General features: G+C 66.5%; 100 protein-coding genes and 3 tRNA genes (1 of these 103 only partly in view). 50 read left to right on the top strand and 53 right to left on the bottom strand.

From position 1 onward, the window contains the following. The 4 genes from ssb to A7G45_RS22055 all read right to left on the bottom strand — a co-directional run. On the bottom strand, positions 1–113 hold the start of the coding sequence (gene ssb, locus A7G45_RS22070; RefSeq protein ID WP_260940294.1) for a single-stranded DNA-binding protein. It extends 331 nt beyond the left edge of the window; only the first 113 of its 444 coding nucleotides appear in the window; the start codon lies at positions 111–113; the stop codon falls past the left edge of the window. 172 nt (positions 114–285) lie between these two features. After that, positions 286–2643, bottom strand: a complete 2358-nt coding sequence (locus A7G45_RS22065; protein ID WP_260940293.1) for a glycerol-3-phosphate 1-O-acyltransferase — start codon at positions 2641–2643, stop codon at positions 286–288. After that, on the bottom strand, positions 2640–4220 hold the full coding sequence (locus tag A7G45_RS22060; protein WP_043394367.1) for an HAD-IB family hydrolase: 1581 nt from the start codon (positions 4218–4220) through the stop codon (positions 2640–2642). Before A7G45_RS22060 ends, A7G45_RS22065 begins: the two co-directional genes overlap by 4 nt. Beyond that, a complete protein-coding gene (locus A7G45_RS22055; protein WP_260940292.1) occupies positions 4217–5698 on the bottom strand; it encodes a wax ester/triacylglycerol synthase family O-acyltransferase in 1482 nt (493 codons plus the stop codon). The genes A7G45_RS22060 and A7G45_RS22055 overlap by 4 nt, the downstream gene beginning before the upstream one ends. Before the next feature lie 131 nt (positions 5699–5829). On the opposite strand from A7G45_RS22055, the gene A7G45_RS22050 reads away from it, so the two are divergent. From A7G45_RS22050 to A7G45_RS22040, 3 genes are all read left to right on the top strand, one after another. Further along, a tRNA-Arg gene (locus A7G45_RS22050) sits at positions 5830–5903 on the top strand. Between the two features lie 4 nt (positions 5904–5907). After that, entirely contained in the window at positions 5908–6612 is a 705-nt protein-coding gene (locus A7G45_RS22045) for a hypothetical protein (RefSeq protein ID WP_260940291.1), read from the top strand. 9 nt (positions 6613–6621) lie between these two features. Next, on the top strand, positions 6622–6876 hold the full coding sequence (locus tag A7G45_RS22040) for a hypothetical protein (RefSeq protein ID WP_260940290.1): 255 nt from the start codon (positions 6622–6624) through the stop codon (positions 6874–6876). A gap of 8 nt (positions 6877–6884) precedes the next feature. On the opposite strand, the gene A7G45_RS22035 is transcribed toward A7G45_RS22040, so the two are convergent. Continuing rightward, entirely contained in the window at positions 6885–7550 is a 666-nt protein-coding gene (locus A7G45_RS22035; RefSeq protein ID WP_043394375.1) for an MspA family porin, read from the bottom strand. Positions 7551–7668: 118 nt separating this feature from the next. Here A7G45_RS22035 and A7G45_RS22030 point away from each other — a divergent pair, with 118 nt between their 5' ends. Beyond that, on the top strand, positions 7669–8421 hold the full coding sequence (locus A7G45_RS22030; protein WP_260940289.1) for an enoyl-CoA hydratase: 753 nt from the start codon (positions 7669–7671) through the stop codon (positions 8419–8421). On the opposite strand, the gene A7G45_RS22025 is transcribed toward A7G45_RS22030, so the two are convergent. The 3 genes from A7G45_RS22025 to pdhA are packed head-to-tail and all read right to left on the bottom strand — an operon-like array spanning position 8422 to position 11769. Next, positions 8422–9621 carry a dihydrolipoamide acetyltransferase family protein gene (locus tag A7G45_RS22025; RefSeq protein ID WP_260940288.1) on the bottom strand — a complete coding sequence of 400 codons (1200 nt, stop codon included), beginning with the start codon at positions 9619–9621 and terminating at the stop codon, positions 8422–8424. Continuing rightward, complete coding sequence (locus tag A7G45_RS22020) at positions 9618–10670, bottom strand: alpha-ketoacid dehydrogenase subunit beta (protein ID WP_276555491.1); 1053 nt, start codon at positions 10668–10670, stop codon at positions 9618–9620. The genes A7G45_RS22025 and A7G45_RS22020 overlap by 4 nt, the downstream gene beginning before the upstream one ends. 1 nt (position 10671) lies before the next feature. Beyond that, the gene (gene pdhA / locus A7G45_RS22015) at positions 10672–11769 is read right to left on the bottom strand and encodes a pyruvate dehydrogenase (acetyl-transferring) E1 component subunit alpha (protein WP_260940287.1); all 1098 of its coding nucleotides are present in this window, start codon (positions 11767–11769) and stop codon (positions 10672–10674) included. Positions 11770–12399: 630 nt separating this feature from the next. Between pdhA and A7G45_RS22010 the strand changes: the two genes are divergently transcribed. Both A7G45_RS22010 and A7G45_RS22005 read left to right on the top strand, forming a co-directional pair. Then, positions 12400–14631 carry a sensor histidine kinase gene (locus A7G45_RS22010; protein ID WP_260940286.1) on the top strand — a complete coding sequence of 744 codons (2232 nt, stop codon included), beginning with the start codon at positions 12400–12402 and terminating at the stop codon, positions 14629–14631. Next, the gene (locus A7G45_RS22005; protein ID WP_260940285.1) at positions 14606–15283 is read left to right on the top strand and encodes a response regulator transcription factor; all 678 of its coding nucleotides are present in this window, start codon (positions 14606–14608) and stop codon (positions 15281–15283) included. The genes A7G45_RS22010 and A7G45_RS22005 overlap by 26 nt, the downstream gene beginning before the upstream one ends. Here A7G45_RS22005 and A7G45_RS22000 read toward each other — a convergent pair whose 3' ends face one another. The 5 genes from A7G45_RS22000 to A7G45_RS21980 are packed head-to-tail and all read right to left on the bottom strand — an operon-like array spanning position 15284 to position 21278. After that, positions 15284–16090: an HpcH/HpaI aldolase/citrate lyase family protein gene (locus A7G45_RS22000; protein ID WP_260940284.1), complete on the bottom strand. Its 807-nt coding sequence runs from the start codon at positions 16088–16090 to the stop codon at positions 15284–15286. Continuing rightward, complete coding sequence (locus A7G45_RS21995) at positions 16090–16578, bottom strand: MaoC family dehydratase (RefSeq protein ID WP_071288023.1); 489 nt, start codon at positions 16576–16578, stop codon at positions 16090–16092. The genes A7G45_RS22000 and A7G45_RS21995 overlap by 1 nt, the downstream gene beginning before the upstream one ends. After that, a complete protein-coding gene (locus A7G45_RS21990) occupies positions 16575–17738 on the bottom strand; it encodes an acyl-CoA dehydrogenase family protein (protein ID WP_043394387.1) in 1164 nt (387 codons plus the stop codon). The genes A7G45_RS21995 and A7G45_RS21990 overlap by 4 nt, the downstream gene beginning before the upstream one ends. After that, the gene (locus tag A7G45_RS21985; RefSeq protein WP_260940283.1) at positions 17735–19714 is read right to left on the bottom strand and encodes an acetyl/propionyl/methylcrotonyl-CoA carboxylase subunit alpha; all 1980 of its coding nucleotides are present in this window, start codon (positions 19712–19714) and stop codon (positions 17735–17737) included. Before A7G45_RS21985 ends, A7G45_RS21990 begins: the two co-directional genes overlap by 4 nt. A gap of 1 nt (position 19715) precedes the next feature. Next, positions 19716–21278 carry a carboxyl transferase domain-containing protein gene (locus tag A7G45_RS21980; RefSeq protein WP_260940282.1) on the bottom strand — a complete coding sequence of 521 codons (1563 nt, stop codon included), beginning with the start codon at positions 21276–21278 and terminating at the stop codon, positions 19716–19718. 91 nt (positions 21279–21369) lie between these two features. On the opposite strand from A7G45_RS21980, the gene A7G45_RS21975 reads away from it, so the two are divergent. Continuing rightward, entirely contained in the window at positions 21370–21984 is a 615-nt protein-coding gene (locus A7G45_RS21975; protein WP_043394648.1) for an SACE_7040 family transcriptional regulator, read from the top strand. Positions 21985–22051: 67 nt separating this feature from the next. Further along, entirely contained in the window at positions 22052–22714 is a 663-nt protein-coding gene (locus A7G45_RS21970; RefSeq protein WP_260940281.1) for an MmpS family transport accessory protein, read from the top strand. Here A7G45_RS21970 and A7G45_RS21965 read toward each other — a convergent pair. Then, positions 22711–24012 carry an MFS transporter gene (locus tag A7G45_RS21965; protein WP_260940280.1) on the bottom strand — a complete coding sequence of 434 codons (1302 nt, stop codon included), beginning with the start codon at positions 24010–24012 and terminating at the stop codon, positions 22711–22713. The genes A7G45_RS21970 and A7G45_RS21965 overlap by 4 nt on opposite strands. 33 nt (positions 24013–24045) lie before the next feature. Between A7G45_RS21965 and cmrA the strand changes: the two genes are divergently transcribed. Then, positions 24046–24852: a mycolate reductase gene (gene cmrA, locus A7G45_RS21960; protein WP_043394393.1), complete on the top strand. Its 807-nt coding sequence runs from the start codon at positions 24046–24048 to the stop codon at positions 24850–24852. Between the two features lie 4 nt (positions 24853–24856). On the opposite strand, the gene A7G45_RS21955 is transcribed toward cmrA, so the two are convergent. After that, entirely contained in the window at positions 24857–26443 is a 1587-nt protein-coding gene (locus A7G45_RS21955; protein ID WP_260940279.1) for a helicase HerA-like domain-containing protein, read from the bottom strand. Positions 26444–26523: 80 nt separating this feature from the next. Between A7G45_RS21955 and orn the strand changes: the two genes are divergently transcribed. From orn to A7G45_RS21940, 3 genes are all read left to right on the top strand, one after another. Further along, positions 26524–27153: an oligoribonuclease gene (gene orn, locus A7G45_RS21950; protein ID WP_260940278.1), complete on the top strand. Its 630-nt coding sequence runs from the start codon at positions 26524–26526 to the stop codon at positions 27151–27153. 57 nt (positions 27154–27210) lie between these two features. Continuing rightward, positions 27211–27283: transfer RNA gene (locus A7G45_RS21945), tRNA-His, on the top strand. Positions 27284–27372: 89 nt separating this feature from the next. Continuing rightward, on the top strand, positions 27373–27942 hold the full coding sequence (locus tag A7G45_RS21940; protein WP_260940277.1) for a GNAT family N-acetyltransferase: 570 nt from the start codon (positions 27373–27375) through the stop codon (positions 27940–27942). Positions 27943–27944: 2 nt separating this feature from the next. On the opposite strand, the gene A7G45_RS21935 is transcribed toward A7G45_RS21940, so the two are convergent. Together A7G45_RS21935 and A7G45_RS21930 are read right to left on the bottom strand one after the other, a co-directional pair. Further along, positions 27945–28298 (bottom strand): nuclear transport factor 2 family protein, encoded by a 354-nt coding sequence (locus A7G45_RS21935; RefSeq protein ID WP_260940276.1) that lies wholly within the window; start codon positions 28296–28298, stop codon positions 27945–27947. Positions 28299–28523: 225 nt separating this feature from the next. Beyond that, positions 28524–28596: transfer RNA gene (locus tag A7G45_RS21930), tRNA-Lys, on the bottom strand. A gap of 418 nt (positions 28597–29014) precedes the next feature. Here A7G45_RS21930 and A7G45_RS21925 point away from each other — a divergent pair. Continuing rightward, a complete protein-coding gene (locus tag A7G45_RS21925) occupies positions 29015–29179 on the top strand; it encodes a hypothetical protein (protein ID WP_157850342.1) in 165 nt (54 codons plus the stop codon). A gap of 9 nt (positions 29180–29188) precedes the next feature. Here A7G45_RS21925 and A7G45_RS21920 read toward each other — a convergent pair whose 3' ends face one another. Continuing rightward, positions 29189–29413 (bottom strand): DUF3618 domain-containing protein, encoded by a 225-nt coding sequence (locus A7G45_RS21920; protein WP_043394403.1) that lies wholly within the window; start codon positions 29411–29413, stop codon positions 29189–29191. A 91-nt stretch (positions 29414–29504) separates the two neighbouring features. Between A7G45_RS21920 and bcp the strand changes: the two genes are divergently transcribed. From bcp to A7G45_RS21890, 6 genes are all read left to right on the top strand, one after another. Next, positions 29505–29978: a thioredoxin-dependent thiol peroxidase gene (gene bcp, locus A7G45_RS21915; protein WP_260940275.1), complete on the top strand. Its 474-nt coding sequence runs from the start codon at positions 29505–29507 to the stop codon at positions 29976–29978. A gap of 164 nt (positions 29979–30142) precedes the next feature. After that, positions 30143–30385: a hypothetical protein gene (locus A7G45_RS21910; RefSeq protein ID WP_071289697.1), complete on the top strand. Its 243-nt coding sequence runs from the start codon at positions 30143–30145 to the stop codon at positions 30383–30385. 104 nt (positions 30386–30489) lie between these two features. After that, positions 30490–31260 (top strand): FadR/GntR family transcriptional regulator, encoded by a 771-nt coding sequence (locus A7G45_RS21905; protein ID WP_260940274.1) that lies wholly within the window; start codon positions 30490–30492, stop codon positions 31258–31260. 41 nt (positions 31261–31301) lie between these two features. Further along, complete coding sequence (locus tag A7G45_RS21900; RefSeq protein WP_260940273.1) at positions 31302–32924, top strand: class I adenylate-forming enzyme family protein; 1623 nt, start codon at positions 31302–31304, stop codon at positions 32922–32924. Continuing rightward, positions 32911–33687 carry a class II aldolase/adducin family protein gene (locus tag A7G45_RS21895; protein ID WP_260940272.1) on the top strand — a complete coding sequence of 259 codons (777 nt, stop codon included), beginning with the start codon at positions 32911–32913 and terminating at the stop codon, positions 33685–33687. The genes A7G45_RS21900 and A7G45_RS21895 overlap by 14 nt, the downstream gene beginning before the upstream one ends. A 15-nt stretch (positions 33688–33702) precedes the next feature. Further along, positions 33703–34971 carry an amidohydrolase family protein gene (locus tag A7G45_RS21890; RefSeq protein ID WP_260940271.1) on the top strand — a complete coding sequence of 423 codons (1269 nt, stop codon included), beginning with the start codon at positions 33703–33705 and terminating at the stop codon, positions 34969–34971. Here the strand turns inward: A7G45_RS21890 and A7G45_RS21885 are convergent. The 5 genes from A7G45_RS21885 to A7G45_RS21865 all read right to left on the bottom strand — a co-directional run bounded on the left by A7G45_RS21885 (position 34947) and on the right by A7G45_RS21865 (position 48629). Beyond that, a complete protein-coding gene (locus tag A7G45_RS21885) occupies positions 34947–36293 on the bottom strand; it encodes a dipeptidase (protein WP_260940269.1) in 1347 nt (448 codons plus the stop codon). The genes A7G45_RS21890 and A7G45_RS21885 overlap by 25 nt on opposite strands. A gap of 101 nt (positions 36294–36394) precedes the next feature. Next, on the bottom strand, positions 36395–36787 hold the full coding sequence (acpS, locus tag A7G45_RS21880) for a holo-ACP synthase AcpS (RefSeq protein ID WP_020102278.1): 393 nt from the start codon (positions 36785–36787) through the stop codon (positions 36395–36397). A 43-nt stretch (positions 36788–36830) separates the two neighbouring features. Further along, entirely contained in the window at positions 36831–46058 is a 9228-nt protein-coding gene (locus tag A7G45_RS21875; RefSeq protein WP_260940266.1) for a type I polyketide synthase, read from the bottom strand. A 538-nt stretch (positions 46059–46596) separates the two neighbouring features. Then, complete coding sequence (locus tag A7G45_RS21870) at positions 46597–47322, bottom strand: DUF1906 domain-containing protein (RefSeq protein ID WP_071289652.1); 726 nt, start codon at positions 47320–47322, stop codon at positions 46597–46599. A gap of 98 nt (positions 47323–47420) precedes the next feature. Beyond that, positions 47421–48629 (bottom strand): low temperature requirement protein A, encoded by a 1209-nt coding sequence (locus A7G45_RS21865; protein ID WP_260940484.1) that lies wholly within the window; start codon positions 48627–48629, stop codon positions 47421–47423. Positions 48630–48787: 158 nt separating this feature from the next. Between A7G45_RS21865 and A7G45_RS21860 the strand changes: the two genes are divergently transcribed. After that, positions 48788–49489 (top strand): IspD/TarI family cytidylyltransferase, encoded by a 702-nt coding sequence (locus A7G45_RS21860; protein WP_260940265.1) that lies wholly within the window; start codon positions 48788–48790, stop codon positions 49487–49489. Here the strand turns inward: A7G45_RS21860 and A7G45_RS21855 are convergent. Genes A7G45_RS21855 through A7G45_RS21830 form a run of 6 tightly spaced genes read right to left on the bottom strand, consistent with a single transcriptional unit; the run spans position 49476 to position 54310 of the window. Next, positions 49476–50114 (bottom strand): IspD/TarI family cytidylyltransferase, encoded by a 639-nt coding sequence (locus A7G45_RS21855; protein ID WP_260940264.1) that lies wholly within the window; start codon positions 50112–50114, stop codon positions 49476–49478. The two genes, A7G45_RS21860 and A7G45_RS21855, sit on opposite strands and share 14 nt — an antisense overlap. 9 nt (positions 50115–50123) lie before the next feature. After that, complete coding sequence (locus A7G45_RS21850; RefSeq protein ID WP_260940263.1) at positions 50124–50930, bottom strand: ABC transporter permease; 807 nt, start codon at positions 50928–50930, stop codon at positions 50124–50126. Further along, on the bottom strand, positions 50927–52075 hold the full coding sequence (locus A7G45_RS21845) for an ABC transporter substrate-binding protein (protein WP_260940262.1): 1149 nt from the start codon (positions 52073–52075) through the stop codon (positions 50927–50929). The genes A7G45_RS21850 and A7G45_RS21845 overlap by 4 nt, the downstream gene beginning before the upstream one ends. Continuing rightward, on the bottom strand, positions 52072–52791 hold the full coding sequence (locus tag A7G45_RS21840) for an ABC transporter ATP-binding protein (protein ID WP_260940260.1): 720 nt from the start codon (positions 52789–52791) through the stop codon (positions 52072–52074). Before A7G45_RS21840 ends, A7G45_RS21845 begins: the two co-directional genes overlap by 4 nt. Continuing rightward, positions 52767–53789, bottom strand: a complete 1023-nt coding sequence (locus A7G45_RS21835) for an acyl-CoA dehydrogenase (RefSeq protein ID WP_377042180.1) — start codon at positions 53787–53789, stop codon at positions 52767–52769. Before A7G45_RS21835 ends, A7G45_RS21840 begins: the two co-directional genes overlap by 25 nt. Then, entirely contained in the window at positions 53786–54310 is a 525-nt protein-coding gene (locus tag A7G45_RS21830; protein ID WP_260940259.1) for a DUF4242 domain-containing protein, read from the bottom strand. Before A7G45_RS21830 ends, A7G45_RS21835 begins: the two co-directional genes overlap by 4 nt. Positions 54311–54402: 92 nt before the next feature. Between A7G45_RS21830 and A7G45_RS21825 the strand changes: the two genes are divergently transcribed. After that, positions 54403–55008, top strand: coding sequence for a TetR/AcrR family transcriptional regulator (locus A7G45_RS21825; protein ID WP_260940257.1), 606 nt, complete (start codon positions 54403–54405; stop codon positions 55006–55008). A gap of 55 nt (positions 55009–55063) precedes the next feature. On the opposite strand, the gene A7G45_RS21820 is transcribed toward A7G45_RS21825, so the two are convergent. After that, a complete protein-coding gene (locus tag A7G45_RS21820) occupies positions 55064–57916 on the bottom strand; it encodes an MMPL/RND family transporter (protein WP_260940255.1) in 2853 nt (950 codons plus the stop codon). A gap of 195 nt (positions 57917–58111) precedes the next feature. On the opposite strand from A7G45_RS21820, the gene A7G45_RS21815 reads away from it, so the two are divergent. Next, positions 58112–58729 (top strand): hypothetical protein, encoded by a 618-nt coding sequence (locus tag A7G45_RS21815; protein ID WP_260940253.1) that lies wholly within the window; start codon positions 58112–58114, stop codon positions 58727–58729. A gap of 90 nt (positions 58730–58819) precedes the next feature. Beyond that, on the top strand, positions 58820–60121 hold the full coding sequence (locus A7G45_RS21810) for an acyl-CoA dehydrogenase family protein (RefSeq protein WP_043984307.1): 1302 nt from the start codon (positions 58820–58822) through the stop codon (positions 60119–60121). Between the two features lie 84 nt (positions 60122–60205). Here the strand turns inward: A7G45_RS21810 and A7G45_RS21805 are convergent, their stop codons facing one another. The 8 genes from A7G45_RS21805 to A7G45_RS21770 form a co-directional block, all read right to left on the bottom strand. Continuing rightward, positions 60206–61393: an acyl-CoA dehydrogenase family protein gene (locus tag A7G45_RS21805; RefSeq protein WP_260940252.1), complete on the bottom strand. Its 1188-nt coding sequence runs from the start codon at positions 61391–61393 to the stop codon at positions 60206–60208. A 110-nt stretch (positions 61394–61503) separates the two neighbouring features. Beyond that, positions 61504–62154 carry a TetR/AcrR family transcriptional regulator gene (locus tag A7G45_RS21800; RefSeq protein ID WP_260940251.1) on the bottom strand — a complete coding sequence of 217 codons (651 nt, stop codon included), beginning with the start codon at positions 62152–62154 and terminating at the stop codon, positions 61504–61506. A 61-nt stretch (positions 62155–62215) separates the two neighbouring features. Further along, positions 62216–63985 carry an AMP-dependent synthetase/ligase gene (locus tag A7G45_RS21795; RefSeq protein WP_260940249.1) on the bottom strand — a complete coding sequence of 590 codons (1770 nt, stop codon included), beginning with the start codon at positions 63983–63985 and terminating at the stop codon, positions 62216–62218. Positions 63986–63996: 11 nt separating this feature from the next. Then, on the bottom strand, positions 63997–65556 hold the full coding sequence (locus tag A7G45_RS21790) for a succinic semialdehyde dehydrogenase (protein ID WP_260940248.1): 1560 nt from the start codon (positions 65554–65556) through the stop codon (positions 63997–63999). A gap of 149 nt (positions 65557–65705) precedes the next feature. Beyond that, positions 65706–66734 (bottom strand): amidohydrolase family protein, encoded by a 1029-nt coding sequence (locus A7G45_RS21785; RefSeq protein ID WP_260940247.1) that lies wholly within the window; start codon positions 66732–66734, stop codon positions 65706–65708. 19 nt (positions 66735–66753) lie between these two features. Next, on the bottom strand, positions 66754–67737 hold the full coding sequence (locus tag A7G45_RS21780) for a VOC family protein (protein ID WP_260940246.1): 984 nt from the start codon (positions 67735–67737) through the stop codon (positions 66754–66756). Further along, positions 67734–68603 (bottom strand): alpha/beta fold hydrolase, encoded by an 870-nt coding sequence (locus A7G45_RS21775; RefSeq protein WP_260940245.1) that lies wholly within the window; start codon positions 68601–68603, stop codon positions 67734–67736. The genes A7G45_RS21780 and A7G45_RS21775 overlap by 4 nt, the downstream gene beginning before the upstream one ends. Then, positions 68600–70114: a bifunctional 3-(3-hydroxy-phenyl)propionate/3-hydroxycinnamic acid hydroxylase gene (locus A7G45_RS21770; protein WP_260940243.1), complete on the bottom strand. Its 1515-nt coding sequence runs from the start codon at positions 70112–70114 to the stop codon at positions 68600–68602. The genes A7G45_RS21775 and A7G45_RS21770 overlap by 4 nt, the downstream gene beginning before the upstream one ends. Before the next feature lie 76 nt (positions 70115–70190). Between A7G45_RS21770 and A7G45_RS21765 the strand changes: the two genes are divergently transcribed. Genes A7G45_RS21765 through dmpG form a run of 3 tightly spaced genes read left to right on the top strand, consistent with a single transcriptional unit; the run spans position 70191 to position 72273 of the window. Next, the gene (locus A7G45_RS21765; protein WP_260940242.1) at positions 70191–70817 is read left to right on the top strand and encodes a TetR/AcrR family transcriptional regulator; all 627 of its coding nucleotides are present in this window, start codon (positions 70191–70193) and stop codon (positions 70815–70817) included. Between the two features lie 20 nt (positions 70818–70837). After that, a complete protein-coding gene (locus A7G45_RS21760) occupies positions 70838–71257 on the top strand; it encodes a hypothetical protein (protein ID WP_260940241.1) in 420 nt (139 codons plus the stop codon). A gap of 8 nt (positions 71258–71265) precedes the next feature. Beyond that, a complete protein-coding gene (dmpG, locus tag A7G45_RS21755; RefSeq protein WP_260940240.1) occupies positions 71266–72273 on the top strand; it encodes a 4-hydroxy-2-oxovalerate aldolase in 1008 nt (335 codons plus the stop codon). Here dmpG and A7G45_RS21750 read toward each other — a convergent pair. From A7G45_RS21750 to A7G45_RS21740, 3 genes are read right to left on the bottom strand one after another with little or no spacing between them, the layout of a single operon-like run. Continuing rightward, a complete protein-coding gene (locus A7G45_RS21750) occupies positions 72270–73418 on the bottom strand; it encodes a thiolase family protein (protein WP_260940239.1) in 1149 nt (382 codons plus the stop codon). The genes dmpG and A7G45_RS21750 overlap by 4 nt on opposite strands. Continuing rightward, positions 73411–74646 (bottom strand): CaiB/BaiF CoA transferase family protein, encoded by a 1236-nt coding sequence (locus A7G45_RS21745; protein WP_260940238.1) that lies wholly within the window; start codon positions 74644–74646, stop codon positions 73411–73413. The genes A7G45_RS21750 and A7G45_RS21745 overlap by 8 nt, the downstream gene beginning before the upstream one ends. Positions 74647–74696: 50 nt before the next feature. After that, complete coding sequence (locus tag A7G45_RS21740) at positions 74697–74996, bottom strand: hypothetical protein (protein WP_260940236.1); 300 nt, start codon at positions 74994–74996, stop codon at positions 74697–74699. Between the two features lie 137 nt (positions 74997–75133). Here A7G45_RS21740 and A7G45_RS21735 point away from each other — a divergent pair, with 137 nt between their 5' ends. Together A7G45_RS21735 and A7G45_RS21730 are read left to right on the top strand one after the other, a co-directional pair. Further along, positions 75134–75868: a response regulator transcription factor gene (locus A7G45_RS21735; RefSeq protein ID WP_260940233.1), complete on the top strand. Its 735-nt coding sequence runs from the start codon at positions 75134–75136 to the stop codon at positions 75866–75868. After that, positions 75868–77007: a sensor histidine kinase gene (locus tag A7G45_RS21730; RefSeq protein WP_260940232.1), complete on the top strand. Its 1140-nt coding sequence runs from the start codon at positions 75868–75870 to the stop codon at positions 77005–77007. The genes A7G45_RS21735 and A7G45_RS21730 overlap by 1 nt, the downstream gene beginning before the upstream one ends. Positions 77008–77029: 22 nt before the next feature. On the opposite strand, the gene A7G45_RS21725 is transcribed toward A7G45_RS21730, so the two are convergent. Next, a complete protein-coding gene (locus tag A7G45_RS21725; RefSeq protein WP_260940231.1) occupies positions 77030–77713 on the bottom strand; it encodes a hypothetical protein in 684 nt (227 codons plus the stop codon). Positions 77714–77765: 52 nt separating this feature from the next. Then, the gene (locus A7G45_RS21720; protein ID WP_260940230.1) at positions 77766–78386 is read right to left on the bottom strand and encodes a TetR/AcrR family transcriptional regulator; all 621 of its coding nucleotides are present in this window, start codon (positions 78384–78386) and stop codon (positions 77766–77768) included. 95 nt (positions 78387–78481) lie between these two features. On the opposite strand from A7G45_RS21720, the gene A7G45_RS21715 reads away from it, so the two are divergent. Further along, positions 78482–79639: a serine hydrolase domain-containing protein gene (locus A7G45_RS21715; RefSeq protein WP_260940229.1), complete on the top strand. Its 1158-nt coding sequence runs from the start codon at positions 78482–78484 to the stop codon at positions 79637–79639. 44 nt (positions 79640–79683) lie between these two features. On the opposite strand, the gene A7G45_RS32750 is transcribed toward A7G45_RS21715, so the two are convergent. Further along, on the bottom strand, positions 79684–80370 hold the full coding sequence (locus A7G45_RS32750) for an SDR family oxidoreductase (protein WP_377042181.1): 687 nt from the start codon (positions 80368–80370) through the stop codon (positions 79684–79686). Positions 80371–80495: 125 nt separating this feature from the next. Between A7G45_RS32750 and A7G45_RS21705 the strand changes: the two genes are divergently transcribed. Both A7G45_RS21705 and A7G45_RS21700 read left to right on the top strand, forming a co-directional pair. Continuing rightward, positions 80496–82838 (top strand): Nal1-like putative serine protease, encoded by a 2343-nt coding sequence (locus A7G45_RS21705; RefSeq protein WP_260940228.1) that lies wholly within the window; start codon positions 80496–80498, stop codon positions 82836–82838. Between the two features lie 259 nt (positions 82839–83097). Next, on the top strand, positions 83098–84546 hold the full coding sequence (locus tag A7G45_RS21700; protein WP_260940227.1) for a hypothetical protein: 1449 nt from the start codon (positions 83098–83100) through the stop codon (positions 84544–84546). A gap of 97 nt (positions 84547–84643) precedes the next feature. On the opposite strand, the gene A7G45_RS21695 is transcribed toward A7G45_RS21700, so the two are convergent. Further along, positions 84644–85711, bottom strand: a complete 1068-nt coding sequence (locus tag A7G45_RS21695; protein ID WP_260940226.1) for an alcohol dehydrogenase catalytic domain-containing protein — start codon at positions 85709–85711, stop codon at positions 84644–84646. Between the two features lie 458 nt (positions 85712–86169). Between A7G45_RS21695 and A7G45_RS21690 the strand changes: the two genes are divergently transcribed. From A7G45_RS21690 to A7G45_RS21680, 3 genes are all read left to right on the top strand, one after another. Next, on the top strand, positions 86170–86826 hold the full coding sequence (locus A7G45_RS21690; protein WP_260940225.1) for a helix-turn-helix domain-containing protein: 657 nt from the start codon (positions 86170–86172) through the stop codon (positions 86824–86826). Between the two features lie 252 nt (positions 86827–87078). Further along, positions 87079–87351: a hypothetical protein gene (locus A7G45_RS21685; RefSeq protein ID WP_260940224.1), complete on the top strand. Its 273-nt coding sequence runs from the start codon at positions 87079–87081 to the stop codon at positions 87349–87351. Positions 87352–87423: 72 nt separating this feature from the next. Beyond that, a complete protein-coding gene (locus A7G45_RS21680; protein WP_260940223.1) occupies positions 87424–88578 on the top strand; it encodes a hypothetical protein in 1155 nt (384 codons plus the stop codon). Between the two features lie 34 nt (positions 88579–88612). Here A7G45_RS21680 and A7G45_RS21675 read toward each other — a convergent pair whose 3' ends face one another. Continuing rightward, positions 88613–89350 carry an SDR family NAD(P)-dependent oxidoreductase gene (locus A7G45_RS21675; RefSeq protein WP_260940222.1) on the bottom strand — a complete coding sequence of 246 codons (738 nt, stop codon included), beginning with the start codon at positions 89348–89350 and terminating at the stop codon, positions 88613–88615. 132 nt (positions 89351–89482) lie between these two features. Between A7G45_RS21675 and A7G45_RS21670 the strand changes: the two genes are divergently transcribed. Both A7G45_RS21670 and A7G45_RS21665 read left to right on the top strand, forming a co-directional pair. Beyond that, a complete protein-coding gene (locus A7G45_RS21670) occupies positions 89483–91264 on the top strand; it encodes a penicillin-binding transpeptidase domain-containing protein (protein ID WP_260940221.1) in 1782 nt (593 codons plus the stop codon). A 48-nt stretch (positions 91265–91312) separates the two neighbouring features. Continuing rightward, positions 91313–93676, top strand: coding sequence for a lysylphosphatidylglycerol synthase transmembrane domain-containing protein (locus tag A7G45_RS21665; RefSeq protein WP_260940220.1), 2364 nt, complete (start codon positions 91313–91315; stop codon positions 93674–93676). Between the two features lie 176 nt (positions 93677–93852). Here the strand turns inward: A7G45_RS21665 and A7G45_RS21660 are convergent, their stop codons facing one another. After that, the gene (locus tag A7G45_RS21660) at positions 93853–94500 is read right to left on the bottom strand and encodes a DUF305 domain-containing protein (protein WP_260940219.1); all 648 of its coding nucleotides are present in this window, start codon (positions 94498–94500) and stop codon (positions 93853–93855) included. Between the two features lie 47 nt (positions 94501–94547). Beyond that, the gene (locus A7G45_RS21655; RefSeq protein ID WP_260940218.1) at positions 94548–94931 is read right to left on the bottom strand and encodes a DUF6153 family protein; all 384 of its coding nucleotides are present in this window, start codon (positions 94929–94931) and stop codon (positions 94548–94550) included. Between the two features lie 205 nt (positions 94932–95136). Here A7G45_RS21655 and A7G45_RS21650 point away from each other — a divergent pair, with 205 nt between their 5' ends. The 4 genes from A7G45_RS21650 to A7G45_RS21635 all read left to right on the top strand — a co-directional run bounded on the left by A7G45_RS21650 (position 95137) and on the right by A7G45_RS21635 (position 102698). Then, positions 95137–96960 carry a fatty acyl-AMP ligase gene (locus A7G45_RS21650; protein ID WP_260940217.1) on the top strand — a complete coding sequence of 608 codons (1824 nt, stop codon included), beginning with the start codon at positions 95137–95139 and terminating at the stop codon, positions 96958–96960. Between the two features lie 186 nt (positions 96961–97146). Continuing rightward, positions 97147–98958 carry a sulfatase-like hydrolase/transferase gene (locus tag A7G45_RS21645; protein ID WP_260940215.1) on the top strand — a complete coding sequence of 604 codons (1812 nt, stop codon included), beginning with the start codon at positions 97147–97149 and terminating at the stop codon, positions 98956–98958. 68 nt (positions 98959–99026) lie between these two features. Continuing rightward, on the top strand, positions 99027–100643 hold the full coding sequence (locus A7G45_RS21640) for a peptide chain release factor 3 (RefSeq protein ID WP_260940214.1): 1617 nt from the start codon (positions 99027–99029) through the stop codon (positions 100641–100643). A 78-nt stretch (positions 100644–100721) separates the two neighbouring features. Next, positions 100722–102698 (top strand): OPT family oligopeptide transporter, encoded by a 1977-nt coding sequence (locus A7G45_RS21635; RefSeq protein WP_260940213.1) that lies wholly within the window; start codon positions 100722–100724, stop codon positions 102696–102698. A gap of 155 nt (positions 102699–102853) precedes the next feature. Here A7G45_RS21635 and A7G45_RS21630 read toward each other — a convergent pair whose 3' ends face one another. Beyond that, a complete protein-coding gene (locus A7G45_RS21630; protein WP_260940212.1) occupies positions 102854–104005 on the bottom strand; it encodes a hypothetical protein in 1152 nt (383 codons plus the stop codon). A 146-nt stretch (positions 104006–104151) separates the two neighbouring features. On the opposite strand from A7G45_RS21630, the gene A7G45_RS32565 reads away from it, so the two are divergent. After that, the gene (locus tag A7G45_RS32565; RefSeq protein ID WP_260940211.1) at positions 104152–104571 is read left to right on the top strand and encodes a GreA/GreB family elongation factor; all 420 of its coding nucleotides are present in this window, start codon (positions 104152–104154) and stop codon (positions 104569–104571) included. 38 nt (positions 104572–104609) lie between these two features. On the opposite strand, the gene A7G45_RS21620 is transcribed toward A7G45_RS32565, so the two are convergent. Next, complete coding sequence (locus A7G45_RS21620; protein WP_260940210.1) at positions 104610–105566, bottom strand: mechanosensitive ion channel family protein; 957 nt, start codon at positions 105564–105566, stop codon at positions 104610–104612. A gap of 171 nt (positions 105567–105737) precedes the next feature. Further along, positions 105738–106226, bottom strand: a complete 489-nt coding sequence (locus A7G45_RS21615; RefSeq protein WP_260940209.1) for a hypothetical protein — start codon at positions 106224–106226, stop codon at positions 105738–105740. A gap of 243 nt (positions 106227–106469) precedes the next feature. Here A7G45_RS21615 and A7G45_RS21610 point away from each other — a divergent pair, with 243 nt between their 5' ends. The 9 genes from A7G45_RS21610 to A7G45_RS21570 all read left to right on the top strand — a co-directional run bounded on the left by A7G45_RS21610 (position 106470) and on the right by A7G45_RS21570 (position 114089). Next, entirely contained in the window at positions 106470–106772 is a 303-nt protein-coding gene (locus A7G45_RS21610) for a WXG100 family type VII secretion target (protein ID WP_260940208.1), read from the top strand. Then, positions 106772–107059, top strand: a complete 288-nt coding sequence (locus A7G45_RS21605; protein ID WP_260940207.1) for a WXG100 family type VII secretion target — start codon at positions 106772–106774, stop codon at positions 107057–107059. The genes A7G45_RS21610 and A7G45_RS21605 overlap by 1 nt, the downstream gene beginning before the upstream one ends. Before the next feature lie 3 nt (positions 107060–107062). Next, entirely contained in the window at positions 107063–109651 is a 2589-nt protein-coding gene (locus A7G45_RS21600; protein WP_260940206.1) for a WXG100-like domain-containing protein, read from the top strand. Continuing rightward, on the top strand, positions 109651–110064 hold the full coding sequence (locus A7G45_RS21595; RefSeq protein WP_260940205.1) for a hypothetical protein: 414 nt from the start codon (positions 109651–109653) through the stop codon (positions 110062–110064). The genes A7G45_RS21600 and A7G45_RS21595 overlap by 1 nt, the downstream gene beginning before the upstream one ends. Further along, complete coding sequence (locus A7G45_RS21590; protein ID WP_260940204.1) at positions 110057–110890, top strand: hypothetical protein; 834 nt, start codon at positions 110057–110059, stop codon at positions 110888–110890. Before A7G45_RS21595 ends, A7G45_RS21590 begins: the two co-directional genes overlap by 8 nt. Before the next feature lie 10 nt (positions 110891–110900). Then, positions 110901–111401: a hypothetical protein gene (locus A7G45_RS21585; protein WP_260940203.1), complete on the top strand. Its 501-nt coding sequence runs from the start codon at positions 110901–110903 to the stop codon at positions 111399–111401. 28 nt (positions 111402–111429) lie between these two features. Further along, on the top strand, positions 111430–111678 hold the full coding sequence (locus A7G45_RS21580) for a hypothetical protein (RefSeq protein WP_377042189.1): 249 nt from the start codon (positions 111430–111432) through the stop codon (positions 111676–111678). A gap of 54 nt (positions 111679–111732) precedes the next feature. Then, entirely contained in the window at positions 111733–113262 is a 1530-nt protein-coding gene (locus A7G45_RS21575; RefSeq protein ID WP_260940201.1) for a hypothetical protein, read from the top strand. 188 nt (positions 113263–113450) lie between these two features. Continuing rightward, complete coding sequence (locus A7G45_RS21570; RefSeq protein ID WP_260940200.1) at positions 113451–114089, top strand: SDR family oxidoreductase; 639 nt, start codon at positions 113451–113453, stop codon at positions 114087–114089. On the opposite strand, the gene A7G45_RS21565 is transcribed toward A7G45_RS21570, so the two are convergent. Beyond that, a complete protein-coding gene (locus A7G45_RS21565; RefSeq protein ID WP_260940199.1) occupies positions 114070–114963 on the bottom strand; it encodes an IS3 family transposase in 894 nt (297 codons plus the stop codon). The two genes, A7G45_RS21570 and A7G45_RS21565, sit on opposite strands and share 20 nt — an antisense overlap. Further along, entirely contained in the window at positions 114960–115277 is a 318-nt protein-coding gene (locus A7G45_RS21560) for a transposase (protein WP_260932170.1), read from the bottom strand. Before A7G45_RS21560 ends, A7G45_RS21565 begins: the two co-directional genes overlap by 4 nt. Between the last annotated feature and the right edge of the window lie 66 nt (positions 115278–115343).

The following is a 115343-nucleotide window of genomic DNA, read 5'->3' as shown; positions in this document are numbered from 1 at the left end:
TTCTTCCGCGAATTGCTCGCCACGCGGAATGTCACGACATTGGTCTCCCCGGCCCGGCGTGGGACGACGTTGTTGACCACGTTGCCGACCACGGTGAAGGGTGTCTCGAACATGTGCTTCTCCATCCATTTCGGTGTTGCCGGCGTTCTCGTCGGCCTGTGCGTCCATTGACCCGCCAGGCACCGACAAAAGAACCGGCGCCGCTGCAATGGCGGCGCCGGTTGTGGATGAATCGCGAACTGTGGATAACCCGGGCTTGGGTGCACCGGCCCGAGTTACCCCGGGTTACTCGGCCTCGACGGCCTTCTTGGACTTGCGCCGCTGCAACTCACGGACGTCGAACTTGATCCAGCCGATCGAGTCGACGGTCGCCAGATCCGCCAAGATCGACCGCAGCTCGGCGAGGAAGGCCGTGCGCCGCTCCTCCAGATCGGGCGCCGCTTCGAGCAGCTTCTGGTCGGCGACCACCTGGCGCGCCGTCGTGAACAGCAGCGCCGACACCGACTCGTTGCTGCGAATCCGGCCCTGCGCAACGTACTGCCGGCCGACGCCGAGTGCCCGTTTCGTCAGATCCTTCTCGCTGATCTCGGGCGGCGTACCCCGCAACACGTCGGCGACCAGTTCGTAGGCCTCCAGGAACGGCCGCAACATCGCGCCGGCGATGATCGGACGCTTGGCCCGCAGCATCGCGTAGATGGCCTCGCCGCCCTCGGCCAACTGCTGCTCGCAGTTGGCCTGCCACGACATCTCTTCCACGATGTGCTCGCGGAACCTGGCCGAGTCCGCGAAATAGAACTCGAACTTGAGCAGGTCGCGCAGCCGCATCACCTGCGACCAAAACGCCTCCACCGGATCGGATTCCGCCTTGGCCGCGTGCGCCATGGCCAATTCGACGATGGCGGTTTCCAGGAACGCGTCGATGGTCGTGTTGCGGTAGAACGCGGCCTCGTGCTCGTCCTGCGACGCGATGTACCAGACCGGCTGGCGGCCGGTGTTCACCGCGGTGACCGGATGCCCGCCCGACATCGCGTCGAGCGCCGCCTGGACCCCTTCGGCCGTACGCAGCCGCAGCACCGAATTGGTCATCGGAATCTGTTTGCGCTCAAGGTAATCCAGCGCATCCTGCAGGGTGTGGTGCAGCTGGTCGAGTGTCAGCGCCAGGCCGCGAGTGGTCAGCAGCAGCGCCGACACCAGAGCTGTGGCGTTGACCGGCGTGGCCCGCAGGATGCGCCAGGCGACCTCGAAGGCCATCTTCTGCAGGGCGAGGCGCTTGACCGCGGGGTCGGTGGACACCGCACCGTCCGGCGGACCCAGCTGCTCGCGCATCGACACCGCTTCGGGGAAGCGCACGTAGATCTTGCCGAAGTTCCGGTCGCCCTGCGCCTTGATGTAGTGGTACAGCCAGCTCAGACCTTCGGGGGTCTTCTCGCCGCCACGGGCGTAGGCCGCGTACTCGGCGGTCTCGTGGAGCTGGTCGAAACTGATCGAGACGGGCTGCAGCAGGATGTCTTCACTGCGGCCGTCGAGGTAGGCGTCGGCGACGTACGCCAGCAGACCGAGCTTGGGCGGCAACATCTTTCCGGTCCGCGAGCGCGTGCCCTCGATGGACCAGTTGAGGTTGAAGCGCTTCTCCACGATGTACCCGACGTACTCCTTGAGCACGTACTTGTACAACGGGTCGCCGGCGATGTTGCGCCGGATGAAGATGACGCCGGAGTGCCGGAAGATCGGCCCCATCAGACCGAACGCCAGGTTGATCCCAGCGAAGGTGTGCACCGGCGGCAGGCGGTTCTCCTGCATCGCCACCGGCACGATCACGCCGTCGAGGTACGACCGGTGCGAGAACAGCAGGACGGCCGGGTGCAGTTCCAGCGAGTGCCGCATGGCCTCGACCTGCTCGCGGTCGTAGTCCACGTTGGGGTCGAAACCCCGGCTGAAAATGGCGCGACCGACCTTGGGGATGAAGTCGACCGAGAACCGGCTCCAGCCCGTCGACAGTTCGTCGAGCATCTCGCCGGCCTTCTCGACCGTCGCGCCGGGGATCTTCTCCAGCCCGTCCCGGAACCGGGCCGATGCCAGCACCTCGGGCTTGACCAGCCGGGGTGACTTGTACTCGGGACCGAGCAGCCGCAGCTCCACGCGCTCGATGGCGAGCTGCGCCCGGCGCAGCACGAACCGGGCGAATTCCCTTGGGTTTTCGGCCGTCGTGGTGTCTTTCCACTGCTGCCGCAGCTGCCCGACAGTGGCGGGCTCACCGGCCACCACCCGGGCCCGCAGCGGGTCCTTGCGCAGGATGCGGCGCTGCAGCAGCTCCGGCGGCCGGTACCGGTCGCGGCCCGAGATCAGCGAGACGATCTTGGAACGCGTCGGCAGACCGGCGGGCACCCAGAACACCCGGACGGGCACCACGGAACGGCTGTCGTCGGCGCTGAGTAGTTCGACCAGGCGGGCCAACGTGCCGGGCGAGGGCTCCCCCTCCGTCGGCAGCCGGAGCACCTCGAGTCGGGTGTCCGGGTGCTGCTTGCGCTGGTGGGCCAGCCAGTCGTTCAGCAGGTCCCACTCGGCTGCCGAACCGACCGCGGTCAGCACCAGAGCGTCGTCGGTCGGATCGAAGCTGGCGAGGTCGTCAGCGGTGTGCTTCACCGTCGGCCCTTAGCGCCGCGCGGAGCCTCGCCGCTGTCGTCGGGTGAATCGTCTGTGTCGGCAGGTTCCGGCGCGGCCCGGTGGTAGAGCGCGTTGTCGGGCACCTTGTCGTGCGGCCATTTTCGGAGGGTGTCGAGGTAGAGCTGACGCACCTCGTCGATGCGGTCGGACAGGTTGTCGAGGGTCCAGTCTTCGACCGAGATGGGCGGGAAGACGACGACGTCGACCTTGCCCGCATGGAAGGTCGACGAATCGCGGGCGGCGATCACCTCCGCGTTGCGGATCACGATCGGCACGACGGGGATGCCGGCGGCCATGGCCATCCGGAACGGCCCCTTCTTGAACTCACCGACCTCGGTGGTGTCCAGGCGGGTGCCCTCGGGGGCGATCAGGATCGAAAGGCCTTTACGCGCAAGGTCTTCCATCTTGTGCAGGCTCTCGATGGCCGAGGCGGGGTCGTCGCGGTCGATGAACGCGGCGTCCATCACCTTGCCGATGGTGCCCATGATCGGGTTGCTTTCGAGTTCCTTCTTGCCCACCGAGGTGAAGTTGTCGCTGACCAGTGCGCCGGCAATCATCGGGTCGGCCTGGTTGCGGTGGTTGAAGATGAACACCGCCGGCCGCTGGGCCCGCAGGTTCTCGGCGCCGATCACGTTCAGGTCGATGCCGAGGGTCGTCATCAGCGCCTTGCTCCACGCCGAGGTGAAGAAGTTGACGCCCGTGCGCCGATTGCCGGTCAGCAGACCGAGACCGAGCGCACCGGCCGCGACCGGCGCCAGCGACGCGATGCCGGCAAAGGTCCGCAGTTGCGCGATGGGGCTGCTGCCACTGCGGCTGGAGAACTTCAGCACCGGCCAACCACGTTTGGCGGCAACAGATTCCAGCTTCGCCGCCGGATTGGTGGGCCGCGGGTTGCCGACCAGGTACATCAGGGCGACGTCTTCGTCACCGTCGGCGTAGAAGTAGCTCTTCGCCAGGTCGACACCATTGTTGGCGGAGAAAGCCTGTGCGGCGTTGGCCTTTCCGGGTCCCCACAGCACCGGCCTGACCACCTCGCCGGTGATGAGCCCGTACTCGTCCGTCTCGAACTTGTTGCACAGCACGTTCTTGATGCCGAGGAAGTTCGCCACCGGTTCCACCTGGACCGTCAGCGCCGACGAGCTCAGCACGACGGTGTGCCCGCGCGCCATGTGGGCGCGGACGAGTTCACGCATCTCGGGATAAATCCGCTTCTTGATGTGCTGGATGAACAACCGCTCGCCCAGCTCGTCGAGGTCGCTGAGCGAATTGCCGTGCAGCATCCGCGCTCCCCGGCCGATCAGGTCCTCGAACTCGGCGCGCCCCAGCTGGTGGTTCACCGCGGCCTGCACCATGCCGATGAATTCACCGACGCCCATCTGGCCGCGGCGCAACCGGTCCTGCGTCATGATCACGCCGGTGAAACCGGCCACCAGGGTGCCGTCCATGTCGAAGAACGCACCGACCTCCGGCCCCTGCGGGCTGGCCAGGATCTCCGCCACCGAGCCCGGCAACCGGGCGTTGCGGAACTCTGCCGAGTACTCGTCGTCCGAACTCATTGTGCGGCACCCCCGTTCACTGCCGACTCGGCCTGATCGCCAGGCAACTCGAACGACGCCGGGATGGCCCGGCCGTCCCCACCCAGAGCCAGCACTTCGTTGAATCCGTCCAGCAGACAGCGGGCCCACAACTCGGGATCGTTGATCGACGCCCGGTCGTAGCGGGTGCTGATGGTGACCCAGCCGCTGCGCGAGATGAGCACCGCCATCATCGCGACGCCGGGCAGCGGCCCGATTCCGTAGTGCCGCACCACCTTTGCGCCGGCGATGAAGGTGTCGACCGGCGGCCCGGGCACATTGCTGGCCTGCACATCGGAGTTGACCACCGAGCCTGCCATGGACTCCAGCAGATTGTCCGGCACCAGGTTCAGCAGCGGCGCGACGACGCCCACCACCTCGATGGCGCGCTCCTCCCGCTTGCGGGTCATCTGGGCGCGCACCTTCTGGATGCGCTTGCGCGGGTCCACGACGCCGATGGGCGCGGCGATGTTGACGCCCGCAAATCTGTTGCCACCGGCCGGATCCGAGTCGGAACGCACATTCACCGGCACCGCCATCGGCAGCGACGCGACCGGGATGCCCTTGGCATCGTGATAGCGGCGCAGCGCGCCGCACAGGGCGGCGAGGTAGGCGTCGTTGATGGAACCCTCGGCCGCCTTGGACGCCTTGTGCAGGTCGCTGAACTTGATGTCGATCGCCTCACTGCGCGACGCCAGACCACGCCGGCGCAGCACCGGCGACTGCGGCGCCGCGGGCGTCATCACCCGGCGACTCGACCGGACGTAGTCGACCACCCCGCCGACCGCGTCGGCCGGGTCGCGCATCATGCGCCCGAGCAGACCGGCCGCACCACGCGTCGCATCGAGCACGTTGTTGGCGATGCCTTTGGGCAACGCGTTGATGCCTTGCCGCGTAAGGTCATTCGGCGACAGATCTTCGGGGATCGGCAGCGGCGCCGCAGGCCGCGGCGCGGGATCGCGCTCCAGGTCGTACAGGTTCGCGAACATCTCCATGCTGCCGATGCCGTCGGTGACGGCGTGGCTCATGTGCACGATGTTGGCGGCACCACCGCCCGGCAGCCCTTCGACCAACGTGGCCGTCCACAGCGGACGGGAGATGTCGAGCGGCGACTGCAGCGCCAGCTCGGCGAAATCGAAGACCTCGCGCAGCGTGCCCGCACCCGGCGCGCGTACCCGGCGTACGTGGTAGTCGAGGTTGAAATCAGGGTCGACCACCCAGCGTGCGGCGGCCGTCGGCAGGCTCGGCATCACGACTTTCTGCCGCAGCCGGATCGCCTTGCGGGAGGCCTGCTCGAACCCGGCCCGGTATCGCTCCCAATCCGGGGTGACATCCAGCAGTTCGACGCCCATGATGCCGGAACGGGTACGGGGATTGGCCTCCCCGCGATGCATCAACTGATCGACTGCACTCAACTCTTCGGGCAACCCGGCCGTGTCAAAGTCCGGCACGTCGCTCATGGCTGTCGCTCTCCTCCGTCGTTGCCCAGCGCTGGCCCCTAACGCTAGTCCGCTGCCGGGAACGGCGCGGCGCAATACCGCTGTTGCGGTGACCACCGCGAGGAGCCGCCGAGATAGACTTCCAGCGCATTGCCCCCGTAGCTCAGTTGGATAGAGCAAGAGCCTTCTAATCTCTAGGTCGCAGGTTCGATTCCTGCCGGGGGCGCTTTGTGTCTGATCTTGTATCAGGCTGCCCGGCATCGTCCGACTCCGCCTCGATGACCGTCTGCGACGGCGCCGTCCGCTCCCACAGCACCGCGCCGACGCACGCCGTGATCACCCAGCCGGCTCCACTGATCCCGCACCACGTGAGCAGCGCCATCGCCACGCCGATGGGCCCGAAGTCGTCCCACCCGCGCAGCAGCGGCGGGAAGATCATCCGGGCCGCGAGCGGCAGGACGGTGCCCTCGATGACGACGCCCGCCAACCCCGCGAGCAGCAGAGCGCGCCAGGCCCGCCCGCCGCCGCGCACCAGCAGCGCGGGGGTGATCGTCCAGAAGATCCAGACCGGGATCAGCGACACCGCGAAGAGCAGAATCTGTGTCCATCCGTGGTGCACGCCGCCGAAGGCGATGCGTTCCCGCACCCCGATCATGGTCAGGTACAGCACGAACCACGTCACTCCGCGCCACAGCTTGCCGCCCCAGCCGAAGGGCTCGCGACGCCACGCCTTGGCAAAGATTCCGGCGATGGTCATCGACATCGGGATGCCCCAGACCAGGAAGCTCGCGACGCCGAAGAACGTCCAGTTGGACCGTAGACCCGACGCGCGGCCGAAGGCGGCCCGTACGTGTTCGGTCAGCGGCGACACCAGGCCGAGCTGCCGGCTCACCACGACGCCGGGACTGGCGCTGTCGGCGAACCCGGTGAGATAGCTGAAGCCGATGATCGCCAGCGGGATCACCGTGGTGAACAGCTGCACCGACACCACCGTGCCCAGGGTGCCGCCGTCGATCTCGTTGAAGCGGTTGACGACGGCGACGATGGGCCGCAGCTGGCGCATCTCGGCCAGCTGTCGGTACCGGTCTTCGACGCGTTGCCGCATTGCCGGCGATTCGGCGTCGTCGCTCATGCTCCCCCTTCTACGGACCCGGGCATTGTGCCCGGTCGAGGGTGCTCTGCGCGCCGAAACGGCGTGAGGTTCGGGTCAGACGGACTTGGTGATGCCGTAGTAGGCGACGATGTCGTCGGTGTCGGTGGTCGAGCTGGTCAGCACCGCATAGGACCGCAGGAAGGACTGGCCGACGCAGCCGTCGACCTTGACGTGCGTGTCCTTGAGGGTGATGCGCACGGGCGCGGCCTTGAAGGACTTCTTGTCGACGGGTACCTGGGTGACCGTGCCGGGCTTCGGGTGGATTTCCACGGTGCCCGACATGGGGACACTCACGCCCGTGGGCAGCAACCCGGCCAGCGTCGACCCCGAGGTAGCGATACCGATGGAGCCGACCAGACGCACCTGGCCCAGCTCGATACCGCAGCCGATCTGGTAGCCCGCTTCCAGCGTGCCGCCGGCGAGGGTGGTCTTGCCCTTGCCGGTCACGGTTCCGGTGAACGTGCCGCCCACCAGATATTCGCGCGAGCTGACCGCCGTCGTGAGAGGTGCGACGGGAAGCTCGGTCTCGTTCTTGGCCACCACCGTGAGCGTCCAGCCGTCGGGCGTCGTGACCGTCGCCGGTTCGTCCGAGGCCACGATGCCGGTGTCCGGCGGCGGGCCCTCGTCACCGGCAGGCGCGGGGTCGGCGAACGCAGTGGTCGCTGCCCCCAACGGGAGCAACATGCTCACAGCAGCAACCACGGCAAAACGCTTCAACATGAACTCCGAACGCCTCTCAACACGAACAGCAAAGCAATCACACAGTTGTTTCGCAGAAATGATCTCGGGTAAAGGTTTTGACTCACGTGAGTCGAAACACAGGCCATAGGCTGGGGTGGTGTCCGATCTCGTACTGACGCAGGTCATCGACCGCGTCGCGCTCATCACCGTGAACGATCCCGACCGCCGCAACGCGGTGACCGCGGAAATGTCTGCCGGCCTGCGGGCCGCGATCAACGCCGCCGAGGCCGATCATGGCGTGCACGCCGTGGTCGTGACGGGCGCCGGCAAGGCCTTCTGCGCCGGCGCTGACCTGACCGCGCTCGGTGCCGCCACGGTGAACGGTCTGCGGGTGATCTACGACGGCTTCCTCGCGGTGGCCGACTGCACGCTGCCGACGATCGCCGCGGTGAACGGGCCGGCCGTCGGGGCGGGGCTGAACCTGGCGCTCGCCGCCGACGTCCGGATCGCCGGACCCGGCGCGGTCTTCGACCCACGGTTCCAGAAGCTCGGGATTCACCCGGGCGGCGGCGCGACCTGGATGCTGCAGCGCGCCATCGGTCCGCAGGCGGCACGGGCGGCGCTGCTGTTCGGCATGAGGTTCGACGCTGACGCCGCCGTGCGGCACGGCCTGGCGCTGGAGGTCGCCGACGACCCCGTCGCCGCGGCTCTGGCGCTGGCCGCCGGTCCGGCATCGGCACCCCGCGAGGTGGTGCTGGCCACCAAGGCGTCGATGCGCGCGACGGACCATCCCGGCGTCCTGGACAACGAGCAGCACGCCAAGGCGGTCGACATCGAGATCGCCCCGCAGGCGGCATCGATCGAATCACCGGAGTTCGCTGCGCGATTGGCCGCTGCCAAGCAGCTCTGACTATCCGTCGAGCAGCGCCAGTTCGGGCGTCTCGATGAGGGCCCGCAACTCACCGAGGAACGCGGCTGCCCCGGCTCCGTCGGCGATCCGGTGGTCGAAGGCACAGGTGAGCGTCATGGTCGGCCGCGCCACCACCTCGCCGTCGCGCACCACGGCACGGGGCTTGAGCGTCCCCATCCCGAGGATCGCCGCCTCCGGATAGTTGATGACGGGTACCCCGTCATCAAGACCGAGCGCCCCGAAGTTCGACACGGTGAACGTCGAGCCGTGCAACTGGGCGGGTTTCAGCGTGCCCTCGCGGGCGGCGCGGATCAGCCCGTCCACCGCCCAGGCCAGTTCCCGGGTGGACAGGCGCTCGGCGTCCCGTACCACCGGCACCAGCAATCCACGCGAGGTCGCGACGCCGATGCCCAGGTGCACCGATTCGTGAAGATGCACGCCCGCACCATGTTCGGCCGGCACCCAGGTGGCGTTGAACTCGCGGTGGTGCCGCAGTGCGATGGCGAGCAGTCGCAGCGTCAACACGAACGGTGTGACGGTGCCGTCGGCGACGGCCAAGGTGTCGCGCACCCGGAGCAATTCGAAACAGTCCACCTGCACCGAGGCATGCGCATCCGGTATCTCCTTGCGTGACACCGACATCCGGCGTGCCATCTCGGCGTGTACGCCGGTCACGGGAACCCGGTCGGCGTCGACGGTCTGGTGCGCCGAGGCCAGCACGTCCTGACGCGTGACGATGCCGTCCGGTCCGGACGGCGCCACCCCGGTCAGGTCCACGTCCAGTTCGGCCGCCAGCTTGCGCACCCGCGGTTTGGCCCGGGGACGGCGACGGGTGGTATCGAGTTCAGCGTCCGCGCCGTAGCCGACCAGCACGGGTTTGCGTTCGGGCGCTTTGGCTTTCGGCTCGGCTGTGGGCTCAGCCTGCGGCGCGGGTGCAGGTTCCGCCACCACCGGTGCATCGGTGGCGATGCGGACCAGCACGGCGCCCACGGCGAGCGTCTGCCCTTCTGCCCCACCGAGTTCGGTCACCACACCGGCGTACGGGCTGGGTATCTCCACGGCCGCCTTGTTGGTCTCCACGGTGCACAGGACCTGGTTGAGCTCGACGGTGTCCCCCACCGCCACAGCCCAAGAGGTGATGGTGGCGTCCTCCAAGCCTTCACCGAGGTCGGGTACCAGGAAGTCGCGTGTCGCCGTCATGGCTGGCTCATCGCCTGGTGCACGCAGTCCAGCAGCCGGTCCACGCCGGGCAGCCACAGTTTCTCCAGCCGGGCCGGCGGATAGGGAGTGTCAAAGCCGGTGGCGCGCAACACGGGTGCCTCCAGGTCGTAGAAGAGCTCCTCGGAGATCCGGGCAGCCAGTTCGGCACCGAAACCCAGGGTGCGCGGCCCTTCGTGCATGATCACCGCGCGCCCGGTTTTGCGGATCGAGGCCGCGATGGTGTCGAAGTCGAGCGGGTTCAGCGACCGCAGGTCGATGACTTCCAGGTCGTGGCCGTCAGCCAGATCGGCTGCGGCCAGCGCAGTGTCGACGAGTGAGCCGTAGGTGATGACGGTGACGTCCCGCCCGGTGCGCCGCACCGCGGCCCGCCCGATGGGTGGCGCCGGCACGCTGGTGTCCAACTCCCCCTTGGTCCAGTACCGGCGTTTGGGCTCCAGGAAGATCACCGGGTCACGAGACGAGATGGCCTCGCGCAACAGCCAATACGCGTCCGACGGCGTCGACGGAATCACGACCTTGAGCCCGGCGGTGTGCAGCCAGTACGATTCGGTGGATTCCGAATGATGTTCCACCGCACCGATACCGCCGAACGACGGGATGCGGATGGTCACCTGCATGTCGACATCGCCATGGGTGCGCATCCGGTACTTCGCGAGATGGCTGACGATCTGATCGAACGCCGGGGCGGCGAAACCGTCGAACTGGATTTCGGGTACCGGCACCATGCCGCGGATCGCCATGCCGATGGCGATCCCCACGATCGCCGACTCCGCCAGCGGGGTATCGAAACACCGTGCTTCCCCGAAGGTTTCGTGCAGGCCATCGGTGACCCGGAACACCCCGCCCAGCTGGGCGACGTCCTCGCCGAAGACGAGCACCCGGTCGTCTTCGGCCATCGCGTCGCGCAGGGCGCGGTTGATGGCCTGCACCATGGAAACCGTGGTCGCCGTGGGCGATTCGGTTGGCGGCCTCGGCTCGTCGGGCTCCGCGTCACCGGGCCACGACGGTCGCTCGATGATCTGCGTCATGTCAACCCTCCCAATCCAGTTCGGCCAACAGCGCGTCACGCTGCCGGGCCAGTTCGGGTGTGATGTCGGCGTAGACGTTGTCGAACATGTCCGCGACGTCGAAGTCCGGTGCGGACAGGACGGACTCACGCAGGGCAGCGCGCAGTCGGCGCGAGCGGTTCTCCACGTGCTCCTGCAGTCGTGGGGTCCACACCCCGACGGTTTTCAGGTAGGCCCGGTAGCGCGCGATGGGATCGCGTGCCTCCCAGTGCTTCAGCTCGTCAGGGTCGCGGTAGCGGGTCGGGTCATCGGAGGTGGTGTGCGGCCCCATCCGGTAGGTGACGGCCTCGATCAGCGTCGGACCGCCACCGGCGCGGGCGCGCTGCGCCGCCTCCGACACCACCGCGTAGCAGGCCAGCACGTCGTTGCCGTCGACCCGGATTCCGGGCATGCCGTAGCCGATGGCGCGGTGCGCGATCGACGGTCCCGCCTGCTGGTGACGCACCGGCACCGAGATGGCCCACTGGTTGTTCTGCACGAAGAACACACACGGCGCCGAGGTGACGGCCGCGATGTTGAGCGCCTCGTGCATATCGCCTTCGGAGGTGCCACCGTCGCCGACGAACGCCACGGTCACCGAGTCCTCCCCGAGCCGTTGCGCGGCCATCGCCGCGCCGACCGCGTGCAGGCCATGCGTGCCGATATCTATCGATATTGGCGCGCAGTGCTTTTCGGTGAATCCCAGGCCGCCATGCCAGCGGCCCCGCCACACGGCGCTGATCTGGGCCGCCGTGATGCCGCGGACCAGCAGGGCGCCGAGTTCTCGGTACTGCGGGAACAGCCAGTCGGTCTTGCGCAGGCAGGCCGCCGCACCGACCTGCGCGGCTTCCTGGCCGCGGCACGAGGCGAACAGCGCGAGCTCGCCCTGACGTTGCAGATTGACGAATTCGCCGTCCAGGTCGCGGGTGACGACCATCTCCTCGTAGAGCCAGCCCAGCGTTTCGGGCGGCAGGTCGCGGCGGTACCGCGCGTCGGAGGTGGGTGCGCCGTCGGGCGCGATGAGTTGCACGGGTTCAAGGTCCACCCGGTTGTCCAGGCCAGGGACCGACACTTCAGCCATACCGCCTCCTTTCGGTGACGGCATGTTCGGCCGTCAGTCCGCGAGAAGCTCAGCGCGGTGGCGACCAGGGCAACCCCCCGGGTGATGGGGGTCGCCGGCCGATGCCGGGGTGTGGCATCAGTCGGATGATCCGCTCTGCTCGCCGCAGTGCTGGGGCATCACCGCCATTATGCGCCCGAACCTGATCCGGCCGTGGTCATCGCAGGTAACGCAGTGAATACGTGTCGCGGCGGGGACGCGACCGGCGAATCCGGACAGCCGCTTGTCCGCCGAACGTATGAAACACCTGGATTGGTGGCCGTTTGCCAGATCGATTCGCGCGCTCGGCCGGAGATCATCGTCCGAACGTGCTAAAACCAATATGCCAGCATCGTAAATGTGCGGGGAGGCGAGGGAATGACGGGGCGTTCACCGCGGGTAAACACCGACGTTCAACTGGTAGTTCGTCCAACAGTCGGGGGTACGGCCCGTACCTCCGCACGGCGCTCCAGCAAAGGAATCGCCGACGTCTCCGCGATGGCCTCCACGGGCGTGCCGATGCCATCTCGATTGTTCGCTGCATCTGCTCCTGGTGCGACGTATCGTGGCCGGGCCGCCGCATCCGGGTAACGGAAGACGGTCAGGCCAACCATGGGTGACACGGCGGACGCCGCCCGGCGTAACTTCCTGAGTCAGGCGATGCTGCTCAGCCTGGTGCTGCGCAATGGCGGCAGCTTGGTCGTGTACGCCGTCATGGTCACCACCGAGTATTCGGTCAGCGCGGTCGGCACTGCTTTCGCGATGGCGGCCGGCACCTGGGCCACCTATCGGCTGATCACGCATTCCACGACAGCACGCGTCTTCGCAGTCGACTACGCCGTCACCATCGTCGCCTGCCTGACCATCCCGATGCTGGCGTCCAACGTCCATGTCCACCTGTCCACCTTCAGCCTGGTGGCCATTGCCGGGACAGCGATCATCAGCTTCACCGTCTTCTCCCCATGGGTCAATGTCATGCTCACCCTGGGAGTGGCCGCTGCGTACGTTCTCGGCACCACAGCTTTCGGATGGGGCCACGTCGGCCGCAATATTGCCGTCTACTTCGCGGTGCTGTGGCTTGCCGCGACCTTGAACCGCGTTCTGATGTTGCGGGTCACCGATTCGGTCGACGCCGCACGCGCGGACCGGCATGCCGCCGAACTGCAACACGAGGTCGACGCGGCCGTCCGTGAGTACGACCGGGAACAACTGCGGCTGCTGCACGACACCGTCGCCTCCACGCTGCTGATCGTGGGCACCGGCAGTGCGGTGTCGCCGACGCGTATCGCAACGCAGGCGCGCCGCGATCTCGAAGTCTTCGACGATCGGTCGTGGGCACCGACTCCACCCGCCGATCTTGTTGCGGCACTGCGTGACAACATCGCACACATCACCACCCCGGTCGCCTTGGCGGGACCAACCCAGATGTGGCTGGATGGTGCCACCGCGACGATCGTCGCCGCTGCGGCACGGGAAGCCCTCACCAACGTGGACCGGCATGCCGCCGCAACTGGCGTCACCGTCACGATCCAGCCCGGCCTGGTGCGCATCGCCGACGACGGCTGCGGATTCGACGCCACGCAACCAACCCATGGATACGGACTGGCCAACTCGATCGCCGCCCGGATGCGGCGGCTCGGCGGCGAATCAGTGGTGACGACGGCACCGGGGCGCGGCACCACCGTTGAATTACGTTGGCCCACATCCACTCCCGTGGCGAATCCAGCCGATCCAGAGCGGATGATCGAACGCGCCCGCACCGGATACAGCCTGATGTTGACCGCTTATGCCATCGCCAACCTACTGGCGATCGCCCCCACCGCGATGCACTCGACCGCACACCCCAAGCTGCAGTTGGCATTGATCGCCGTAGCCGCGGTCATCACGCTCTCGACCGTGGTCCGTCGCCTCGGCGTGCCCGGTCTGCCAACCCGTGCGGGCATTGCCGCCTTGCTGGTTGTCTCGCTGGCGCAATCGGCGTCCCTGCCGGTTGCGCAACTCGACACCGACGTGCAATGGATGCAGGGCGCGATCGGCTGGTGCGCGCTCCCCCTGTTGCTCAACGAGAGGCTCCGCTACAGCATCAGCATCCTGGTCCTGTGTTGGACCATCCCGATCGGCTACGCCGTCGTGCACGACTTCTCGATGCACAACATCGTCGACATCGGGTACGGCACGGTGAGCGTTCTGCTGATCCAGCTGTGCGGCCTGTTCTTCGACAACCTCATCAGAGGCGCCGCCGCCGATGCGGCCACGGAAACCGCTGCGCGCAAACAACTCCTGACTGCCAACCGTATCGCCGATGCGGTTCAGGCCGAGTACCTCCGCCGTTACGCCGATCTGGCCGAGACGATCCGTCCGCTGTTGGTGAGCCTCGCCGACGGCGCTCCACTGGACGCCGCTGTCCAACAGCACGCGCAGAACGAATACCAGCGGCTGCGAACACTTTTCGACCAATCGTCGATATTTCAGCATGTTCTGTTGCGCGAGCTGCGTCCGCACATCGACGCCGCCCAGGATCGCGGCGTCGCGGTAGCCATCAACGTCGACGGCGCATTACCCACCGTCGACGAAGCCGCAGCACGGCGGATCGCGCACCTGCTCGACCTCGCCCTCGCCGCGACCAGCAACGCCGCTCGCATCACTGTGACCGGCGAATCGACTGGCGCGGAGATCAGCGTCGTGTGTCACGGCGCCAAAGTCGCCGAAATCCCGACCGAGATTGACGTCGGCGCCAACGATGGATTCGACGTCACCACCCTCGACGACACCGTATGGATCACCTTCCAGCTCCAGCTCGCAGAAAGACCAGTCAGCCATGACCTCGCCGGCCACCCCGCCTGAGCCCCTGGCCATCGCCGTCGTCGATGACCACGACGTCATCCACACCGGCATCGCCGCATGGTGTGCAAAGGCCGACCCGCCGATCCGCGTCGTATCCGACCATCCCGACGCCGAATCCTTCCTTGCCCTATATCCCAAGGCCGGTGCCGAGCTGGCCGCGGTCATCCTCGACCTCGAATTACGCAGCCGCCAGCCCGATTTCGACGCCGTCACCGCCATCGTCGACGCCGGTCATGCGGTGATCGTCTATTCGCACCTGGAGAACGCCGAGGTCATTCTGCGCTGCCTGTCCATCGGGGTGATCACGTATCTGGCCAAGAGCGAAGGCCAGAGCCAGCTGATCGAGGCCATCCGCGCGGCCAGCACCCACGAGCCGTACGTCGGGCCCCGGATGGCCGCAGCCATCTGCTCGGACACTGATTCCGGCCGCCCCGGGCTCACCCATCGCGAACGCGAAGTGCTCAAGGCCTGGTTTCAGACCGAGAGCAAGGACATCGTCGCCAAGCGCCTGCACCTGGCCCCGACCACCGTCCGGACCCACCTGCAACGCGTCCGGGCCAAGTACGCCGCCGCGGGGCGGCCGGCAGCCACCAAAGCCCAACTCGTCGCCCGCGCGGTGCAAGACGGCATCCTCAGCGTCGAGGAGCTCTAGTCAGGGAGCCAGGGCGACGATCCGCTCGGCGCGGCGGAGCACCGGCATGTCGACCATCAGACCGTCGTACTGGAACACCCCGCGCTCGCGGGTCGCGGCGTCGAGTACCGCGCGCGCCCAGGCGATTTCCTTCTCGGTCGGGGCGTAGCCGGAGCGGATCACCGCGACCTGCGTCGGGTGGATGGCGACCTTGGCGTCGAATCCGACGGCCACGGCATCGTCGACCTCAGCTCGCAGGCCGTCCAGGTTCTTGATGTTCAGATAGACCGAGTCCAGCGCGATCTTGCCGAAAGCCTTGGCTGCCAACAGCGATTGCGACCGGACGTGCTTTGCGACATCGCGATAGCTGTCGTCGGGCCACCGGTTGGCGGTGCCGCCCAGTGCCGCGAACAGGTCTTCGGCACCCCACATGACGGCGTAGGTGTTGTCGACCCGGGCGGTCTCGGTGACGGCGAGCGCGCCGAGCGGGGTCTCCACCAGCACCACCACATCCAGCGGCGCCAGCGCCCGGACCTGTTCGGCTGATTCGGTTTTGGCCAGCATCACCGTGGTGTACGGGGTGCGGGCCAGCGCCTCCAGGTCCAGCGGATGATCGGCGGTGTCCGACGGATTCAGCCGCACCACCGTGCGGGCCGGGTCCAGCGGGGTATCGATCAGCGCCTGACGAGCGGCCGGCCGGTCTTTCGCGGCGCAGCCGTCCTCCAGATCGAGGATCACCACATCAGCTGCCGCCGCTGCCTTTTCGAATCGCTCGGGCCGGTCGGCCGGGCAGAACAGCCAGCCGGGACCGGGTGCCTGCAGCGCCATCAGACCGCGTCCGCCGGGCGCTTGCGGACCATCGTCTTGCGCGACGCCGTGGCGACGACGTCGCCGTGCTGATTGCGGCCGGTGTGGGCGAACGTCACGATGCCCTCCCCTGGCCGGCTCTTGGACTCGCGCTTGTCGATCACCTCGGACTCCGCGTAGAGCGTGTCACCGTGGAAAAGCGGCCTGGGGAAGGCGATGTCGGAGAAACCGAGGTTCCCGACGATCGTGCCCTGCGTCAGCTGCGCGACCGACAGACCCACCAACGTCGACAGCGTGAACATCGAATTCACCAGCCGCGCATGGAACGGCGGCAACGCGTCGGCGAACGCGGCGTCCAGATGCAGCGCCTGGGTGTTCATGGTGAGCGTGGTGAACAGCACGTTGTCGGCCTCGGTGATGGTGCGGCCGGGTCGATGTTTGTAGATGACGCCCGGCTCGAACTCCTCGAACCAGAGCCCGCGCTGCTCGACGATCCGCTTCTCGGTCACAGCCCGGCCTCACGCGCGATCAGCATCAGCTGCACTTCCGTTGTGCCTTCACCGATTTCGAGGATCTTCGAATCGCGGTAGTGCCGGGCCACCGGGTACTCGTTCATGAAGCCGTAGCCGCCGAACACCTGGGTGGCGTCACGGGCGTTGTCCATCGCGGCCTCGCTGGCGATCATCTTGGCGATGCAGGCCGCCTTCTTGAACGGCTTGTCTGCCAGCATGAGTGCCGCGGCGTCGTAGTACGCGGTGCGGGCGACGTGTGCGCGGGCTTCCATCCGGGCGATCTTGAAGGCGATGGCCTGGTAGCCACCGATCTTGCGGCCGAACGCTTCCCGCTCCTTCGAGTACTTCACGCACTCGTCGACGCAGCCCTGCGCGACACCGACCGACAGCGCGGCGATGGCGATGCGGCCCTCGTCGAGGATCCGGAGGAAGTTGGCGTAGCCGCGGCCGCGGTCGCCGAGCAGGTTCTCGGCCGGCACCCGCACATCGTCGAAGCTCAGCGGGTGGGTGTCCGAGGCGTTCCAGCCGACCTTGTCGTAGGCGGGTTCGGCCGTGAAGCCCGGGGTCGGCACCGGCACCAGGATCGCCGAAATCTCCTTGTGCCCGCCGGGCAATTCGCCGGTGACCGCGGTGACCGTGACGAGCTTGGTGATGTCGGTGCCGGAGTTGGTGATGAACTGCTTGGAGCCGTTGATCACCCAGCTGTCGCCGTCCAGCTTGGCGGTGGTCTTGGTGGCGCCGGCATCGCTACCGCCGCCGGCCTCGGTCAAGCCGAAGGCGCCCAACGCCTTTCCACTGGCCAGCTGGGGCAGCCATTCCTGCTTCTGCGCCTCGGTGCCGAAGCGGTACACCGGCATGGCGCCCAGCCCGACGCCCGCCTCCAGCGTGATGGCGACACTCTGGTCGACCTTGCCCAGTTCTTCCAGGGCCAGGCACAGGGCGAAGTAGTCGCCGCCCATGCCGCCGTACTCCTCGGGGAACGGCAGGCCGAACAGGCCCATGTCGGCCATACCGTCGATCACCTTGTACGGGAAGGTGTGGTCCTTGTCGTGCTGAGCCGATACCGGCGCAACGACGGTCTGCGCGAATTCCCGAACCGTCTTGGCCAGTTCGGCATAGTGGTCCGGCAGGGTGCCGGTGGACAGAAAGTCGCTCACTTGGTCTCCTCGGTTGCAGCGATAATCCGGGCCAGCGGCTGGCCCACTTTGACCTGATCGCCCACGGCGACAAGCAATTCCACGGTGCCGCCGACCGGCGACGACAACGCGTGTTCCATCTTCATGGCCTCGACGGTGACCACGACGTCACCAGTGCCGACCGTCGCACCGTCCTCGACACCAACGGCGACAACAGATCCGGGCATCGGGCTGACGATCTCGGCGTCGCCGCTGTGTTCGTCATCGGCACGGACCGGGGCTTCGCGCACATCCTCGATCACGATCGTGCGGCCGGCACCGGCCAGCCACAGCCGGTGATCCTCGACGGCGGTCAGGTATTCGGTGCGCAGACCGTCGACCGTGACGATCAACCGGTCACCGTCCAACGACGCTGCCACACTACGCAGTTCGCCATCTTCGATGCGTGCCGTGGCGGCCGCGGGCGTGCCGGTGAGGTGGACGTGGTCGGTGCGCTCGCCGGCCCGCAGCCGGATCGTCGTCGCAGCGTGCTCCCCGACCCGCCAGCCGGACGGGGTGGCCCACAGCTCACCCGCGTCCGCCCAGCTGTGCAGCCAGCGGTACGCGGCAGCGGCGATGAACTCGTCGTCTCCGGCCTGGGCGGCGACGTAGTCGCCGGTACGGCGGTCCAGCAGACCGGTGTCGAGGCGTCCGGCGATGACGTCCTCGTCGGCCAGCAGGAAGCGCAGGAAGTCGATGTTGGTACCGACACCCAGCACGGCGGTATCGGCCAGCGCTCGATCCAGGCCACGACGCGCCGACTCCCGATCCGGGCCGTACGCGATGATCTTCGACAACATCGGGTCGTAGTCGCTACCGATCACCGAGCCGGCCCGGATGCCGGAATCCACTCGGGCATCGGCAGGTTCGGCCAGCGCCAGCACGGTGCCGCCCGTCGGCAGGAAATCGCGCGCCGGGTCTTCGGCGTACACGCGGGCTTCGATGGCGTGCCCGGTCATGGTGATGTCGTCCTGAGCCACCGGTAGGGCGTCACCAGCTGCCACCCGCACCTGCAGCTCGACCAGGTCGATGCCCGTGACCAGCTCGGTGACGGGGTGCTCCACCTGCAGGCGGGTGTTCATCTCCATGAAGAAGAACTCGTCGGGCCGGTCCGCCGAGACGATGAACTCGACGGTGCCCGCGCCGCGGTAGTCGACGCTGCGGGCGGTGTCGCAGGCGGCCGCACCGATCCGCGCGCGGGTCGCCTCGTCCAACACCGGCGACGGGGCCTCTTCGATGACCTTCTGGTGCCGGCGCTGCAGGCTGCACTCGCGCTCGCCCAGATGCACGACGTTGCCGTGGCTGTCCGCAACGACCTGGACCTCGATGTGCCTGGGGTTCAACACGAATCGCTCCAGGAACAAGGTGTCGTCGCCGAATGCCGACGCGGCCTCACGGCGGGCCGAGGCCAGCGCGGCCGGCAGCTCCGCGGCGGCATGCACCACCCGCATGCCCTTGCCGCCGCCACCGGCGGACGGCTTCACCAGGACCGGGAACCCCACCTCGGGGGCGCCGGCGATGAGGTCCTCGTCGGTCAGGCCGGGACGCGAGATACCGGGAACCACGGGCACACCGAAGGCCGACACCGCCGCCTTGGCGGTGATCTTGTCGCCCATGGTGCCGATGGCCTTGGCCGGCGGCCCGATGAAGACGATGCCCGCGTCGTGCAACGCGGCGGCGAATTCGGCGTTCTCCGAAAGGAATCCGTAGCCCGGGTGCACGGCCTGGGCACCGGTGCGCCGGGCCGCGGTCACGATGGCCTCGATGCTCAGGTAGCTCTGCCGGGCCGGGGCCGGGCCGATGTTCACGGCGACGTCGGCCTCGAGCACGTGCCGGGCGCCGGCGTCGGCGTCGCTGAACACCGCGACCGAACGAATACCCATGGCCCGCAACGTCCGAATGACGCGGACCGCGATCTCGCCACGATTGGCAACCAAGACGGTGTCGAAGGTCTTCATCTCACATCCTGAAAACGCCGTAGGACACAGGCTCGAGCGGAGCCTGCGCGACAACTGAAAGGGCCAGTCCCACCACGGTTCTGGTGTCGGCCGGGTCGATGACGCCGTCGTCCCAGAGCCGGGCCGTCGAGTAGTACGGGTTGCCCTGGTCCTCGTACTGCTGGCGGATCGGCGCCTTGATCGCCTCTTCTTCCTCCGGCGTCAGATCACCGCGCACGGTGGCCAGCACCGAGGCGGCCTGTTCGCCGCCCATCACCGAGATGCGCGCGTTGGGCCACATCCACAGGAACCGAGGGGAATACGCGCGGCCGCACATCGAGTAGTTCCCGGCGCCGTAGGAGCCGCCGATGACGACGGTCAGCTTCGGCACGCGGGCACACGCGACGGCGGTGACCATCTTGGCGCCGTGCTTGGCGATGCCGCCGGCCTCGTAGTCGCGGCCCACCATGAAGCCGGAGATGTTCTGCAGGAACAGCAGCGGCACCGACCGCTTGTCGCACAGCTCGATGAAATGTGCGCCCTTCTGGGCGGATTCGCCGAACAGCACGCCGTTGTTGGCGATGATGCCCACCGGGTGGCCATGGATGCGGGCGAAGCCGGTCACCAGCGTGGTGCCGTATTCGGCCTTGAATTCGGTGAATTCGCCGCCGTCGACGATGCGGGTGATCACCTCGTGCACGTCGTACGGCACCTTCGAGTCGATCGGCACGACGTCGTAGAGCTCGGTCTGGTCGCAGACCGCGTCCACGGCCGGGGCGACGTCCCACGGCGTCTCCGAGCGCGGGCCGAACGTCGCGGCGATCCGACGGACGATGCGCAGTGCGTCGCGATCGTCGTGGGCCAGGTGGTCGGTGACCCCGGAAATCTTGGAGTGCAGGTCGCCACCGCCGAGGTCCTCGGCCGTAACCACCTCTCCGGTAGCGGCTTTCACCAGGGGCGGGCCACCCAGGAAGATGGTGCCCTGGTTGCGGACGATGACGGCCTCGTCGCTCATCGCGGGGACGTACGCGCCACCGGCGGTGCAGGAGCCGAGCACCGCGGCGATCTGCGGGATGCCGCGCGCCGACATGTTGGCCTGGTTGAAGAAGATTCGGCCGAAGTGCTCGCGGTCGGGGAACACCTCGTCCTGACGGGGCAGGAACGCGCCGCCGGAGTCCACCAGATACACGCACGGCAGCTGGTTCTGGCTGGCGATCTCCTGTGCCCGCAGGTGCTTCTTGACCGTGATCGGGTAGTAGGTACCGCCTTTCACCGTCGCGTCATTGGCGACGATCATGCATTCGCGGCCGGAGACGCGGCCGATGCCGGCGATCATCCCGGCGCCCGGGCATTCGTCGTCGTACATGCCGTTGGCGGCCAGCGGCGCGATCTCCAGGAACGGGCTGCCGGGATCGAGGAGTCCGTTGACCCGGTCGCGCGGCAGGAGCTTGCCGCGACCGACGTGGCGCTCACGTGAACGCTCCGATCCTCCGAGCGCGGCGGTGGCCAGCTTGTCCTTCAGATCAGCCACCAATGCCAGGTGCTGCTCGCGATGCGATACCCGTTGGGAAACGCTCGACGCCATCATCGCTCCATTCGGTTGAGTTAATGGCGAATAACCGAACGCGATGTTAGTCTTCATTAACTGAGTTGTCCAGACCGGGTTGGAGGTGTCGATGACGGCATCAGAGGCAGACGCCGAAACACCGCGCAGCCGCGCCAAATCCGACCGGCGCAGCCAACTCGTCGCCGCCGCCGAACGGCTCATCGCCGAACGCGGCTATCTGGCAGTCCGGCTCGAGGACATCGGCTCCGCGGCCGGCATCAGCGGACCCGCGATCTACCGGCACTTCCCCAACAAGGAAGCGCTCCTGGTGGAGCTGCTGGTCAGCGTCAGCGCCCGGTTGCACGCCGGCGGACGTGCCGTGGTCGCCGAATGCGACGATCCGGCCGACGCGCTGAGCGGCCTCATCGAGTTCCACCTCGACTTCGCCCTCAACGAATCCGATCTGATCCGCATCCAGGACCGCGACCTCAACAACCTGCCCGACGCCGCCAAGCGGCAGGTGCGCCGGTCGCAGCGTCAGTACGTCGAGATCTGGGTGGACGTGTTGCGCCGGCTCGACCCGTCCCGCAGCGAAGCCGACGCCCGGACCATGGCGCACGCCGCCTTCGGGCTGCTGAACTCGACCCCGCACAGTGTCACCGCGGGCGGTGCCCGCAAGCAGGAGGAATCCTCGCGCGCCGTGCTGCGCGCCATGACCGTCGCCGCACTGGCCCCGCACCGCTGACCCGGCCCTCCGCAACGTCCCCGCGGCCCGGCGCGCGCCGCAGGTACCCTGCAAACATGAGGTGGCCATGACCGGATCGCACGACGACGGGCTGGACGCCACCAGGAAACTCCCGGCCATGCAGACGGCCGGCTACCAGACCGACGCCTTCACCGATCCCTACGGTGTCGCCGCACCGCCGAAGGCTCGCCGCCACAAGTGGCTGTTCCCGCTGGCCGGAGCATTGCTGATCCTGGCTCTCTGCATGGTGATCGCAGTCGTCATCGTCAACAGTTCCGAGCAACAGACCCTGGTGGCGCCGCCGCCGCTGCCCGTGCCGACGCAGGACCCGATGTCGTCGTCGACGACGGCGACGACCACCGCGACGCCCGAAAGCACTGAGCCCAGCGAAGCCGTCAGTCCCCCGGCCGCGGCCGCGCCATCGGATGCCGAAAGCGGTGACACCGAGGCCGTGCTGTACGCCGTGATCGGCAACGGCCGCGCCGTGAGCATCACCTACGTCGACACCGGCGGGGTGCTGCAGACGGAGTTCAATGTGGCACTGCCGTGGACCAAGGAAGTCCAGCTGAACCGGCCGGCGGCACGCTCGGCCAGCGTCAGCATCGTCAACGCCGGACGCGGCATCGCCTGCACCATCTCGGTCGACGGAACCCAGATTCAGCAGCGCGAAGGCGCCGGCCTCACGGTGTGCCGGCAGTCAGCCAAACGCGGCCGCGGACACGGTCACTAGCGCCGGGCCGGCACCTTCACCAGCAGCATGCCCACCAGTCCGATAGCCAGGACGGTGCACAGGCCACCCAGGCCCGCGCGGGTCGTCGCGAAAATGTCGATGAACATCGAGAACAACCACGGCGACAGCACATGCGCCGCCCGGCCGGTGGTGGTGTAGAGCCCGAAGGCCACGCCTTCCTTGCCGTCCGCGGAGATACGCAACATCAGGTTCCGCGACGCCGACTGGGTGGGGCCGACGAACAGGCACAGCGTCAGACCGCAGATCCAGAACGCCATCGGTCCGGACAGGAACATCAACGTGATGCCGACCGTCACCATCGCGGTCAACGACGCGACGATGACGCGCTTCGAACCGATCCGGTCGTCGAGCATTCCGCCGAGCACCGCGCCGAGCCCCGCAATGGTGAACGCAGCGGCGCCGAACAGCGGCACACTCGTCGGCGCCAGCCCGTAGACGCTGACCCCCACCACCGGGCCGAAGATCGAAATGCCGGTCAGGCCATCGCGGAAGACTGCGCTGGAGAGCAAGTAGTAGACGACGTTGCGGTCGCGCTTCCATTCCCCGACCACCTCGGTCCACAACCTGCGGTAGGCGCCGAAGAACCCGACAGCCGGGGTGCCGTCGTGCGGCGGCGACTTCACCGTCAGCAGTAGCGGCAGCGCGAAGATGACGAACCACGCCGCCGCCACCAGGACCGCGTACCGGTCCGGTTTGCCGTCCGCGTTCGGGATACCGAGAAGGCCGAGGGTGTCGCCGCTGCCGGCCTTGAATCCCACGAAGACCAGGAGCAGCAGCACAACACTGCCGAAAAACCCTGCCGCCAAGCCGAATCCGGAGACCCGGCCCGAGGTCGCCGGCGTCGACAACTGCCGCAGCATGGCGTTGTACGGAACGGTCGCGAGGTCCATGCACGCCGCGGTCGCGGCCAACAGTGCCAGGCCGATCCACAGGTAGTGGTAGTCGGGCTTGATGAACGTCATCGACGCCGTCAGCACCACCACGGCGCCCGTCAGCGCGGCGAGCGCCCGGCGCCGCCGGTACGCGGCGTCGACCATCACGCCCGTCACCGGCGCCAGAAACGCCACCGCGATGCCGGCGACGAGCACCGCGCGCCCGAGCCAACTCTCCGGCGTCGTCGAGCCAGGCAGCCCTTTGCCGACCTCTGAGATGAGGTAGATGTTGAAACCGAAGGTCGTCACGATCGCGTTCACGCCCGTGGCGCCGCTGTCCCACAGCGCCCAGGCAGCGACGCGACCCCGGCCGACGGGCGGGATACCCGCCCCGGGGCTGCTCATGCCGCCACTCTATTGGTCCCTACGATTGCACCCATGCCTGTACCCGCTCCCAGTCCCGACGCCCGCGCCGTCGTCACCGGCGCCTCTCAGAACATCGGTGAAGCGCTGGCCACCGAACTCGCCGCCCGCGGCCACCATCTGATCATCACGGCTCGTCGCGCGGAGGTGCTGGCCGAGGTCGCCCAGCGCATCACCGACCGGTACGGCGTCACCGTCGAGGTCCGGGCCTGCGACCTGACCGACCCGGCCGACCGCGACAAGCTCTGCGACGAGCTGGCCCAGCGCAACATCTCCATCCTGTGCGCCAACGCCGGCACCGCGACGTTCGGCACCGTCGCCGAGCTGCCCGTCGAGGGCGAGAAGGCACAGGTGCAGCTCAACGTCCAGGGCGTGCACGACCTGGTGCTCGCTGTCCTGCCGGGCATGATCTCGCGTCACGGTGGCGGCATCCTGATCTCCGGTTCGGCCGCGGGCAACTCGCCCATCCCGAACAACGCGACCTACGCCGCGTCCAAGGCGTTCGCCAACACCTTCAGCGAATCGCTGCGCGGTGAGCTCAAGCCGCACGGCGTCAACGTCACGCTGCTGGCGCCCGGACCGGTGCGCACCGAGCTGCCCGACCCGTCCGAGCAGTCCCTGGTCGAGCGGCTGATCCCCGACTTCCTCTGGATCGACACCGAGTACACCGCCCGGGTCTCGCTGGACGGCCTGGAGCGCAACAAGATGCGCGTCGTACCCGGACTGACGTCCAAGGCCATGTCGGCCGCGAGCGGTTACGCCCCGCGCTCGATCGTCGCGCCGATCGTCGGCGCGGTCTACAAGAAGCTCGGCGGGTCGTAGGCGTTTACCGTCGGCGGGTCGTGCCGAACAGACTGCGGGTGATCTCGCGTCCGGCCACGGTCGCCGCGGACCGCAGGAAGCTCTTGAAGGCGGTGCTCTGCAGCACCTCGGAGACCATGCCGGGCCCCTCGGCCTCGACCTCGACGCGGCCGGACGCGGTGAGGTCGGGCTCTTCGGCCGGCGCGGGAGCGGGTGCTGCCGGGTCGCCGGTCGGGGCGGCGCCACCAGCCGCCACCGGCTGCGCAGACAGGTGCTCGTAGGCCGAGTCGCGGTCGACGGTGGCGCCGTACGTCGCTTGCAACGGACTGGCCTTGGCCGCCGCGGCGATGGCGTCGGGGCCGATCGTGCCCATCAGTGATCGCGGCGCCCGCAGGCGGGTCCAGGCCACCGGGGTCGGCGCACCGACCTCGGAGAGCACCGTGACGACCGCCTCGCCGATCCCGAGCGACGTCAGCGCCGACTCCAGGTCGTAGACGGACGTCTTCGGGTAGGTCCGGACCGTCTTCGTCAGGGCCTTCTGGTCATCCGGGGTGAACGCCCGGATCGCGTGCTGAACGCGCGCACCCAGCTGGCTGAGCACGTCGTTGGGGATGTCGGTGGGCAACTGCGTGCAGAAGAACACGCCGACGCCCTTGGAGCGGATCAGTTTCACCGTCTGCTCGACCTGGTCCAGGAACGCCTTGGACGCGTCGGCGAACAGCAGGTGCGCCTCGTCGAAGAAGAAGACCAGCTTCGGCTTGTCGGCGTCACCGATCTCCGGCAGCGTCGTGAACAGGTCGGCCAGCACCCACATCAGGAACGTCGAGAACAGCACCGGCCGCGCGGCCTGGCTGCCCAGCTCCAGCAGTGTGATGATGCCGCGCCCCTGCGGGTCCAGCCGCATCAGATCCTCGGGCTTGAGCTCGGGCAATCCGAAGAAGGTGTCCCCGCCCTCGGCCTCCAGGTTGATCAGCGCGCGCAAGATGACGCCCGCCGTGGCCGGCGACACCGCGCCGAGCGCCTTGAGCTCCTCTTTGCCCTCATCACTGGTCAGGAACTGGATGACGCCACGCAAATCCTTCAGATCATCGAGCAGCAGGCGCTTCTGGTCTGCCCAGTGGAAGATCAGGCCGAGCGTCGACTCCTGGGTCTGGTTGAGTCCCAGCACTTTCGACAGCAGGATCGGCCCGAAGCTGGTGACGGTCGCGCGCACCGGGACGCCGACGCCCGTCGTCCCCAGGGACAGGAACTCGACGGGGAACGCGGTCGGCGTCCAGTCGTCGCCGGTGTCGGTGGCGCGCTGCGCGGTCTTGTCGTTGGCCACGCCGGGCTGCGCGAGCCCTGACAGGTCGCCCTTGACGTCGGCCATCACGACGGGCACCCCGGCCGTCGACAGCTGCTCGGCGATGACCTGGAGTGTCTTGGTCTTGCCGGTGCCGGTCGCGCCGGCGATCAGGCCGTGGCGGTTGATGGTGGCCAGTGGAATCTTGACCTGAGCACTCGGGTCGACCGTGCCGTCGACGACGACCGCGCCCAGGTTCAGCGCCTGGCCGGTGACGGCGTAACCAGCGGCGATCTGCTGCGCGGGGGATGCATTCGATGCTGTCGTCATGCGCCTGACCATACTTCGTCGGATCCCTGGTGGCCGGGTATGGACACCCCGTTGATGGGCTGGGAATAGTCTGGAACACCGTGCGTGACGAACTTGTATGGATCGATTGCGAGATGACGGGGCTGGATCTGAAGTCCGACCGGCTCATCGAGATCGCGGCATTGGTCACCGACAGCGACCTGAACGTGCTGGGCGAAGGCGTGGACGTAGTGATCCACACCGACGATGCCGCACTCGACGGTATGGCTGACGTAGTGATGAAGATGCACACCCGCTCGGGCCTGATCAACGAGGTGCGGACCTCCTCCGTCACCCTCGAAGAAGCCGAGCAGATGGTGCTGGATTACATCCGCAGCCACATCGGGCAAGCGAAAACCGCTCCCCTGGCCGGTAATTCGATTGCCACCGACCGCGGCTTCATCGCGCGGGACATGCCGCGCCTCGATGAGTTTCTGCACTACCGGATGATCGACGTCAGCTCGATCAAGGAACTGTGTCGCCGCTGGTACCCGCGCATCTATTTCGGGCAGCCGGACAAGGGGCTCGCGCACCGCGCACTGGCCGACATCCACGAGTCCATCCGCGAGTTGAAGTACTACCGCGGCACCGCGTTCGTGCCCGCACCCGGTCCGTCTACCAGCGAAATCGCCGCGGTCGCGGGCGAGCTGGGCCCGCCGACGGACGATTCGGCGGTAACCGATTCGGCTTAGCGGGCCGAAGGCGCTAATATCTACGACGCTGCTAGCGCCGAAAGGTCCGCAGCAATGGTGGCTGTAGTTCAGCTGGTAGAGCACCAGGTTGTGATCCTGGGTGTCGCGGGTTCAAGTCCCGTCAGCCACCCCGAGGTAGAACATCGCCTCACCTGCAAACGCGGGTGAGGCGATGTTTGTTTTCCGGGGGTCACCCGCCGTGCTGGCACAGTGGTGAACGTGGGTGACGCCGTTGAGTTGCGAGCAGTCTGTCTCGAAGGGCCCCGAGTTCGCCTGCGCAAAGCCCGAGACGGCGACGCCGAAGGCCTGATCGAAACACAGACCGACGAACGGGTGCGCCGGTACCTCGGCGGCCCGCGGCCCGTCAACGACGTTCGCGCCGTGCTCGAATCGGTCGGGGCGGCAACGCTATTGGAAGGCCCCGGCTGCTACATCGCGACGGCCGCGGATTCCGACGAAATGTTGGGGACGGTGACGCTGAGTCGCCGTCGCACCGACGTTCCCGGTCATCTGGGCACCGGTGACGACGAGCTCGAGCTGAGCTATGTCTTCCGGCCGCACGCGTGGGGTCAGGGCTATGCGAGCGAAGCTGCGCGGCTGCTGCTGGAGTACGCAGCCGGCGAGCTGGGCGACCAACCTGTCGTGATCGTCACCCAGACCGCCAACCGCGCCTCACTTCGACTGGCTGAGCGCCTCGGGTTCAGTGTTGTCGGGACCTTCGAGCAGTACGACGCCGAACAGGCGCTGGCGACCGCCCAGCTGGCCACGTTCCTACCCACCGAGGCTTAGGTTCAACCGGGCAACTGATCCAGGAAGCCGTGCACCGTCCGGATGCGGCCGTCGGCGTCCGTGGCCAGCACGTCGAACCCGACGATCGGCGGCTGCTCTCCCGCAGGCCCCAGGCCCCATTGGAAGCGGGCCTGGTTGTGGTGGCTGTCGGGTCCGCTGACGAGCGAGAAGACGAACCCGGGGAATTGGGTGTGCACCGCGCCGATCACGCCGGAAATGGCGTCATGACCGCTGACGTCGGCCATCGGATCGGTGTAGGACGCCTCAGGTGTCCAGTGGTCACCGAGCAGGGCACTGCGCTCGGCGGGGTCGGTGGCATTCCACGTCTTCAGGTACGCGGTGACGATGTCGTTCATGCTGACCTCTTTCGCATCGGGGTTGGTCAGCTCAAAGCTTGGCCGCGTCGCCGCGGCAAGTCGATTACGTCAGAGGTAACGATGTTCTGCCGCTTGGGTTTTCATCACCACCGCCGCCACGGCGCGTCGCCTGGTCGGCGTTGATCCTGCGAGCCCAGCAATTCACCCGCGGATCAACCAGAAACGACGAAAGCCCCCTCCCGAAGGAGGGGGCTTTCGCTTCTGTGCGCCGTCAGGGTTTCGAACCCCGGACCCGCTGATTAAGAGTCAGCTGCTCTACCAACTGAGCTAACGGCGCGCGAGAGAGACCTTAACAGCCCGATGGCCGCAGGGTGAAATCGTATGGTCAGCGCCGTATTCGAGCCCCGCAACCAGGCTGCGCAACAGGACAAAATGCCTCAGTCATCACTGCCACTGCCCGCGGCCGTGTCCAACATCACACAGGACGACGGGGCAGCTCGGGCGCCACCACGGATGTGCACCGAACGCCGCTGCGCCGCAGGCCAACACAAACCAATCGCGGCCGGTCAGTAGCCACATAACACCCGTCACAACGTTGTATACAGCCGCCATCGTCAATAGCGGCCAACGCTAGGAAACCGCAAGAAATCAACTAGACCTGCAATTTTATGTCAAGAGACGCGAAAATAGAGTTAGCTGAAACCGCGTATGATGGTGTAGAAATGTAGTTGACAACGCCTGAAGGGAGTTAGCTGATGACACCCATCGCCGTCGCCGCATACACAGCGCCCGATGCCGACGTTGTGTCAGCAGCCGACGACACCCTGGTCATCGTCTATAACTGCACCCGACTTGGCCGGGTCGCGAATCCGCCGCGCAGCTGGCTGCCAGGCTGGCTGACACCGCGTCGCGGGAACTAGAAAGTCGGGTTATCCGCGGATCTTGCGGATAACCACCACCAGCACGACAACGCCGAGTCCGGCGAACGATGCGATGACCGCCGGCTTGGAAGCGATCGCGATGGCCTTCGCCTTCGCGTCGTCAGCCAGGCGCTGGGGATTTGCCCGCTCGGCGAGAGCGTCCACCGTCAACGCCAACTGATCGCGTGCACGATCGATTTCCTGCTTGATCTGGTCAGGATTCCGGTCAGCCACTTCAGCCCTCCAGCTCGCGTTGCACCTTGGCGCTCTACCCTAGAGCAGCTTGCCGTAACAGCAACGCTTGGCCGACAGAAGGGACATCCCGGTGGCACCGACCCCGCGACTCGAAGTGGGCGCCAAAGCCCCCGCATTCAGCCTGCCCGACGCCGACGGCAACACCGTGAAGCTGTCGGACTACAAGGGCCGCAAGGTCATCGTCTACTTCTACCCGGCGGCGTCGACGCCGGGTTGCACCAAGCAGGCCTGCGATTTCCGCGACAGCCTGGCCGAACTCAACGAGGCCGGCCTCGACGTCATCGGCATCTCCCCCGACAAGCCCGAGAAGCTCGCCAAGTTCCGCGACAACGAGGGCCTGACGTTCCCGCTGCTGTCGGACCCCGATCGCAAGGTGCTCACCGCCTACGGCGCCTTCGGCGAGAAGTCGATGTACGGCAAGACCGTGCAGGGCGTCATCCGCTCGACGTTCCTCATCGACGAGCAGGGCAAGGTCGAGGTCGCGCAGTACAACGTCAAGGCGACGGGCCACGTGGCGAAGCTGCGACGGGACCTGTCCGTCTGACCATCCGCGTCATCGTCGGTTCCTAACTCGGCGAGCCCCGAGCCAGGAGCCGCGTAGCGGCCCGCCCAACCACGTGTGACGGCCGCGTGGCCATTCGGACAATCGTTGTCTTTATCGGTGGTCTGCAAACGGCCGCAGATGTGTTCAGGTGCAAGACTTTTGGCGTGACGCACAACATTCACATCCGCACCGTCGACAGCAGCATTCGCTACCCCCAGGCACTGAGCTATGGCGAGAAGGACCAGATTCTTTGGGTCCAGATCGGCGACGACGCCGACCACTCAGACACCATCTACTTCAGCCCGTCCTACTGGCAGCAGTACTCGGTGGACCCCCACAGTGAAGACCCGCTCGATCTGGACTTCGACGAAGACGAAGACGACGAGGACGAAGACGACGACGAGTAGAACTCCGGCGCCCGGGGGGACGACGTTTCGTGCCCCCGGCCACACCGGATCGGCGGGGTGACGACTTCGGTCACCCTGCCGCCCCTCTCTGGCACACTCAACCCGTGGCCGCGCCCGACGTCCGTTTCCGCCGCCTCGCCGAGCAGGTGGCCGACGACTTGCGCCGGCGCATCCTCAGCGGCGACCTCGCCGACGGCAGCGTGCTGCCCACGGAAGACGAACTGCTGGTCGAGTTCCCGATCAGCAAGCCATCGCTGCGCGAGGCCATCCGAATCCTGGACGCCGAAGGGCTGCTCAGCGTCCGCCGCGGCAAGCTCGGTGGCTCGGTGGTGCACCGGCCCAGCGCGAGCAACGTCGCGTACACCATGGGTCTGGTACTCGGCGCGAATCAGGTGAGCCTCGGCGACGTCGGCTCCGCGCTGCAGCAGGTGGAGCCGGCCTGCGCGGCATTGTGTGCGCAGCGCGCTGACCGCAAGAGCGAAGTGGTGCCGGTTCTTCGGCAGATCCACGCCGAGTCGGTCGAATCGGTCGAGGACCTGGTGCTGGTCACCTCCGCCAGTCGGCGCTTCCACGAGGCACTGGTGCAGCACTGCGGCAACGAGACGATGATCATCCTCGCCGGCGCACTGGAGGCGCTCTGGTCGTCGCATGAACTGAGCTGGTCACGGCAGTTCACCGATCACGCCAGCATTCCCGTGGACGAGCGCAGGGCCGCCCTGGAAGACCACCGCAAGCTCATCGACGCCATCGAGGCCGGTGACGCCGAACGGGCCCGTGAGCTCGCCGCGACCCATCTGCTGGATGCCCAGCACTATCCGGGTTCGGCCGGGGTGGTCGACCCCGCGATGGTGCGGACCCGCACCCGTTCTTCCTGAATCCTTGACAAGGTGCGCTCTTATTTTCATATGATTTGAAGATGCGGCCGACGGAGGCGACCATCACGGAGATGACACCGGTCACGAGTTCGCCCGCCTTCACCGCCGAGGACGTCGCACGCTTCCATGCCAACGGCTGGTGGACCGACACCACGATCTCGGATGCCGTGCGCGCCAACGTCACTCGCACCCCCGACCGCACCGCGTACGTGGATCACCCGGACCGGTCGCTGACCTGGCGCGAATTCGACGTCGCGGCAACCGCTTTGGCCGGGCAGCTCGCCGGCGCGGGCGTCCGCCCCGGGGACCGGATCGCGGTGTGGCACGGCGACACCACGGCGATCCACGTGCTGTTCGTGGCGATCGAGCGATGCGGCGCGGTGGTGGTCGGTGTCGGTGCGCGCGCCGGTATCCGCGAGGTGACGTCAATCCTGCGGAGTGCGGAGCCACGGCTGCTGGTCACCGATCCCCCGCGCCAGGCTCAGGCCCACACCGTGGCCACCGCCATCGGTTGCCCGCTGCTGACATTGGACGAGTTGTCCGTCGGAATGGACCCGGCGGACCTGAGTCCCGATACACAACTCGGTCCCGACGACGTCTTCCTCATCAACTCGACGTCGGGCACCACCGGGCTGCCCAAGTGTGTCGTGCACACGCAGAACCGTTGGTATTACTTCCATCAACAGGCGGTCGCCAACGGCCTACTGACCTCCGATGACGTGTTCCTGCCGGTCATCCCGACCCCGTTCGGCTTCGGGCTGTGGACCACCCACATCACCCCGATCCTGTTGGGTACCACCAACGTGCTGCTGGACCGCTTCACTGTCGCGGCGGCGTGTGCGGCCATCGAACGACACAAGGTCACCGTGTTGTGTTGTGTCAGTACCCAATTGACCATGATCATGGCCGACCCGGTGGCCCGCGACTACGACCTGAGTTCACTGCGGGTGGTGTTCACCGGCGGCGAGGCGCTGCCCTACCGTCCCGCCCATGAATTCGAAAAGCTGACCGGGGCAACGATTCTGCAGTTCTACGGCTCCAACGAGACCGGCCTGCTGAGTGGCACCACGGTGCACGACTCGCTGGAGCATCGGCTGCGCACCGGCGGCCGGATCGTCGCGGACATGGCCGTGCGCCTCTTCGACGGTGACACCGACGTCACCGACGCCGGCCGGGGCCAGCCCGCGTGCCGCGGCCCGGCGACCAGTCTCGGCTACCTGGGTGGCACCGACCACGACAAGCTGTTCACCGCCGACGGCTGGATGCGGATGGGCGACATCTGCGAGATCGACGCCGACGGCTACCTGCGGGTGACGGGCCGGACCTCCGACTTCATCGTGCGCGGCGGCAAGAACATCAGCGCAGCCCAGGTCGAGGACGTCGTCACCACCCATCCGGCGGTCGGCCTGGCCGCGGCGGTGGCCATGCCCGATCCGGTGTTCGGCGAAAAGGTCTGTGTCTACGTCGAATTGATCGGCTCGGCGACTCTGGACCTCGACGAACTGTGCGCAAACCTGCTGGCCCAGGACGTCTCGAAGGAATTGCTGCCCGAACGGTTGATCGTGGTCGACGAACTGCCGCGGTCCTCGGGCGGCAAGGTCGCCAAAGGCCAACTGCGCGAAGATATTCGAACCCTGATGGGAGACGGACATGACCGCAGCTGAAAAACCGCGCCGCGGCGGACTCGAAGTCTGGGCGCCCTCGGTGACGCCGCCGATCGGCGTCGACCTCACTGACGAACAGGCCATGGCCATCGCGTTCCGGCACCTCGCGAGCATCGGTTTCGCCGAGAACCTGGCCGGGCACATCACCTTTCAGCCCGACGGCCAGACGGACATGTACGTCAACCCGTGGGGCCTGTGGTGGCAGGAGGTCTCCGCCTCCGACATCTGCGTCGTCGACGAGGACGCCCGCGTGCAGCGGGGCCGCTGGGACGTCACTCCCGCCATCCACATCCACACCGAACTGCACCGTGCCCGCCCGGACGCACGCGTGGTGATCCACAACCACCCCTACTACGTGTGCGTGCTCGCGGCGCTGGGACGGCTGCCGGAGCTGGTGCACCAGACCGGATCGCTGTTCCTGGACGACCTCTGCCTGGTCGACGAGTACGACGGCGAGGTCGACAGTGCCTCGCGCGCAGCCGAATTGGCTGCCCGGATCGGAACTGCGAACGTGACCATCCTGGCCAACCACGGCGTCATCGCCACCGGCCGAAACCTGGCCGAGGCGGTGTACCGGGCGGCCTCCATCGAGCGGGTCTGCAAGCTGGCCTATGACGTCATGCTCACGGGCCTGAAGCCGACCGAGATGAAATGGTCCGACATGGTCGGGATGAAAGCCTCCCTGATCGAGCGCGCGGCCGACGTGTACTGGGCCGGCGCGGCCCGCATGACCATCAAATCCGATCCGTCCGTTCTGCAGTAAAGGTGTTGGTACGACATGAAATCCATTGACGATCTGGCCACCAACCTCGACTTCACCGTCGCCAAGACCGGCGAGGACCGCACCGTCACACTGCTGCCCGACCCGCCGCGTGCCCCGCGCCGGTACACCGTGATCTCGGTCGACGACCACATCGTCGAACCACCCGACACGTTCACCGGACGGCTGCCGAGCAAGTTCGCCGACCGCGCGCCGCGGGTCGTCGACACCGACAGCGGCGGCCAGACCTGGGTGTACGACGGCCAGGAACTGCCCAACGTCGGGTTCAACGCCGTCGTCGGCCGGCCCGTCTCCGAGTACGGTTTCGAGCCGGTCCGGTTCGACGAGATGCGCCGGGGCGCTTGGGATATCCACGAACGCGTCCGCGACATGGACCTCAATGGGGTGTACGCCTCGCTGAACTTCCCATCGTTCCTGCCCGGATTCGCCGGCCAGCGGCTGCAGCAGGTCACCACCGACCGCGAGCTGGCGATGGCCTCGGTACGGGCCTGGAACGACTGGCACTTCGACGTGTGGGCCGGCTCGTACCCAGACCGGATCATCCCCTGCCAGCTGCCGTGGCTGCTGGACCCCGACGTGGGCGCCAAGATGATCTACGAAAACGCCGAACGTGGCTTCCACGCCATGACTTTCAGCGAGAACCCGGCGATGCTGGGGCTACCGACCATCCATTCGGGTTACTGGGATCCGATGATGGCGGCCTGCGCCGATACCGGCACGGTCGTCAACCTGCACATCGGGTCGTCGGGCTCCTCCCCCTCCACCACCCCGGACGCGCCGCCGGACGTGCAGGGCGTGCTGTTCTTCGCCTACGCCATCTCAGCGGCGGTGGACTGGTTGTATTCCGGTCTGCCCAGCCGGTTCCCCGATCTCAAGATCTGTCTGTCCGAGGGCGGCATCGGCTGGGTCGCCGGCCTGCTGGACCGGCTGGATCACATGCTCAGCTACCACTCGATGTACGGCACCTGGGAACGGCTCGGCGAGAAGCTCACGCCGGCCGAGGTTTTCACCCGCAACTTCTGGTTCTGCGCGGTGGAAGACCAGTCGTCGTTCGTGCAACGGGACCGCATCGGCGTGGACAACATCATGCTCGAGGCCGACTATCCGCACTGCGACTCGACCTGGCCGCACACCCAGGCGACCATCCACGAAGAGATCGGCACCCTGCCCGCCGACGTGGTCCGAAAGATCACCTGGGAGAACGCCTCACGGCTCTACCAGCACCCGGTGCCCGAGTCGGTTCAGCGCGATCCCGAGTCGTTCTGACCGAGCGCACCCAGTAGCAGCGCCTCGGAGATCGCGGCTTTCTCCAGCACGCCGAGGTGCAGGCTCTCGTTGATGCTGTGTGCCTGGGTGCCGGGGTCCTCGACGCCGGTCACCAAAATCGTTGCGTCGGGGAAAGTCTCGGCGAACTCGGCGATGAACGGGATCGACCCGCCCATCCCCATGTCGACCGGCACGGTCCCCCACGCCTGCGCGAATGCCGAGCGGGCCGCGTCGTACACCGGACCGCTGGCCTCGATGGCGTACGGCTGCCCGACGTCGCCGGGCGTCACCGTGACCTTGGCGCCCCACGGGGCATGGCTCTCCAGGTGACGGGTCAGGGCGGCCAAGTGGGCCAGCGCGTCGCCGCCCGGGGCGACCCGCATGCTGATCTTCGCCCGGGCACATGGGATCAGCGTGTTCGACGCCTTGGCGATCGAGGTGGTGTCGATGCCGATGACAGTGATGGCCGGTTTTGCCCAAAGTCGTTGCACCACAGAGCCCGAACCGATCTGCTGCACACCGTCGAGCAACCCGGTCTCGGTGGCCACCCAATCCGGGCCACGGTCCACGTCGGCCGCGGTGCCTTCGTAGAGGCCCTCGACCGCGACGTTGCCGTCGTCGTCGTGCAAGGTGGCCAACAACCGCACCAGCGCGCTCAGGGCGTCGGGCACCACCCCACCCCACAGCCCGGAGTGCAGGCCGTGATCCAGCGTCGCCACCTCGACGACGCAGTCCGCCAGGCCCCGCAACGAGACCGTCAGCGCCGGGATTTCGGTGCTCCAGTTGTCCGAATCGGCGATGACGATGACGTCGGCGGCCAGCAGGTCCTTGTGCGCGCTCAACAATGCCCCGAGGGATGGCGAGCCCGATTCCTCTTCGCCCTCAACGAATACGGTCACGCCGACGGGCGGGTTGCCGCCGTGCGCTCGCATGGCGGCCAGGTGCACGGCGATGCCGGCCTTGTCGTCGGCGCTGCCGCGGCCGTAGAGCCGGCCGTCGCGCTCGGTCGGTTCGAAGGGCGCCGAGTCCCACTGGCTGACATCGCCCTCAGGCTGCACGTCGTGGTGCGCGTACAGCAGCACGGTCGGGGCGCCTTCCGGCGCCGGATGACGGGCGATCACCGCGGGAGCCCCGCCCTCCTGGACGATGTGCACCTCCCGGAAACCCGCATCGGACAACAGCTTTGCGGTCAGTGCGGCACTGCGATGTACCTCGCTGTGCCGGGCCGGGTCGGCCCATACCGACTGGATGCGGACCAGGTCCTCCAGGTCGGCACGCACCGACGGCAGCACCTCACGGACGCGGGCGACGAGATCACTCATGCGGCCCAGATTAGCCGGTCACCACCACGCGTGAGCAGACGCAAATGCCCCCGACACACCGAGGTGCCGGGGGCATTTGCGTCTGCTCGCGCAGAGAAGAACTAGTCCTGCTCGAGGACCGCGACGGCGGCCGCGGTGTCGCCTTCGTGGGTCAGCGACACGTGGATGGCCACACCCTTGAGGTGCTCGGCGATCTCACCGGACAGCCGCACCTTGGGCCGGCCCCACATGTCGGTGACCACCTCGATGTCGCGGTGGATGCCCTCGGGCAGCACCGGACGCTTCGAGAACCGCGAGCCCGACCACGCCTTGATCACGGCCTCCTTGGCCGCCCAGCGGGCTGCCAGGTGCCGTGCCGCCGACGAACTCTTGTCGGCGGCGTCACGGCGTTCACCCGGGGTGAATGTCTCCGCGAAGACGGTGCCCGGTTGGTCGACCTGCTCGGCGAAATCCGGAATCGAGACCAGGTCGATGCCCACACCCAGGATGCTCATGGGCAACAACCTAGCGGACCCAATCCCGATACCTCAGAAGGCGTCACGAGCGGGCGTACCAACCGTCCTCGCCGAGGCGCGCATCGGCGTTGAGCAGCATGTCGGCTTCCTGACGCTTCTCCGGCGCATCGTGGTTGAAGCGACGGTCGGCCGGCTTCTCGTACAGCGGACGCCCACCGGCGATCGCCGAGGCCAACCGGTGCTGACCAGCCAGCACCCGCTCACCCGAGCGGCGCAGGTAGTCCTCGCGCTCGGCCGGGTCGAGGGCTGCCACCAGCGCCTGCGGGTGGACCAGAGCGATCAGGCCCGACACGTGACCGAAGCCGAGGCTGGTCACCAGACCGGCCTTGAGCGGCAGGCGGTCGCCGAACTTCAGCGCCTCGCGCACCCACACGAAGTGCTGCGCGTTGGCCAGCTCGTCGTCCACGCAGTCCAGGCTGCGGTTCGGCGGGATGACGCCGTCGCGCAGGACCTGGCACAGACCCAGCATCTGGAACGCCGCGGCGCCACCCTTGCTGTGTCCGGTCAGGCTCTTCTGGCTGACGATGAACAGCGGGTTGCCCGGGGACCGGCCCATCGAGGCGGCGAGCCGCTCGTGCAGCTCGGTCTCGTTGGGGTCGTTGGCCAGCGTCGAGGTGTCGTGCTTGGAGATCACCGCGATGTCGTCCGGGGTGACGCCCAGCTTGGCCAGGTCGCGCACCAGCTGCGACTGACGTCCACCGCGGCCGGCACCCAGCGCACCCAGGCCGGGGGCCGGGATCGAGGTGTGCACACCGTCACCGAACGACGACACGTAGGCGACGACGGCCTGGATGGGCAGGCCCATCTTCACCGCGAGATCACCACGGGCCAGCAGGACGGTGCCACCGCCCTGGCCTTCGACGAAGCCGAGACGGCGACGGTCGTTGGCGCGCGAGAACTTCGAGTCGCTGATGCCACGGGCCCGCATCATCGCGGTCTCGGCGGTGGCCGACATGTCGCCGAAGCCGATGATGGCTTCCAGCGTCAGGTCGTCGTAACCACCGGCGACCACGAATTCGGCCTTGCCCAAACGGATCTTGTCGACACCTTCTTCGACGGACACCGCCGCGGTGGCGCACGCGCCGACCGGGTGGATCATCGCGCCGTAGCTACCGATGTACGACTGCACGACGTGACCGGCGAAGACGTTCGGCAGGACTTCCTGCAGGATGTCGTTCGGCTTGTTCCGGCCCAGCAGGTTGCCGTGGTACATGGTCTGCATCGAGGTCATGCCGCCCATACCGGTGCCCTGCGTGGAGGCCACGAGGCTCGGGTGCACCCAGCGCATCAGCTCTTCCGGGCTGAAGCCGGCCGACAGGAACGCGTCGACCGTGGTGACCAGGTTCCACAGCGCCAGTCGGTCGATCGAGCTGGTCATGTCCGGCGTGACGCCGTAGACCTGCGGGTCGAAGCCGGTCGGCACCTGGGCGCCGACGGTCCGCGACAGCTCGACCTTGCGCGGCACGCGGATTTCGGTGCCAGCCTTGCGGGTGACCTGCCAGTCGCTGCTGTCCGGCACCGGCGCGATGACGGTGTGCTCCGGATCGAACTGGTGGAACGCCCGGGCGTCGGCCTCGGCGGACACGACGAAGGAGAAGTCCTTGTCGAGGAACACCGAAACCAGCAGCGGCGAAGCGTGATCGGAGCCGAGGGCGCCGTCGTCCACCCACTGGCGGATACCGACACGCTCGAGCACGGTCTCGTGGTAGCGCTCGACCAGCTCGGATTCGTCGACCAGCTCACCGGTGGTGGTGTCGTACCAACCCGGCTTCGGGTCGTCTTCCCACTTGACCAGACCGGTGGTCCAGGCCAGCTCCAGGACGCCCGCGGCCGACAGCTCGCCGGAGACCTCCATCTCGAAGCGGGTACGCGACGAGCCGTACGGGCCGAGTTCGGCACCGGAGACCAGCACGACCATGTCGGCCGGGTCGATGTCCAGGTCGGCCCACTCCGGAGCCGGTGCGGACTGGTAGCCACGCGGCGGCGACGGCAGTGCCGAGATGGTGCCTTCGAGGTCCTCCTCGTCAACAGCAGCCTCGGCCACCATCTCCTCGCGGGCCTTGGCGGCCAGCTCGGCCATGTCGAGTTCGATGTCACCGAGGCCACCGGTCAGGTCGACCTGGATGGGCTCACGAGACGCCGACACCTTGGCGTCGATGCTGCACAGGTTCAGCAGCATGGAGGCCATCTCTTCGGTGGTGTACGTGATGACACCGGCCTCTTCGACAGCACCGACGATGGCGTCGTTGTGGCCCATCAGGCCGGTGCCCTTGGTCCAGCCGATCAGCGCGTGTGCCAGCGAAACCCGCCCGGACCACGAGGTTTCCGCCTTCCAGCGGGCGACGACCGCGTCCAGCGCGGCCTTCGACTCGCCGTAGGCACCGTCGCCACCGAACATGCCGCGGTTCGGCGAACCGGGCAGCACGACGTGCAGACGCGAGGCGATGTCGCGGTCGGAACCGATGTGCGAGAGCCCACCGATGAGCCGCTGCACGGCCCACAGCAGAACCTTCATCTCCATCTCGGCGCGGGCGCCGGCCTCCGACAGGTCCCCCGCCACGCGCGGCGCGGCGAACGGGAACAGCAGCGTCGGGGTCTGCGCGTCCTTGAGGTGGATGGCCTTGGGGCCCAGGTTCTCGACCTGCTCGGTACCGACCCACTCGACCAGCGCGTCAATGTCGTTGTAGGAGGCCATGTTTGCCGGCACAACCCACAACTGCGCATCGAACCGGGCGTGGTCGCGGTACAGCGTCCGGTAGAACGCCAACCGGTCGTCGTCCAGCTTGGACGTGGTCGCGATGACCGACGCGCCACCGGCGAGCAGCTGGCCCACGACGGCCGACGCGATCGAGCCCTTGGAGGCACCCGTGACGACCGCGACCTCGTTGGCGTAGCGGCCCTTGCCGGGGTTCTCCGCACCGGCGGCCGCGCGGCCGTACAGCGCGGCGTGCAGGGTGCGGCCGGCGGCGAGGGCCTTGCCCTGCCACCAGCTGGCCTGCGTGGCCACGACGTGCCCGGCACCTTCGAAGCTCTCGGAGAGCTCGGCCCAGTCGGCGTTGACGGCGTCCTCTTCGAGCAGCCAGATGCGCGCCAGGTCCTCACGGGCGCTGGCCCAGCGGTCGTCGAACAGCACAGCCTTGCGGCCGTCGAACGACGGAGCCACCAAACGCGGCCAGTCCGAACCCAATTCGGCGGTCACGAGGTCGATCAGCTCGGAGTCGGTGGCCTCGGGCGCCGACACGGGGGTCTGCAGACCCAGCTCGCCCAGGATCAAGCGGGCGGCGCCGGCCAGCACACCGTTGGGGCCGGTGACCTTTTCGGCGAACTCGTTGAGCGCGGCCGAGTCGACGACGCCGCCACCGGCACCACCGGCGGACGGCAGCGACACGGCGATGCCCTTGCGAGCGCCGACCGCGGTGACCGCGGCGTCGATGACCTTGTCGACGGCGTTGGCGTCGGCCAGTGCACCGGTGTGCAGGCCGCCCATATCGCCGCCACGAACACTGCTGCCTTCACGGGTGCCCAGCGCCACCTCGGCGGTGACGTGCTTGGCCCAGCCGGGGCCCAATTCCCAGGCCTTGCTGACGCGCTCGGCGATGTACGCCGGACGCTTGCCCGAGGGCCCGAGCACCGTGCGCAGCTGGTCGTTGATCGCATCGGAGAGGACGGGACCGAACGGCTTGTAGGTACGGGCCAGCTTGGTGACCTGTCCCTTCAGACCGGACAGGTCGGCTTCCGCGGCACCGTCGATGGCGCCCAGGTTCAGCTCCGAACCCAGGTCGACGAGCAGCTGGTTGCGTCGCGACGAAGCACCGTCGGTGATCGACTCGATGGAGTCCAGCGGCTCTATCTGGTCGATGCGCATCTTGGCCGACAGCGCGATCAGCGCCATGGTGGCGTCGGCGGCGTTGTAGGTGATGTCGTCCGGACGCGGTCCACCGGCGGCGGCCACCGGAGCGGCGGCCGGAACCGGTGCTGCCGCAACGGCTTCCGCCGGCGCCTCAGCAGCGGCAGCAGGAGCCGCAGCGTCGGCAGGATCGGAATCGGGCTCGGGATCGGTGTCGGTCGCGAACAGCACCGCGGCGTCGCGCTCGACGTTGAGGATCTCGGTGGTGTTGTGCGAGTACTCCGGCAGCTTCAGCGTGTTGGTGGCCAGGCCGGCAACCGTCGGCATCGTCTTCACGCCGACCTCGACGAACCGCTCGACACCGAGGCCGCCGGCGGCCTCCTCGATGAACAGCAGGTCCTGCGTCTCGATCCAGCGCACCGGGCTGGCGAACTGCCAGGCCAGCAGCTCCATGACGACCTTGCGCATCAGCTCGGACGGCTTCTCGTTCCGCCAGGTGTCGTAGTCGGCGAGGATCTCGTCGAGCGGCTCGGCCGGCACCAGGTCGCGGATCTCCTGGATGAAGTCCTTGTCCAGGGTGAACGGCCGCGGCACCAGGTTCGGGATGTACTTGCCGACCAGGATCGACGGGTCCTGCCCGTGCGGCATGACGCGATCGAGCGCGCGGCGGAAGTCGTTGACGCCGACGCGCAGCACCTCGGAGTGGAACGGCACGTCGATGCCGGGCACCAGGATGAACGACCGCTTGCCACCGGTGATTTCGCGGCGACGCTCGATCTCGGCCTCGAGGGCGTCGAGGCCGCGGACGGTACCGGCGATCGCGTACTGCGAACCACGCAGGTTGAAGTTCACGATCTGCAGGAATTCGCCGGTCTCTTCGGCGATCCGGGCGACGAAGTCGGTGACGTCATCGTCGTCGAGGTCGATCTGCGACGGCCGGATGGCGGCCAGCCGGTAGTCCGAGCGGCCCTTGGCGTCACGCGGGACGATGTCGTGCATCTTGCTGCCGCGGTGGAACACCACCTCGAGCAGCGCCTCCAGCTCGTACACGCCGGACACGCAGGCCAGCGCGGTGTACTCACCGACGGAGTGGCCGCAGGCGATGGCGCCCTCGACGAACGCACCCTGCTCACGCATCTCGGCCACCTGGGCGGCCGCGACCGTGGCCATGGCCACCTGGGTGAACTGCGTCAGGAACAGCACGCCGTCCGGGTGGTGGTAGTGCACACCGCTGGCGATGATGCTGGTCGGGTTGTCGCGCACCAGGTGCAGCACCGAGAAGCCCAGGACGTCGCGGGTGAACTTGTCCGCGGAGTCCCAGATCTTGCGGGCGGCCTTGGAGCGGGCACGGACCTCCATGCCCATGCCCTTGTGCTGGATGCCCTGGCCCGGGAAGGCGTAGACGGTCTTGGGAGCGGCCAGCTGAGCGGACGCGGCCATCACCAGTTCGCCGCCGACCTTCGCGGTGACCTCGATGATCTCGGCGCCGCGGTCGATGCCGACGCGGTCGACGCGGAACTCGATCTCGTCGCCCGGCAGCACCATGCCCAGGAAGCGCGAGGTCCAGCCGACCAGGCGCGCCGGCGGGGTGGCCCGGCCGTCGGTGGCGGTAACCACGTGCTGTGCGGCGGCGGACAGCCACATGCCGTGCACGATGGGCGATTTCAGACCGGCCAGCAGTGCGGCGGCGCGGTCGGTGTGGATCGGGTTGTGGTCACCGGACACCACGGCGAAGGCGCTCATGTCGACCGGCGCGGTGACGGTGACATCGCGGCGACGACGACGCGGGGTCTCGGTGGCGTTGTCGGTGATCGCACCGCCGGCGCGGACCGGGTCGGTCAGCTCGGCGGCACCGCTGCGGCCACGGATGGCGAAGCGCTCTTCCAAGCGGGCCAGTTCCGTGCCCTCGGCGTCGGTGATGCTGACAGTGACGGGGACGACGCGGCCGACCTCGGTGTCGTACGCCGCGGAAGCCGTTGCGGTGACGGTCAATTCGGCGCGCTCGGCCGGCATCGGAGCCAACAGCTGCGCGGCGTGGTCCAGGTGGACCAGGCTCAGCAGACCTTCGACGACGGGGATGCCGTCGTCGGTGACGGCAGCGCCGATGACCGAGAACACGGCCGGCCAGCAGCGGCCGACGAGGGCGTCGGGCACCAGGGTCAGGCCCGGCGCCAGCGGGGCGCCGAAGGTGGCGGTGACGCCGGTGTGGTCGGCGACCTCTTCCGGATCCCAGTCGGCGGTGACGGTGGCGACGTTGTCGGCGACGACCGGCAGCGAGTCCACGCCGTCGGCGCCGGCGGCGATGGCGAGCACGGCACGCATCGCGGCCGAGGCGTCGTCGGTGGTGACGACCGGCATACCGCCGTCGACGGTGGCGGCCGGCAGGGTGAAGTGGATCGCGATCCAGACACCGGACAGCGGCACGTTCAGGGTGACGGAATCACCGTCGAGCTCGAGCCGGGCACCGGTGGACGGGTGTGTGGCCGAACGGTTTTCGTTGACCTGCCACTCGCTCGGCGCGCCGATGCGGTGCACCGGGTTGATCGCGGTGCGACCGGCCCACAGCACGTCGGGCGAGTCGAGGACGACGGCCAGCGGGCCGGTGATGTCGGCGCGGGCCTGACGGCGGGACACCGCCGGAACCGGCTTGACGCCGGCGGCCAGCACCTCGTCGATGGCGGCCTGCTCGAAGCGGTCCAGCAGGTCACCGACGGGCTCGTCGACGCGGGTGATGCCGGCGACGGCAGCGGTGCCGGGGATGACGCAGACCTGGTCGGCGTCATAGCGGGCGTCGTGGGCCTGCCACAGCGAGTCGCTGCGCCACCAGCGGCGCACGTCCTTGTCGATGACCGGGACGAAGTTGACGGGCTTGCCCAGCGTCTTGCACAGCGTGGTGAAGAACGGGATGTCCGCCGGGTGCAGGCGCAGGGTCTGCGCCTCGGGGTACCGGGCCAGCAGCTCCGCGATGGCGCGCTGCGGATCCTCAAGCAGCGCTTCGCCTTCCGCGGTGGCCGGGAACAGCGTGTCGATGGGGCCGGCGTCGGCCGGGTTCAGGCGAGCCTCGGCGCGCTGCAGCATCTCCTCGAAGCGGTCGCGCCAGGAGACGTCGAGCCACTGCGAGTGGTCGCGCTTGGTGTCGGCGGTGCTGCTGCCGTCGCCGATCGCGAGCTCGACGTAGCGCTGCAGCCACTGCTGGTAGGTCATGTCCGCGACGTCACCGAAGTACGGCTTGGCGGTGTTGGCCATGGCGGCGATGATCTCGTCGCGGCGCTCTGCGACGGCCTCGGCGTCACCGGCGACCTCGTCGAGCAGACGGCCGCAACGCGACGCGGTGTTGTCGATCTCGTGGATGTCCGCACCCAGCTGGCTGCGGCCAGAAGCCATGCCGCCCTGGGCCTTACCGGCGCCGACCCAGTGATCGGTGCCCTTGGTGTCGACCAGCAGCTGCTTGACCTGCGGCGAGGTGGTGGCCTCCAGGGTGGCCATCGCGGCAGTGCCGACCAGGATGCCGTCGACCGGCATCAGCGGGAAGCCGTAGGTCTCGGCCCAGCGGCCGGACAGGTACTCGGCGGCGCGCTCGGGCGTGCCGATGCCACCACCGACGCAGATGGTCAGGTTGGCCTGCTTGCGCAGGTCCGAGTAGGTGCTGACGAGCAGGTCGTCGAGGTCCTCCCACGAGTGGTGGCCACCGGCGCGGCCGCCCTCGACGTGGACGATGATCTCGCGGTCCGGGACCTCTTCGGCGATCTTGATGACCGACTTGATCTGGTCCACGGTGCCCGGCTTGAACACCACGTTGGTGATGCCGATTTCGTGCAGTTCCTCGATCAGCGCGACGGCTTCCTCGAGCTCGGGGATGCCGGCGGTGACGATGACGCCGTCGATCGGGGCACCCGACTGGCGGGCCTTCTGCACGATGCGCTTGCCGCCCAGCTGCAGCTTCCACAGGTACGGGTCCAGGAACAGCGAGTTGAACTGGATGGCGCGGCCCGGCTCGAGCAGCTGGGTCAGCTCTGCGACGCGGTTCTCGAAGATCTCTTCGGTGACCTGACCGCCACCGGCCAGCTCGGCCCAGTGGCCGGCGTTGGCGGCCGCGGCGACGATCTTGGCGTCGACGGTGGTCGGGGTCATGCCGGCCAGCAGGATCGGCGAACGGCCGGTCAAGCGGGTGAACTTGGTGGACAGCTTGACGTCACCATTGGGCAGCTCGACGGCCGTCGGCGCGAAGCTGGACCACGCGGGCTGCACGACCGGGGCGGCGCCGACGGTGAACAGCGAACGCTGGCCGGCGCGGGTGGCGGCGGGCACGATGCCCACGCCGAGGCCGCGGATGATCGGCGAGGTCAGGCGGGTGACGGTGTCGCTCGGCCCGAGGTCGATGATCCAGCGGGCACCGGCCTCGTGCATGCGCTCGACCTCGGCGACCCAGTCGATGGGCTTGACGAAGATGGCCTCGGTCATCGCGTGGGCCAGTTCGGTGTCGATGCCGCACTTGGCGGCCCAGCGGTCGACGACCTCGATGCCGTCGGCCAGGCGCGGGGTGTGGAAACCGACCTCGACCTGGACGCCCTGGAAGACGGGGCTGAAGACGGCGCCGCCGCGCAGCTTGTTCTTGCGCTCGGCCTCGTCCTTCTCGGTGATCTTGCTGCAGTACAGCTCGAAGCGGGCCAGCTGTTCCGGGGTGCCGGTGATGACGACGCTGCGGCGGCCGTTACGGATGGACAGCACCGGCGGCAGCACGGTGCGCACGTCCTGCGAGAAGTCTTCGAGCAGCTCGGCGATGCGCTCGGGGTCGACGTTGGTGACCGACACCATCGGCGACTTGTCGCCCCGGCCGACCATGCCGCGACGACGCGACACGAGCGAGCCGGCGGCACCGATGAGCTGGAGGAGCGCGAGGAGCTCGGCGTCGCGGGTGCCGTTGGCCTTGAGCGCCTCGGCGGCGATGATGCCCTGCGAGTGCCCGGCGACCGCGACCGGCGGAGTACCGGCCAGGTCCAGGCCCTGACGCTGCACGGCGCGGATGGCGGCCATCTGGGCCAGCAGGATGCCGGGGCCGGAGATGGCGGCGGTGGTCAGCTGCTTGGCCGACGGCAGCGGCTCGTCGGCGGCGAGGGCGCGCACCCACTGCATGGGCTCGAAGCCGATGGGCCGCACGACGACGAGCTCGCGCGCGACGGGCTCGAGCAGCAGGGCCGCTTCACCGACGATCTCGCTGAGCTCGGATTCGATACCGGCCGAGCTGACGAGCTCCTCGAGGTTCTCCAGCCAGGAGGCACCCTGGCCGCCGAACGCGACGGCATACGGTTCGCCGGCATTGAGCAGGTCCACCAGAGCGTGGGCGCTCGCCGCCACTGCCTCGGTGTTGCCACTGGTCACTTTGCGGTGCTCGTTGATCGTCACTTCGTCTCTCCCTCGTTGCCGCGCGAACCGTCAGGTGCTGCATGGTCTTGGTAGTCGGCCCTGGGGCAACGCGATGCGACGTCGGATCACGTGAGGCCCGTGCTACGTCTGGCGCCCGAGTTTTCGGGTGCCAGAGAGCCGGGCCGACTGCACTAAGAGTGTCATAAGATTCGCGGCGCCTTTCGGCCGAAAATGGTTACCAACGAGTTCTACGGATCGGTAACCACCCGGCTGGGTAACACCGCGTCCCGGGACCGCCTGTACCCAACAGGACAAACGTCCTGTTGGCGGGTGGTTACGGTCGAGTAGCAACAACATCGCTGATCAAAGCGGTATTGTTATCAAATCGTTACCGCGTTTGTGACGGCGCCGAACCTTACTAATGAGTAGGAAAAGACCCGGTCCAGAAAACACTCGACATTGACGGTCTGTGTGTCTATACGCGCGGTAAGTTACCGCGCGGCCATTTGCTGGGCTTGTTTGCCGTTTTCTTAGAGCTGAGCGCCAGCTAACTACTGAGCAGTAATCTGCGCGACCGTCAGTCCCACTGCCCGAAGCGGGGCTTGAGGATGTGGTTGAGGTCGACCCCGACTCCCCCGACGTGTTGCTTGTCGATCTCCACCTGATGCAGCGCCGCCGCCGGATGCGCGGCCCCGCCGGGCGAGCCCCAGTTGTGCTGCCAGAAGTACGAACCCAGGCCGTCCTGCACGGCCCACTCGATGGTCTTGGAGTTGGCGTACACCCCGACCCGCTGGTGGCCCAACACCGATTCCCAGCCGCGGAGATAGGGCGCAACCTGCGCTTTGTACTGCGCCGGAGTGGGATCGTCGTCGATTGATGCGTAGATCGGGGCGCCGACCGGGCCGCCCGCCGCGGTGTGCAACTGGAATCCGCGCTGGGCGTGCTGCACGCCGGCGGCATGGCCCCCGAGCCAGTCGGCGGTGGATTCCTTGCCGTACTGATAGCAGGAGACGATCTTCAAGCCGCCTTTGTAGAGGTCCCGCGCCTCGGGCAGCAGGATCGGTTTGCCCAGCATCCACTGCCCACCCGGGCGCCGGTCCGAGACATAGCGGATGGCTCCCAGCGCCCCGGCCGACCGGATATCGGCTGCGCTGAGCACCCCCGCCGCGTAGTCCAGCAACACTCCGTGCGGGGCCGCAGAGGCAGTCGTCGCGCCGAGCACCGATTGCAACCCGGCACCGAGGCCGAGCGCCGCCGGCGCGGCTGCAGCGTATTTCAGCAGGTCACGACGCGAAATTGCCACGAGCCTCAGGATACGACAGTTACCCCTTCTGAACCGTTAGCGCCACCGGCCACAAGAGCACCAATTTGCGGCGATTTGCGGGGCTTCTGCGCAGAACTTCACTGGCCGCGGACGGCCTCGAGCGCGGCGGCCGCATGCCGGTGCCCGACGATCTCGAACCCGGCCACACTCACCATGGGCGCCAGGCTCGCCACCAGCAGACAGACGGCCATGGGCACCCCGATGCCGGCCAGCACCACCGTCGCCACCAGCACCACGACGGTCAGCACCAACAGCAGCAGGTGAAAGGCGTCCACCGTCCTCAGCATCATCGCGTACAGCACGTAGACCAACGCGATGTAGATGCCGACCGGGATCACCACGCTCAGCACCGTCGCCACCGACCCCAGCGCCGAGTGGTGCTGGATGAAGTACGCGGCCGTATGCAGGCCGGCGCCGGTCGCGACGATGGCGCCGTACAGCGGCATGTGCAGGTAGGCGAACCAGAATCCCCGTTCGCGGTGCGCGTGCAGGACGTCGGCTCCCGGCACCGTGAAGTACACCCACCACATGCCGAAGGTCAGCGCCGTGCCCGAGATGGCCAGCAGCACAGCGTCAGCGGACCAGCCATGCTCCCCGACGACAGCCGAGAGCGAGGCGACCGTCCCGACGACGCCCTCCCCGAGCGCGATGATCGCCAGCAGCCCATAGCGTTCGGCGATGTGATGGGCGTGCCACGGGGTGCCGCCGCGCCGTATCTCGGCGACCATCGGACCGCCCAGTTCGATGAGTGCCAGCAATACCCAGATGCTCAGCGTCACCGGCACATTCGTCGGCAGGAACACCGTCCCGATCCAGCCCACCTGGACCACCGACACGATCGACACGTACGTCATCGCCGCTGACCGGCGTGCCGGGTCCTGCCGTGCCGCGCGTAACCACTGTCCCACCAACGCAATTCGCATCACCACGTAGCCGGCGACCAGCACCGCGTTGTCGACGTGGTGGCCGTGCTCGATCGACGCGTAGAACGCCGGCAGACCGAGCGCGAGGACCAGCACGCCGACCATCTCGACCATGGTCATCAACCGGAACACCCAGTCGTCGGTGTCGTACGCCGAGGCGAACCAGGTGAAGTTGATCCACGCCAGGATGATCGCGAAGGTGGCGAAGACGAATGCCGTGATGCCGGCACCGACGTGGCCCGCGGCCAGCATGTGCGCCAGTTCCGATGCCGCCACCCCGAACGCGACGACGAAGGTCAGGTCGAACAGCAGCTCGAGCGGCGTCGCCACCCGGTGCTGCTCGTGCGGGTCGCGTCCCCGCATCGGCGTCAGCCGATGCGCCCGCACCGCGCTGTTTGGGTCAGGAGCGTGCTGCTGCACCCCGTCCATGCCATGTCCCTTCAGCAAATCCTGGCGGCGTCCGGGCCGCGTCACGGTAAGCCTGCCGCAGATCCCCGCTCCCGTCCCACTACCGTGAAGACGTGTCTGCTCCCCCGATTGCCGTTGGCGTAGTTCTCGCCGCCGGTATCGGGTCGCGGGTCGGGGCCGACGGCAACAAGGCCTACCTGCAATTGGCCGGCCGCAGCATGGTGGCGTGGTCGGTCGCGGCGGTGGCTGCCAGCCCCAAGGTCGCGCGCACCATCCTGGTGTTCCGGCGCGGCGAACGCGACCAGGTCGTGCAACTCATGGCCGACGAACTCCCCGGCACCACAGTCGAATTCGTCGAGGGCGGCGATTCCCGGCACGGTTCCGAACACAACGTGCTGAGCTACCTGGCCACGGACATCGATGCCGGCACGGTCGACGTGGTGCTGATCCACGATGCCGCACGCCCACTCGCCGGTGCTGACTTGATGGACACCGCCGTCACCACCGCGCGGGCGCAGGGCGGCGCCATTCCGGTGCTGCCGTCGGGTGACGTGCTGCGGATGACGGCCGACGGTCTCAGTGCCATCGACCAATCCCTGGTCCGCGTGCAGACGCCGCAGGCGTTCCTGGCCGCGCCGCTGTGGCGGGCCTACCAGGACGCGGCCGCCGCCGGCTTCGAAGGCACGGACACGTCGTCATGCGTGGAGCGCTTCACCGATATCGAGGTGCACGCGATCGCCGGGTCGGCCCAGAATTTCAAGGTGACGTTCGCGCATGACGTGCAGGTCGCCGAAGGGCTGCTCAGCCGGCGGTGACGATCGCCTCCAGCAGTCGCCGGTCCTGCGCGAGGTCGACGGCGAATGCGTTCGGGTCCCCGTCGACGGTGCCGACCCGCAGTCCGGCGGAGGTCAGCGCGGCGAGGTCATCGGTCCGTGGGAGTCTGGCCAGGGCCGTTGCCGAGAACGCCCGCGGGTACTGCGCGGTGACGAGCTCCGACCGGTCCACGTTGCCGAGCACAATGTCGTGCGCCGCAATGCTTTTCACGCTGTCGGTCATCGGCAGGACCGGCAGTACGACGTCGTGGTCCGCCAGCCCCGCCGCTACGCGGACCGCCAGATCAGCGGGAGCGAGCGGATACCGCACGTCGTGCAGCAGAACCCCGTCCCCGACGCCGAGTGGCCACCTGTCGCACGCATTTTCGCCAATTTCGTGCCATAACTGGCCATTCGGCGCGGTGATGACACGCACGTCGCTGAGGTCGTGCGCCGCAAGGCATTCGGTGGCGGCCTCCGCCAACCTGTCAGCGGCCACCACCCTCACCGGCGCCACGTCGCGCACCGCCCGTACTGCCCGGACCAGGGCCGGTTCACCGGCGATCGGCGCGGTGAAGTCGGCCGGCGCCAAGCCGGCCGGCACGATGACGATCGCCGACACACTCACCGCCACACCCTAACTCCGGTGGGGCGGCAGCCCTCGCCTCTCCGACGAAGTGAGCCGGCGCGCGATCAAGTCCAGTACGAAGCCCAGCGCGCCGATCACCACGATCACCGCCACCACCTGGTCGTAGGCCAGCTGGTCGCGGGCGTTGAGCACCTGATAGCCCAGACCCGAACGCACACCCAGCATTTCCGCCGGGACCAACACCACCCAGGCAATGCCCAGCGCCACGCGGATGCCCGTCTGCAACTGCCCGCGGATCGCCGGCAGCACCACGGCCGTCACCAGTTCCCACCGCGTGGCGTGGAACGACCGCGCCACATCCAGATAGCCCGGGTCGACGGCGCGCACGCCGGCCACGGTGTTGATCAGCACCGGCCACACGGCCGCCACCGCGATCAGGAAGATCACCGGCTCGTTGCCGATGCCGAACACCGCCACGGCGATCGGGGCCCACGACAGCGGCGAGATCATGCGGACGAACTGGACGAGCGGCGCCGTGGCTCGCTCGGCCGTGACGCTGAGTCCGAGCAGCAATCCGGCCGGAATCCCGATGACCACCGCCACCGCCAGCCCGATCACCAACCGCCACAGGCTGATCCCGATATCCGGCAGCAGGACACCTCGGGAGAACAGGTCAACGATCGCGGGCGCGACGCGCTGTGGCGCGGCCTGGCGCAGCAGCGAGTGCGGGGCGCTCAACACGGTGGTCGCCAGCCACCAGAGACCGATCGCGAGGGCGACGGCAGCCACCGGCGGAGTCCAACGGCGTACCGCCGCCGGTGGATCGATCACCACGCGGACGGGTGTTGTGGTCATAACAGCTCCAATTGCTCGGCTCGGGTGTAATCGCTGAGGCCGAATGCGGCCGGACCGCCATGAGCCTGAATGGAATTACGGACGAAGGTGTCATCGACAAGGTCGTCGTGCACGGTGGCGAGGTCCAGCCGCTCCAGGAAGCTCCGGTCGCCATCGACGACGGTGCTGTGCATGGCCGCGACGAGTGCAGTGGTGAAGCTCGGGAACGGGAACGGCTGAAAGCCGAGCCGCTGCGGCTGCCACTCCGGGTGATGCAACGGGTAGGGCGCCGTGGGATAGGTCATCGCCAGCGCGACCGCCGGCACCGGCTGGGGCAGATAGCGACCACCGCCGAGTTTCGCGGCCGCTGACTTCCGGTCGTTCGACAGTACGAGTTGTGCTGCCACCACCGCGTCCGTGAGCTGCTGAACAGCGGCCGGACGGCTGCTGATCACGTCATCGCGGGTCACCAGGGCGCAGCATGCATGGTCGCGCCAGACATCACCGAGGAAGGTGTGGATGCGCCCGATCTTCTTGGTCTGCGCCATCGCGTTGAACGGGTCGGCAACCACGTAGCCGCCGATGGTGCCGGTGGCCAATGCCGGCACCATGTCCGACGGACTCATGACGACGAGCTCCACGGTGCGCTCGGACCGCGACGCCGAACGGCGAATCACTGGCTGCAATCCGTTGGCCCGCAACATCTTCTGCAGGACGATGTTGTGGATGGACCACCAGAACGGAATCGCTACCTGGGCTCCCGCGAGGTCCGACAATTCGCGGATGTGTGGGGCGACGGTGAGTGCCGAGCCGTTGGTGTGGTTCCAGCCGAGTACCCGGACCCCACCACCGAGCGCGTACCGCAACTGCACCGCCATCGGCACCAGCAGATGCACGACGTCGAGCTGCCGGTTCAGGAACGCCTCGCCCAGGGCCGCCCAACTCCGGAACAGCACGGGCTTGCCCACACCGGCCGGATACAGACCCGCGGAGTGCGCCATCAACAACGGCGCGGCGTCGGTGATCGGCAGATAACCCACCCGCAGCGGTCCGGCCGCCGCGGAATCCGTTGTGGCACTGTGCGCCAGGTCGGCCAGGCCGAACGCCCCGCCGGCAGCCGCGACCGCTGCTACTAGCGCTCGCCGCCGCGAGATCAGCAGGCTCATGCCACCCACAGTTCGGAAACCCGATAATGGCTGAGGATTTCGTCACGCAGCCCCGATCGGTCCGCTTCACCCAGGTGCCATTGGCGACGGATGCGGCCGCCGTCCGCCAGCAGGACGACGCGCTGCGCGAGGGCCAGCGCCTCCTCGACGTCATGGGTGACCAACAGCACCGTGACACCCAATTCGGTTGTGAGCGTGGTCAACCACTGTTGCAGGTCGGCACGTGTCGCGGGGTCCAGCGCGCTGAACGGTTCATCGAGTAGGAGCAACTGAGGCCGGGTCGCCACCGCGCGCAGGATGGCCACGCGTTGGGCCTGCCCGCCGGAGAGCTGGTCGGGATAGCGGTCGGCGAGCTCGTCGACGCCGAAGCGCCGCATCAGTTCGGCGGCATAGTCCGCGTCGAATCCACTGCGCCGGCGTGCGAATCGTCGCGCGTAGGAGACGTTGCCCAGCACCGTCAGCCATGGCATCAGCAGCGCGTCCTGGAAAACCACCCCGATGTGCGGCTGCTCGCCGCTGGCGGGCCAACTGACGGTTCCCGAGCTCAGCGATTCCAGGCCGGCCAGCACCCGCAGCAGCGTCGATTTCCCGCTGCCGCTGCGCCCGAGCACGGCGACGAACTCCCCCGCTTCGACGGCCAGATCGATGCCGTCGAGCACCACGCTGTCGCCGAATCTCTTGCTGCCCGCTGTTATTCGTACTGCTTCAGTTCCCACCTCAGTTGTCCTTCCGATGGTGATTGCACGGGCAGAAAAGCTGCTTCGCGGAACCGACGATTGGCCGCCGTCCCGGCGCGATAGCCCTGTCCACCAGCCAGAGCCGATTCCAGACGGGTCGCCGCCACCGCAACGTTGGCGGCGTCCAGCCGGAGCCGGATCACGTCGGCCAGATCGACTTCTCCTGGCGCCGAAGCGAATTCGTAGAGGCGGCGACGGTTGCGTTGGGCTTGCGCCTTCAGATCGGCGAGGTCACCGTCGAACTGGGCGGCCAGCGCGTCGGTCGCACTACGGGCAGCGGTCAGTGCCGCACCGGTGACCCCGACGCAGAATGCGGTCTGCAGCAGCAGGAACGTCGGCTTGATCCCGCGGACGAACCCGGTGAGGTCGGCGCTGATGATGCGGTCCGCGTTCACCTCGACCTCTTCCAGGCGCAGCGACGTCGACCCGGTGCTACCCAAGGCCATCAGCGCGGGCGCCGGATCGACCACCACGCCGACCGCGCTCACGTCGACCGCGACGACATACAACCGCCCGGTGACGGTCCGCGCCGGCAGGACGATCAACGCGTCGTCAAAGACGTTGGACGCCCAGCGGATTGGTCCGCTGAGCCGCAGTCCACGACGCGTCTCCCCGGCGAAGATCGGAAGCTGCCCGAGGCCCGCCACGTGCTTGAGCCCAGCTGCCATGGCGGTCACGCCGGGACGGCGTGCGGTGAGCAACGCCTCCGACAGGTCCGGCCGGTCGGCGAGGTAGTGAATCGCCATCTGATGCGCCCAAGCCGAGAACCCGGCGGCGAGGCTCACCGCCGACACCTGCTCGATCACCCGCACGGAATCGGGCAGGTCCCGAAGCCCGAACAATCCGGCAGCGCCGAGGGCACGCAGATCGTCACGGACGTCGGTGCGCCCCGCGTCCAGGTCACCGGCCCGGGCGTCCACCCCGGTCGTGACATGCGCCAACCTGGTCGCGACGTCGTCGGACACCAGAGTCGTCACTGCCCACCACTTTCCAGTCCGTACAACCGATCGATCGGGGTCTGCACGGCCACGCGCGCCCGCCGCACCGCGTCCTCGTCCGGCGCGTCGTAGAAACACAGGCACTTGTCCATGTCGACCCGCACGTAGGTGCGCAGGAAGCTGACCTCGGGCACCTCCGCGTATTTCGGCGCGTTGGCCTTCTTGCGGCTCAGGTAGCTCTCCATGTCCAGGTCGGCGGGCAGGTCCCACTCGACCAGGTATCCGGCTGTCGGGCGGACGGCTTTCAGCTGGTCCAGTTCCGCGCCGACCAGTCGCACTTCGTGTGGACCGGTGAGTTCTGCGGCCCCAACCGCAGCCGCATCGATCGACAGCGGGCCATCAGCGAGTTCGGCCACCACGAACAGCCGGTGCTGTCCGGTCACCTGAGCCTCGATGAGTTCGCCGCCGGCCCGGTGCACTTCGGCGTCGAACGTCTTGATGGCCTGATCGACGTCGGCCCGGCCAGTCAGTCCGGCGATTTCGTAGAGGTACAGAGTCACGGTGTCTTCCTGTTCGTCGGTGGCGATGACATCACGACGCTCGCATGAACAGACCGGTCTGTCTATCGACGTTCCTCGGCTATGGTGCAGATATGAGCGCGACTCGCACCCACCGCCCGGACCGGCCGGCGCCCCGCACCGACCCCGCCGGGCCGGCTCAGCGACTCCTCACCACGGCATCGAATCTCTTTGCCGCACAGGGAATTCGCGCCGTCGGCATCGACACGATCCTGCGCGAGGCGGGGGTGGCCAAGGCCAGCCTGTACAGCTCGTACGGGTCGAAGGACGCGTTGGTCATCGCGTACCTGAATGAATTGGATCAGGCTGATCGCAAGCGCTGGAATACGAAGACATCCGGGCTCGAGGACCCGGTGGAGAAGCTGCTGGCGTTCTTCGACCTGGCGGCCGCCGCAGCACGCAAACGCCAGTTCCGCGGCTGTCTCTACGCCAATGCGGCCACCGAGTTCCCAGGCGACACCCTCGACCCGGTACGGGCGCACCGGCTATGGATGCGCGAGCAGCTGAGCGCACTCCTGCGGGACGCCGCAGTGCCGAATGCCGCCACGATCGCTCAGCGCATTCAGCTCATCTACGACGGCGCCCTGACCGCGTCCAAGCTCGACCGGTCGACCGCCCCGATCACCCTGGCCCGCCAGATGACCGCCGAACTGGTCGCCTCCCTTCGCGAACAGACGTAAAACTGTCGCAAACCCTGGTTTTGCGACAGTTTTGCGTCTGCTCGCGGGAAGACAGTTACTTGCCGGCCGCGGCCGGCTGAATTCCGATGGCCGCCAACCGCCGCTCGGATGCCTCCGGGCGAACGAACTTCGGCCACCAGAACCACCGCCCCAGCATCGCCGCGATGGCCGGAGTCATGAACGACCGGACGATCAGGGTGTCGAACAGCAGGCCCAGCGCGATGGTCGTACCGACCTGCGCCATGACCTTCAAGTCACTGAAAGCGAACGACGCCATCGTGGCGGCGAACACCAGACCAGCTGAGGTGACCACCGATCCGGTGCCCGCCATCGAGCGGATGATGCCAGTCTTCAGACCGCCCGACAGCTCTTCCTTGAATCGCGACACCAGCAGCAGGTTGTAGTCGGAGCCCACCGCCAGCAGCAGGATGACCGACATGGGCAGCACCATCCAGTGCAGCTCGAGGCCGATCAGGTGCTGCCACAACAGAACTGACATACCGAACGACGCGCCCAGCGACAGCAGCACGGTGCCGACGATCACGCCCGCCGCGACCATGCTTCGGGTGATGAGCAGCATGATGATGAAAATCAGTGACACCGCGGCGATTCCGGCGATCATCAGGTCGTACTGCGCGCCGTCGTGCATGTCCTTGTAGGTGGCCGCGGTGCCGGCCAGATAGATCTTGGAGCCCTCCAGTGGCGTGCCCTTGATGGCTTCCTTGGCAGCCTGCTTGATCGGGTCGACGTGGGCGATGCCGTCCGGCGTCGCCGGGTCGCCTTCGTGCTGGATGATGAAGCGCACCGACTTGCCGTCCGGCGAGATGAAGTTCTTCATGCCGCGCTTGAAGTCCTTGTTGTCGAAGGCTTCCGGTGGCAGGTAGAAGCTTTCGTCGTTCAGCGAGTTGTCGAACGCCTCGCCCATCGCCGCCGCGTTGTCCGACGACGCCGCACGCTGATCCACCTGACCCTTCTGGGTCTGGTACATGGTCAGCATGTAGTGCTTCATGTTCTTCATGACCTCGATCTGCGGCGGCATCACCGTGACCATCTCGGCCGTCAGCTTGTCCAGCTTCATCAGATCCGGCACCAGGGTCTGGATGTCGTCGGTCATGACGTCGATGCCGTCGAGGGTGTCGAACAGCGCCCGCGTCGACCAGCACATCGGGATGTCGTAGCAGTGCGGTTCCCAGTACAGGTAGTTCCGAACCGGCCGCAGCAGATCGTCGAAATCGGAGATGTGGTCGCGCAGGTCGGCGATATCGAGCGCCATGTTGGCCGTCTTCATCGACATGTCGTGCGTCGTGGCGGCCATTTGCGTGGTGATGGACTGCATCTTGGTCATCGTGTCGATGCTGACCTGCATGTCGTTGGCCTGTTGCAGCATGTTGGCCATCGAATCCAGCTGGTACTTCTCCGTCATCTTCGAGGTGACGGCCTGCATGCCCATGATGAACGGAATTGTCGTGTGCTTGATGGGTTTTCCGTCGGGGCGGGTGATCGTCTGCACCCGCGCGACACCCTGGGTGTGCACGATGGCCTTGGCGATCTTGTTGATCACCAGGAAGTCTGCCGAGTTCCGCAGGTCGTGATCGCTCTGCACCATCAGCAGTTCGGGGTTCATCCGGGACGCGCTGAAATGCCGTTCGGCGGCGGCGTATCCGACGTTGGCCGTCAGCTCGGCCGGCACGTAGCGGCGGGCGTCGTAGTTCGTCTTGTAACCGGGCAGCGTCACGAGTCCGACAAGGGCGAGCGCCAGCGTGGCGACGAGCACCGGTCCCGGCCAGCGCACCACCAGGACGCCGACGCGACGCCAGCCGCGGGACTGGATCGGGCGCTTCGGTTCGAAGCGGCCGAACCGGCTACCGATCTTGATCACGGCGGGGCCGAGCGTCAGGGCCGCGACGACGGCCACGAGGGTGCCGATCGCACAGGGCACGCCCATGGTCTGGAAGTACGGCAAGCGGGTGAAGCTCAGGCACAGCATGGCGCCGGCGATCGTCAACCCGGATCCCAGGACCACGTGCGCCGTCCCGCGGAACATGGTGTCGTAGGCCTGCACGCGGTCTTCTTTGTCGCCGCGCGCTTCCTGGTAGCGCCCGATGGCGAAGATGGCGTAGTCGGTGCCGGCCGCGATCACCATCAGCGTCAGCAGGTTGACCGCGAACGTCGACAGGCCGATGACATTCGCGTTGGCCAGGAACGCGACGACACCGCGGGCGGCGCCGAGTTCGAGGAAGACCATCAGCAGGATCAGGATCATCGTCATGATCGACCGGTAGACCACCAGCAGCATCACGGCGATCACCAGCAAGGTGATGGCGGTGACCTTGGCGACGCTCTTGTCGCCGGCGTGGTGCTGGTCGGACACCAGCGGGGCGCCGCCGGTGACGAACACGTGGAGCCCGGCCGGCGGCTTGGAGTCGGCGACGATCTGCCGGACCGAGGCGACTGAGTCGTTGGCCTTCGTCTCGCCCTGGTTGCCACGCAGGTAGACCTGGACGTACGCGGCCTTGCCGTCGGCGCTCTGCGAGCCGACCGCGGTCAGCGGGTCACTCCAGAAGTCCGCGACGTGCTCGACATGCTCGGTGTTGGCAGTCAGCTTCGCGACGAGACCGTCGTAGTAGTGGTGTGCCTCGGCGCCGAGCGGCTGGTCCCCCTCCAGCACGATCATCGCGTTGCTGTCGGAATCGAACTCCTGGAAGTTGGCGCCGATCTGCTTCATCGCGATCATCGCCGGGCCGTCCTTGGCGCTCAGCCCGACGGTGTGTGCCTCGCCGACCTTCTCCAGCGGCGGGACCAGCGTGTTGGTGGCGACGTTGAGCGCGAACCAGCCGATCACGATCGGTATCGCCAGCACCCAGATCAGGTGGCCGATCTTGGATCGTTCGGTGTTGGTGGCACTCACGCGGGGCACCCTTCCATCAGGCCCGACAGGTCCATGGAAATGGAGCTCGGCGGCGTTACACAATCACTGTCGCGCGAAATATACCTAGCTCACCAAACTTTTATCCATAGCGGATACACAAAATGCGCCTCTACCTCCCACGAAATGGGACAAATCGGGGTCTTTTGCCGCGATTTCGGCCGTAGCGTTGACGGGATGGACAATTCTCCGGCCGATACGTTCGGCAAGCGCTACGGCGAAGTTCTGCTGGTCTCCCAGACACCCACCGGGCCCCAGGTCGCGGTGTTCAACACCTACCCGCTCAATGACTGCCCACAGGACGCCTGGTCGGCGCTCAACCCGCAGGGCCTCGCAAGTGAGAACGGGGTCGCCGCTGCTTTGCTCAACGGCCCCCGCTACTGGCTGATGAGCGAGATCGTGAAAACCCGTGCGGACGTCGGCGAGAAGAAGTCGTTCGGCGGCATCGAGATGCTGCAGCAGGCGACGGTGCAACTGTCGTCGATGAACCCGGCGCCCTACAGCGTGAACAAGGTCAGCCGCCGCACGGTGTTCGTGTTCGGGGCCGGGCGGCCGGTCTTCGAACTGCTCGATCCGCAGGGGCAGCGCTGGGTCATGCAGTCCTGGAGCCGGACCGTCGACCCGACGCTGTCGCTGTCGGACCTGCCGGCGCTCGGTGCCCGACTGCAGCTGCCCGACGGCTGGAACTATCGGACGTCGACCTTGACCAGCCCGCTGAGTATCGACACCACCATCGACGACGCCCATGTCACCCAGGACAACCTCGGCAACACCTACTCGTTGGCGCCGGCCTGATTCTGCTGGGCGTTCCCAAACCCGTTCGGGTGCGTTACAAACAGAGGCGGGGTTGTTTCTGACGCGGTGGGCTGAACTGAAGGAGGCCGTATGGCTTGGGATTTCGAAACCGATCCGGAGTTCCAGGAGCTCCTGGACTGGGCCGACGCCTTCGTGCGCGACGAAGTCGAGCCGCTCGACCTGATCTGGCCGCACCTGCAGTACACCGCGCTCGACGAGACCCGACGCCGGGTCGTCGACCCGCTCAAGGAACAGGTGCGCCGAAAAGGCTTGTGGGCCACCCACCTTGGCCCCGAACTCGGCGGCCAGGGTTTCGGGCAACTGAAACTGGCGCTGCTCAACGAGATTCTGGGGCGCAGCCAGTGGGCGCCGATCATCTTCGGCTGTCAGGCCCCGGACACCGGCAACGCGGAGATCATCGCGCACTACGGCACCCCGGAGCAGAAGGAGCAGTACCTGCGGCCGTTGCTCAACGGCGAGGTCTTCTCGTGTTATTCGATGACCGAGCCACAGGGCGGTGCCGACCCGACGCAGTTCACCACCTCCGCCGTGCGCGACGGCGACGACTGGGTGATCAACGGCTACAAGTTCTTCTCGTCCAACGCGTCGACCTCCACGTTCCTGATCGTCATGGTGGTGACCAACCCCGACGTCAGCCCGTACCAGGGCATGTCGATGTTCCTCGTCCCCACCGACACCCCGGGCGTCAACATCATCCGCAACTCAGCGATCTACGGGGAATCCGACGGCCACGGCTCGCACGCCCTGATTCATTACGACAATGTGCGCGTGCCGAATTCGGCCGTGCTCGGCGGTGAGGGCCAGGCCTTCGTCATCGCGCAGACGCGCCTCGGCGGCGGCCGCATCCACCACGCGATGCGCACCATCGGGCTGTCGCAGAAGGCGCTCGACATGATGTGCGAGCGGGCGTTGTCGCGGCACACCGCCGGCAGCCTGCTGGCCGACAAACAGGCCGTGCAGGGCTTCATCGCCGACTCCTGGGCGCAGCTGCAGCAGTTCCGGCTGTTCGTGCTGCACACCGCGTGGAAGATCGACAAGTACAACGACTACAAGAAGGTCCGTAAGGACATCGCCGCGGTCAAGGTCGTCATGCCGACGGTGCTGCACGACATCGCCTGGCGCGCAATGCAAGTGCACGGTGCCCTCGGGGTCACCAATGAGGTGCCGTTCCTGGGCATGGTTGCCGGCGCCGCGGTGATGGGGCTGGCCGACGGACCGACCGAGGTGCACAAGGTCACGGTCGCCAAGCAGGTGCTGCGCGACTACACCGGCACCGACGAGCTGTGGCCGACCGAGTGGCTGCCGGGCAAACGTGAAGCGGCACAAGCCAAGTACGCCGAGTACCTGGAGTTGGAAGTGGGGAATCTCTAGGCGTCCCGCGACGCGGCGTCGAGCGCAACTGGGCGGCGAGCTCCAGGCGGTTATTCCGCCACCCAGTTGCGTTCGACGGTGTCCTCAGTACGACCGCGGCAGCTCCAGCGTGTGCTGGGCAACGAAGTTCAGGATCATCTCCGCGCTGACGGGTGCGATACGCATCAGCCGGGCGAACCAGTAGAGGTCGGAGATGCCGTATTCCAGGGCCACACCATTGCCGCCGTGCGTCTGGATGGCGGCATCCACGGCATGCGTAGCCGACTCTCCCGCAGCGAATTTCGCGTAGTTCGATGCCTCACCGGCAGCGGGGTGACCGGCATCCACCAGCGCACACGCCTTCTGCGTCATCAGCCGGGTCATCTCGACCTCGATCTTCGCCTTGGCCAACGGATGCGCGATCCCCTGGTGCGCACCGATGGGCGTCTTCCACACGGTGCGCTCACGCGCGTAGTCGCACGCCTTGTCGAGGGCACGCATCGCCAGTCCGGTGGACAACGCACCGACCATGATCCGCTCCGGGTTGAGCCCGTCGAACACCGCCGCGAGACCGGCGCCAGGCGCACCGATGACGTTCTCCGCCGGGACCTCGATGTCGTCGAAGAACAACTGCCACTGCGATTCCGGGCCGAGGTACGGCATGGGGATGGGGGTGCGCCGCAGTCCTGGAGCGTCGACATCGATGATGCACAGTGACGGTGCGCCGAGGGTGCCGTCGGGGTCACGGTGCCGGGCGACGACGAGAATGCCGTCGGCCAGTTCGACACCGGAGATGAAGGTCTTCTGGCCCTTCAGCCGGAAGCTGCCGTCGGCGGTGGGCGTCAACGTGCTGCCCAAGTTGTGCGAGTTGCTGCCGGCGTCGGGCTCGGTGATGGCGAACGAGAATTTGGTTGTACCGGCGCCGATTCCGCGCAGCCACCGTTCCTTCTGCTCATCGGTGGCGTGTTTCTCGAGAATCGACCCGGTGATCGCCGACGACACCACCAGCATCAGCATGGGGTGGCCCGCGGCGGATGCCTCCTCGCCCACGATCGCCAGACCCGCCATACCCATGCCGCCGCCGCCCCACTCGGTAGGAACGTTGATGCCGGCAAAACCGGCCTCAGCCAACGCATCCCAGACTTCAGTCGGCGACCGTCCCTCGTCGTAACACTTCCGCCCGTAGTTGTCGCCGTACTTTTCGCAGATGGCCCGCACCGAGGCACGGATGGCGATCTCTTCCTCGCTCGGGACGAGGCTGAGGCTGGGTACGTCAACAGTTGGTGCCGACATGGGTACATCCTTCCAAGTGACTGCTACTAAATTAGCGTTGATTAACTTATATCAACCAGAGCGCTCCCCGTCAACGAGCTAAACCATTGGCCCGCGCCACACGAAGGGCGTCAGCTCGCGCTGCCGCGACCCCATTTCAACAGCGCGGCAATACTTCCCACCATCCGCTCATAATCCGGAACCCGGTGGATGAGAATCGACGACGTCATGATCCCGCTGAACAGCGACATGAGCGCGCGCGAAAGATCGTGGCGATCGTCTTCAGTCTCAGCGAGTTCGGCCGGCGCCATGGCGGCGATGTCATCACACAGCTGACGCAAGGTTCGCAGCGTCGGCTTGAGCCGCCGCCCCAATTCAGGGTCACGCTCAGCCTCGACGAGAACCGTCACGACCATCGCGCCGATGCACGGGCCGACGTGATGCAGTGCGGCGACGTCACGGAGCGTCCCCTCGACCGCTTCCTCGAACGTTGTGGCCGCTTCGACGCTCGCCCGCATCATCGCCACACCCTGGCCGTAGACATCCTCGGCGACAGCGACGAACAAGCCGGCTTTGTTGCCGAACCGTTGGTAGATCACCGGAACCGTGACACCGGCCCGCTTGCCCACATCCGAGACCGAGGTGCCGGCATAGCCATGGGCCGCAAAGAGTTCCCGGGAAACGCGCAACAGGTCCGCACGCGTATCGAGACCCTGATCGGCCTTCGGGCGACCGGGAGAACGCGGCCTCGACTCAGCGATCTCGTTCATCATCTCGGTCATGCGCACTCTTTTCATCGATTCGCCGAACCCGCTTGCCAATCACCCTCTAGCGCGGCATTACTCAGCCCGCGTAGAGCCGCTCGATGTGCTCCGCGTACTTCTCGGTGATGTTGCTCCGGCGCAGCTTCATGGTGGGGGTGATCTCGTCTCCCCCGGGTTCCCAGGTGCTGGACAGGATTTCGAAGCGCTTGATCTGCTCCACCCGGGACAGCTTGGCATTCGCGTCACTCATGCCCGCTTCGACGAACTCCCGGAACGTCGGGCAGGATGCCAGCGCTGCGACGCTGGTGTCGGAAATACCCTGCTGGGCAGCGATTCCCGGAGCCATCTCACTGTCGAGCACCACGAGCGCCACGTTGTACGGCCGGGCGTCGCCGATAACGACGACGCTCGCCAGCCCCGGAATCGACGCCAAGATGGTCGTCTCGATGTTGGCGGGCGACATGTTCTTTCCGGCCGAGTTGATGATCAGTTCCTTCTTGCGGCCGGTGACCGTCACATATCCGTCGGCGTCCTGGGTGACGATGTCACCGGTGTGCAGCCAGCCGTCGGTCGTGAGAACCTCCGCGGTGCGCTCGGGGTCATTGCGGTACCCGCGCATCACGATGGGTCCGCGCACCAACGCCTCGCCGTCTTCGGCGATCCGCAACTCAACGCCGGGCAGCGGAGGGCCGACGGAACCGACCTTGACCTTCTGCGGCGGATTGCCGGTCGTGGCCCCCACGGTCTCCGACATTCCCCAGATCTCACATATGGTGATACCCAGCGCCAGAAAGAATTCCAGCACTTCGGGTGACACTGCCGCGGCACCCGACATGGCAAAACGGACCTGGTCCAATCCGAGTTTTGCCCGCAGCGGCGTCAGCATCAGCTCGTCCGCGCGGCGGCATGCCTCGGCCAGTTCTGCTGGCACCTCCTCGCCGGCTTGCTCGAGGCGAACCCTACGCAGGGACGCTTCCAGCGCCTGGGTGGCCGCAGCGCGCATGTCTGGCTCGGCGATCGCCGCTAGCTGCGCTTCGATACCCGCCTTCAACTTCTCCCATACGCGGGGCACCGCCACCCAGAACGTCGGCCGGGTATCCACCAAGGCCGGGACGATCGCGTTCATGTCGGCGACACACGTGATCTGCGTGCCCTGCGTCATCTGAATGTAGTGACACGAGAGCCGATCCGCGACGTGTGCAGACGGCAGGTAGGAGGTGATGCGGTCACCGTGCCGAATGTCGAACACCTCGGTGGCCGCCCACAGTTGCGCCATCATGTTCGCGTGGGTCAGCTCGACGCCCTTGGGCGGACCCGTCGTTCCGGAGGTATAGATCAGCGTGAGCACATCATCGGGTTCAACTGCACGCCAGGCTGATTCGACGTCGAAGCTGGGATCGGCGTTGGCCTCGAACTCCTCCATCGACGTCGCCCCGTCGACCCGGCCGTCGACGCAGATGATGTGCGGCAGGTCCGGAGCGGCCTCGCGCACCCGCGCGACGTACTCGGCGTCGCACACCACGACCTGGGCCCCCGAATGGGCGAGCAGGTAGTTGATCTGACCGGGGGCGCTGGTGTTGTACACGGAGAACGGTGTGGCGCCGAGATGCATTGCCGCCGTATCGAAGATGTGAAACTCAGGACGATTGGCCATCATCAGAGCGACGGCGTCCCCACGCCGGACGCCGAGCGCGGCCAATGCGGCAGCCACGTCGCGGACGCGCGCGGCGTACTCGCCCCAGGTGAGCTGGACAGCATCACCAGGTGTCCGCAGGGCCACGGCGTCGGGGTCGACGGCGGCGGTACGCTGAAATGCCGCGCACAGGGTCAATTCATCCAGTGCAGTCATCGGTTCGCCTGTCATTTGATGCGGAGCAGTTTCATGAGTCGATAGATCGCCACCAGCAGTGCGGCGTTGGTCTTCGGCGTGGTACCCGGAATCGGGTCGAAGCCGATCACGTGTTGGCTGGCCACCGTTTGCAGTTCGGTGTATTCCAGTAGGCCGTGTTCGCCGTGCCGACGACCCTGCCCGGACTGCTTCATCCCGCCTGACGGCGCGTCGTTGGAGACGAATGCGGCACCGACGCCCTCGTTGATATTGACTGAGCCACAACGGATCTGTTCGGCGACCCGGCGGCCCCTGGCGATGTCGGTGGTCCACACACTCGCGTTGAGCCCGAATTCGCTGTCGTTGGCGCGCTCGATCGCCTCGGCGTCGCTGCCCACCCGATAGACCGATACGACGGGTCCGAACGTCTCGTTCGTGAAGACCGCCATCTCGGGCGTGACGCCGGACAGGATGGTGGGTTCGTAGAAGAACGGACCCAGTTCGGGCCGCGCCTTGCCGCCGACGAGGACGGTGGCACCATGGTCGACCGCGTCCGCGATATGGCGCTCGACGACGTCGAGCTGCCGCTGTGAGGTGAGTGTCCCCACCTCGTAGTCCCAACCGAAGCCACTGCCCAGCTTGATGTTTCGCGTCCGGATGACCAGCTTGTCGAGGAACACGTCGTACACCTTGTCGGCGACGTAGATGCGTTCCATCGACATGCACAGCTGTCCGGTGGTGGAGAAGCACGCCCGCACGGCTCCCGAGGCCGCCTTGTCCAGGTTGGCGTCGTCGAGCACCAGCATCGGGTTCTTGCCGCCCAATTCCAGTGTGCAGCCGATCAGCCGGGCGGCGGCCGCTTGCGCGATTCGTTTTCCCGCAGGCGTCGAGCCGGTGAAGCAGATGTGATCGGCGTGGTTCAGCAGCGGCTCCCCGACCTCGGCGGGATCGCCGACCACGATCTGCCACAGGTCGGCCGGCAGTCCGGCTTCGATCAGCAGTTCCCGGGCCCGCAGCGCGGTGAGCGCGGTCTGGGTGTCCGGCTTGTGCACGACGGCGTTGCCGGCCAGCAGCGCCGGGATGGCGTCGCAAACCGCAAGCGAGAGGGGGTAATTCCACGGCGAGATGATGCCCACCACGCCTTTGGGGTGGCGTAGCTCGCGGGTTCGGGTGGCCATCGGAATCGCACCTAAACGCTTGCGCGGCGCGAGAAAGTCGGGGGCGCGCCTGCCGTAGTAGAGCGCAACCCCAGCGACGTCGACCGTCTCCTCGAACGCACTGTTGCGCGCCTTGCCGGTCTCAGCCTGCACGATGTCGATCAACTCGCTGTGGTTGAGGATCAGATCGTGCAGCCTGATGAACGGCTTCGCGCGCTCCCGCGCTGGAGTGGCCGCCCATTTCGCCTGCGCGGCCCGCGCCTTCACAAAGGCGCCGGCGACGTCCTCCGCGGTCGAGGTCGGCAGCTGCGCCAGTGGCGACCCGGTGAACGGATGCACCGTGGTCGCGGGAGCGCCGCTCCCCGTGATCCCACGGGCCAGTCGGTCGACCAGCCCGACGTCCAACACACTGTCTTGAATGAGGTGGTCGGCCACGGCTGTGTCCCTTCAAGATTGACGCGAGCCGTGGACATCACCCCGGACAGCTCACCAGCGATTCAATAAATTAGATATCGCTAGTTTATCTTTGAGTGACGGCGAGCACAATAGCCATCGAGGATCACCGTTTCGCCGGCCCGGGGCCGCTACCCCGTCATCAGTCGGGCCACGCCCCGCATCAATGCCCTGCTGGCGGTATGCCGGGCCTGGTCAACCAGCGACGGCGCCGGCGGCGGCGCGGCCGCACCCAGCCGTGGGAAGAGGGCCAGCGCATTGGTGCGATCGATCGCGATCCGCCCGGCATCGTCCAATCCCCCGTATGACTCCAGCCCGGCCGCGAACAGCTGACTGACCTCTACAGGCGCGAATGGGAAATCCGAGCCGAAGGTGACGTGGCCCGGCTTCGCGAAAGCCAACAGCGACGGTAGCGCGGCCGCCGTGGACGACAGTGCGGTGTCGAAGTAGAAGCCCGCGAAGTCGTCGAGGTGATCAGCCGGGCTGCCGCCGACATCACTGGCGATGCCCATAGCCATCCGGTAGGACGCATACGGGACGAACCCGCCGGCATGGCTGAGGATGAACCGGATGTTCGGGTAGCGGCGTCGAATACCGTTGCGCACCAGCAGGTACGCTGCCCGGCTGGTGTCGAGCAGGAAGTCGGCGGCGAAGGGCAGCACTCCGTCGACCGTGGGGCCCGGCAGCTCGGCAGGGTGGATGAACACGACGGCCGAACGCTTGTCGAGCTCCGCGAACAACGCGTCCTGGCCCTGCGCACCGACATAGGTCCCGACGCTGTTGGCAAGCAGGAACACGCCGTCGGCATCCAATTCGTCGAGTGCACGCACCGACTCAGCGACGGAGGCATCCAGGTGCGGCATCGGCAGCGTGGCGAAGAAGCCGAACCGGTCCGGTTGGGCGGCAACCAATTCTGCGCTGTAGTCGTTGAGATCACGGGCCAATGCGGCCGCGTCGGCCGCGGCCGGCAGCATCGTCGTGCCCGGCGCGGAGACCGACAGGATGGCGGTGGCGACGCCGAGGCGAGCCATCGCGTCGAGCGACGCTTCCGGAGCCCAGTCCGGCATCGCCCGGCCGCCGGCATCGCCGATACCGGCGCGATCCAACACCTTTCGGTATTCCGGCGGGACCATGTGGTGGTGGGTATCAATACGGTTCATGATGTTCTCCTTCAATGGATCAGTCGAGAATGCCGACGCCCGCCAGCGCGGGAACGGTGTCTTCGCGGTGCAGCAATGACCTGACTGCCGTCGAGAACTGCCCGAGCTTGTCGACGCTGGCCTGCATCTCGTGGCCCCAGATGCTGATGCCCTGGTGAGTCGTCGGCTTCCACGTCGATTCGTCGACGATCAGCGGGTTCCAGCCGACCTCCCATTCGAAACCCGATGGCGTGACGGCATAGAACGACAGCTCGCGGTCGTTGGTGTGCTGACCGATGCCCAGCGCCATGTCGAATCCCAGGGCCCGCACGCGCTGGTAGCTGTCCGTCAGATCGTCGAGCTCGGCGACCTGAATGTTGAGGTGTTGCACCCGGGTTCGAATCGGGTTGATGGGCAGCCGATTCACCGCTGCGATGGCCACGGAGTGGTGGCGCCGGTTGACCCGGAGAAACCGGATTTTGACCTTCACCCCGCTCATCGTCTCATCGATGAAGTCACTGAGCCGCGCATCGAGCAAGGTGTTGTAGTAGCCGCGCACCTCGTGCGGCCTGGTGCTCGTCACGGCCACGTGGCCCAGTCCGAATTCGCCGGTGACGAAACCTTTTCCGGCGACGGACAGGTGGTCGCCGGCGTGCGCCCGCGTGTACAGCTCCTGCGCCAGCCCGTTTGGGCCGGGTATCCGCACCAGGCGCTCGACGCCGCGCAGCGCGGCTTCCTCGTCGCTCCCGACAGTGACCGGCACGCCGCAGCGGTGCACGCGCCCGAGAATCTCGTCGAAGGTCTCGTGATCGTCGACCTGCCAGCCGAGCGCGGTGACATCCTCGGCCGGTCCGCGCCGCAGCAGGAACCGGCATTGTTGTTCGTCGAGCCGGAAGCGCATGGCGCCGGTGTCGAGGTCATCGAGGTGCATGCCGATCGCGTCGCGGCCGAACCGCCGCCAGTCGGCGAACCGCTCCGTCTCGACCGCCAGGTAACCGAGCGACACATGACCGAACACGCTCATGGCTGGAAAACCGTGTTGTCAGAGAGGAATTCGTCGACCAGTTGATTGAACAGGTCGGCGCGTTCCCACTGCATCCAGTGTCCGGTGCGGCTGGTCATGACCAGTTCGGCGTTGGGCATGATGTTCTGCAGCATGGGTCCGCCCGAGGGCCGGTTCACCTTGTCGTCGCGGCCCCACAAGATCAGCGTCGGCGTCTGCAGCGATGCCAGCCGCGAGTCGCGGGTGAGGTCCATGCGCCACAGTGTTCGCAGGGCAAACGGTCCGGACGGCCGGCTCAGCGGCGGATCGGCCACCACCTCGGGATCGATCGACGCGGTGTAGCGCAGATCGATCAGCTCGGCGGGCACCGAATCACCTTCGTAGACGAGGTAATTGCGGATGAACTCGGCGAGCTTCTCCCGGCTGGGGCCGGTGCCTCTGTAGTACGCCAGCAGGCTGTTCAGTCCGGCGGTCGGCAGGCCGCGCGTGGTGCCGATACCGCCGGGTCCCATCAGCACGAGCTTGCCGACGCGGCCCGGGGTGTCCAGCGCCAACCGCAGTGCCGCGGCTCCGCCGTAGGAGTTGCCGATCAGATGTGCTGTGCTGATGCTCAATTCGTCGAGCAGTCCCCGCATCGTGTCCGCCAGGCAGCCGAAGGGATCGGACTTGTCGATGCCCTTCGATGAGCGCCCGTAGCCGGGCATGTCGGGGACGAGGACGCGGTAACGCTTGGCGAGCGCGTCGATGTTGCGGGAGTAGTTGCTGACGCCGGAGGCGCCGGGGCCGCCGCCGTGCAGCAGCATCACCGCGGGGCCCGAACCGGACTCGGCGACAAAGATCTTCCGATTGCCGACGGTGACGGTGTGTTCGGTGCGGGTGGTGGTCATGCGGGCGCTCCTGTCAAGGTGGTGAGGTTCAGTCCGGCCGGCGGAGCCGGGAGTCGTTGTCCGGAAGAGGTTGCGGCGTAGATGAATCCGTCGGGTCGAAGTACGACGGCGTCGGCTTTGTGGTCAGCCAGCCACCGCACGAGGCTAGGTTCGGTTATCTGCAGAGCCGACGCGCCGGCCGCCGTCCAGGCCGCCGCCCCGACCGGCACGGCGCCGGTGTGCAGCAGCGTCCAGCGGCCGCCCAGCAGATCGTCGAGTGGCACACCGTCCACGGTGGGTTGCGGGATCTGCCGGCCCACCGCCGGATGCGCGGCCGCGAAGAAGCCGTCGTCGTAGTGGGCGTCCGGAATCCACCAGAACCTCTGACCTGCGGCGTTGGCGCCGGGAATCCTGGTCAGCGCCCGCACGACGTGGTTGCGGATGGCGGCCAGCCAGGGCCTCCGCTCGGTAATGACCCGGCCGACCAGAACCGCGCGCCGGGTGACCTCTGTGACGTGCGGCTTGCGTTCTGCGGCATAGGAATCCAGCAACGAGTCCGGTGCCTGGCCGCGTAGGACTGCCGCTAGTTTCCAGCACAGGTTTGCGGCGTCGCGCACGCCCGCGGACATGCCCTGGCCGATCCACGGCGGCATGGCGTGTGCGGCATCACCGGCCAGGAACACGCGGCCGACGCGCCAACGGTCCGCTACCCGAACGTGGTGGCTGTAGACGACCGCACGCAGGATTTCGACATGGTCGGGCGTGATGCCCTGTTCCCGCAACACCTTCCAGACGGCTTCATCGCTGACGAGATCCTTCTCGTCCTCCCCCGCTCTGGCGGGGTACTCCCACCGGTGATGCCCCAGCGGCGTCGGACAATCGACGGTCGGCCGTTCCGGATTGCAGTGAAACCGCAAGCGGTCGTGGGTATCCCATTCCTTGATGACCTTGGTGTCGATGACGACCCAGCGCTCGCCGTAGGTGCGTCCGCTGTACCCGATGCCGAGCACCCCGCGCGTCGCCGACGAGCCACCGTCCGAGGCGATGACATAGCGGGCGGTCACCCGCTTGAACGTGTCGGTACGCAGGTCGGCGAGCAGCAGTTCGACATCGTCGGTCCGGTTGGCCACCCGCAAGCATTCGTGTTCCAGGAGGACCTCGACGTTGGCGAAACGCGCTACCCCTTCGCGAAGTACCGAGTCAACCGCCGGTTGGTACAGGAACTGCTGCGACGGATGGCCGCACCCGCGGCCGTAGATGACCGTTTCGATGAACGGGCGCCCATCGGCGTCGACAAAGGCAACGGGGCGGCCCGGCAGCATGTCGCGCTGGAGTCGCTCCGCCAGCCCGACCGACTGCCAGACCCGCAGCACCTCTTCGTCGGTGGAGATCGCCCGCGCCCGGCTGTAGATGTCCGGGTCACGCTCGATCACCAAGACTTTCAGCCCCAGCTGGCCCAGCAGGTTGGCCGCGGTGGCACCAGTCGGGCCATACCCGACGACGGCGACGTCGTAGGTGTCATCACTGCTCATCGGGACCTCCGCTTGTTCTGTAGTGATCGCTACGGTAATGTAGTGATCGCTACAGAGTCAAGAGTGGGGAGCGAAAATGACCGAAGCACCCAAGGCACGTCGGAAACGAGCCGACGGCGAGCAGTCCCGTGAGCGAATCCTGGACGCCGCCAACGAGATTGCCTCCGAACGCGGTTACGAGGGCACGAGCATCGCTCTGGTCAGCAAGAAGTGCGGGCTCCCCGCCAGCTCCATCTACTGGCACTTCAAGGACAAGGACGACCTGCTGGCCGCAGTCATCGACCGCAGCTTCGAGACCTGGCTGAAGGTCTGGGAACTCCCCTCCGACGGCGAGCCGCGCGAACGCGTCATCGGCCTGGCCACGCAGCTCGCGAAAGGTCTGCTCGACCATCCGGACTTCCTGCGCCTCGGGCTGATGCTCGCACTGGAGCGCCGGCCGGTGGAACCGCGAGCCCGTGCACAGTTCCTTCAGGCGCGAACGCAGGCCTCCGCGTCACTCACGGAAGCACTCGGCGAGCTGGCCCCCGGCCTCACCGACGCCCAAGTCCGGCTGTTGGTGAACTACTCCATCGCCGGCGCCGACGGCCTGTTCATCGCCAAGGAACTCGGCGGCGATTCGGTCGACCTGCTCGAGCTGTTCGAGATGCACGCCAACGCCATCTACGACACGGCACTGCGGATGCTCGCCGAGAACGCACGATGACCGCGACCATCGGGGCCGCCGTGCCGATCGTCGCCGCCGTCGCGAAATCGGGGTGCGTGACCTATGCCGAGATCGTGTCGTCGATCCCCACGGGGTCCGCCGGACCGGAGGTGCGCGCCGGCATCGACGATCTCATCGAAACCACCTGTGCTGCAATGCAGACCGCGGGCGCCCGTCAGGCGAAGGTCATCTCTCTGCTCAGCCCGGCCCCGGCCGTGCGGAACACCGTCTATTGCCTGGTCGACGGCGACGTCAACCACGATGCCATTGAACGCGATGTACACAGAGCGGTAGATCGGGTCAGCGCCGAAGTTCCTGGCTTCCGGCTCAAGCAGGCCGTGCAGTTCGAGCGTATCGGCCCGATACACATCCCAGAAATCGGCGCATTCGCGGGCACCAAGGTGACCGCGCTCGTCGAGGTCGCCACCGAAAGCGCCTGAGTCCCAGCATGATCTACATCAGCGACGTCACGCTGCGCGACGGCATGCACGCCGTGCGCCACCAGTACAGCATCGCGCAGGCCGTCGCGATCGCCACCGCGCTCGATGCCGCGGGTGTCACCTCCATCGAGGTCGCGCACGGCGATGGGCTGGGCGGATCCAGTTGCATCTACGGCTTCGGTGCGCACACCGACCTGGAGTGGATCTCTGCCGTCGCCTCCGCGGTGTCCCGCGCGCGCATCGCCACGCTGATCCTCCCCGGGATCGGCACGGTGCGGCAGCTGCGCGACGCCCATCGCGCCGGCGTGACCGTCGTCCGCGTCGGCACCCACTGCACCGAGGCCGACGTGTCCGCGCGCCACCTCGCCGCCGCCCGCGAACTGGGGATGGACGCCGTCGGCTTCCTGATGATGAGCCACCTCACCACGCCGGCGGCGCTCGCCGGCCAGGCGAAGTTGATGGAGAGTTACGGCGCGACGTGCGTCTACGTCGTCGACTCCGGTGGGGCCATGACGATGCGGGACGTCGCCGACCGTGTCGACGCGCTACGCCAAACCCTCAACCCCACAACAGAAATCGGCATCCACGCCCACCACAATCTGTCGTTGGGTGTCGCCAACTCGTTGACCGCCGTCGAACACGGTGCGACCCGCGTCGACGCCTCGCTGGCCGGGATGGGTGCCGGCGCCGGCAACGCGCCGCTGGAAGTTTTCATCGCCGCGGCCACCAAACTGGGCTGGGAGCACGGCTGCGATCTGCATGCGCTGCAGGATGCCGCCGACGATCTGGTCCGGCCGCTGCAGGAACGCCCCGTCCGCGTCGATCGGGAAACCCTGACGCTCGGCTATGCGGGTGTGTACTCGAGCTTCCTGCGGCACGCCGAGATCACCACCGGGCGTTTCGATGTCGACGCCCGGACGCTGTTGGAAGAAGCGGGGCGGCGCGGGCTCGTCGGTGGCCAGGAGGACATGCTGGTCGACATCGCGCTGGACCTCACGCGCGCCGAAACCGGCTAGGCGACCAGCTCCACCAGCGTCGCGTTGGCGGTACCGCCACCCTCGCACATGGTCTGCAGGCCGTAGCGAATCCCGTTGTCCCGCATGTGATTGATCATGCGAGTCATCAGCACCGCGCCGGACGCGCCGAGCGGGTGCCCCAGCGCGATCGCGCCACCCAGCGGATTCAGCGCCGCTTCCGATGCGCCGGTCTCCGCCAGCCAGGCCAGCGGTACCGGGGCGAACGCCTCGTTCACCTCGAACGCCCCGATCTCGTCGATGCGTACGCCCGTCTTGCGCAGCACTTTCTGCGTCGCCGGGATCGGGCCGGTCAGCATCAGCACCGGATCGGCGCCCGTCACCGCGCCGCCGACGTACCGCACCAGCGGAGTGAGGTCGAGCTGCAGCGCGTTCTCCAGCGTCATCACCAATAGCGCTGCCGCACCGTCGGAAATCTGCGAGGAGTTGCCGGCGTGGATCACACCGTCGTCCTGGAACGCCGGCTTGAGACCGCCCAGTTTCTCGACCGTCGTCCCTCGCCGGATGCCCTCATCCTCGTGCACCACACCGCCGTCGTCGGTGAACACCGGAACGATCTGCGTGACGAACGCGCCCGAATCCTGTGCGGCCGCGGCGAGTTCATGCGACCGCGCGGAGTATTCGTCCAGTCGCGCCCGCGACAGTCCCCATTTCTTCGCGATCATCTCGGCCGAGACGCCCTGATTGAAATTGAAACCGTCATACCGGGCAAGCGCTTTCGGCCCGTACGGCTCCCCCGTCTGACGGGCCGCGCCGAGCGGCACCCGGCTCATCACCTCGACGCCACCGGCCACCACGATGTCCTGCTGTCCCGACATCACCGCCTGTACCGCAAAATCCAGTGCCTGCTGGGATGATCCGCAGGCCCGGTTGACCGTCGTCCCCGGAATCGACTCGGGCCAGCCGGCCGCCAGCACCGACCAGCGGGCGATATTGCTGGACTGGTCGCCGACCTGCGAGACGCAGCCCCAGACGACGTCGTCGACGAGATCCGGTGCCACCCCGGACCGTTCCATCAGTTCATTGAGCACCACCGCGGACAGGTCGGCGGCATGCTGGCCGGCCAGTCCCCCGTTGCGCTTACCGACGGCGGTCCGCACGGCCTCCACAATGACGACTTCACGCATGGTCGCTCCCTGCTTCGTAGACATCTCCGATGGCACCGTCGGCTCGTAGGCCGGCAATATCTTCAGCGCTGTAACCCAATTCGCCGAGTATCACATCTGTGTGCTCGCCGAGGCCTGGAATTGCACCCATGTTCAGTTCGAGTCCGCTGATCACCGGTGGCGGCAACAAGGCCTCGATGGGGCCGTTGGGGGTGCTGACCTGACGCCACCGATCACGGGCCTGCAGGTGCGGATGCGCGATGACTTCACTGGGCCGGTTGTACCGCGAGTTGCCGATCCCGGCCTGGTCGGCGATCCGCTGAATATCCTCGAGATCGCGCTCTGTGCACCAGGATCCGATGGCTGAATGGAGCTCGTCGCGGTGCGCGCAGCGATCCGAGTTGCTTGCGAAGCGGGGATCCGCGGCGAGGTCGGGCCGGCCGATGATCTCCAGTGCCAGCCGCTGCCACTCCCTGTCATTCGTGGTGCCGAGCACCACGGTCTGCCCGTCCCGGGTCGCGAACGCGCCGTACGGCGCAACGGCCGGCGACGCCATGCCGAGCGGCTGCTGGTTCACGCCGGAATGCTGGGTGTAGGTCAGCGGGTAACCCATGATGTCGGTCATCGTGTCGAACAGGCTGACGGAGACCGACGGTCCAGGGCCGACCGATACGCCACGGGCGCGGCCCAACAGCAGCGCCATGATCGACAGTGCCGAGTAGAGGCCCGTGCTGATGTCGGCGACGGGCGGACCGGGTTTGGCGGGCATCTCCGGAAAGCCGGTGGCGGCGCACGATCCCGACTCCGCTTGCACCAGAAGGTCATACGCGCGTTTCTGGGAAAGGGGACCACCCGGGCCGTAGCCGTCGATTTCGACGGGGATCACCTGCGGGTGCCGCTTGCCGAGTTCCTCGGGGGACAAACCCAATCGCGCGGTGGCGCCGGGCGCCAGGTTGGAGACGAACGCGTCAGCACCATCGAGCAATTGGTGCAGGACCGCAATGCCTCTGTCGGACTTGAGGTTCAGGGTGACCGACTGCTTGCCCCGGTTGGCCCAGACGAAATGTGCGGCCTGGCCCAGCACCACGTCGTCGTAGTCGCGGGCGAAGTCGCCGCCCTGGGGATTCTCGACCTTGATCACCCGGGCGCCGAAGTCGGCCAGGACGCGCGTGCACATCGGCGCGGACACCGCCTGCTCCATCGCGACGACGGTGATCCCGGCCAGCGGCAGCGACGACGCTTCGGTCACACCCTCACATAACCATGCCGCCGCCGGCCGGCGCGCTGCGGGCCGCCCACTCAGGAGTCCGACGCACAGGTCACGTCGACGTAGACGTTGTTGATCATGCGGGTGTCAGCGCGCTGGGTCGGGTCCGCCGCATTCGGCAGGCCGTGCACGTCGGTCACCGTGCACGCCGACAGCGGTGCGCTCGGTGCGCCATCGACCTGCACGTTGTAACCCTCGCTGCGCAGTGTGGACACGACGTCGGCGCCGTTGTTGCCGGACACGCTGGAGGCCTGCGCCGGGCCGGCGGCCGTCAGGGCTGCGGCTGCCAGAGCTGCGGCGGCGGTGGAGATCAGTGCGATCTTGCTGGTCATCTCGGTTCCCTTCAAGTTGAGGTTCTGACGGCTTCCAGCCTCGAATCGGCCGACAAGGGTTCCCCGGAGGAACGATGAAGATTCGTTAAAGAACCCGCCGCCGACCAGGCCAACCGGTCGACCAGGCCGCCACGCGGGTGCACCATGAGCAGGTGAACGGCACCGAACCCACGCCGAGTCTGCGCGCGCTGGTCGTCGACGACGAGACGGCGCTGGCCGACGTCGTGGCCAGCTATCTCAAGCGCGAGCAGTTCGAGGTGCGAGTCGCCGCCGACGGCCCGTCGGCCCTGGTCGCGGCCCGCGAACTCGATCCCGACGTGGTGATCCTCGACATCGGCCTGCCCGGGCTCGACGGCTTCGAGGTGTGCCGCCAGCTGCGGGTGTTCTCCGACGCGTACGTGGTCATGCTGACGGCCCGCGATACCGAGATCGACACCATCGTCGGACTGTCGGTCGGCGCGGACGACTACGTCACCAAACCCTTCAGTCCCCGCGAACTGGTGGCACGGATCCGCACCATGTTGCGACGACCGAGGCGTACTCCCGATCCCGTCCCGGCGACGGGAACACCGCCCCGCGTCTTCGGGGATCTGCACATCGACACCGACAGCCGCCAGACCTTGCTCGGTGGCGCGCCAATCATGCTGACCCGCACCGAGTTCGATGTGCTGGCGGCCCTGTCGTCACGTCCACGTCAAGTGTGGACGCGGCACCAACTGTTGGAAGCAGTGTGGGGCGAGTCGTGGTTCGGCAACGACAACGTCGTCGACGTCCACGTCGGGCATCTGCGGCGCAAGCTCGGCGACAACTCGGTCGAGCCGCGCTATGTCACCACGGTGCGCGGCGTCGGTTATCGAATGGGAGAAGGCTGATGGCCCAGAACCATCCGCGCAGCAAGCACGGAATCCGGAGCCGCCTGCTCGTCACCAACGCGGTGGTGGTTGTCGCGGCGATCGCCACCACGACCACCGTCGCCCTGATCATCGGCCCGCCGATGTTCCGGCAGGTGATGCAGGACGTGCTGGTTCCCGGCCGCACTGGCCCGCACCCCTACGAGCATGTGTTCCGGCAGGCGACCGCCGTCTCGGTGGGCATGTCACTGGCGGTGGCCGCGACCACCGCGCTGGCGCTGAGCTGGTATCTGAGCCGACGAATGCACCGCTCGACCGCCGAGCTCGCCGCCGCTGCGACCGCCGTGGCCGACGGGAACTACGACATCCGAGTCTCCCCGCCACATCTGGGCACTGAATTCGACGCCATCGCAGACGCTTTCAACACGATGGCCGAGCAGCTGGGCTCCGTCGAGACGACCCGTCGCCAGCTGCTGGCCGATCTCGCCCATGAGCTCCGCACGCCGGTCTCCGTCATCGACGCCTATCTCGAGTCGATCGAAGACGGCATCCATCCTCTCGACGCGACCACCATCGGCGTGCTGCGCGACCAGACCCGACGGCTCACCCGACTCAGCTCCGACGTGCGGGCCCTGTCCGATGCCGAACGCGACATGGCGCTCGTCGACACCGAGTCCGTCGCCCCGGCGACGGTGATCTCCGCTGCCGTCGACGCTTTCGCAGCGCCGTATCGCGCCAAAGGCGTTGCACTGACGTCGGATATCGCTCCGCGCTTGCCGGACCTGTGGGCCGACCCGCAGCGGCTCGACCAGGTGCTGGCCAATCTGCTGACCAACGCGTTGCGACACACTCAAGCCGGCGGCACGGTGCGGGTGACGGCAACATCGGTTGGCGGATCGGTGCAGATCAAGGTCTGCGACGACGGCGACGGCATCGCCGCCGAGCATCTGCCTCGGCTGTTCGAGCGGTTCTACCGGGCCGACTCGGCGCGCGACCGGGCGCATGGCGGCTCGGGCATCGGGCTGGCGATCGCCAAGGCGCTGGTCGATGCCCACCATGGCCGCATCACCGTGACCAGTGCCGGCGTCGGCACGGGCGCGACCTTCACTGTGGAATTGCCCAGCCGCGCAACATCGTTCGCCGGTTCACGCGAGTCCTGATCCCGACGCCTCTGAACGACAACTAGCCCGGATAGTTCGGGTAGTTGGGGTTCGGCGGGTAACCCTGGTTGGGATATCCCGGCGGTGGATAGCCCGGGTACCCGGGCGCCGGGTAACCCGGATAGCCCTGCTGTGGGTAGCCGGGGTAACCCTGTTGCGGCGGCATGGGATACGTCGGCCCTGGCCCGCCGCTCTGCCCTCCGCCGTTCCGACTGCCCCGTCGGCGCAACGTCACAACGACGAACACCACGAGGCACGCCACCCCGAGCACGACGAAGACGACGATGGGCCACGACCAGCCCTTGGACGGCGCACTCACCCAAATCCGGCTCGCGCCGGGACACCGCACGGTCACCGGCCCGCGGTCGAGCGGCAGCTCCCCGACGGCCCGGTAATACTTGCCCCTGGAGAACAGCAGGCGCCGCTTCCCACCGAATTTCTTCTCGTCGTGGGCCCCAGTGAAGGGCGCCAACGCCTGCGTCTTCCCATCAGATGTCGTTGCCGTGCAACGAATATTCGATTGTGATCGGTCGAGATACACGACGTGAACACGCGCGGTGGGCGTCACCACGTCACCTGATCTGATCAACTCGGCCGGGTCATCCTTGGACCCGAGGAAGATCACCACCGCCAGTGCCAACATCCCGAACCCGAACAGCGTCCCGATCACTCGGCCGATCGGGCTACGTCCCCCTGTACTCCCCATGCCCCGATTCTCACACGCGCCCAACGCCCGGGCGGCAGGAGTTCGTCAGCGTTCATTGCGGCTGATCTTCTGCTGCACGCCGGTCAATCATTTCGATCAGCGTCTCGATCGCCCGATTCACACGGCGCCGGTCGCCGGTTAGCAGCAGATCGATCTGCAGGCCACGCACCTGCGCCAACAACACGGTCGCGAGGGTGTCGGCATCTTTGGGCGAATAGCCGATTCGCAGCAGCTGTGCCGAAATGACGTTGAGCCAATCGTGGATGCTCGCCTGCGCCAATTCGGCTAGGCGGCCGCCATCTCGAACTGCGCGACCCACGACCTCGAAGAGCAGGGCGAACTGCCGCTGCTCGGCCGGGTCGCACAGCCGTTTCCACGTCGTGCGCAATAGCTGCGAGGCCGGACGGCCGGGACGCAGCTGGTCATCGCGTGAAAGCTGATCGGCGAAGTCCGACCTGATCTTGGCGATGATCTGCAACAGCAGATCCTCCTTCGACGCGAAGTGTCGCAGCAACGTGGCGTGCGTTACCCCCAGTGCGCGGGCCATGTCGCGCAGCGACAAGTCACCGATTCCGTTGTCGAGCACGTACTCGGTGGCGGCAGCCAGTAGTTCAGGCCGTCGGTGCTGATAGCGGAGCGTGCGTCCGTCCACTCGACCTTCGTTCGCCTCCATGTCGGGCCCTCGCTTCCAGATAGCCGTACCGAATGGTTGTCCTAACCAGTTGGTACGGCTATGTTAGTCCCACCGACGCCAAATGAGAGGTTGACATGGCCGACCACACTCCGTCCTCGTTCGTTGAGCTGGGCTTGTTCACCGGAATTCCGCAGCACGACAACTTTTCACGGGTGCCCGAACTACTTCCCACCAGCAAGATGTCGCCGTCATCGGCTCCATACGATTGGCCGGCAACGGATCCGATCGAGCTTCCAGAGTGGTATGTGCTCAACGGAGAACGTCGGTCGGTACAGGACTTCCTTACCCAAACGGACACAGCTGCGCTGTTGGTCCTTCGCGACGGCGCCATCGCCTATGAGTGGTACGGACTGACCGGTGGACCAAACGTCCCGTGGATTTCGATGTCTGTGGCCAAGAGCGTCATCTCGGCCCTCGTCGGGATTGCGGTTGAGGACGGCCACATCTCGAGTATCGATCGACCCATCGGTGACTACATCCGCGTGACGCCCGGCTCTGCGTACGACGGCGTCTCGATCAAGGACGTGCTTCAGATGTCTTCGGGCGCAAGGTGGAACGAAGACTACAACGATGCAGAGTCTGACATCTTCCGGTTGGCCGCCGCGATGGGCGATGGCGGAACGCTCGAGGAATTCGTCGCAACCATGGTGCGCGACAACGAACCCGGGAACATCTGTCGCTACAACTCCGGCGATACCCAGGCGCTCGGAGCGCTGGTAGTCAGTGCGACCGGCCGTTCGATCACCGACTACATGCAGGAGAAGCTCGTCGAGCCGCTCGGAATCAGCTCGCCCTCATACTGGTTGGTCGACTCGACGGGCATGGAGGTGGCATTCGCAGGCCTCGTCATGACCGCGCGGGACTACGCGAAATTCGGTGAGCTGTATCGCAATGGCGGCCGATGGCGAGGTCAGCAGGTAATTCCCGCGTCATGGGTGGAGGCGTCACTGACGGCCGATGCCGAACACCTTCAGCCGGGACGTCCGATCATCGGCAGCCATCCGCTCGACTTGGGTTACGGGTACCAATGGTGGCTGCCTGCCGGGGATTCCGGCGAGTTCAGCGCAATCGGCGTGTACAACCAATTCGTCTACATCGACCCGATCAAGAAGACCGTCATCGTCAAGCTGTCTGCGAACCGCATGTACGGCACGAGCGACGACGAGTCCACCAACCGCGAACTCGAGACCGTCGCATTCCTCCGCGCACTCATTGGCGCACCAGCGCACTGACCCGAATCGCGACCGCCAACCGCACCTGGCAATGTCTGAAATATCTATGAATCAATTCTGAAATTGACATGGCGAACATTATGCGTCGCGTATGAGTACCTCGACGCGCGTTCGATCCTGGCTAGAATTGAATTTGAGATAAAGGCAGATAAACGGTTTTGAATGCTGGAAAGGAAATTGAAGTGTTGGGCGGCGGTATTACCAAGAGCGTCGTGGTTGCGTCCGTAGCGATCGTGTTGACTGTGGGCTCGGCGGCGCCGGCGCTGGCTGCGCCCGAGGTACAGGCATCGGCCCAGGCCACGATCAGTGATCTGGAAGCACGAGGACTTCGGCCGATCCTCAACAAGGTCGGTAACGCACCCATCGAGCAATGTACGGTCATCGCGGTGCGGGAGGGCACTGCTGTCAAGCACTCCTGGATACAGCGCGGCCCAACTGGGAACGTCGGCAATCTCATTCGGTATAAGACTGCGTACGTTGATCTCATGTGCAATCGATAAATGATGCCAGCGGAGTATTCGAGCCGCAATTTGCAGGTAAATAGTTGAATCAACGGTCCGGTGATTGCCGCGCGGCCCCTGAGCCTGCCGGGACGTCACTCCCCCGTCAACCACGATCGGCGTCCAGGTGAATGACGCCTTCGGCGACACGAGGAACGCGACGGCCGCCCCGATCTCGTCGGGTTGCCCCAGCCGGCCCGGTGGCGCTGCCGCATCGGCGCGCGGAGACATCGCATTACGCCGCGGTGTCGGGATAGAAAACAGGTAGCGATCTACTCAGTCCTGATTACCCCGGAAGGCGCATCCTGATTACGGCCACCATCTGATCAGCGCCGAGCGTCGCGGGAGACAAGCCCATGAGTCACGCCACACATGCCGCGTCATCAGAACGCGAGCGGCTGACCGCCAGTGACTTTCAGTCGCTCGGTATCCGCGATCTGCTGGATGCCCGCGACCAGTTTCACGTACACCTCGCACACAAACCGAACGTCTTCTCCACCGCGATCGGGCGCTACCTGATTCGTGACACCGACCCTGATGTACATGAAACGAGCTGCGGTCCGCTCGATGCTCGCGCGCGAAAAGCGCCAGAGCGCACCCTCCTCAACTCCACAACTCGGGATTGGTCGTGGCCATGCGTCCTGGTGTTCGTGAAGCGGTGGCAGACCCTCGACGATCTGATCGATCATCCCGAGGATGTGGTGCCCCCGTTCATTTACCTGCCAGATGGGCGCATCGTTCCGGTGTGTGTGGTCCTCGCCGAATCCACCGCTCTTCCATCCCCCGAGCTCGACCCGAGTCGACTCGCGGCTGAATCGCTCGGCGTCGGCTCACCCATCTACGTGGACGCACAGGGCATGCGGCGCATGGGCACCGCCGCCTGCCTGGTTTCGGATGGCAGCGACGTCTACGTCCTCACCAATACGCACCTTGCCGGGGTGGTGGGGCGACCCGTGCGCGCCTTGCTGTGCGGTGCTCCTGTCACCATCGGAAGCACCCTGGGTGCGCCGCACCTGGCGGAGCGCACCTTCTCGGACATCTACCCGAGCCTGCCGGGCCGGGACGCTGTCGTGAACATCGATGCCGCGATCGTCCGGCTCGACGATGCCGGCACTTGGGAAGCAGACGCCCTCACTCAGCCGATCGGCGACGTGACGGACTTCAGCGCGAGCACCGCCGCGCTCTCGTGGATCGGGCGACCGGTGGTCGGACAGGGCGCCGCGAGCGGAGAAATGCGAGGAGAGATCAAGGCCCTCTTCTACCGATACAAGTCAATCGGCGGGCGCGACTACATCGCCGACTTCGTCATCGGTGCGCGATCCGACGACTCGGGCCCGCTGGTCACACAGCCCGGTGATTCGGGGTCGCTTTGGTGCCTCGACGGAGTCGTGGAGCCTGGCGTGCGCTCGCCGTTCGGGCTGGAGTGGGGTGGTCAGCGGATCGGCGGCGATCCAGCCGCCGGCGACTTCCTCCAGTTCTCGCTGGCGACGTCCATGGCGGTGATCCTGCGGGAGCTCAATCTCGACCTGGTCGCCGGACCCACCGCGCAACGCATCCAGTACTGGGGGCCGGTGGGGCACTTCAAGATTGGTCAACAGGCCTGCTTCCTGGTCGGAAACCCGGCGTTGCGGAAGTTCTTCACGGCCAACATCAACAACCTCAGTTTCCGTAGCGACGACCAACTCAAACTCGCGACGCATCTGCAGGCCACGAAGTTCGTCCCGCTCAGCGATGTCCCGGACGTGGTATGGAAGACGAACATCAACCGGGCCAAGCCCGAAGTCGCACGGGCGATGGAGAATTGGAACCACTATGCCGATGTCGACCTCCCCGGAGCCGACGGCAACTCATTGATGGCGAGCTATGCGGCCGACGAGGACTCGCTGAACTACAGCAACTGGCTGAGCTTCTACCAAGACGCGCCGGTGCCCAGCGCGTCGACGGCGCATTCCAATAACCAAGGGGCGCTGCCGTTCCGGGTCTGGCAGATCGTCGCTCAGATGGTGAAATTCGCGAAGAACGGTGACGGCGCCAGTTTTCTCGCTGCGGCCGGCTGCCTGGCGCACTATGTGGGCGACGCGTGCCAGCCCTTGCATTCCTCGCAGCATTCCGACGGATTGAACGGAGCGTCGACCGGCGTGCATGCCACCTACGAGGACAACATGGTGGACGCTCATGCCGACGACATCGCGAATGAGATCGGCAACGTCATCAAGAACCTGAAGTTCACTCCACGCGCGATCCACAGTCCGCGCGACGCAGCCAAGGCCACCATGGATTTGATGATTTTCGCGCAGACCACACTGCCGCCTCAGACGATCTGCCAGACCTACAACCACGTCCATCCTGGAGCTACCCACGACACCAGCAACCCAGCGGTGTTGAACGCACTCTGGGCGAAGTGTGGAGACCGGACCATCGAAGTCATCGCGGCGGGCGCGGTGACGCTTGGCGCCCTCTGGTCCGCCGCATGGAAGCTATCCGGCGCGCCCAAGGACTCCCCCTGGCTGACAAAGGTTTACGACGGCACCAAGGACTTGATGCCGATCTATGAAGACAAGAACTTCCTGCGGTCCCTGCACCTCAAATATCTGGGGCAGGACGATCTGCCGGGGTCCGACGCTCCGAAGAATCCGCCCCCGCCGCCCGGCAGTCCCGCCAAGAAAGCTGCGAAGAAGGTTGCCAAGAAGGCCCGTTGACTCACCCTGCCGCTTGACACACTCCTGAGCAGCTAATTGAACTAGCTAATTAGATCTTGACCTAGCAAACATACTGTGGGTATTTTGTACCTGGGGTTCAATCGCTGGCGACCATGGTGCATGGGGCGGGGTTGGCGCGTCTGTTGCGAATAGTGTTGTGGCCACCGGCATTTCCGATCACGGGAGTGGGGATCAGATCATGACGGCTACACACGCTAAACAGCCCACAGCAAACACACAGAAAATGATGGCGGCTTTCGTGGCTAGTGCCACCGCGGTAAGCGCGAGCTTCGCCGGGGCCAGCCCGCAGACCAAGAACATGGCCGCTCAGCTGCCAGCGATCACGACGCAGGTCAAGCTGACAGCGAGTTCGGACCCGATCGCGTTGATCAAGGACCCGCTGGCGCTACGGCTGCACTTTCCCGGCAATCCGACGCCGAACGCGGCGACCAACGTCGCGTTGGCGCCGACCGCCACACCCGCAGCTGCCACACCACTGGACCTGGTTGGCGGCCTGGGCGGCGTGCTGACCGGTGCCGTGGGCACGGCGTGGACCGACGGGGCCTACCTGTTGAACACGGCCTTGAACATTGGCGTCGGGGTGGGCTGGCCACTGCTCACAGATGGGCCGGCACTGCTGTTCCACCCCGACCTGCTCGTGAACTTTTTCACCAGCTACGCGATTCCCGTCATTCAGTACTCCATCAACAACGGCCTCTACGGAATCGTCAGCACCACAGCGCAATTCCTGTCCAGCCTCGCGGGCCTGCTGCCAGCGGCAGCGTCGCCGCTAGCTGCGAACACATCGAAGTTGCAGACCAACTCGGCTGCGGTGACGCCTTCCATCAGTCCCTCGGTCCCCGCACCACAGGACGTGGTCGGCGGCCTGGGCAATGTGGTGTCGTCTGCAGTGTCGATGGTGGCGAACGACGTCGCGTACGCAGTGAACCTGCCGTTGGCCGTCGCGGTGCCAGTGGTCGTGCCACTGGTGGCGGGCCTGCCCTACACCCTCGCCCCACAGGCGCTGCTCGGGCTGCTCACCACCAACCTGCCGAACGCGCTGCGGTTTGCCCTCACCAACACAGTGAGCGGAATCGTCTCGCAGGCAGGACAATTCGTCGCGAGTCTCGGTGGCCTCGTCCCAGCGGCAGCGGCACCGCTCGCGGCCACGAGTGTGCCCAAGGTGCAGACCAACCTGGTCAAGGTCAGCAAGCCCACCGCGGCGGCGGCAACACCCAACACTGCTGCCGGCTCGAAGTCGGACAAGACCGGTTCGGACAAGAAGTCGGACCAGACGGGCTCCGATAAGTCCGGTACCGACAAGACCGGCCCATTCAAGACCGGACTGAAGCCGGGCGGCAAGCACAGCAAGTCCACCGACTCGGAGCAGACCGGCAACGGTCAGACCGATGCCGGCTCCGGCAAGCCGGAGCCGGAGAGAGCAAGAGCGGCAACGGCTCTCATGGCAGTGACGGATCGAAGCACTCGTCGGGCAAGGCGGGGTCGAGCAGTCACGGAACCGGCGATGGGCACGGCAGCACCGGAACCCACGGCGGTGGCGGGGACCACGGCGGCGGCAAGTAGCCCTGTCAGAAAACCAGTGTCGAGGGGTGGCTTCATCGGTGGCAGCAGTGACGCGCCGATGAAGCCATCACACTGGCCGCGCTCTCCCCACCACTTCGCGCTGGGAGCTGTCATCATGCGCTGACACTGTCAACGCTTGATGACAGCTCCGGATCGCACACACCTTAGGTAGAGCCGACGCGCCCGGATTGCTGCAACCGGCACCATCGGATCAGGCCCAGTCAGCTCCGTGAGGGTGTGAATACGCCACGGAAGCGCATGTCCCCAGAGACGAGGCGGTCGTATGCGTGGGTCGCTTCATCGAGAGTGAAGGTCTCCACGATGGGTTTGACTTTGCCAGTCGCGGCGAGTTTCAGGACTTCACTGAGCATGTGCAAACCACCGTGAGTGGACCCGATGACTCGCTGTCGCATCATGTGGAAGGGCACCCCCTGCGAGGAGATGCTGAACGGGTGGTTGAAATCCAACCCACTCAGCACGACCCGCCCATCCACGCGCAGGCCCGTCATCGCATCTTGGGCGGCAGCAAAGGAATTGGTCGTGACCAACAAGATGTCCGCACCGCCGCGGGCACGCAGTTCTGTTCCGTTCGCCACGACGTCGTCGGCACCCAGCTGCACGGCCAGATCGTGTTTGTCGGCAGAGTGTGTGACAGCGATGGTTTCGAACCCGCTGGCTTTGGCCAGTTGCAGCGCAACATGTCCCAGGCCCCCGATGCCGACCACGGCGATGCGCTCGTGCGGTTGTGGCGCGGCGTCGCGCAGCCCGCTCCATGTTGTGTACCCAGCACACATCATGGGCGCTGCAGCTTCGTACGACAGCCCGTCGGGCAGCAGCACGGTTCCCTCAGCAGATAGCGCCACGTATTCGGCGTGACCGCCCTGGGCGGAGAAGCCCGACGTACGCGGGGCTGCACAGTTCATTGCAGTCTGTCCGGTCAGCGGCCGGCATTCGAGGCAATACTCGCAGCGGCCGCACGCTGACTGAACCCAGGTGGCACCGACGCGGTCGCCGATCTGCCGTGTTCGCACGCCGGCGCCCACCGCAACAACCTCGCCGACAATTTCGTGCCCGGGCGTTTGAGGGTAGATATCGCCGCCGAAACCCTGCGTCGCCCAGGCGTCGGTGAAGCACATCCCTGATGCGTGCACCTGCACCAGGATCTGGCCGGGTTCCGCTTCAGGTGTCGGAACGTCTCGAACCACCCACGGCTGGTTCTCACCGGTCATCACGACAGCCTTCAATGCATGCTCCTTACGTTGCGAATTCAAACTGAACGAACGAGTCACCGCTGGTCAGCGCAGGTAGTACCGGCAATCCTCACTGCAGGCAACCCAGCGCACCCCCCGACGACCACAGCGCTGAAAGCTATGCGGCCAACCGCATGCATCGCCTTCGAATTCTCACTGGGTTGCGAAATGCACACGGCCGACAGATCGGCCGGACGTGTCACCGCCGGACGGCGCGTGGTGCCCTCCATGACGTGGTTTTGACCTGGTTGCCGACCCATCGCTAGGTTGGCTGCGTTTGGGACGGTGTCCTAGATCGATGGACACCCGCGATCGCGAAGTTCCAGCTATCGCAATACACGTGGGTCTGGGAGGCTTGATCCGTGGCGAGTGTTGAATTCGCGTTTGTCAGTCAGCATCTGAGTGGGTCAGCTGACTGCGAATTTCATCAGCCGCACCACGTGGTCATGGTTTACCGCCATGGGCATGTCCTCGCCAAGGAGTACGAGGTCGAGGACATGGGCGGGCGCAGCGTCGAGACGCCGACCGCCGGCAGCACATGGGTTTTGCCTGCCGAACGACGCGGCGCCGCACTGGCCCGCGGCAACTCCGAAGCACACTATTGCCAGTTGACCGTTCCGACGTCCGCCTTGGGACCCAGTCCTTTGCAGCCGACCGTCGGGCCCGATCCACTCCTCTATGCGCTCGTTCAGCGCATCCATGAGGTGAGTGGTCGGACCGACGTGGCTGCCCGGTTGTTGCACGAATCATTAACTGAGACAGTGCGGTTACACCTGCGGGACCAATACACTGCCTCCCCTGCGGTCCAAATCACCGACTCCCCCAGGGAACTAGACCAGGCAGCAGTCACCGCGCTGCGCGAATACCTCAACGACAGCCTCGACTCCACTCTCAGCCTTCAGGCGCTGGCGCAGCTCGTCAATATGCCGATCAACCGGTTCACCACAGCTTTCAGCGACGCCTTCCACACCACCCCGCACCAATACCTCATCACTCAACGCATTTCGCGAGCCAAGAAACTACTAACCACCACCACCACCCTGACGGTCACCGAAATCAGTGCAGCCCTTGGATTCTCGACACCCAGCCACTTCGCCACCACGTTCAAAGACCGGGTGGGAATCACACCGACCCAATACCGTCAATATGGATGACGGTCTTCGACGCCCTGACCACCCCGGAAGCCCTGTACACCTGCCGAGATTTGCTGTCGGAAACCCGTCGATATCCCCGATAAACTCTGCTGCGGGGGCACTACTTCATCGCAACGGGGGAATTTCGTGGCAGGTCCTTTCGGGTCGTCGCACAGTCAGGCGCAGCCAGCAAGCGCCGGGCCGAGCCACTATCAGCAGCAGCCACAGCCGCAACACGCGTATCCACCTCCGCAGCAGGTCCCGATCTTCCAAGTGACCGCCATGCGGCACACCGGGGCGTTGGTCTTCTGGTTCAATCAGCGCCACGTGATCACCGGCACGTACGCCCAATGCCAGGCGGCCTTGCGCAGCGCGCAGATCCACAATGTGGCCTTCGGCTGGTGGAGCCTCCTGTCGATCCTGATGATGAATTGGATTGCGATCAGCAGTAATCTGATCGCCCGCAAGAAGCTCAACTCCGACGTGCAGCAAGCGCAGGCATACGCACAGTGGTGGTACCAGTACATCGGCCCCGGCAGAGCCTGAAGAGCGCATCGGATGCAACTTCCGGGACCAAGCCACCACCAACACTGAACTGACGCAAACACGAGGGAACCCGTGGCAAAACGATCAGCGGTCAAGAAAGCGTGGGACGACGCGCTGGCGCCGGCGTGCCGCGCTCGCGGGATGCGATTCGTCAGCGCAGCAGGATTCGTCGTCGACGACGTCTACATCACCGAACTGTTCTACCCGCAGGTCTTCCATCCCGACAAAGACCTCAGCATGGTGCGGATTACCTGGACGGTCGCGATCAAGCCGCTGGCGGTCGACGAAATCCTCTGGGCAGCATTCCTTCCCGACGTCCCGATGGGTCCGCGGATGCGGATCAACCGCCGCATCAATGGGGCCTTCAGGGTGCAGCCGCTGCGCATTGGGCAGGGCTCGCGCGACGTCCCTGCCGACCAACAACCGGATTGGGATCCGGTGCTCGAAGAGTTCGACCGCCTCCGCTCCGAGTTCATTGCCGCGCATCCTTCGCCGGCGGACTATGCATCGGCATTGGCCCAGGGCGACGGTATCGCCCCGAACCGAGCCCTCACACGTACGGTGACCGCACTGATCGCGGCCGGCCGCGGCGACGATGCGGCACAGATCGCTGACGAGGCGATCACCCGCGGCGAAAGTGGCGGAATGTCCTCGACGGTCGATGTCCTCAAATACCTGGCTGCCTACGCGGAAGGCCCGGAGGCATATGCGGCGTTCACCGACAGCCTCACACCTACCCACGACTACCAGGTCGTGTGCGAGTCGCAGCGCACCATCTCCAGCGATCTGGTCCGCGGGCATCATCGGGGCAGAATCAGTCACCACTTGTCGAGCATGAATGGCTCCGATCCATGGGCGGTGGTCCTTAGCGCACGGCCGCCCACCGGCGTGCCGGCGGACTTCTCGACGTCTCGGTACGTGCAGGCCGCCGGCACCGCCGACGCGATGAAGATCGAATATTGCCAGCCTGGCGGCGCCGAGATCGGTGCAGTATCAGTGCGTTCGGTCGTCGGCCACCCATACTCCGACCCCGCAGCACTCGATGTCGACATCGTGCTCCCGCGCAGTGTCGAAACCGTCACCCGCCATGAGGTCTTCACCGCACAGGAAGCAGCCGAGATGTTCGAGAGGTTCTACCGGACCGACACCATCGGCGACGGCTACGTGCTGCGGGCGGTCGAGGGGTATACCGCTGACGGCGGACACATCGACCTGCAGTCGCAATGAGGCTTTGCCGTCGACGGGAGGCAGCCAAACGCCGCTAGGCGTGCCGCGAGGTCACTCCCCCGTCGACCACGATCTGTGTTCCGGTGATGAACGACGCCTTGGCCGACATGAGAAATGCGACCGCCGCGCCGATCTCTTCGGGCTGCCCCAGCCTGCCCAGCGGCGCCGCCGACACAAATGCGGTTTTGACCTCAGGGACCGTCAGCGCGTCGGCCAGCATCGGGGTTTCGATGAAGCCCGGACACACGGCATTGACGCGAATTCCCAACGGCCCCAACTGGCCTGCCATCGACCGGGTCAGCCCCAACAACCCGGCCTTGGACGCGCAGTACGCCGGAATGAACGGATTGCCGACCAGTCCCTCGATGCTCGAAATCCCCACGATCGCCGGCGAAGCACCGGTGGCCAGCGCCTTCTCGAAGTGCGGCAGCAGCAGCTGGGACAGCAGCGCCTGTGCGCGCAGATTCACGTCGACGACGGCGTCCCAGGATTCCACGGTGAACATCCCAACCGGTTCGGGCAGGACACGCCCCGCGGCGTGAACCAGGCCGTCGATGCCGTCCATCGCCGCGGCAGCCTGCCCGACAGCGGCGGCCATGGAGTCGGTGTCACTCACGTCGACGACGACGCCGTGCGCCCCAAGAGATTCAGCCACCGCCACCACCTGCGGTGAAATGTCGAACAGCGATACCGCACGACCGTCGGCGATCAGCGCCTTGGCCGACGCCAGGCCGATACCCGATGCGCCGCCGGTAACCACCACACCACTCATGTCAGACCTCATTCACTCAATACGCTCCGCTGCGTAGCGGAATAACCGCCGTCCCGGACACTACGCGATACTGCCCCGCGCCAGCGTTTCAAATCCCGAATTCATAGCCACTCATGGTTGGCTCGAAGGGTCATGACGAAACGTATTGCGCTGCTACTGACCTGCACGCTGCTCCTCGGCACCACCGGATGCTCGATGTTCGACAGCCCCGAGCCCGAGGACGCCTTCAACGCGTTTGCTGATGCGTTGCACCGCAAGGACTCCAGCGCCGCGGCCAAGGACACCACCGACGCCGCCGCATCCGAACCCGCCATCAAGTCGATGTTCGATGGCATGGGCAAAAACGCCACGCTCGACGTCAAGGCCACTGCCGGCGAGGGCGACAACAAGTCGACCGCCAAGCTCGCCTACACCTGGTCCTTCGGACCGGGCCGCGAATTCCGTTACGACACAACGGCAATCGCCACGAAGGTCGGCGAGGACTGGAAAATCCGCTGGGCCCCCGCACTTTTGCACGCCAAACTCCGGCAGGGCGGCACATTCCAGTTCAGCGAAGACAAAGCGCTGCTGACGCCCGTCGTCGACCGCAACGGCCAACCGCTGCTCAACTGGCAGACCGTCGGCGTCATCACCCTCAGCCGCGACCACCGCGACTCCGCCGCGGCACTGGCTCCGGTGGTTGCCCGGTTCGACGGCACCATCACCGCCGAGTCGATCGCAGGCGAGTTCAACGGGAATCAGGACGACCGCGTCACCGTAATCAAGCTCCGCGAGGCCGACCTCGCCCAGGTCGCCGACGAGCTCACCCAGATCCCCGGCGTCACCGTCACCAAGCAGGGCGCGCTGCTGACCGCCGACCCGAACCTGCACTCGCCCGCCATCAGCGGACTGCCCGAGGTCTGGCAGAAGACCATCGACGCGACCGCCGGCTGGTCGGTCGACCTGGTCGACGATCAGGGCCAGCCCACCGACGAACTCGCGAACAACGGCCCCGCCGACACCAAACCCGTCCGCACCACCCTGGACCCGCGCCTGCAGCTCCTCGCACAGCATGCGGTGACCATCGATCCCCGCCCGACAGTCCTCGTCGCCATCGCACCCAGCACCGGCGCGATCCTCGCCGCGGCCCAGAACGACGCCGCCAACGCGCAGGGGCCCATCGCCTTCACCGGCCTGTACCCGCCGGGGTCGACGTTCAAGACCGTCACCACCGCGGCCGCCCTCGAGAAAGGGCTCGCGACCGCCGACACCCCCGAGCCCTGCCCGGGCACCGTGACCATCGAGAACCGGACCATCCCCAACGAGGACAAGTTCGACCTCGGCACCGTCCCGCTGGCGCAGGCCTTCGCGCACTCGTGCAACACCACCATGGGCGCGCTCGCCGACAAACTGCCCGCCGACGCGCTGCCCAACACCGCCAAGACCCTCGGTATCGGCGTCGACTTCGTCGTCCCCGGCATCACGACGGTGACCGGCAAGGTGCCCAATGCCGACACGCCCGCCCAGCGCGTCGAGAACGGCATCGGCCAGGGCACCGTCACCGTCAGCCCGTTCGGGTTGGCGGTCGCTGAGGCCAGCCTGGCGCACGGCTCGACCATCACGCCCACGCTGCTGCCCGGCGAGCAGACCACGGCCAGCACTCCGTCGGCGCCGGTCGACAAGCCGACCGCCGACGCCCTGCGCGCCATGATGCGGCTGACCGTCACCGAGGGCACCGCGACCGCGCTCAAGGACATCGACGGGCTGGGCGGCAAGACCGGGACCGCCGAATTCGGCGACAACACCCACTCGCACGGCTGGTTCGCGGGGATCGATGGGGACCTCGCATTCGCGACGCTGGTGGTCGGCGGAGATTCGTCGGCGCCCGCGGTGGCCGTCAGCGGGGACTTTCTCCGTGCCGCGCTGGCCGGATAACGGCGTGCCAATTTCACCAACTGGCCCGGTACTTGGGATTCTGGGCTGATGCGGGTTGACGGACGCGAGGTCGCGGTCTCGGGCAGCCTGCTGCAACCGATCACCCGCAGGACCAACGACATCCTGCGATTGGTGGCGGCGTCGGCCTTCCTCGTCACCGTCGTCACCAGCTCGCTGATCACCCGCAACGACTGGGTCCGGTTGGAACGGTCGGTGTCGCGCATCGTCGGGGTCCTCACGCCGACGCAGTCGAACCTGGTCTACATCGCCTATGCCATCGCGATCCTGGCGCTGCCGTTCGTCATCCTGCTCAGCCTGCTGGTGACGAAGCAGTGGAAGCTGCTGGGTCCGTATGCCGCCGCCGGGCTGATCGCGGTGCTGTCGCTGTCCATCAACTCCAACGGCATCGCCGCGCCGAACTGGCACTTCGACCTCTCCGACCGCCTCAACACCGTCTTCTCCCAGTTCCTCGACGACCCGCGCTGGATCGCACTGCTGGCCGCCGTACTGACGGTGTCGGGTCCCTGGCAGCCGGCCCGGCTGCGCCGCTGGTGGTGGACGCTGCTGCTGGCGTTCGTGCCGATCCACCTGGTGGTCAGCGCCATCGTGCCGGCGCGATCGCTGCTCGGCCTGGCCGTCGGGTGGTTCGTCGGCGCGCTGGTGGTTCTGGTCAGCGGCACCCCGGCGCTGGAAGTTCCACTGGCCGGCGGGGTGCAGGCCCTGGCCCGCCGCCAGTTCGAGGTGTCGGCGCTGACGGTCATCCGGCCGGCCGGCACCGGGCCGCTGGTCCTCAGCGCCGATTCGGCCGACGGCACCCGCGCCGTCGTCGAGCTGTACGGACCGAACCAACGCGTGGGCGGCGCCATGAGCCAACTTTGGCGCAAGATCACGCTGCGCAACGACGAGACCGCTCCCCTGCAGACCTCGATGCGCCGCGCCGTCGAGCACCGCGCGCTCATGACCATCGCGGTCGGCGACCTCGAGCTCGCGAACACCCGGACCGTGGCGCTCGCGGCGCTCGACCGCGGCTGGACGATGTTCGCGCACACCCCGGCGTGCGGCGTGCCACTGACCAACGAGACGCCGGTCGCCGACGTATGGCAGGCGCTCAACGCGCTGCACCACCACCAGATCTCGCACGGCGACCTACGCGCCTCCGAGATCACCGTCGACGACCGCACGGTGGTGTTCGGCGGGTTGGGCAACGCCGAGTACGGAGCCTCGGATGTGCAGCTGCAATCCGATATGGCGCAATTGCTGGTGACGACGACCGCCATGTACGGCGCCGAGCCGGCGGTGGCGGCGGCCATCGAGCAGTTCGGCGAGGAGACCGTGCTGACCGCTTCGCGCCGGTTGACGAAGTCGGCGATGCCGCTGCGGTTACGGGAGTCGCTGCCCGATTCGCGCGCCGTGATCACCGCGGCGCGGGACGAGGTGAAGCACCAGACCGGCGCCGACCGCATCCAGACCGAAACCATCACCCGCTTCACCCGCAATCAGGTCATCCAGCTGGTGTTGATGATCGCCCTGGTCTACGTTGCCTACCCGTTCATCAGCACGGTGCCGACGTTCTTCTCCGAGCTGCGGTCCGCCAACTGGTGGTGGGCGCTGCTCGGGCTGGCGGTGTCAGCGCTGACGTATGTCGGAGCGGCGGCGGCGTTGTGGGCCAGCGCGTCGGAGGCGGTGAGCTTCAAGAACCTGACCATCATGCAGGTGGCCAACACCTTTGCGGCGACGACGACGCCCGCCGGCGTCGGCGGCCTGGCGTTGAGCACGCGGTTCCTGACGAAGGCCGGGCTCGGCGCACTGCGGGCGACGGCGGCGGTGGCGCTGCAGCAGTCGGTGCAGGTGCTGACCCACGTGGCGCTGCTGATCTTCTTCAGCGCGGCCGCGGGCGCGTCGGCCGACCTGTCGCATTTCGTCCCGTCGTCGACGGTGCTCTATCTGCTCGCCGGTGCGGCGCTCGGCGTGGTCGGCACGTTCATGCTGGTGCCGCGGGCCCGGCATTGGCTCGGCACGGCGGTGCGACCGCGGCTGACCGAGGTCTGGGCCGACCTGATGGATCTGGCCCGCCAACCCCGGCGCCTCGGGCTGATCGTATTGGGTTGCGCCGCAACGACTCTGGGTGCGGCGCTGGCCCTGTGGGCGAGCGTCGAGGCCTTCGGCGGGTCGACGTCGTTCGTGACGGTGTGCGTCGTGACGATGATCGGTGGGACGCTCGCGTCCGCGGCGCCGACGCCCGGCGGTGTGGGCGCCGTGGAGGCCGCATTGATCGGTGGGCTGGCCGCGTTCGGCCTGCCCGCAGCCGTCGCGGTGCCGTCGGTGCTGCTCTACCGGGTGCTGACGTGCTGGCTGCCGGTGTTCATCGGCTGGCCCGTCATGCGCTGGCTGACCGAGAAGGACATGATCTAGGACGTCTGCCGCCGGCGTGTCGTCGTCGGGCGTGTCGTCCTGCCTTGTGAGACATGCGATCTGGAGCCGTCAACTTTCCCTGACGCGTCAGGGAAAGTTGACGCTTCCCAACGAAGGTTGCCAAGAGACACCGGAGCTGGGGTCATCGGCTCCGACGTCCCCAGCCCTCAGCACTCCTACATCTTGGCGAGCATGCCGTTCATCGTGGTGATCTCGCCCTGCTGTGCAGCGATGATCGCTTCGGCCATCTTCTTGGCGTCCGGGTTCGTGCCGTTCTTCAGCTCGTCGTTGGCCATGGTGATGGCGCCCTGGTGATGCTCGACCATCATCTGCAGCCACATCTTGTCGAATGCCGCGCCGGACAGGCCCGTCAGCTCGGTCATCTGCTGCGGGGTCATGAGGCCCGGCATGGAGTGGCTCATGGTGGCCGACGGCGCGGGCTTGCCGAAGCCGGCCAGCAACGTCGTCATCTGCTGCATCTCGGGCGCCTGAGCGTTCTCGATGGCCGTGGCGAGATCCTTGACCTGCTGGTTCTGCGAGCGGGTCGGGACCAGCTTGGCCATCTCGACGGCCTGCGCGTGGTGCGGGTACATCATCTGCAGGAACATCACGTCGGCGTCGTTGAAGTTGGCGGCCGGCGCAGTGCTGGTACCCGACATACCCGGCATCGAATGCCCGGGCATGTTGTGGCCCGACATCGGCATGGACGAGCTGGTCGCGGGCATGGTCGAGGCGTGCTCGCTGGGCGGGCTACACGCCGCGAGTGCGATGGCAGCAGCGGTTCCGGCTACGGCAACGGTGGCGATTGATGCGATTTTGAACATGGTTGAACTCCTTGAGAATTGGATGGGTTGACGCGGGGCGCGGCCCATCAGATTCGGAGTAGCGACAGTTCCGCGAGGGTGAGCACCGTCCACGGCGGGGCTCTTTGCCTGCGCCGCAACGCCTGTCGAATCCGCGCCTGCACATTCTGCGCAGGCGCGACGCCGAGCCAGTACAGCAAAGCCAGACCCAGGATGGTCAGCAGTTCGGTCATGACGAAGACGCAGGCGTGAAAGCCGTTGTGTCCGTTGCAGTCGCAGGCATCCGACAAGGAGGTTTGCGCAGCCGGGGCACTCGCGTGCTGATGCACAGCCACCTGCGAATGATGCGACGGACCATGCCCGGGCGTGACGATCAGCGAATGCATGCCGATGATGCCCGCGATCAAGACCAACATGCCGACGACGCGTAACCGCGTGCTGCGATGCGTCACGTCGGCCTCCGGTTCGGGTATCGGTTTCTCAAATCATAGTACCCGAGGGGGGTATATCTCCGGGAATAAATTCGCAGCCGATACCAGCGGGACCGCGTCCCACGCCAAATCATCGGTGGGCCGCGTCACATCGCGTTGTTCACAGTGGCGACATTCACCGTTGTCTGACTCGTCGGTTAGTTAGATTCGCTACTAGTGTCGACATATGGGTCGGGAAGCCTTGAGTCACAGCATTATTGGGGCGGCTGAGTCGCTGGAGCAATACGTTCAGCCGGACGGCAAGATCGTCATACCTGACGGCATCACGCTGACGTCGTTCTTGGAACGCAACCGCGCGGCGATGGGTGATCAGCCGTCGTATCGGTTCATCGATTACGCGCAGAACCCCGACGGCGAGATCATCGAACTCAGCTGGAACGGCCTTTGGGCTCAGGTCAACGCGGTCGCGGCCCGACTGCAGCAGGTGACCAAGCCCCGTGACCGGGTGGCGATCCTGGCGCCGCAGGGCGTCGACTACGTGACGGCGTTCTTCGCGGCCGTCCACGCTGGAAACATCGCCGTCCCGTTGTTCGCGCCGGCCCTCGCCGGCCACACCGAGCGACTGGCCGCGGTGCTGTCCGACGCCAAGCCCGCCGCGGTGCTCACCACCACCGCCGCCGCGGAAGCGGTGCGCGCATTTATCAAGACGCTGCCCGCCGCCGAACGCCCGAGGGTCATCGCCGTCGACGCCGTTCCCGCCACCCTGGCCGACATGCACGTCAGCCCGGAAGCGGGTACCGACGACGTCGCGTACCTGCAGTACACGTCGGGCTCGACGCGCACCCCCGCCGGCGTGGAGATCACGCATCGCAATGTGTGCACCAACGTCATTCAGATGATCCTGGCCGGCGGCCTGGACACCGACATCCGCAGCGTGAGCTGGCTGCCGCTGTACCACGACATGGGCTTGATCATGATCATGTTCCCCGCGCTGTGCGGCGGGCAGATCAGCCTGATGGACCCGATGGCGTTCGTCCGCCGGCCCTACCGCTGGATCCGGCGGCTGGCCGACGAGGCCGCCCACGGCCGGACTTTCGCCGCCGCACCCAATTTCGCGTTCGAGTTGTGTGCGCAGCGGGGCCTGCCGCCGGCCGGTGAGCCGCTCGACCTCAGCAATGTGGTGACGCTGCTCAACGGGTCCGAGCCCGTGACGCTGCCGTCCATCGAGCAGTTCATGGAAGCCTTCAAGCCGTACGGGCTGCCCGAGACGGTGGTGAAGCCGTCGTACGGCATGGCCGAAGCGACGCTCTCGGTGGCCAGCATCGGCGCCGACGAAAAGCCGTGCGCCACATATCTGGACCGCGAGGAACTCGCCGCGGGCCGGGCCGTCGTGGTGGGCCGGCATGCCGACGGCGCGGTCCCCCACGTGTCGTGCGGACGGGCCATCCCCGACCAGTGGGTGACGATCGTGACCCCCGACGGCGACGAGGCCGCGGACGGCACGGTCGGCGAAATCTGGTTGCACGGCAACAACATCGGCCGGGGCTACTTCGGCCGGCCCGACGAGTCCGAGCGGGTGTTCGGCAACAAGCTGCAGACCCGCCAGACCGTCAGCCACGCCGATGGCGCCGAGGACAACGCATTGTGGTTGGCCACAGGCGATCTGGGCGTTTACGTGGGCGACGAGCTGTTCGTCACCGGCCGGATCAAGGATCTCGTGATCGTCGACGGGCGCAACCACTACCCGCAGGACATCGAGGCAACGGTCAGCCGCGCCTCGTCGGCGGTGCGCTCCGGCTACGTGACAGCCTTTGCTGTGCCTGGTGATTCGGGCGAGCAACTGGTCGTGGTCGCCGAGCGTGCGGTGGGTGCGGGCCGCGCCGAATTGGAGCCTGTTGCCGAGGCGGTGCGGGCCGCGGTGTCGCGTCATCACCAGGTGCGCGTCGCCGAGGTGCGACTGGTGGCGGCCGGCCGCATCCCCCGTACAACGTCGGGAAAACTGGCCCGCACTGCCTCGCGCGCGGAGTTTCTGTCCGGTCAATTCGACTGACAGCTGGCGGGTCGGGCGCTGTTGCGGCACTACTGATTTGGGGCGCCTCAGCCCCCTGGGGCACGAGTCGACTCCAGTTAACAGAACGTTATTTGTCGATCATGCCAATTTGCACCGTCGCGGTCGCTGCTCGTGTTGGATGACGCTGTAGCCCACATAGGCCAGTCCTCCGACGGGAGCACCCAGATGACGCCGCAGCGGCCCGACATCGTCATCCTCATGACGGACGAAGAGCGCGCGATCCCGCCCTACGAGGCCGACGACGTTATGGACTGGCGCCACCGCACCCTCACCGGCCGGCGCTGGTTCGACGAGAACGGTGTGCGCTTCACCCGGCACTACACGGGCTCGCTGGCGTGTGCCCCCAGCCGGCCGACCCTGTTCACGGGCCAGTACCCCGACCTGCACGGCGTCACGCAGACCGACGGCCTCGGCAAGCGGTACGACGACTCGCGGCTGCGGTGGCTGCGCCGCGGCGAGGTGCCGACGCTGGGCAACTGGCTGCGCGCCGCGGGCTACGACACGCACTACGACGGCAAGTGGCACATCTCGCACGCCGACCTCGAGGACCCCAAGACCGGCAAGCCGCTGGCAACCAACGACGCCGACGGTGTCGTCGACCCCGTGGCCGTGCAGGCCTACCTCGATGCCGATCCGCTGGGACCGTACGGCTTCTCCGGCTGGGTCGGACCGGAGCCGCACGGAGCGGCCATGTCCAACAGCGGTTTTCGGCGGGACCCGTTGGTCGCCGATCGGGTCGTCTCCTGGCTCGAGGACCGATACGCGCGGCGGCGTGCCGGCGACGCGGATGCGCTCCGGCCGTTCCTGTTGGTGGCCAGCTTCGTCAATCCCCATGACATCGTGCTGTTTCCGGGCTGGGTGCGCCGCAGCCCGCTGCTCGACTACCCCGTCCTCGAACCGCCGCACGTGCCCGCGGCGCCGACGGCCACCGAAGACCTGAGCGACAAGCCGGCCGCGCAGGCCGCGTTCCGCGAGGCCTACTACTCCGGCTACGGCCCGGCGGCGGTGATCGAACGGACCTACCGCCGTAACGCCCAGCAGTACCGCGACCTCTACTACCGGCTGCACGCCGAGGTCGACGGCCCGCTGGACCGGGTGCGCCGGGCCGTCACCGACGGTGGGTCCGAAAACGCCGTGCTGGTACGGACTTCCGATCACGGCGACCTGCTCGGCGCGCACGGCGGGCTGCACCAGAAGTGGTTCAACCTGTACGACGAAGCGACGCGCGTCCCGTTCGTCATCGCCCGGATCGGCGCGGACGCGACCGCGGCCCGCGAAGTCGAGGCGCCGACGTCACACGTCGACCTGGTGCCGACACTGCTCGGGGCCGCCGGGGTCGACGTCACCGCGACCGCCGAAACCCTGGCCGCCACGTTCAGCGAGGTGCATCCCCTGCCGGGCCGCGACCTCATGCCGGTGGTGAATGGTGCTGTGGCCGAACAGGATCGGCCGATCTACATCATGACCCGCGACAACATCCTCGAGGGCGACACCGGGGCGTCGGGCGCGGCGCAGGCCATCGGCGCCAACACCAATCCGCCTGCGCTGCTGCGCATCAAGGTGCCCGCGAACGTCGCGGCCAACTTCGAAGGGCTGGTCTCGCGCGTCACCAACGCCGAGGCGTCCGGTGGTTCCGGGCACTTGTGGAAACTCGTGCGCACGTTCGACGATCCGGCGACCTGGACCGAACCGGGCGTGCGGCATCTGGCGGCGAACAGCCGGGGCGGCGACACCTACCGCACCGACCCGCTCGACGATCAGTGGGAGCTCTACGACCTGACCGCCGACCCTATCGAGGCCTCCAACCGCTGGGCCGATCCCAGCCTGCACGAGCTGCGCCAGCATCTGCGGACCCAGCTCAAGCTGGTCCGGACGGCGTCGGTACCGGAGCGCAACGATCCGTGGCCGTATGTGAGCCGGCGGCCACCGGAGCCGGGCAGCGCTGTCCGCCGCCTGCTGTGCCGGTTCCGCCCGTAGGCAAACCCGCAGGTCACGCCGTCGCGATTACAGGTTTTGCCTGGTCGGCCAATAGCATGTCTGGTGCTATGACCGACACCGCCCCCGCCAGCGATACCCGCGCCACCGGCCGGGTCGCGACCGAAGCCGCCCGTCGCCGTACCTTCGCCGTCATCAGTCACCCTGACGCCGGTAAATCGACGCTGACCGAGGCGCTGGCCCTGCATGCCCGGGTGATCACCGAGGCGGGCGCGATCCACGGCAAGGCGGGCCGCAAGTCCACGGTGTCGGACTGGATGGAGATGGAGAAGGCCCGCGGCATCTCGATCACCTCGACGGCGCTGCAGTTCCCGTACCGCGACTGCGTCATCAACCTGCTGGACACCCCCGGCCACGCCGACTTTTCCGAAGACACTTACCGGGTGCTGACGGCCGTCGACTGCGCGGTGATGCTCATCGACGCCGCGAAAGGCCTTGAGCCGCAGACCCTGAAGCTGTTCCAGGTGTGTAAGCACCGCGGCATCCCGATCATCACGGTGATCAACAAGTGGGACCGCCCGGGCCGGCACGCGCTGGAATTGATGGACGAGATCCACGAGCGCATCGGGCTGCGGACGACGCCACTGACCTGGCCCGTGGGCATCGCCGGAGATTTCAAGGGCGTGATGGACCGCCGCAAGGGGCACTACATCCGCTTCACCCGCACCGCAGGTGGCGCCACCGCCGCGCCGGAAGAGCACATTCCCGCGGACAAGGCGCACGACGCCGCTGAGGGTGACTGGGACACCGCCGTCGAGGAGTCCGAACTGCTGTCGATGGACGGCTCGGACTACGACCGCGAGACCTTCCTGTCCGGCGAGTCCTCGCCGGTGCTGTTCACCTCGGCGGCGCTGAACTTCGGCGTCAACCAGCTGCTCGACGTGCTGGTCGACCTGGCACCCTCGCCCGGCGCGATCATCGACGTCGCGAAAGAGCCGCGTCCGGTGGATTCGCCGTTCAGCGCGTTCGTGTTCAAGGTGCAGGCCGGCATGGACAGCTCGCACCGCGACCGCATCGCCTATGCGCGGGTGTGCTCGGGCACGTTCGAGCGCGGTGATGTGCTGACCCACGCCGGGACCGGCAAGCCCTTCGTGACCAAGTACGCGCAGTCGGTGTTCGGCCGGGAGCGTTCGACGCTGGACGACGCGTGGCCCGGTGACGTGATCGGCCTGGCCAACGCGGTAGCGCTGCGCCCCGGCGACACGCTGTATCGCGATGCGCCCGTGGAGTTTCCGCCGATCCCGAGCTTCTCCCCCGAGTACTTCTCGGTGGTCCGCGGCAAGGACCCGAGCAAGCACAAGCAGTTCCGTAAGGGCATCGAGCAGCTCGACCAAGAGGGCGTCGTACAGGTGCTGCGCTCGGACAAGCGCGGTGAGCAGGCGCCGGTGTTCGCGGCCGTCGGCCCCATGCAGTTCGAGGTGGCGGCGCACCGGATGGCGACCGAGATCGGCGCGGCCATCACGATGGAATCGCTGCCGTACCAGGTGGCGCGGGTCGTCGACCCCGAGGACGCCGAGTTCATGAACAAGCAGGTGTCCTGCGAGGTGCTGACGCGCTCCGACGGCGTGCTGCTGGTGCTGTTCTCGACGCCGTGGCGCCTCGAAGGATTCCAGCGGGACAACCCTTCGGTGAAGCTGCGCTCTCTGGTGGCCGCGGCCGAGAGCTAGCGGCACGCCCTGATAGCGGGCGCACGTCGGTCCTCAGCCCTTACGGTGTAGAGCACCCGTAAGAGAGAGGACGACGAGTTGGCCGTCGCGACCCCCGCCACCCCGACCCTGCGTGAACTGACCGTCCGCGGGATCCTGCTCGGCGGTGTCATCACGCTGGTGTTCACCGCCGCCAACGTCTACCTCGGACTGAAGGTCGGTCTGACGTTCGCCACGTCCATCCCGGCCGCGGTGATCTCGATGGCGGTGCTGCGTAGCTTCGCCAATCACTCGGTGGTCGAGAACAACATCGTGCAGACCATCGCCTCGGCGGCGGGCACGCTCTCGGCAATCATCTTCGTGCTGCCGGGCCTCATCATGATCGGCTGGTGGACCGGATTCCCCTACTGGATCACCCTCGCCGTGTGCGCGGTCGGCGGCACCCTCGGCGTCATGTACTCCATTCCGCTGCGGCGCGCCCTCGTCACCGGCTCGGACCTGCCGTATCCCGAAGGAGTCGCCGCCGCCGAGGTGCTCAAGGTCGGCGACAGCACCGGCGGCGCGGAGGCCAACCGCACCGGGCTGCGGGTGATCGTCTTCGGTTCCCTGGTCTCGGCGGCCTTCGGGTTGCTCGCCAACATGAAGCTGCTCGCGAATTCCGTTACGGCGTATGCCCGTATCGGTGCCGGCGGGACGATGTTCAGCGCCGGTCTGTCGATGGCGATGATCGGCGTGGGGCACCTGATCGGGATGACGGTCGGTATCGCGATGCTCGTCGGGCTGGTCATCTCCTTCGGGGTGCTGCTGCCGATCCGCACGATCGGGGCGTTCGGGACGGGCGAGCCGATCGGCGACATCATCGACGGCATCTTCGTGCACGAGGTGCGGTTCGTCGGCGCCGGCGCGATCGCCGTCGCCGCCATCTGGACTCTGCTGAAGATCTTGCGCCCCATCATCAAGGGCATCACCGACGCCTTGACGTCGGCGCGCAACCGGCGCCAGGGCCAGCTGGTCGACCTCACCGAGCGCGACATCCCGTTCCCCATCGTCATCGGCACCGTCGTGCTGCTCCTGCTACCGATCGCCGTGCTGCTGTGGGATTTCGGTCGCGGCACTGCGCTGCAAGGGCATTCGGCCGGGATCATCGTGGCAAGCCTGGTGTTCATCTTCGTCATCGGCATGGTCATCGCGTCGGTGTGTGGGTACATGGCCGGGCTCATCGGCTCGTCGAACAGCCCGATCTCCGGCGTCGGCATCCTGACGGTGCTCATCGCCGCGGTGCTGATCAAGGTGGTGTTCGGGCATGCCGACGATGGCCAGTCTCTGGCGCTGGTGGCCTACACGTTGTTCGCGGCGGCCATTACGTTCGGCGTTGCGACCATTTCCAACGACAACCTGCAGGACCTCAAGACCGGCCAGCTGGTCGGCGCCACACCGTGGAAACAGCAGGTGGCGTTGGTGATTGGCGTGGTGTTCGGGTCGGCGATCATTCCGCCGGTGCTCAATCTGATGCAGCGTGCGTTCGGATTCCTCGGCGCGCCCGGTGCCGGTGACCATGCGCTGGCGGCTCCCCAGGCAGCGCTGATTTCTTCACTGGCCAAGGGTGTTTTCGGCGGCTCTTTGAACTGGGGACTCATTGGGTTGGGCGCGGTAATCGGGGTTGTCGCGATTCTGGTCGACGAGACCCTCTCGCGGACATCACGATTCGCGCTGCCACCGCTGGCTGTCGGGATGGGCATGTACCTGCCGATGAGCCTGACGCTGATCATTCCTTTGGGCGCCGTCCTCGGGTACTTCTACAACCGCTGGGCTGACCGGACAGGCGGAGATATCGAGCGCAAGAAGCGGATTGGCGTGCTGCTGGCGACGGGCATGATCGTCGGCGAGAGCCTGTACGGGGTGGTGTTCGCGGGCTTCGTCGCCGGGACTGGTTCCGACGAGCCGTTTGCGCTGTTCTCTGGTTTCAGCGGGTCTATTGCTGAAGTCATTGGCGTCGTGGCCTTTGCGGCGGTGCTGACGTGGATGTACAAGCGGACGCGCACGATTGCGGGTAGTGAGCCGGTTTCTGCGGGTTGACGCTTCGAGCGTGCGGGTAGTGCGTGGCTGATTTCGTGTCCCTGTGTACGTTCGCTGCGTTCGCTCGGCGAGCTCTCCTGACATGTTCGATTTGGAGCCGTCAAGTTTCCTTGACGGCTCCAAATCGCATGTGCCACAGGAGAGCTGACGTGCCACTAGCCGGCCTCGTCATACCCCCAAAGCTCTCGCGCCTCGGTCAGGATTTCGTGCCGGTAGCTCGGCCGCAACTCGTCGATCACGGCAAGGGTTTTCGACGTCAATTCATCCCGAATACCACTCTGCGCGTGCGCGTATGGGATGAACGCACGTAGCAGATCGGGAACGTCCAGCGCCACCTCCACGGGCGTGCCGTCGTCGTAGTAGGACGGGTTGCGCATCACGTCTCGGACACGTGTTTCACTCCACCGCAGCGGGTCTTCCGCACCGGTCTCGAAAAGCTCCAGCAGCTGATCTCTGTAGACAGAGCCGTCGAACGTAGCCGACAAATCACTGGCGAAGAACGCGTCGCAAAGTTCCTTTGCCGCTTGCCAATCCACAGCCGGGGACCGATGCTCGCCGCCTTCTGGCAGCCGACGCACCAGCCACCGAACCAATGGTTCGTAGAGCGGCCAATCATCGGTTTCGCATGCAAACGTCGGTCTGGCGAATGCGTCTTGAATCCAAGTTCGAGCGTCGGCCGGCGACATCTCGACGACCTCGAGTTCGTCATCGGATTCGGCCATCAACGCGACAGCCTCTTCGATCGGACCTGCAGCCGCGGCGGCGCTGACAATTCCCCCGAATCTGTTGTGGTCAATCAGCACCACGATGGTCAGCTCATGCCCACCATGGAGTCGCGCACCAAGGAAGAGTTCGTCGGCATCTCCGAACACTTCGGTTCTGCGGACCGCACGGTACACGTCAATCCGGGGTAGCTCGGCAATCCATCGCGGCAGATGCTCACGGCGTTCTGACAGCTCCTCCCTGCATCGCAGCTGCAGTTCTGGCTCGTCAACGAGAAGTTCCGCGATCACCGCGAGCACCGCCGTCGTCTCCCGATTCCGCACACCAATCAAGGCATTCAGAGTCCGATCCAGCGGCAAGGGATCGCGGCGAACGGATTTCAGAAACGCCAGCTTGTCGGGCTTGGACAGGTGGATCAAATCGCTGGCCAACCGGAGTAGGCCGAGCGGATGGCCACACGACATGGCGCGCCGCATGAACTCCGTGGCCCGCCTGCCTGCCGCGCCGCCGGCATTGCGCTTCTTCGCTCGCCGCACATCGCGTCGAGCCTGTTTGAGGCTCCGTAAACGTCGTTTGTCGGTCATGTCGCGGACGCTACGCCCGGGCTATGACAAGTAGGCAGCCGCCGTTTTCGCCCCCTGACTGACACCCGGACGTACATCTCGTGACATCACGGCAAACAAGCTCGCGTGCACGCATCGCGACCCGCGCGTCGACGGATAGTAAAGGTGTGGACGCTGTAATTCACCCGAACACCGCGTCAAGGGTTCCGCCCTCACACCCGGTGTCATCGAATGCCGCTGAACAACACGGTGCGGTCATCGCAGACCGGCACCCGCGAGAAACCTCATCCACCAACACAATCGATGCCCGCGACGAGCTGATCCTCGAGGGCCAAGCCGTACCGGGCGCATGGGTCACCGTGTCGTTCAACGGAGACCCCGACGACACCGACGTCTTCCAGCTCGTTCTCCCCGCCGACGCCAAGCCGCTGGGCGACACCTGTTCCGTCGAGTGTCCGCTGGGCAAAGCACTCGTGGCCACTCACGTCGGCGAAACACGCAGATACGTGACAGAATCCGGTCGGAGCATGGCGATCACGGTTCTCGCCGTCGACGGGGTGAACCCGAAGGAGACGGCGGGACGCTGACCGCTCCCCGACCAATGTTGTTCGGGGAGCCCAAGGCACTACTCCGCTGTGCGACCGCCGACCACCGCGTGAATCCGCCCCTGCGGGTACGGCAGTGCGATGCCGTGCTCGTCGTAGGCGCGCAGAACCTCGCGGCGGAGCCGGCGCTGCACTGCCCCTTGCGTGTTCGGCCGGGTTTTCACCGACATCCGCAGGATGAGCAGATCAGGTGAGAGTTCCTGCACACCAAGCATTTCCGGATCGCCCAGCACATTGGCGGCGATCGCCGGATCGAGGATGGCGGCCTCCGCCGCTTCGATGGCCACCAGCTCGGCCCGGTCAAGGTCCGCGGTCAACGCGACCGGAACCTCAACGTGCGCAACGGCGTAATCCTGGCTCATGTTACCGACCCGCTTGATCTCACCGTTGCGGACGTACCAGAGGGTGCCGTCGCCGTCGCGGACCGTGGTGATGCGCAGGCCGACGCTCTGCACCTCGCCGGTCACGTCGCCGAGGTCGACGTTGTCGCCGACGCCGTACTGATCCTCGAGCAGCATGAAGATGCCACTGACGAAGTCGCGGACCAGGTTCTGCGCACCGAAGCCGATCGCCAGGCCAACCACACCGGCCGAGGCGATGAACGGCGCGATGTTCACGCCCAACACGCTCAGGATCGCCAGCACCAGCCACACCAGCAGCAGGATCGACACCGTCGACTTGAGCACCGACCCGATGGTCTGGGCGCGCTGGCGGCGCCGCTCGGCGGCCTTGCGTGCGCTCGACGACGACGTCCGGTCGCGCAGGTAGCGCAGCAGCGGCGGGCGGTTGGCCTGCGACTGCTCGTCTACGGCCTCAGCCTTGCCGGCCCGACCGGTGGTGGCGCTGTCGATCAGGCGGTGCAGCACCAACCGGGCGATGAGGGCGATGACGCCGTAGGACACGATGCGGATCGGGACCTCGACCAGCCAGTGTCGGTTCGTATCCGTCCATTCGAAAGCCAGTTGGTAGACATGCACGAGTCCGACCCTACGAGAGGGCATCGAAATCCCTGGCCACGGCGATTCCCGGCTGCGACCTGGACCAGCGGGTTTCCGTCGTCGAGAGATCCAGTCGGCGGATGGGGCTGGTCGTTGCGCAGTTCACATCGGCGGTGACCCGCTGCAGGACAGTCCTGCGTCGATGGGTGACTACTCCGACCCATCCGTTGATGGCCCGGCATCGACCTGCTGGACACGCGACTCGGGAGCATCATCCGCCACGCGGATTTCGCGGAGTGCCCAACCGGAGGTATCAATCGAGTTGGTTTCGACATACTCGACGAGAAGCCGCCCGACTTCATTCGGCATGAGCACTTCGTTCTGGTTCACCTCGACTGAGGTGCCGTCTTTTCGGGCGAGCGCGACCTGCGGCCCCTTGTCGCCTGGATGCCCAAGGACGAACAGCTTCCCGTTCCGCATCAGTTCGACGGTCAGCCCTGCCTGGCTGCCCGTGGTCTGCACGAAATTGTCATCCGGTTCGACGTACTCTGACGTCTCGTCGCCCTCGGGCAGCTCGAACACGATCATGAAGAGCTTTCGATCACCGATGAGGCTGACGAGATGGTTGAGCTGCATCTCTGCCCGTGCCGGCTCGTCTGAGAGCGCGACGGTAGCGAATTCTTTGACTGCGTACGTCATGGCACCTATCTCCGGTCGGACACCGGTCACCTTAGCCGGCACTACGCAGGCAATGACCGTTGAAGTTCAAGGGGTTTCGTGCTGCAGCGACCGACGAACGTCCCCGGCGATAGGACCACAATCCTGCCAGCATTCTGACAGGAACCTGTCTAAAACCTGTGAGTGACAATGAGATTCGCGTCTGCGACCCCCACCGGCGCTCGGTAAGCTCCATTCGTCAGCCAAACGCGTTGGGGGTATCGCATGGCCGAGTTACAGGTCGAACCGTCGGAGTTGGTCGCGGTGTCGCACGAACTGTCCACCGTCGCCGACGGGCTACGGACCGGCATCGGCTCGTTGGACAACGAGGTTTCCGGCCTCATGGGCACGGGTTGGACGGGGTCTGCCGCATCGGCGTACGCGGGTGTGTGGAAGGAATGGCACGAAGGCGCGGCCCAGGTGGCCGCCGGCCTGAGCCGCATGTCGACGCTGCTCAACGACGCTGCGGCCAAGTACACGAGCGCCGACGCCGACGGCGGCGCCCACATCGCGGGATCGGGTCTCTGATGAGTGAGTTCAGCGTCAACCCCGGAGCACTGGCCGCGGTCATCGATCGGATGACCGCCTTCGACAGCGACCTGGAAGCGCATCTGGCGCAGGCGGCCGGTTCGGTCGCTCGGCTGGGTACCAGCTGGTACGGCGACGCCGGTGAGGCGGAACGGTCGGCGCAGGCGCAGTGGAACGAAGGCGCGCGCGAGATGCGGGAAGCACTGGCACGGCTCCGACAGATCGCTGAGGGCGCCCACGAGAACTACTCGTCCGCTGCGAGCAAGAACCATCAGATGTGGTCCTGATCTGTGACCGGCCCGATCACGGTCGACCCGACGGCGCTCAACTCGGCGGGAGCGTCGGTTGGCGCTGAGGCGAACAGCGTCTCCGGCGCGGTCACCACGCTCTCTGGCGCACTGTCAGGCCACGAAGCCGGCTTCGGCCACGATGCGGCCGCATTGGTCTTCTCCCGCAGCTACATGAACGCAGCGAATTCGTTGCTGCAGTCGGCGGCTGCGGCCGTCAACGCGTCGCACCGGACCGGCTTCGGCATCCAGATGTCGGCCTACAACTACGGCACCGCCAACGCGCACTCCACTGTCGGCGGCGGCGAGTCGCCGGTCACCAAACCCACTGAACCACCGAAGTATCCGACGCCCAGCGCTCCGTCGGTGTTCGGCGGCGGCATCGCCGAGCCGTTGGGCTGGAGCCTGGTCGAAGCGTTTGTCGGAGACCTCTGGCCTGACGGCGATCCCGCACAGATGCGCGCGACGGCAGCCGCCTGGCGCGCCTTCGGCTCGTCGATGAGCGGCGGCTCGGGTCCCATGACCGCCGCTGGAACGACTTTGGGCGGATTTCAGATTCCCGATGCGCCGCAGATGCAGAAAGCCGCCAACGACATCAGCGGCGGCCTGACCGATATCAATACACAGGCGCAGAAGCTGGCCGGCCAGATCGATTCGTTTGCAACCACTGTCGAGAACACGCAGAACAAAATCCGCGACCTGCTGCATCAGTTGAGTCCGAGCGGCATCCTCAGCACCATTGGCGGCATGTTCGAGGGCCACAATCCCCTCGACAAGATCAAACAGATCGCGGACGACATCAAAGCGGTTCTGGGCAACATCAAGCGCGAAGCCGATGCGATGCAGCAGATGTTCACCCAGGGCATGCAGGACCTCGACTCGCTGACCGACAAGCTCGAGAAGTGGGCGGACAAGGAGTTCGTCGAGGCGTTCGGCCAGGAGGTCGGCGGCGCGCTCGGCTCGACGTTCAATGCCATAGTTGACTTCGACGAAGGCGCGTTCAAGTTCGTCGCGCAGACGGCCAACGGGCTCGAACAGCTTGATCCGACCCGATTCCTCTACGACCCGGAAGGTGCGGCCAAGGCCTGGGAAGGCACCGGCAAGGCACTCGGTGAGATGGCTCTGGTCGGCAACCCCCTGACGGCGCCGTTGGCGATGGCGGACCCCGGCATCCGGAAGGACTTGACGAATCTCGGCAAGTCGATGATCGACTACGACGACTTCAAGAACGGACACCCTTTCCGCGGATTGGGTTACGACACAGCGCAAGTCGCGACCTTCTTCCTGCCTGGCGCCGGCGAGGCGGCGCCCGCGGCCGACGCTGCCGGTGGGGCGGCGCGCGTCGGTGCGGCAGAGGCTCGGGCCGGCGGGACCGTGGCGCGCGATGCAGGTACGGCGGCGTCCAAGGTCGGTGCGGCCGGCGCTGCCGAGGAAGTCGCCGGACAGGCCGGGAAGATCACCAGCAATTTGGACAAGGTCGGCGTTCCGGAGGCCGCGCCTGGAACCAGTGCTGCAGGCAAGGCGCCGATAGAGGTTCCGGCACCCAAGCCCGAAGCAGCCCCTGTGCCAAAACCTGAACCTGCGCCCGCGCCTCACGCCGAACCTCCGGCGCCGCACACGGCCCAGCCGGCCGAACCGCACTCAAGCGCTCCGGGATCCGAAACACACACCGCGCCAAGCAGTTCGACATCGCACGAGCCACCTGCGGGTCCAGTCGAGCACTCTCCCGCACCCGCGACGCATGAGCCTGCGCCCGTTACGCACGAACCGGCCGCGCCGGCCCAGGCGCCCGGCGACACGACGCATTTCTCTGGTCCGAATGACTCCGCGCCCCACGCTCCCGGCGGCCACATCGATCCGGGGGACGGACGTGTCTACTCGATGATGGACGACAGTTCGCACACAACGTCTTTCGCGCCGGAGCAGCTCGGGGACAATCAGCGGGTCCTCGATGCGATGACTGACCACGGCGTCAGCAAGAGCGACATGATCGACCTCATCAACACGCCTACCGATGCCCTGACTCCCGTCGAGCGGGATCTGGTCAACGACGTGCGCGACGCTCTGCCACACCCGACCGACGACACCGTGATGCAGAAGGTAATTCCGCCCGGGTACTTCGATGACGCGAAAGGGTTCGTCCCGAGCCGGGCCGATGACTACATCATGGGAAACCAAGACTGGCTCAATGTCGATCAAGTGGGTGGTTCGGTGTCGATGGCCGACGATACGGCTCACCTCGGGACGCCCCAACAGATCCACGACGGCTTGCGTCTGGACTACACCGACTCTCCGTACACCCCCGAGGACCCGGGGACTCACATCATCCGGTTCCAAGCGGACCCCGACGCCCCGGGCTCCTACGAAGTGCCTCGCACTACGGACATGGGCGGCAATGGCGCCTACGACGGGTGGGATGATCCATTCACCGGCAATGGGTTCACCAAGTCCGGTGACGATGTCATTCCCGAGTACTACGCCAAGAATGTGACGATGCGAGACGGTGCCGAGATGTGGGAGGTCCTCGATGACGGAACCCAACGCCTGGTTGCTGTGCTCAAAGACAAAGAATGGATCCCGCAGGGGAACTGATGACTGACATTCCGGTGACAGGCGCCGTAGCGGAGTACCGCGGGCAGCGGTTTCGAATCTTGTTCAGTGGCACCGACTGGGTCGCGCTGAACGTGGCGCCCGACGTCGAACTACCGGATGCGTTCGCTCGCGGTGAAGCACCAGCCGAACCGGGCCACTACGAACCGTGGGCCAAGGTCCCTCGGCCGGCTCTCGATGGCGTCATCCAGGTCAGCGTCAGCGCCACCCTCTCGGGACACACTGTGTCGCTCCGGCGCCGGTTGCGGGACGGCCGGATTGGGGTGGAGTTCATCGGACCGCCCAACATCGCCCGCGAAATGGGTCTCGACGGCGACCAGCACACGGGATGGACCGGCCTGGTCGATCCCGACGATTTGCACGATATTCAGATCGAGGAGACGCGGCGTGGGTGAGCATTTCGTGCTGCAGAAACTCCTTGCCGCCTCTATCTCGAGCGCCATCGTGGAGAACGGACTGGACCAAGTCGGCGGGTATGTCACCGAGGCGTCGGCGGTAGTCGGTCTGAGGACGCCCGCAGATCTGTTGGCGGCGTACGGCGTTGACGCCGCTCCCGATTTCGCGGATGTGGTCCGATTTGAGCAACCGCGACTGGCAACGTTCACCAAACCGAGTGACGCGGAGCCCTGGCGCGACTTCCCCCACGGTTTTCTTCACGGCGGGTCACTAGCTCCGGTCTGGCGCATGAGCCGCACCCGGTTCCCCTACGGGGCCGAGTACTGGCGAATCCGTTCCGACGGTGAGCAGAAGCGCTTGTCGCGCTATGAGGGTGTCGGGCGTGGCTGGGTGGGCGCCAAACGGTGGCGACCGCCGAGTCCGATGGTGGGCACGTTGGCGCGCTGGCAGGGTCGGGAGTTCTTCGCCGACGCTATTGCGGAATCCGTACTGCTGACTGCGATCGCGAACGATGGTCCGGCTGGCTTTGAGCAGGTACGCCCGCAGGTGTGGTCCGCGACCGTGCCTCTGTCGGAATGCGAAGTGTTCGAAAGGGTTTTCACGGCCCGGGTCGACGGTGTCCCCGTGCGCATACTGCGTCGCACGGGTGAAACCGCCGAGGTGCTGCTGCTCAGCGATGACCCCGCTGATGCCGAGCGCGTCGGCGCTGGACTGGTCGAGGCTGGGGTGTTCGAGGCTGTCGTCGATGCCCGTCGCTTGTCCGACGTCCATGGGGTCGAGAACCAGTGGGTTCCGAACGCGGATGGGTCCAATGAGGCTCGATAGACCCACTCACGTGCAGACGACGAATCGTTCGTCGGGGTGGATGAGCGATTTCCCCGAGGAGATACCCGGGCAGATCGCCGCGATCATCAACCGCCTGGGTGGCGGCCGGTACACGTATATGTCGATCTATCCCCTGCCCGCACACGCAGGTATCTACGACGATGTTCACCCGACCGAATGGATGCAGGCCACTGGTGTCGCGCCCGATCGGCTCACGGCTGAGATCAAGCAAGCCGACGCCAATGGCTTGCATCGGCTGTACACGATCGGCCGACCCGCCCGCGCAGGTGAATCGGCCATGACCGAGCGAATTCAGAACGGCGACAACACTTACATGGTGAGTGCCTCCGAGGTACTCACAGCCACCGACGCCATCGCACTGTTCCAGCACTACTACGACACGCACTCCGTCCCCGACGGCTGGAGTCTGCGCGAGCAGCCCGAGTTCTCCGACACTGCGATCGCCGACGACCTCACCGATAGCGCCTCCGAAGACCACGGCGAGCGCTAGATCGGAGCGTGGTGTGAGATTCAGTGAGGTGTTCGTCTCCCAGGAAGACCGGTACTCGATCGGCGTCGAACTCGATTCTGGCAGTCACTACGTCTCGATCCCGGTCAGCAACGGAGTGGTCGATTACGAGGAGTACTACGCGATTTCAGCTGAGCAGTCGGACGTGTTCCTGTCTGACACGACTGCAGCAATCGAGTTTGTCGAGGCCTGCCGGCGGCGTGAGCATGACGATCTGTTGGTCCTGAAGCCGGGTACCAACCGAGGGACGCCCTCCTGATGCGAGGAACGGAAGCCCCCTCGTACCTCAGCGACCGCTCTTTTGGGCGGCGCGATGATTGACGACGCCGTCCAGCGCCGCGGCGAACCGTGGTATTTCCTTGTGCAGGAAGACCATGTTTTCTATATCGAAGCTGAGGAACGCGGCACACGGGGTCGCTACTGGATGTTCAGGCGGCGCACTGATGCCGAGAAGTGCCTACTGTTCCTCAACCACCAAGATGGTCGAGGCCCTGAGTCGCCGCTGTTCCGGTGGTACCGCCGCGGCCTCCACCCGCGAGCCTCGCTGTCGAAACCGGATCCAGAGAATGTTCCGAGCCGAGTCAGCTTGACTGTCGATGGCGAGCCAACCGATCGCGGCTGGATGGACATGGACGATGCTATATCGCTGTCCCATGTTCTGTTGCTCAGCTACGAAGAGCTCGAATATGAACTGCAGCAAGATGTCTCATCCGGCACCGCACGTGGGCCTTCTGGCGAACGTGACACGGACTTCGCGGTTGCCACACCCCAAGCCGACTCACAGCTGGATGAACTGATCAGCCGATGGCAACGATGGCGTCGCATCTACGCCTTCGCCGGCCAACCTGCGCACGACGAGCCGATGTGGGAGGCGGGCCGTCTACATCTACGGCGTGGATACCCACTTCCGGGCTGGACGTCGTACATCGTGGATCCCGCCGACGGCGGGTATTACGTCCTGACCGCGACGACCGAGCGACGGAACTATCCTCTCGAGGGATCGGCTGGATTCTTCACCGATGCAGACGACGTGTCGAAGTACCTCATCTGGAACCTCGGCGAGAACCTTCGGATGAACTGCCGACTGGACCCCACCGTATGGGCCTGGGAAGGCAGCGGATTGGATGCTCGGGTGCGCTGGACGCCGAGGGCCGAGTTCGTCTCGAAGTACGAGCTGATTGCGGACCCTAGCAGGTACTTCGTCTTGCGGTCAGGCGGTATTCATCCCGAAAACCGGCTGCTGCCTATGACATTCGACGATTTAGAAGTTCAATTGCTCGACGGTGTACCAGAGGAAATCCTCTCCGCGATCTCACCGCCGCCTCCAATACTGAAGACATCAAGCGCGTACGGGGATGCGACTGAGAACCAACTGAAGGAGGCCAGCATGTCGGCTGACATCGCCGAAACCCTTGCCAAATTGCCTGCAACGCCGGGCATCACGTATCGAGGCCTGTCGGGTGCACCTACGACATCGGCGATCACCTTGTCCCAGGTGATGCCAACATCAGCTGACCCGCGGGTGGCCACCGAGAACTTCACGGCAGAACGCGTCGTCGCCATCGTGACCATCACCGGACGATTCATCGGGCCGCTGTCGCGGTATCCCGATCAGATGAAAGTCGCGTTGCTCCCCGCCACGCTCCTCCTCCCCGTCGGTTCTGTCGCGGTTGCCGGGATTGCCAATGATGTCGTCCTCCTTGCCGAGACAGGAACCGCTCCAGGACTGCCCGCGGACTTACCGGAGCTCAAGCGAGTCGTGAGCGCACAGGTGTCCGCCGCGCTCCAGCGGCCGCCAGCGACCATCCACTCCCCCGGCCGATTCTCGACGCCACGGGCGTAGCGACGCTAGCCGCGCCTCGGCGCCGTGGTCCCCTACCGCAAATAGCGGCACCGTGGAACACCGCGAGCCACGCAGCCATTCCCCAGCTCCCGTGTCATGAACCCCACGCATCGCCAGCGGTCACATTCGTCGGCGTCGGTGGTTCTATATCAGTAACGAGAGCGTTATTCAGACTGAAAGGGGCAGACATGACCGACGTAGCAGGCAAGGTGGTTCTCGTAACGGGTGGCCGACGGGGCCTGGGCGCAGCGCTGGTCGACGAGGTGCTGGCCCGGGGTGCCCGCAAGGTCTACTCCACCGCGCGGACGGCCTTCACCGACGACCGTCCTGAGGTGGTCACCTACTTACTTGAGGTCAGTTCGGCGGATTCGGTTGCAGCACTTGCGGATATTGCCGGTGACGTCGACATCGTGATCAACAACGCCGGCGTTTCCCACCTGGATGATCTGCTGACCGGCAGCTGGGATGACATCACCGACACCTTCGACACCAATGTGTTCGGGCCATTGCGGGTGACGCGTGCGTTCGCGCCAATTCTCGCCGCCAACGGTGGCGGCGCCCTGGTCAATGTGCACTCGGTGTTGTCGTGGCTCGGCGGCGCCGGCGCCTACGGCGCCTCGAAGGCGGCGATCTGGTCGATCACCAACTCACTGCGCCAGGAACTGCAGCCGCAGCACACGCAGGTGGTCGGAGTGCATGTCGGGTACATCGACACGGATATGACCGACGGCATCAACGCACCCAAGCTTGCACCTGTGGAGGTTGCCCGCCGCGTCATCTGGGGTTCCCCTGAAAAAGTGGACACGGTTAGCTTGATTGCTGATTGATCCGTGCGGTGATCTCGAAGTCGATAGGTGAGATCATTCCCAGTGAACTATGCCGCCTGTCATGGTTGTAGTAGCGAAGGTAATTGTCAAGTCCCGCAGCAAGATTCGCATACGTTGTGAAGGCATGCCGCTTGTAGTACTCGTGCTTGACCGTCGACCACAGTGATTCGGACCCGGCGTTGTCCCAACATATGCCGGTGGCCCCCATAGAGCGGCGCAGGCCGTGATCGGAGCAGACTGTGGCCAAGTCGTGACTGGTGTATTGACTGCCCCGGTCCGAGTGCAAGATGGTGCCGGCCCCCGCCCCGCCGCGGGTGAACACCGCCGCGTCCACCGCCTGCTCGACGAGCTCAGTGCGCATGTGGTCAGCCACCGACCAGCCCAGCACCCGTCGCGAGTGCTCGTCGCGGATCGCGCACAGGTAGGCATCGCCTTCACCGCAGGTCAGATAGGTGATGTCGGAGGTCCATACCGCATCGAGGCGGCCTTGATCGAAGACCCGGCCCACCCGGTCGGGTGGGAAAGACGCCGCCGGGTCGACGACTGTGGTTTTGACCTTGAAGGTGCGCGGGCTGATGCCTTCGATGCCCATCTCGGCCATGATCGCCGCGACGGTGTTGACCGACACCGAGACCCCAGCGGCGTGCAGGTCGGCGGTGATCCGTGGTGAACCGTAAGTGCGTCGGGATTCTTGCCAGTGGGCCAGGATCTTGACCTCGAGATCGCGGCGCCACTGCTGCCGCGGCGTGGGTTCGGTGCGTCGCTGCCGTGCTTCCCAGGCGTAATAGCCCGAGCGTGAGACGTCGAGGAGCTCGGTCAGTGTGGCGATGTCGTGGTCGGCGCACTCCGCGGCGATGAGCTCAAACCGACTCACCGATGTTGCTGTGCCGCAAAGTACGCCGATACTTTTTTCAAGAAGGCGATATCTCGGTCCTTCTCGGCCAGTTCCGCACGCAGCCGCACCAATTCGGCGCGTTCACGGGCCGTCAGATCGCCTTCTGGCGGCCCATGGCGGGCATCGCTGGCCACCCCGTCGCGGACCCTCTCCTGACGCACCCACTTGCCCAGCAGACTCTCGTGCAGGTTCAGTTCGCGGGCCACCTCCGAGACCGGCCGGCCCCTGTCAATCACCCGACGAGCAGCCTCCACCTTGAACTCCGGTGTGAACGACCGACGCGTCCGCGACATATCGACATCCTTCCAGCAGGACACCGTCCCGCTATCTCAGGTGTCCACTGAAACTGGGGAACCTCC

Source organism: Mycolicibacterium llatzerense (assembly GCF_025331195.1).
In the GTDB taxonomy this organism is placed as follows: domain Bacteria; phylum Actinomycetota; class Actinomycetes; order Mycobacteriales; family Mycobacteriaceae; genus Mycobacterium; species Mycobacterium llatzerense.
The sequence above is the reverse complement of the archived record's forward strand: the minus strand, read 5'-3'. Positions and strand labels throughout refer to the sequence as shown.

Excerpts from the sequence above, each read along its gene's own strand:
- A7G45_RS21740 (WP_260940236.1), bottom strand. The coding sequence starts at position 74,996 with ATGACCAGCAAGATCGCACTGATCTCCACCGCCGCCGCAGCTCTGGCA.
- A7G45_RS21670 (WP_260940221.1), top strand. The coding sequence starts at position 89,483 with ATGACGAAACGTATTGCGCTGCTACTGACCTGCACGCTGCTCCTCGGC.
- A7G45_RS22000 (WP_260940284.1), bottom strand. The coding sequence starts at position 16,090 with ATGGCGCTGCAGGCACCCGGTCCCGGCTGGCTGTTCTGCCCGGCCGAC.
- A7G45_RS22025 (WP_260940288.1), bottom strand. The coding sequence starts at position 9,621 with ATGACGGCGACACGCGACTTCCTGGTACCCGACCTCGGTGAAGGCTTG.
- A7G45_RS21720 (WP_260940230.1), bottom strand. The coding sequence starts at position 78,386 with ATGGAGGCGAACGAAGGTCGAGTGGACGGACGCACGCTCCGCTATCAG.
- A7G45_RS22055 (WP_260940292.1), bottom strand. The coding sequence starts at position 5,698 with ATGAGCGACGTGCCGGACTTTGACACGGCCGGGTTGCCCGAAGAGTTG.
- A7G45_RS21660 (WP_260940219.1), bottom strand. The coding sequence starts at position 94,500 with ATGTTCAAAATCGCATCAATCGCCACCGTTGCCGTAGCCGGAACCGCT.
- A7G45_RS21805 (WP_260940252.1), bottom strand. The coding sequence starts at position 61,393 with ATGTCGGCACCAACTGTTGACGTACCCAGCCTCAGCCTCGTCCCGAGC.
- A7G45_RS21800 (WP_260940251.1), bottom strand. The coding sequence starts at position 62,154 with ATGACCGAGATGATGAACGAGATCGCTGAGTCGAGGCCGCGTTCTCCC.
- A7G45_RS21980 (WP_260940282.1), bottom strand. The coding sequence starts at position 21,278 with ATGGCGTCGAGCGTTTCCCAACGGGTATCGCATCGCGAGCAGCACCTG.
- A7G45_RS21640 (WP_260940214.1), top strand. The coding sequence starts at position 99,027 with ATGACCGACACCGCCCCCGCCAGCGATACCCGCGCCACCGGCCGGGTC.
- A7G45_RS21765 (WP_260940242.1), top strand. The coding sequence starts at position 70,191 with ATGACCGAAGCACCCAAGGCACGTCGGAAACGAGCCGACGGCGAGCAG.
- A7G45_RS32750 (WP_377042181.1), bottom strand. The coding sequence starts at position 80,370 with ATGTCTCCGCGCGCCGATGCGGCAGCGCCACCGGGCCGGCTGGGGCAA.
- A7G45_RS21795 (WP_260940249.1), bottom strand. The coding sequence starts at position 63,985 with ATGACTGCACTGGATGAATTGACCCTGTGCGCGGCATTTCAGCGTACC.
- A7G45_RS21895 (WP_260940272.1), top strand. The coding sequence starts at position 32,911 with ATGACCGCAGCTGAAAAACCGCGCCGCGGCGGACTCGAAGTCTGGGCG.
- A7G45_RS22010 (WP_260940286.1), top strand. The coding sequence starts at position 12,400 with ATGGGTGACACGGCGGACGCCGCCCGGCGTAACTTCCTGAGTCAGGCG.
- A7G45_RS21650 (WP_260940217.1), top strand. The coding sequence starts at position 95,137 with ATGGGTCGGGAAGCCTTGAGTCACAGCATTATTGGGGCGGCTGAGTCG.
- A7G45_RS21610 (WP_260940208.1), top strand. The coding sequence starts at position 106,470 with ATGGCCGAGTTACAGGTCGAACCGTCGGAGTTGGTCGCGGTGTCGCAC.
- A7G45_RS21605 (WP_260940207.1), top strand. The coding sequence starts at position 106,772 with ATGAGTGAGTTCAGCGTCAACCCCGGAGCACTGGCCGCGGTCATCGAT.
- A7G45_RS21750 (WP_260940239.1), bottom strand. The coding sequence starts at position 73,418 with ATGCGTGAAGTCGTCATTGTGGAGGCCGTGCGGACCGCCGTCGGTAAG.
- A7G45_RS21985 (WP_260940283.1), bottom strand. The coding sequence starts at position 19,714 with ATGAAGACCTTCGACACCGTCTTGGTTGCCAATCGTGGCGAGATCGCG.
- A7G45_RS21885 (WP_260940269.1), bottom strand. The coding sequence starts at position 36,293 with ATGAGTGATCTCGTCGCCCGCGTCCGTGAGGTGCTGCCGTCGGTGCGT.
- A7G45_RS21935 (WP_260940276.1), bottom strand. The coding sequence starts at position 28,298 with ATGAACGACATCGTCACCGCGTACCTGAAGACGTGGAATGCCACCGAC.
- A7G45_RS21775 (WP_260940245.1), bottom strand. The coding sequence starts at position 68,603 with ATGACCACCACCCGCACCGAACACACCGTCACCGTCGGCAATCGGAAG.
- A7G45_RS21900 (WP_260940273.1), top strand. The coding sequence starts at position 31,302 with ATGCGGCCGACGGAGGCGACCATCACGGAGATGACACCGGTCACGAGT.
- A7G45_RS21925 (WP_157850342.1), top strand. The coding sequence starts at position 29,015 with ATGACACCCATCGCCGTCGCCGCATACACAGCGCCCGATGCCGACGTT.
- A7G45_RS21675 (WP_260940222.1), bottom strand. The coding sequence starts at position 89,350 with ATGAGTGGTGTGGTGGTTACCGGCGGCGCATCGGGTATCGGCCTGGCG.
- A7G45_RS21970 (WP_260940281.1), top strand. The coding sequence starts at position 22,052 with ATGACCGGATCGCACGACGACGGGCTGGACGCCACCAGGAAACTCCCG.
- acpS (WP_020102278.1), bottom strand. The coding sequence starts at position 36,787 with ATGAGCATCCTGGGTGTGGGCATCGACCTGGTCTCGATTCCGGATTTC.
- A7G45_RS21785 (WP_260940247.1), bottom strand. The coding sequence starts at position 66,734 with ATGAACCGTATTGATACCCACCACCACATGGTCCCGCCGGAATACCGA.
- A7G45_RS22040 (WP_260940290.1), top strand. The coding sequence starts at position 6,622 with ATGATCGCCAGCGGGATCACCGTGGTGAACAGCTGCACCGACACCACC.
- dmpG (WP_260940240.1), top strand. The coding sequence starts at position 71,266 with ATGATCTACATCAGCGACGTCACGCTGCGCGACGGCATGCACGCCGTG.
- A7G45_RS21645 (WP_260940215.1), top strand. The coding sequence starts at position 97,147 with ATGACGCCGCAGCGGCCCGACATCGTCATCCTCATGACGGACGAAGAG.
- A7G45_RS21570 (WP_260940200.1), top strand. The coding sequence starts at position 113,451 with ATGACCGACGTAGCAGGCAAGGTGGTTCTCGTAACGGGTGGCCGACGG.
- A7G45_RS21730 (WP_260940232.1), top strand. The coding sequence starts at position 75,868 with ATGGCCCAGAACCATCCGCGCAGCAAGCACGGAATCCGGAGCCGCCTG.
- A7G45_RS21865 (WP_260940484.1), bottom strand. The coding sequence starts at position 48,629 with ATGCGGGGACGCGACCCGCACGAGCAGCACCGGGTGGCGACGCCGCTC.
- A7G45_RS21715 (WP_260940229.1), top strand. The coding sequence starts at position 78,482 with ATGGCCGACCACACTCCGTCCTCGTTCGTTGAGCTGGGCTTGTTCACC.
- A7G45_RS21630 (WP_260940212.1), bottom strand. The coding sequence starts at position 104,005 with ATGACCGACAAACGACGTTTACGGAGCCTCAAACAGGCTCGACGCGAT.
- cmrA (WP_043394393.1), top strand. The coding sequence starts at position 24,046 with ATGCCTGTACCCGCTCCCAGTCCCGACGCCCGCGCCGTCGTCACCGGC.
- A7G45_RS21850 (WP_260940263.1), bottom strand. The coding sequence starts at position 50,930 with ATGACCACAACACCCGTCCGCGTGGTGATCGATCCACCGGCGGCGGTA.
- A7G45_RS21575 (WP_260940201.1), top strand. The coding sequence starts at position 111,733 with ATGATTGACGACGCCGTCCAGCGCCGCGGCGAACCGTGGTATTTCCTT.
- A7G45_RS21595 (WP_260940205.1), top strand. The coding sequence starts at position 109,651 with ATGACTGACATTCCGGTGACAGGCGCCGTAGCGGAGTACCGCGGGCAG.
- A7G45_RS21560 (WP_260932170.1), bottom strand. The coding sequence starts at position 115,277 with ATGTCGCGGACGCGTCGGTCGTTCACACCGGAGTTCAAGGTGGAGGCT.
- A7G45_RS21770 (WP_260940243.1), bottom strand. The coding sequence starts at position 70,114 with ATGAGCAGTGATGACACCTACGACGTCGCCGTCGTCGGGTATGGCCCG.
- A7G45_RS21975 (WP_043394648.1), top strand. The coding sequence starts at position 21,370 with ATGACGGCATCAGAGGCAGACGCCGAAACACCGCGCAGCCGCGCCAAA.
- A7G45_RS21845 (WP_260940262.1), bottom strand. The coding sequence starts at position 52,075 with ATGAGCCTGCTGATCTCGCGGCGGCGAGCGCTAGTAGCAGCGGTCGCG.
- A7G45_RS21615 (WP_260940209.1), bottom strand. The coding sequence starts at position 106,226 with ATGACGTACGCAGTCAAAGAATTCGCTACCGTCGCGCTCTCAGACGAG.
- A7G45_RS22005 (WP_260940285.1), top strand. The coding sequence starts at position 14,606 with ATGACCTCGCCGGCCACCCCGCCTGAGCCCCTGGCCATCGCCGTCGTC.
- A7G45_RS21955 (WP_260940279.1), bottom strand. The coding sequence starts at position 26,443 with ATGACGACAGCATCGAATGCATCCCCCGCGCAGCAGATCGCCGCTGGT.
- A7G45_RS21810 (WP_043984307.1), top strand. The coding sequence starts at position 58,820 with ATGGCTTGGGATTTCGAAACCGATCCGGAGTTCCAGGAGCTCCTGGAC.
- A7G45_RS21890 (WP_260940271.1), top strand. The coding sequence starts at position 33,703 with ATGAAATCCATTGACGATCTGGCCACCAACCTCGACTTCACCGTCGCC.
- A7G45_RS22035 (WP_043394375.1), bottom strand. The coding sequence starts at position 7,550 with ATGTTGAAGCGTTTTGCCGTGGTTGCTGCTGTGAGCATGTTGCTCCCG.
- A7G45_RS21665 (WP_260940220.1), top strand. The coding sequence starts at position 91,313 with ATGCGGGTTGACGGACGCGAGGTCGCGGTCTCGGGCAGCCTGCTGCAA.
- A7G45_RS21825 (WP_260940257.1), top strand. The coding sequence starts at position 54,403 with ATGAGCGCGACTCGCACCCACCGCCCGGACCGGCCGGCGCCCCGCACC.
- A7G45_RS21725 (WP_260940231.1), bottom strand. The coding sequence starts at position 77,713 with ATGGGGAGTACAGGGGGACGTAGCCCGATCGGCCGAGTGATCGGGACG.
- A7G45_RS21965 (WP_260940280.1), bottom strand. The coding sequence starts at position 24,012 with ATGAGCAGCCCCGGGGCGGGTATCCCGCCCGTCGGCCGGGGTCGCGTC.
- A7G45_RS21780 (WP_260940246.1), bottom strand. The coding sequence starts at position 67,737 with ATGAGCGTGTTCGGTCATGTGTCGCTCGGTTACCTGGCGGTCGAGACG.
- A7G45_RS22020 (WP_276555491.1), bottom strand. The coding sequence starts at position 10,670 with ATGACGCAGATCATCGAGCGACCGTCGTGGCCCGGTGACGCGGAGCCC.
- A7G45_RS21815 (WP_260940253.1), top strand. The coding sequence starts at position 58,112 with ATGGACAATTCTCCGGCCGATACGTTCGGCAAGCGCTACGGCGAAGTT.
- A7G45_RS21705 (WP_260940228.1), top strand. The coding sequence starts at position 80,496 with ATGAGTCACGCCACACATGCCGCGTCATCAGAACGCGAGCGGCTGACC.
- A7G45_RS21690 (WP_260940225.1), top strand. The coding sequence starts at position 86,170 with ATGGGCGGGCGCAGCGTCGAGACGCCGACCGCCGGCAGCACATGGGTT.
- A7G45_RS22060 (WP_043394367.1), bottom strand. The coding sequence starts at position 4,220 with ATGAGTTCGGACGACGAGTACTCGGCAGAGTTCCGCAACGCCCGGTTG.
- pdhA (WP_260940287.1), bottom strand. The coding sequence starts at position 11,769 with ATGGCTGAAGTGTCGGTCCCTGGCCTGGACAACCGGGTGGACCTTGAA.